Source organism: Actinospica robiniae DSM 44927 (assembly GCF_000504285.1).
Classification (GTDB): Bacteria; Actinomycetota; Actinomycetes; order Streptomycetales; family Catenulisporaceae; genus Actinospica; species Actinospica robiniae.
In genome coordinates this window covers 3,101,712-3,217,054 of the sequence record NZ_KI632511.1, presented here as the reverse complement: position 1 = coordinate 3,217,054, position 115,343 = coordinate 3,101,712, and the positions used below count along the sequence as shown (strand labels likewise).

The following is a 115,343-nucleotide window of genomic DNA, read 5'->3' as shown; positions in this document are numbered from 1 at the left end:
CAGCCAGCGGCAAGCCGGCCGCCTCCTCGAAGCTCAACGCCGCGGGCTTGCGCACGAAATGGCGGCTGGGCGCGGCGACGAATTCCGCATAGCCGCCGGGCGGCGTCGGGAACAGCGGCATCCCGAGCACCTCGTCGCCGGGTTTGTACATCGTCACGCCCGGCCCCACCTCTTCGACCACGCCGGCGACGTCATAGCCGAGGATGGTCGGGAAGCTGCGGGTGCCCAGGCCCCTGCCCGCGCGCGTCTTCCAGTCCGTCGGGTTCACTCCGGCCGCTCGCACCCGCACCAGGATCTCCGTCAGCCCCGGTACCGGCCTCGGGACCTCGCGCAGGGTCAGGACTTCCGGGCCGCCGGCGCTCTCGGCGACGACCGCTTGCATCGTCTTCTCGCTCATAGTCCTTACTCTCGCTGCCGTGGCCGGGTACCGCCTAGTGGCCGGATGGACAGCATATGAAAGGATCGGGCCATGGTGACCGAATCCCTGTCGCACCCTCGTCCGCATCGAGTGGTCGTGCTCGCCCTGCCGGGGGTGGTGCCGTTCGAGCTCGCCATCCCGGGCCGCATCTTCGGCGGAGCCCGGGCGGCCCAGCACGGTTACGCGCCGCTGTACGAGGTCCTCACCTGCTCGGTCGACGGCCGGCCGGTGCGTACCGACGCCGACTACGCGGTCGTCGTCGTGCATGATGCCCGCCTCCTGGCGACTGCTGACTCGGTGGTGATCCCGCCCTCGCACGCGCTGGGCGAGATCATCGAGGGCGGTCTGCTCGCCGAGCCGATTCAGCGCGCACTCAAGGAGATCCGGCCGGGCACCCGGCTGATCGCCATCTGCACCGGCGCCTTCGTCCTCGCCGCCGCGGGCGTGCTGGACGGGCGTCCGGCGGCGACGCACTGGGCGGAGGCCTCGGCCCTGCAGAGGCTGTTCCCGTCGGTGCGGGTCGAGCCGGACGTGCTGTTCATCGACGACGGCGACGTGCTGACTTCCGCCGGCGTCGCCGCCGGGATCGACCTTTGCCTGCACGTGATCCGGCGCGATCACGGCAGCGCGGTGGCGAACCTGGCGGCGCGTCTGTGCGTGGTCCCGCCGCGGCGCGAAGGCGGGCAGGCGCAGTACGTGCAGCGCCCGATTCCGCCTGCCGCCGATGGCGGCACCGCGGCCACCCGCGCGTGGGCGGTCGAGCGTCTCGGTCGGCCCCTCGGCCTCGAGGAGCTGGCTCGGCACTCGGGAATGAGCGTGCGCACCTTCACCCGCCGGTTCCGCGCCGAGACAGGGGTCAGCGTGGGCGTGTGGCTCGCGGCGCAGCGCCTGGATTACGCCCGCCAACTGCTCGAGGACTCCGAGCTGGCGGTGGACCAGATCGCCGAGCGGGCCGGCTTCGGCACCGGCGCCAACCTGCGCCGGGCGCTGCGCGAGAAGGTCGGTGTCTCACCGTCTGCCTATCGCCGCACCTTCCGTGGAGAAGACGAGGCTCACACCCAGGAGGGCAGCCACATGCGGTCGAGCCAGTCGTCGTACGGAATCGTCTCGCCGGTGTAGAGCGGATAGAAATATCCGAACAACAGGACCACGCCGATCATCACGGTTCCGGCTGTTGCGGCGCCCCAGGCGCGCCGGGACACGGATGCGTCGGCGCGGCCGATGATCGCGCCGAGCGTCATCGTGGCGGCGAGCGCGACGAACGGCGCGAAGGAGACGGCGTAGAACGAGAAGATCGTGCGCTGGGCGTAGTGCATCCAGGGCAGCAGCCCGGCGGCTTCCGCGCACAGGATCGCGGCGGCGCGCCAGTCCCGCCGGCCCAGCCAGAGCCACGCCAGGTACGGCAGCGACGCGCACCCGAGCCACCACAGCAGCGGGTTGCCGAGCGCCAGCACCTCGGAGCAGACGCCGCTGCTCGCCGAGCAGCCGGACGGCCCGATGTAGAACGCCACCGGGCGGCCGAGCACCAGCCAGGACCACGGGTTCGACATATAAGGGTGCGGAGTCGTGATGTTGACGCTCGCCTGATATTGCTGGGCGAGGTAGAACCAGAAGGAGCGCAACGAATCCGGGGTCCAGCCGGCGAGGGCACGGCCGAACGGTATGTCGAAGCCGCGGGGCGGATTCGCCTGCGCCCAGAACCGATCCCAGCCGCCGCCGTGCGAGGTGTCCGCGAACCAGCCGGCGTATGAGGCCACGAAGACGCCGATCGCGGTGACCGGCAACGCCAGGACGGCCCAAGGCGCGTCTGCGCGCAGGACGGCGCGGGTGGGCCGCGCCACGCCGATCGCGCGGCGGGCTCCACGGTCCCACGCCAAAGACAGCAGCATGAATGCGAGGAGGAAGAACACACCGTTCCACTTCGTCGCCGTCGCGAGCCCCAGGCACACTCCGGCGAGCAGCCGCCAGCGCCGCACGCCGAGACGAGGCCCGGACTCGCGGATCGGCAGCGGGCCGGGATCCTCGCGCCGCCGGTGCACGGCCCACGCCGCCATACGCGCACGGGTGCGGTCGCGGTCCACGACCAGACAGGAGAATCCGGCGAGGAGGAAGAACATCTGCACGTCGTCGAGCAGAGCCGTGCGCGCCATCACGAAGGCGAGACCGTCGAACGAGAACAGCAGGCCGGCTATGGCACCGCACAGGGTGGAGCGGAACATCCGGCGTGCGGTGCGGGCCAGGATGAAGATCGCGAGGGTGCCGAGCAGGGCCGGCATCAGCCGCCAGCCGACCGGGTTCAGGCCCCAGATCTGCTCGCCGAAGCCGATGATCCACTTGCCGATCGGCGGATGCACGACGAATTCCGCGCAGGTCGGCTGGCAGCCGAACAGGGTCGCGCCGTGAGCGCCGGGCCCGACGCCGCCGGATCCGACCAGCGCCGGATCGGCGACCGCAGAGCGCTGCCACGAGTGCTCCCAGCCGTAGCGGTACATCGACCACGCGTCTTTGGCGTAGTACGTCTCGTCGAAGACCACCGCGTCCGGCCGGCCGAGGTTCCAGAACCGCGGCAGGCCGCCGAGGACGGTGACCAGCAGCGGCACGATCCAGTCGGCGCATCGGAAGAACTCCGGCGGGAAGGGCGCGACGAGGCGTTCGGCCAGCGGCGGGCGGCGCACGGCGGGCGGCAGGCGGAGCGCGGGTCGGGATGCGGCGCGGAGCAACGGACTGGTCCTAGGAAGTGCGGGGCGTGGGCGACGAGGCGGGGGACGAGCCCGAGGTCGCCGTCGCCGAAACGGTCACGGCGACCTGCCCGGATCCGCCCGCGCCGGTGCGTTCGGCGACGGCGTATCCGCCGAGCGCGAACGCCAGCACCGCGGTGAGGGCGGTGCCTGCCAGGACCCTGCGACGGGCCAGGCGGCTCCGGCCGTCGGCGATCAGCTGTTCCCGGCTGACCGGACCGGCCGCGACGGCGCCGGTCGCCATCGTCAGCAGGGGTCTGATCCATTCGTCGTCCGGCTCGCCGGATCGAATCAGCTCGGCCATCTCGCCTCATCTCTCGTGCGCGGCCGGTTGCCGCAGATCGGGCACGGCGCGCAGCCGGGCCATCGCCCGGGCCGTGTGCGTGCGCACGGAACCGACCGAGCAGCCCATCAGCTCGGCCACCGCGGACTCCGGCAGGTCGTCCCAGAACCGCAGCACGATCGCGGTCCGCTGACGCCGGGAAAGGCCCATCAGCGCCTCGATGACGGCGCTGCTCGGAGCGTGCGACTGCGCCGACGCCAGGTCGGCCGCGTCCGGCGGCGCGTCGGTCAGCACCTCGGCCACCCGGCGCCGGCGGTGCCGGGAGACGTTCGTGTTGATCAGCATCTTGCGGACGTACGCGTCCGGCGCGTCGCTCGCGCTCACCCGGTGCCAGGCGACGTAGATCTTCGCCAGCACCGTCTGCACCAGGTCTTCGGCCAGGTGCACGTCGCCGACGAGCAGGTACGCCTCGCGGAGCAGGCCGGCGCGCCGGGACAGGACGAAGTCGCAGTAGCGCTGCTCGCTCGCGCGGTCCACGCCCGCCCCTCCCTTTCGCCGGCCTCGTTCTGATAGACGCGAACGGGGCCGGGTCGCTAGGACAGCGGAGGGAGAAATTTATTCGTCAGACCAGTGGGTCTTCTCGAACAGGTCGGCTACGGCTTGCGGCCGATCCCGGCGAGCAGCCAGTCGACGTCCTGCTCGGTGCCGTCCGGGTTGAGCAGGATGGGCAGGTCGGCCGGGCGGGGGAGCATGGGGATGTCAGGATCCTGGCGCCAGCGGCAGGCGACGCTGAGGCCCGGCTCGACGAGCTCGAGGCCGTCGAAGAAGCGGCGGATCCGCTCGGCTGAGCGGGGCGTCCACGCGTGGGTGTTGGCGCGCTGCTGGACCTCCGCGATGGCGCGGGTGCGCGGCTCGTCCACGACGTGCGATATGGCGACGTAGCTGCCGGAGGGCAGGGCGTCGAGGAGCTGGGCGACGATGCTGTTCGGGTCCTCGTCCTCGTCGATGAACTGGAGCATCGCGATCAGCAGCACGGCCACCGGGCGGTCGAAGTCGATCAGCTTGCGCACCTGGGGGTCGCCGAGCACCTCGCCGGGCAGGCGCAGGTCCCTTCGGGCGAAGGAGACCGTCTCGCTGGTGGACAGCAGGGCGTTGCCGAAGGCGTTGACCAGCGGGTCGTAGTCGACGTAGACCACGTGGGCGTCGGGGCGGATGCCGTGCGCGACCTGGTGCACGTTCAGCTGCGTGGGCAGACCGGAACCGATGTCGATGAACTGCGTTATTCCGGCTTCACCGGCCAGGAAGCGCACGGCGCGGTAGAGGAACGCGCGGTTGGACCGGACCGCCGTCGGCGAGTCGGGGACCGCGGCGACCATGTTCTTGGCGGCTTCGCGGTCCACCTTGTAGTTCTCGTGCCCGCCCAACAGGTAGTCGTAGATCCGTGCCGTGCTCGGCAGTGCCAGGTCGTTTGCGGTCGGAGCCGGTCGGCGCAAGTTCACCGCGCACCCTTTCAGACGGGGCTTCGTGGATCGGCAAAGAACTGACCATACTTTAGCCGTCCTAAGCTGTTCGCAACATGTGCTCCGGACGATCTGCCCGGGCTTCTCAACGCCACTTCGCCCGGCCGGGCTGACCCGGCCGGGCGAAGTGGTCTGATATGTCACTACTTACTTGCTCTCCCTGCCCGCTAGGGGTTACGACCAGGGCGAGGGCACCGGCGGCACCACGACCGGGGGCCGGTCGTCGCAGGTGATGGTGTTCGGCAGCTCCCAGGAGGCGAGCCAGGGGCCGGTCGTGCCGCCCCCGGTGTTGCCGCCGAGGTCGGTCACGGTGAACTCGGAGCCGGCCGGCGTGAAGTCGAAGGCGCCGCAGTTGTTGATGCCGACCGCGCCGACGTTGCGGGCCACCACGTTCTGGAACGTGGCGTTGCCGGCCGAGCGGGCGCTGACCACCGAGGTGCCGGTGCCGTCCACTTCGATGTTCTTGAAGTGGACGTTCGTGATCGAATACAGGTCCTTGACCGAGTAGTCGGAGACCAGCATGATCGCGTTGTAGGTGTTGTCGAGGAAGTCGTCCCCGACCACCTCGATGTCGGCGTTGATGTTCTGCTCGAGCGCGTAGATCCAGATCGCGCCGAGGCCGATGTTCCAGTTCAGCTCGTAGGTTCCGGCGCGGACCGTGGTGTTGTTCGTGATCCACGCGTGCCCGGTGAAGGCCTGCGAGGTGAACCGGGAGCCGAGCTGGATGCCGCTGCCCTCGCGGATCGGGTCCGCGATCAGGTTGTTCGAGACCGTGTTGTCCGTGCCGCCGTAGAGGGCGATGCCGTTCGCGAGGACCGGCGTCTGCACGGTGTTGTGGTCGAAGGTGTCGTCCGCGTCCTCAGTGGTCTGCGACCACATGGCCATGCCGTCGTCGCCGGTGTTGCGGATGAAGTTGTTCGACGCGACCGAGTCGGTCACGCCGGTGTGGAAGTTGATGCCGTCCGCGATCTGGTCCACGATCATGTTGTTCGTGAACTTGTCGTTCGTCATCGGGCCGTCGAGCCAGATGCCGACCTTCGTGTGCTGGATGTAGAGGCCGTCGAAGGTCGAGTCGTTGAACGATCCGCCGATCCCGTTGACCTGGTCGGTGTCGATGCGCTCGCGCACGTCGCCCTCGATCGCGAACCCGGACAGGTGGACGTTGTCGCTGCCGCCCGCCGACGCGTCCTTGCCGTAGAAGCCGACGCCGGTGTGCACGGAGCCGTCCGGCGCGGGCGTGCTCAGGGTGACCTGGTGGCCCTTGAAGACGGTGTACCAGTTGCCGGCGCCCTCAATCGTCACGTTGTCGACGATGATGTGCTGGTTCACCTGGTAGGTGCCCGGCGGGACGTACACCTTCAGACCGGTCTTCTGGGCGAGCGCGATCGCGGCGTTGAGCGCGGGTGCCGAGTCACGCCGGCCGGTCGGGTCGGCGCCGAACAGCAGCACGTTGAGCGCCTTCAGGTCCACCTTGGGCGGCGCGACGAGCTGCGAGTCCATCAGGTCGACCGTGGTGGCCACGCCGCCCGAGGTCGGCACGGACAGCCGGATCTTCTGGCCGGCCTGGTAGGTCTTGCCGAGGAAGAGCCGCTCCTCGTCGTAGAAGTGGCTCGGCCGCCACGGGGTCGGGAAGGTCGGCTCCGGGGTGGTCTGGTCCGGCACGCAGCTGCACTCGGTGGTCCACCAGTCCGGGTCCAGCGGCCCCGCGTTCGGGTCGTTGGAGTACGGATACTCGTTGTAGAGCCACGAGTACTGAGATGTCAGGGTCATGACGCGCTGGTCGCGGCCGTTGGCCGTGACGTCCAGCGGGGCGGTGATGCCGCCGCCGTCGGGCGCGTCCGGGATGCTGTAGCGCACGGTGATCGCGTTGGTCGCGGCCGGCAGGGTGAACTCGACGTACTGGCCCGGGTCCAGGGTGACCGCGGACCGGCCCGAGGCCTCCGCGGGCAGCGTGTAGGCCGTGGTGCTCGGCCCGATCACGGTGCCGTCGGTGACCGCGTTCTCGGCCTCCTGCTCCTGGAAGCCCACGGCCGCGCCGCGGCCGGCCACGAGCGAGGGGTCGAGGGCGGCCCGGGTGACCGCGGTCGGGGTGGCACCGGAGGCCGCGTGGGCGGCGCCGGCGCCGGTCAGGGTGAGCGTGCCGGTGGCGACGGTCACCAGGGCGATCGTCACCGGGGTCTTGCGCCTCGGCCGGGGCCCGCCGGACCAGGCGGGTCCGGCGGCGGGGATGTTCGGGGACATCGAAAGTGTTCGCCTCTCTCAGTCAGGTGGCGCAAGCGGACTCGGGGCTGGGCGAACGCCGCGAGGTGAGCTGACAGTAAAGCCGGCGTCAGGGAGTCCACAAGCCTTGCGTCGAAAATTTCTTTGAGATTAGCGCGATGATGCAAGCTTGCAAGATTTTCTTGCGATGCAATCGCAAGTTCTTACCCTCGCCCTGCTCCTCGCCCCGTTCTCCGCCCGCCTCCCGGACGGCTCCGGTCCAGGCCTTCACGAAACGTCGCAGAGTCGTGATTGGCGGTGGCTACCGTGACGGGTAGTATCCGTGCGTCAACGCTCGGCCCCGAACGCGGTGGCCGTCTATGCGAGCCTGGTGGGGGCTTTTGGTGGCACTCCATGCGCGAACGGCACGGCCTCAGCGAACGGCGCAGGGCCGGCGGACCGCGGAGAACGGCGACGGCCGGCAGCTCTCCCTGCGCGTCGTCCTGCTCGTCCTGGCGTTCGTCCCCAGCGCCGCGATGGTGGCGCTGCTGGCCGACAACTCGGGGCAGCTCTACAGCGACTGGCAGACTGCGAAGAACCGCGAGAACAGCGTGGTCGTCCACAACGGGTCGGTCCCGACGGTCGAGATCTTCTACGCCCTCCAGCAGGAGCGCCAGCTGAACGCGGCCGCATTGGCGGATCCCGCGGCGTACAAAGCGAAACTGGCGCAGGCGCGCAAGGCCACGGACGCCTCGGCCACGATCCTCTCCTCGCTCTCCGGCGGGATGCCCGCGGACATCACCGCGAGCCTGCAGCAGCTCGAGGCGGGCCTGACGAAGCTTCCGGCCTACCGGGCCGCGATCGACAACGGCACGGCCACGCAGCAGCAGGCCTTCGACGAGTACACGGCCCTGGTCGGCTCGGACCTGTCGCTGTTCACCGCGTTGAGCAAAACCGGCGTCGCAGACATCGACGTCAAGGTCGCGCCGACGATGCTCCCGGCCTGGGGACAGGAGATGATCTCGCGCGAGGACGCGATCATCACCGCCGGCGCGGCCTCCGGCCGGCTGACCGGCGCTCAGCGTGCTGAGATCGCCCAGGCCGTCGGCGCCCAGCAGTTCATCTACCAGGACGAGGTCATCCCGAGCTTCCCGGCGTCTATCTCAGGCCTCTACCAGAGCCTGATCACCGGCTCGACCTGGCAGCAGAAGACCGCGGTCGAGCAGAGCCTGCTCAGCGCGCCCGAGTCCGCGGGCAGCGGCGACACGGCGGTGTCGCCGGCGCTCGGCCGGCAGTGGCAGCAGGTCACGGCCGCGCTCGATCCGCGGCTCATGCAGGTGACCCAGGTCGAGACCGGCTACATCCTGGCGAGCGGCAACGAGGTGCTCAGTTCGCTGCGTTCGCACCTGATCCTGCAGAGCGTCCTGGGCGCGGTAGGCGTCATCCTGGTGATCGCGTTCACCTCCTGGCTCGTCGGCCGGCTGCGGCGGCGCATCTCCGCGCTGCGCGAGGCGGCGATCCGGCTCGAGACGCGGCTGCCCGAGGTGGTCGAGCGGATGCGGCGGGGCGAGCAGGTCGACGCGGCCGCGGAACTTCCGGAGCTGCGCTACAGCGGCGACGAACTGGGCATGCTGGGCCGGGCGCTGAACGCGGCCCGGAGCAGCGCGCTGGAGACGTCGGTGCGGCAGGTCGAGCAGTACCGCGGCTTCGAGCGGCTGCTGCAGCGCATCGCGCGGCGCACGCAGCTGCTGATCGGCCTGCAGATGAAGCGGCTGAGCGAGATGGAGCGGCAGTACGAGGACTCCGCGATGCTCGAGGGCCTGTTCGACCTCGACCATCTCACCACGCGGCTGCGCCGGTACGAGGAGAACCTGGTCATCCTCGGCGGCGGGCAGCCGCAACGGCGCTGGCGCAAGCCGGTCCCGCTGCTCAACGTGCTGCGTTCGGCCCAGGGCGAGGTGCAGGACTACCGGCGGATCCGGATCGACACGCGCAGCCGGGTGTGGATCGCCGAACGCGCGGTCGGCGCGCTCGTGCACATGCTCGCGGAGCTGATGGAGAACGCCGTCTCCTTCTCCAAGCCGCCGACGCCGGTCGAGGTGAGCGCCGCGCCGGTGTCGCACGGCCTGGCGGTCGAGATCGAGGACCGCGGCGTCGGCATGGACGATGCACAGTATGTTGAGATCAATGCTATGATGATCGAGCCGCCCCGGATGGACGTGCTCTCCCGGGCCGACGACGCGCGCCTCGGCCTGTACGTGGTGGCCCGGCTGGCGGCGAACCTCGGGGTGAAGGTCGAGCTGCGGCCCTCCTCCTTCGGCGGCACGCGCGTGGTCGTGCTGATCCCGGCCGAGCTCGTGCTCAGCGAGGAGCAGCTGCCGCCCTCCATCGCCGACGACGACGAGTTCGAAGCCGGCAGCCGGCTTTCGGCGATCATCGCCGCCGCCGAAGAGGCGGCCGCGCTGCCGGTCGAAGCGAGCGCGCCGGAGCGGATCGGCGTGCCCGAGCCCGAGCCGGCACTCGCGGCCGTCGGCTTGCCGGCGGCGGTCCCGGACGGCGGGTCCGGGCTCGATCCGCTGCCGCGCCGGGTACGCCAGGCGAGCCTGGTGACGGAGCTGCGCAGGCCCGGCGACGGAAACGGCGCTGCCGCCGAGCCGGCGCAGGCCGAAGCGGCGCCGGAACCGGTGCGACCGGGACGGGCCGGGGCCACGGTCGGCGCCTTCCAACGCCAGTCCCGGCTGGCGCGGCTGGCCGCCGAGGGCGAACCGAACACGGAAGAAGGCGAACGATGACAGAGCGATCCTCCCTGCCGCAGCGCACCACGGCCACCGACCGCGACCTCGACTGGCTGCTCGACCGCCTGGTCGACCAGGTCCCCGGCACCCGGCACGCGATCGTGCTGTCCGACGACGGCCTCGTGGTCAGCCAGTCGAAGGGGATCGAGCGCGCCGACGCCGAGCGGCTGGCCGCGATCGCCACCGGGCAGCAGAGCCTGGCCCGCGGGGTCGGCGAGCTGTTCGGCGGCGGCGGCGTGCGCCAGATCATCGTGGAGCTGGCGGGCCTGTGGCTGTTCGTCAGCGCGGCCGGCCACGGCACGCACCTCGCCGTGCTGGCGGACCAGGAGGTGGACGCCGAGGTGATGGCGGTGGCCATGCACACCCTGGTGCTGCAGGTCGGCCGGCACCTCGGCACCGAGACCCGGGTCGGTCCGGAACACGGCGAGGAGGGAGCCGATGCCGGAGCGCCACTGGGCCGACGTGCCCCTCGATGACGATCCGGAGAACTCCTCGGTCCGGCCGTACACGATCACCCAGGGCCGCACCGCTTCCGCCCGGCCGGATCTGAGCCTGATCACGGTGGTCGCCGCGATCGACCCGCCGCCGGCGCAGCTGCCGGTGCGCGGCCTCGAGCCGGAGCACCGTTTCATCCTGGACCGATGCGCCACCCCCACGGCCATCGCCGAGCTCGCCGCGGAGCTCGACCTCCCGGTGGCCGTGACGAAGATCCTGATCTGCGACCTGATCGCGCTGGGCGCCGTGACCACCCGTCATCCGCGGGCCGTGACGGCCGGGCAGCAGCCGGACAAACGACTCCTGGAGGCGGTGCGAGATGGGTTACGACGGCTCTGAGCCGTGGTCCGGCCCGCGCGAGGGCAGCGCGGCGGCCGCGGTGAAGTTCCTGATCGCCGGCGGCTTCGGCGTGGGCAAGACGACGATGGTCGGGGCGGTGAGCGAGGTCGCGCCGCTGCGCACCGAGGAGTACCTGACGGTCGCGAGCGTCGGCGTGGACGACATGGCCGGCATCGGCGAGAAGGTCACCACGACGGTGGCGATGGACTTCGGGCGCATCACGATCAGCCCCGACCTGGTGGTCTACCTCTTCGGCACGCCGGGGCAGGACCGCTTCTGGTTCATGTGGGACGACCTCGTGCTCGGGGCACTCGGCGCGGTGGTGATCGCCGACACCCGGCGGCTGCAGTCGAGCTTCGGCGCCATCGACTTCTTCGAGAACCGCGGCATCCCGTTCGTGGTCGCGGTCAACTGCTTCGACGGACGCCTGGAGCGCTCGATCGCGGAGGTGCGCGACGCCCTCGACCTCGACCCGCGCGTCCCCATCCTGATGGGGGACCTGCGCCACCGCACGGTCAGCCGCGATGTGCTGCTGTGCCTCGTCGACCATCTGATGGCGGGCTACGGGCAGGTGGCGACGGAGCGCGCGACCGGGTGAGGCCGCCCCCGGGCCTGCGAGCCCGGGGGCGAGCCCGTGACGAGCCGTCAGGTCTGCGCGAGCGCCGCGCAGCGCCGCGGGAGGTCGACCACGCCGGGCCGGTGGTCGAAGGTGCGCATCTGCAGCCACTCGTCCAGCTGGGGGTCGAAGAGGTTCTGGACGCCGAACTGGAGGACCTGCCAGAAGGTGCCGCGGTCGTCCTGGTCGACGTAGACGTCGCCCAGCGCGAGGGGGAGCCGCAGGAAACTCCCGGGCGGGCGCTTCGGCACGACGACGCCGACCCGCCAGTGGTTCACCCGCCGGTCCGCACTGCCCTGGAGGATCTCGGAGCCGACGAAGCGCGCGCCGCGCAGGGCGTCGTTCAGCTGGGTGAGGCCGAAGCCGGGGATCCGGGAGCACGCGTGCGAGACCGGGCCGGGCCACTTGTACGTCAAGGTGTAGAGCGAACCGCGGTAGATCAGGTTCGTGAACCAGATCGGGTACCGCGGGCCGCCGGCGGTCATCTGGCTGTCGCCGTCTCTGCCCTCCCAGGTGAAGGGCACGGTGATGCCGAGGTCGCGGACGATCCACGTGCCCTTGCCGCGGAAGTCGCGGGGGAGGCGGGGCGGCGCCGGCATGTGCGAAGTGGAGTAGGCCGGCGCCGCCACCGGCTGCTCCGCGGCGTGGGCCGGCGCCGACAGCGTCGAGACGAGGGCGACCGCGCCGACGAAAGCCGACAGCGCCGCGCGATAGGGGAGTGTCCATGACATGCCGTTCATCTAAAGCCAGGATTTGCGTGCTCTGATGCCGTGGCGCGCCGCGTGTCCGGCCCGGTCCGCGTCTTTCCCCCATACGGCGGATCGGTGGGTTCCGCCCTTGTGGGAAGGACGTGATTAGCATGGCTTGTGGTGGAGAATCCGGAGGGGCCCCAGGACGCCGTTCCCCAGGACGCCGTTCCCCAGGACGCCGTCCCCCAGGACGCCGTGCCCCAGGACGCCGTCCCCCAGCAGGGGAAGGACGAGCTCTGGGCGAAGCTGCTCGACGGCGGGGTAACCGAGGTCTACGTGCCCGGATACGAGACCTCCACCTATGGACACATGAGGACCACGCTGGGCCTGGAACCGATCGTCAGTCGCCCCTACCTGTACGACCGCGAAGGTGTGCCGCGTGATGCGGCGGAGCTCGAAGAGGTCGCCCGGCAGCTCGCCGCGGAGCCGCGCTGGCTCGCCGGCGGCGGACCGTGGTTCTGGGATCGGCATTTCGCCGAGCGCGCGGAGCTCGTCCTGGTCGTCGCCCTCGATGATGCCGCATGGCACCGCAGCCACAATCAACATCCGGTCGACTACCTCGATCGCGCGGTGCGCTGGTCGGCGCGCAGGGTCGTCGCCCGCGGACGGGAGAAGGCCGGGCGCCCCGAGGATTGGGCCGAGCCCGATCGGCCCTTCCTCCAGGCGGTCTCCAGCCGGAGCGTGCTCTCGCCGATGGAAGCCGCGGTGGCCGCCGTGCGCGATCAGTATCCGGAGAAGACCTTCTTCGTGGGCGAATGGAACCTCGGACTGCTCAAGGACGTCCGCGCCCGCTGACCGAAGCAGGCGGGGGATCGCGCCGCGCGGCCGCGGCGTTCACGCATCCGGCGACGTCCGCGGGTCCTCCACCGGAAGCGGGCGGTGCGCCACCCACACCGTCGAGGCGTCCGCGGGGGTCAGCGGCCGTCCGTACAGAAAGCCCTGCCCCGCTCGGGTGCCGAGGGCGAGCAGCTGTTCGTGCTGTTCCCAGGACTCGACGCCCTCCGCCATCGTATGGATGCCCATCGCCTCGCCGATCGCGAGCAGGCCCCGGACGAGTCGGCGCATGCGGTCGGAGGTGGTGAGTCTGCTGGTGAACGACTTGTCCACCTTGATGATGTCGATCGGCATGTCGTGCAGCGAGATCAGCGAGGCGTAGCCAGTGCCGAAGTCGTCCAGCGCGATGGCGACGCCGAGGTCGCGCAGATGCTGCAGGCGCTCGCGCACCTCGACGTCGTCGTGATCGAGCAGCGCCGTCTCGGTGACCTCGAGCACCAGGTGCCTCGGCTCGATCCCGACCTCCGCGACGACGTCGCGCACCGCCTCGACGAATCCCTCTTCGCGCAGTTGACGCACCGACACGTTGACGTTGATGGAGCAGCCCGGGACGGGTCTCAGGGCACTCCAGGCCACCGCCTGTTTCGCGGCGATCCGCAGCACCTGCCGTCCCAGCTCCAGGATCTGCCCGGTCTCCTCCGCCAGCGGGATGAACACATCGGGCCCGAGCAGGCCGAGGGTGGGATGCGGCCAGCGGACCAGGGCCTCGAAGCCGAAGACCTGCCGCGTGTCGAGGTGGACGATCGGCTGGTACCAGACGGCGAGCGCGCCCTGCGCGAGCGTCTCGTCGAGGGCCGCGCGCAGCTCGGACCGGCGTACGGCCTGGTCGAGCAGGCCGGCGTGATAGCGGCGCCAGCGGTGCTTGCCCTCGGCCTTCGCCGCGTACATCGCCAGGTCGGCCGCGCGCATCAACGCGTCGGGGTCCGTGTCCCGGTCGGCTTCCTGCGCCTGCGCCTCGTCCGGCGTCTCGGGGTACGCCGCCGGCCCGAAGGCGACGAGTCCTAGGCTCGCCGCCACCCGCAGCGGTCCGGCGCTGGTCTCCAGCGGTTCGTCGAACGCCTCGCCGAGCCGCTGCGCGACCGCCTCGAGCATCGACGGGTCCGAGCGGTGCGCCATGAGCACGGCGAACTCGTCGCCGCCGAGCCTGGCCACGGCGTCCTCCGCGCGCACGTGCTCCAGGATCCGACCGGCGAACGCCACCAGCACCTCGTCGCCGATCGGATGGCCGAGGGTGTCGTTGACCTCCTTGAAGTCATCGAGGTCGATCATCAGCAGGCCCCCGGCGCCCGGGTCCTCAGCGGCCGCGTTCTGGTCCCGGAGCATCAGCAGCTGCAGCGCCTGACGGTTCATCAACCCGGTCAGCGGATCGGTCAGCGCCTGCTTGCGCAGCTCGTCCTCGAGCCGCCGCTCCTCGGTCACGTCGCGCAGCGTCAACGCGATGCCGCGCACGGCCGGATCCTCGCGCAAGTCGCTCCACCGGGCCTCGGCGCGCACGATCCGCTCGTCCGCGGACCGCACGTGTACGGCGGTCGGCCAGCGCGGCGCGGCGTGCGGATCGTCGTCGAGCTCGTCGAAGCAGTGCGCGACCCGGTCCCGGTCGCCGCCGGTGAAGAGCCCGGACACCGGGCCGCGGCCGAGCCGCGCGCCGAACAGACGCTGCGCGGAGTGGCTGGAGAAGCGCACTTCGCCGCGCGGGGAGGCCACGATGATGGAGTCCTGCGCATCCGCGATCAGGGTGTGCAGATAGGCCTGGGCCTCGCGCCGCAACGACGTGCGCTGCCACGCCCGCATCGCCTGGACGAGCCGGGCGAAGACGAGCAGGAAGATCGTGATGCAGCAGCCCACCAGCACCTGCGTGTCGCGTGGCGTGGAGCGGTAGGCGTTGACGAGCAGCAGCACCGGGCTGATCAGCGCCGCGCAGCACAGCAGCGCGATCCAGGTGCGCGGGGCGACCAGCGCCCAGGGCCGTCCCGCCGGCGGCTGCACGACCTTCGCCATCGCTGGCAGCAGCGCGGCCAGACCCCACGTGATGTAGAAGGCTGCATAGCCGATGATCTCACCGGGCGCCGACGGCCAGTCCGGGTGCAGCTCCGTCAGCGCGAAGTAGGTGTCGGAGTAGAGCGATCCGAGCGCGCCGAGCAGCAGCAGCCAGACCGGCCAGGAGCGCAGCCGCCCGGACAGCGGCAGTTGGAGCGTGAGCGCGAACACCAGCGGGTCCCCGAGCAGGTACGCGAACAGGATCGTCATGGCCAGCACCGACAGCTGCGGCAGCGGTGTGACCGGAACGCTGAACACTCCCCAGCTGAGCGCTCCGAACCCGACCGCCACGATCAGCACGTCCAGCAGGGTCCCGCGGCTGTACTCCGGCGGATCGCGCCGGACGAACCCCAGCAGCGCGTAGATCATCACCGGGTAGACGGCGACATAGATCGCGTCCGCTGCGCTGGGGAAGGGTCCGTCGCCGCCGATCGAGCCGCCGAGCGACTGGTAGACCAGGTCGGCGATGATCTCGATCGCCAGGGAGACGCCCAACAGCACCCACGGCAGCGCCGGGTCCGGCTTATGCCGCATCACTCCGACGACCACGGCGGCGAGCGCGGCGATCCCGAGCACCGCCCAGGACGCCATCTGGCCGGCCGGCAGGAGCTCGTAGCAGCCGAACGCCGCGGCCGAGATCACGAGGAACGCGGCCACCAGGCCCCGCAAGACGCGGTCGGGCCGGGCGGTGCTGGCGATCGGGTCCGTACGGGAGGGGCGGGAGGTCAACACCCGCTCCGGGCGTCGCTGCGCGGACAGCGCGAAGTGACGGTACGACCCATGGTCCGATGATGCGTCATGTCCGCGCGGATTCGCGGGAGTCACGGCGCAGTGCGACCCGAGTGGGCTGATATCACCTGAACGGGGGTTATCGAACGGATCATCAGATCGCGCGCCGATCGGGCACCGGCAGACGGGACGCGTCTGCGCGGCGGCCCGCCCGAGGTGTCGGGGAGCCGCCGCGCGCTCGCGGGGTCGATCAGGTCGTGATCAGGTCGTGCCGGGCGTGATCTGCGCCGTGAGCTCCCGGATGACGGCGTCGGTCAGGTAGACCGCCCAGTTGAACCAGGTCGTCGGATCGCCCCTGCCGAAGCCGTCGACGTGGACGCCGGTGACGGTGGCGAGTTCCGGCAGGCCGGTGTTCTTGCTGATCCGGCACACGCCGCTGCCGCTCATGCCCTTGGCCGTGCTCGCCCTGTACCTCAGGAACGCCGTGTCGGGGCTCGCGATACGGGGCCCGCGCCCGTAGTACATGGCAGGAGTCGGATCGCCGGGGTCCGGCGGCTGGGACGGGTATCCGGTGATCTGGACATCGGCGATGTCGTCCACCGCGATCGTCGCCATGGTCGGATAGACGCCGAAGTCGGGAACCTGATCGGGCCGGAGGGCGATGATCGCGTAGTCCTTCGGGCCGGCCACGTTGTTCCGATAGGTCGGCGGGATGTAGATCGCGCTTCCCGGCAAGGCGATCGCGGCCTCGCTGAGCCTGCCCAGCGTGACGGTGGGCAGGAAGACGGCATTGAGCCCCGCCCTCTGCGTCGTCTTGTCGTAGACGTTGTGCGCGGCGGTGAGGATGCCGTAGTTGTCGCCCACGCTGATCAGCGTGCCGGTGCCCAGGCTGATGGTCTCCTTCATCTCCGTGATGAGATAGCCCACGCAGCGCTGGTAGTCGTCGGTCGGCTGCTCGACCTGGAGGAGGTCGCTGCCCGGGATGATGACGTGCGGTGCGGCAACGTCTTCGGGCAACTCGCGACCCTGGTGCGTCTCGTGCATGGTGCTGGAACCCTTCGCTGTTGCGGCCCTCGGTGAGGAGGGCTCTGGGTTTGTCAGACCGCGGTCTCGCTCACGCTCCACTCGCGGCCGCGGTCGAAGGTGACCCAGAGCTCGGTGACGCCAGGGGCGTAGGAGAGGTTCTGCGAGCGGTCGGAGATCTCCTCGGCGTCGAGGGCCACGCCGGCCTCGAAGTTGCCCGCGGTGATCCAGTAGTTGGGGTGCGGGGTGAAGACCTCGAGCCGGTTGCGGGCCGCCGGGGCGGCGTAGGCGGGGGAGCCGCCGATGGCCAGGCCGATCGAGCCGCAGTTCTGGTCGGGCAGCGTGGCCAGTTCGTCGACGTAGATGTTGCCGCGCTGCGGGGTGCCCGCGGCCAGCGGGGCGAGCTGCAGCAGCGGGACACCGTCCTCGTACGTGAGCTCGACGCCGTTGTTTCCGGTGTCAGAGGGGTCGACGCCCACCTCCTGGCCGACGGTGAACATGACCGGGCTGCCGGAGTTCCCGGTCAGGCCCGCCTCGGACCACATGACCGAGTAGTCGATGGTCCACTCGAACAGCAGGTGCTGGCTGGGGTGCGCGCCCTTGGCGAACCAGGCGAGGCTGACGACGTTGTAGACGCCGAGGTCGGGGTCGTTCTGGTAGACGGCGAAGTTCTCGAAGGCGTTGGAGGAGTTGGTGACGTGCAGGCGATAGGTGGTGGACATTTGCTTTGCTCCTGAAAACGGTGTCGGCTTTGAATTTCCGGGTCCGACCTTGTTCCGGATCCGCTGATATCAGTACACCTCGTGCATCCCCGCAGCTCAATCGCGCATAAGGGTTATGATTCGTCTCTTTTCGGCGTGAATGATAAATGCACACATTCATGGACGACGCGAAGGAAAAAAACCGGTTTAGGGCACGCATCGCCGCCCCCTTCGCATCACGTATGCGGCGCGCGCGGTCCAGCGTCGTGGGTTTCGGCGCCGGCGGGCGCGACGCAAGGCGGCACCGGGGCCGACGAAGGCGATGGAAACGACGGAAAGGCGTTACGGGGCGGTCAGTAGACCAGCGTGTGCCGGTGGAGGTAGACGACGAGGGCCGGGAACTCGTCGTCGGGCTGGTCGGTGGGCTCGTAGACGTGCCGCACCAGACCCCTGATCCGCACCACCGGGACCGGTGCGGTCACCCTCACCCGCTCGCCCTCGAACGGGCCGCCGCGCAGGATCGCGTTCGGAGCGTCCTCGGGGCTAGGCCGGTCGGTGTCCATGTCCCGATCTGAACGCGCTGCGCTCTCGGCGGCAACCTGGCACGGCCAGGCGGGCGAGGCGCGTCTGCAAGAGCCCGATGATGAGTGGCAACTAATCAAGTGGTGTCCGCAATAACTCCGATAGTCCGAGGGGATCGAATCGCCTCTAGGCAGCGTAAATCGGGTGTAAGGCCCCGAGTCCTCGGAAGATCCGTGCACCGTGCGACGCCGGGGAAGATGGTCGGCTAACGGCCATTGACGAGACCGAAGCACGTATGTAACCTTCGGCCAAGGTCGCGCAAAATTTTGCCGCGATGTAGTTGTGTTTCGCACCCGGTACCGCAAGTTCCCGCAGGGACGCGCCCCTTGGTGTCCGTGCCTCCGCCCTCTCTAGCCCCGGAGAGACACGTGGTGTCGATCTCGACAGCGCGCGGACGCTCGCCACCCGCGCCGGCAGGCCCGCGTCACGCACGTCACGCACGTCCCGAACGTGACCGGTGCCGCCCGGGCGACGTCGGATCTGCCCCGGTTCCCGCCCACGCCACCGTCTAAGCAGAACACTTCTCTACGCAGAACAGGGATGACCCATGAAATGGAAGCGCGCGCCGCGGCTCCTGGCCGCAGCGTTGTCGTGCCTGCTGATATCGGCCGTGCCGATCATCACCTCCAGTGCGCCCGCGTCGGCCGCGAGTTCGAACCTCGCGCTCGGCAAGACCATGAGTTCGAGCGGCTACAACCAGACCTACGCGCCGAGCAACGCCAACGACGGGAACCAGGCGAGCTACTGGGAGAGCACGAACAACGCCTTCCCGCAGTGGCTCGAAGTGGACCTGGGCGCCAGCACCCAGGTCAACCAGGTGGTCCTGCAGCTGCCGAACGGCTGGGGGAGCAGGACCGAGACCCTGTCCGTGCAGGGCAGCACCGACAACACCAACTTCAGCACCATCGTCGCCTCCACCGGGTACGCCTTCGACGGCAGCGCGAACACGGTCACCATCAACTTCGGCCAGACCGCCACGCGCTACCTGCGGCTGAACTTCACCGCGAACACCGGCTGGCCCGCCGGTCAGCTCTCTGAGTTCCAGGTCTACGGGCCCACCACCACCTCGGCCAACCTGGCGCTCAACCGGAGCACCTCGGAGAGCAGCCACACCCAGACCTACGCGTCGGGCAACGTCACCGACGGGAACCAGAGCACGTACTGGGAGTCGAACGACGGCGCGTTCCCGCAGTGGGTCCAGGTCGACCTGGGCTCCACCGTCAGCATCAACAAGGTCGTGGTCAAGCTCCCGACCGGTTGGGGCACGCGCACCCAGACCTTCTCGGTCCTGGGCAGCACCGACAACTCCAACTTCACCACGCTGGTGACGTCGGCGACCTACACCTTCGACGGCTCCGCCAACACGGTGACGATCAACCTGAGCGCCACAACCACCCGCTACGTGCGGCTGAACTTCACCGCCAACTCGGTCCAGAACGGCGGCCAGGTCAGCGAGCTCGAGGTCTACGGCCCGACCAGCGGTGACACCCAGGCGCCGACCGCCCCGACCAACCTCGCCTACACCCAGCCGCAGTCCGGCTCGATCGCGCTGAGCTGGAGCGCCTCCACCGACAACGTCGGCGTCACCGGGTACGACGTCTACCTCAACGGCTCGCTGATCACCAGCGTCCCGGGCACCGCGACGACCTACACCGACAGCGAGCCGGACACCCTGACCGCGACCTACTTCGTGCGCGCGCACGATGCCGCGGGCAACCAGTCCGGCAACTCCAACAGCGTCACCCGCACCGGCCAGACCGGCGACCAGACCGCGCCGACCGCGCCGTCGAACCTCGCGGTGACCACGCCCGTATCCGGCACCGTGAAGCTGACCTGGTCCGCTTCCACCGACAACGTCGGGGTCACCTCCTACGTCGTCTACCGCAACGGCGCCGTCGACGCCACGGTCAGCGGCACCACCCTGACCTACTCCGAGTCCCAGGCGGACACGGCCACGGTCATGTACTACGTGGTGGCCAAGGACGCGGCCGGCAACCAGTCGCAGCCGAGCAACACCGTCACCCGCACCGGCTCCGGAGGCGGCACCACCGGCACCAACCTCGCCGTCGGCCGCCCGACCACCGGATCGGCGTACACGTACATCTACGCGCCGGCCAACGCCACCGACAACGACCTGACCACCTACTTCGAGGGCTCGTCCTACCCGAGCACCGTCACCACCAGCCTGCTCGGCAACGCCCAGCTCAGCTCGGTCGTGGTCAAACTGAACCCGTCCTCCGCCTGGGGAGCGCGCACGCAGACGATCGCGGTGCTCGGCCAGGACCAGTCCGGCGGCGCGTTCGTCACGCTCGCGGCGGCGCAGTCGTACTCCTTCGACCCGAACACCGGCAACTCGGTGACGATCCCGGTCAGCGGCAGCTACCAGAACATCGAGCTGTCGATCACCAGCAACAGCGGCGCCCCCGGCGGCCAGGTCGCCGAGTTCCAGGTCTTCGGCACCCCGGCGCCGAACCCGGACCTGACCGTCACCGGCTCGTCCTGGACGCCGAACAGCCCGATCGAGACCGACTCGATCACCACCTCGGCCACCGTGGCCAACATCGGCACCGCGGCCTCGCCCGCATCCAGCGTGAACTTCTACCTGGGCTCGACGAAGGTCGGCAGCGCGACCGTCCCGGCGCTCGCCGCCGGCGCGACCACGACCGTCTCCGCCAACATCGGCACCGAGAGCGCGGCCACGTACTCGCTCACGGCCAAGGTCGACGAGGCGAACACGATCGTCGAGCTGAACGACTCCAACAACTCCTACACCAACCCCACCTCGCTCGTCGTCGCGCCGATCCAGAGCGCTGACCTGGTCGGGGCCACGTCCTGGACGCCGAGCAACCCGTCGCCGGGCAACAGCGTGGCGTTCACGGTGGCGCTCAAGAACCAGGGCAACATCGCCACCAGTTCCGGGGCCCACAACATCACCCTGACCGTCGTCAGCTCCACCGGGGCGACCGTCGCGACCCTCACCGGCTCCACCACCGGCACCATCGCCGCCGGCGCCACGGTGAACGTCAGCATGGGCTCGTGGACCTCGACCAGCGGCAACTTCACCGTCAAGACCGTGATAGCCGCCGACAGCGCCGAGCAGTCCGTCAAGCAGGCGAACAACACCAGCAGCACGACGCTGTTCGTCGGACTCGGCGCCAACATGCCGTACGACAACTACGAGGCCGAAGCCGGCACCGTCGGCGGCGGCGCGGTCGTGCTCAGCCCGAACCGCACCATCGGCGACCTCGCCGGCGAGGCGTCCGGCCGCCAGGCCGTCACCCTCGGCTCCACCGGCAGCTACGTCCAGTGGACCTCGCGCGAGGCGACCAACACGTTCGTGGTCCGCTTCTCCATCCCGGACGCCACGGGCGGCGGCGGCATCACCTCGACGCTCGACCTCTACGTCAACGGCACCCTCGTCCAGCCGCTGAGCCTGACCTCGCACTACGCGTGGCTCTACGGCGCCGAGACCGGCCCGGGCAACGACCCGAGCGCCGGCAGCCCGCGGCACATCTACGACGAGGCGAGCTTCGTGCTCCCCGCGACGTACGCCTCCGGCAGCACGATCAAGCTGCAGAAGGACGCTGCGAACACCAGCACCTACACGATCGACTTCATGCAGCTCGAGCTGGCCACCCAGACCGCCAACCCGAACCCGGCCACCTACGTCACGCCCACCGGTTTCGACCAGGCGTCCGTGCAGGCCGCGTTCGACAAGGTCCGGATGGACACCACCGGCACGCTCGTCGGCGTCTACCTGCCGGCCGGCCAGTACTCGGTGACCGGCAAGTTCGAGGTCTACGGCAAGCCGGTCCAGGTCGTCGGCGCAGGGGTCTGGTACACCCAGTTCAACGCGCCGGCCGGCCAGGAGGACACCGACGTCGGCTTCGACCTGCAGTCCGGGGTCAACGGCTCGTCCTTCAGCGGGTTCGCCTGGTTCGGCAACTACGACCAGCGGATCGACGGCCCGGGCAAGGTGTGGAACCTGAGCAACGTCTCCAACATCACCATCAACAACGTCTGGGTCGAGCACGAGGTCGTCGCGGTCTGGGGCGCCTCGAAGGTGTCGAACTCCACGTTCGAGAACATGCGCATCCGCGACACCTACGCGGACGGCATCAACCTCACGAACGCGAGCACCGGCAACCTGATCACCAACGACGAGGCCCGCGCCACTGGTGACGACAGCTTCGTGCTGTTCGCCGCCGAGGACCAGGCCTCCGGCAACCTCGAGAACAACACGATCTCGAACGTCACCTCGCTCTTCCCGTGGCGCGCGGCCGGTGTCGCGATCTACGGTGGCGACAACAACACGGTGAAGAACTTCTACGTCGCCGACACGCTCTGCTACTCCGGCCTGACGGTCAGCTCGCTGAACTTCGGGTATCCGTTCCAAGGCTTCGGCACCTCGCCCACCACGATCCAGAACTTCTCGCTGGTGCGCGACGGCGGCCACTTCTGGGGCGGGCAGGTGTTCGGCGCCGTCTGGATGTTCAGCGCGACCCAGCCGTTCCAGGGCATCCGGATCAGCAACGCGAACATCTCCAGCCCGACGTACTCCGGAATCATGTTCCAGACGGACTACGTCGGCGGCCAGCCGGTGAACTCGTTCACCGACACCACCTTCACCAACACCACGATCACCGGCGCGCACCAGAGCGGTGACGCCTACAACGCCAAGTCCGGCTACGGCATCTACGGCAACCCGTTGCCGGAGTCCGGGCAGGGCCCGGCGGTCGGATCGGTGACCTTCACCGGCCTGACCGAGAGCGACAACTACATCGACATCTACAACCCGTCGTCCCCGACCTTCACGATCACCGTGAACTAGCGGCGCGGTAGCAACGCGGCGGAGCTCCTGCCTCGAGGGTGCGGTTCCCGGCATCCTCGAGACAGGGGCTCCGCCGACCTTCACGATCACCGTGAACTAGCGACGCGGTAGCAACGCGGCGGAGTTCCTGCCTCGAGGGTGCGGTTCCCGGCATCCTCGAGACAGGGGCTCCGCTGTCGTCGATCTGTGCGTAGAGCACGGCCCCCGGCTAACGCGACTTGATGATCGGCTGAGTGTTGGTGGGGTGTGGTGGCTTGTCGGGTCGGGGTGGCCTTCGTCGTGGTGTGGGCGGCCGCTTCGCTCCGCCCTGTTTGTCTGTCCACCCGCCCACCCGTTGCGTTGGCGGGGTGGGCTGCGGTTTCAAGATCAAAAGCTGCCTCCGGCGGGCCCTTCCTCGGAGAGATTGCCGGGTCTGCGTTGTTGCTGGCGTTGACGGGCCGGGCTGGGGTTCGGGGTGGTGGGGTTGCGGGGGCGTGCTCTCTCCTCGGTCGGTCCCCGGAGGCAATCAGGAACCTGCCGGGAGCTCAAGCGGCGGACGGCTTCCGCTGATGGTCGATTGTGCAGGGCGCCGCTTGACCTCCCGGCAGAACCCTGATCGGGCTTCGCCTGCCCGACCGAGGAGAGAGCCCACCCCCTGGGGAGTGGTGCGAGCTGCGCTCGGGCCGGGGCCCGGCCGGTGGCCCGGCCGCGCTCGGTGCGGAAGGATTCTGCATCACCTTGATCTGATCACCCCGGTCTTCGCTCCGCGCGAAGGCGTCGATGCCCGGGTCGGGCCCGATGTGAAATCCTGCACGGCCTTCGTGCGATCCACTCCGATCCCAGACCCCGCTGCAGAATCCTGCAGGCCGGCCGTGCCCGATGCGGGCGATTTCTGCATCGCCCTGATCTGATCCACCCGGAGCTCACGCACTGCACGGAATCGCCCGGCCCGGTCGCAGCCCGAGGGGAAATCCTGCACAGCCTTCGGCCTCACCCCTGACGCCATCTGCCCAGCCACCTCGTCCACCTCCCTCCCACAAGCTCCGACCCTCGTCCTCTTCCATGCTAGATGCCACTACCGACAAAAACAGTGAATCCGGCCTTTCACCGGAAAAGGAAAAATAAGGGAGATTTACGGGCACTCGGGCGCGCTCCCCGACGTTGAAGGAGTAGAGAAGAAGACAGCGGCCCAGAACAGCGATGCAGAATCCTTCCGCATCGAGCGCGGCCGGGCCACGGGACGTGACTTGGCCCGAGCGCAGCTCGCAGCGGACCTTCAGGGGGTGGGTTCTCTCCTCGGTCGGGCTGGACTTCCCCCTTGGGGCCGGGCACCTAGATGACTGATCGGGTTTCATTGCGCGGGGGTGGCGCGAGCGTTTTGGCTGGTCGGGTCGTTGGTTAGTGGTCGTAGGCGATCAGGGAGCGCTTGACGTGCGCGCCGGTGCTCCAGTTGTGCCAGACGGCGGCGTTCAGGGCCAGGATGCGCTGGACTACGCGGGCGAACAGTCCGGACGGTTCATGTGCTCCTGGATGCTCGATGCCGAGTTGACCCTTGAGGGTGTCGATGACGGATTCGACCCGGTTGCGAAACCACTTGGGAAACACCCCCGGATCTGTCTCGTTGCGCATCGCCGGGCGCACCAGGACGACGCCTTGATCGAGGAGTTCCGCTTCGAAGGGTTTGCTGCGAAACCCCTTGTCGCCCACGGCCGTGGTGGCGTGGGGCATCGTCGTGTATGGCTGTTCCTGCATCAGGAGCACGGCCCGGCGCTCGTCGATGAGTTTCGGGTTGACCAGGACGAACCCGGTGACCAGGCCGTCAGCGGTGACCTCGAGGAGGAGTTTGCAGCCCCAGAAGTACACACTGTGGGACTTGTCGTAGCCGTAGCCGGCGTATCCGAACAGGTTCGAGCAGCGCACCGTCGTGCGCGAGGTTCCGCAGATCACCTTGGTCCCGTCGATCAGACGGACCACGTCCTGACTGGAGGGGCACGCGGTCGCGAGGTAGAACACCGTGTGCTGCATCAGCGGGCCCACGGCGCGCAGTCTCACGTTGTACTGCGATTGAGACAAGAGCCTGGGAAACAGGTGCCCGATCAGCTTCGGGGCCGAGCGGATCCAGTGGCGCTCGTCGTTGAAGCGCAGATGGGCTTGGGCTACGGCGATACACACGACCTCGGCGTCGGTAACCTCCGGCGGTCGACCGGGGCGGTCGGGGGCGGATTCCAGCGAAGGCATGATGCAGTCGGTCAGCGCCACGTAGAGTGCAGTCAGAAGGGTGTCCAGGTCGATGTGCATAGCGAACTCCCAGGTGAGATTGGTTATTCGCTATCCAGCCTGGACACCCTTCGTGATCGTTCACAGCAGATCGACGGGTTCGCCACCCCCACGCAATGAAACCCGATCAGTCATCTAGACTGGGTGGATCGCGTGGTCCACCAGGAAGTGGTGTCGAGTGGTGGGTAAGCAGCAGAACCCGGTGTACTCGGAGGAGTTCAAGCGGGATGCGGTGAGGCTGGTGACCTCTTCGGGGCGTACGCGGGCCGAGGTGGCGCGGGAGCTGGGGATCAGCGGGGAGACTCTGCGGACCTGGGTGAGGGCGTTTGCGGCCGAGGGCGAGGCGGCCGGTGGGTCGGATCTGAGCGCGGATGAGCGTGCTGAGCTGCGGGAGCTGCGCCGGAAGGTCAAGCAGCAGGACGAGGTCATCAGCATCCTAAAAAAAGCCACTGCCTTCTTCGCGAACGACCCCCGGTAGAGGCGGTCTACCGGTTTGTCGGTGCGGAGAAGGCGCATCATGCGGTCACGCTGCTGTGTGGGGTGCTGGGGGTTTCGAGGAACGCGTACTACGACTGGGTTGCCGCGGCTGCGGCCCGGCTGGCGCGGGTGCGGGCCGAGGAGCTGCTGGTGGCGGAGATCGTGCTGATCCATCTCGGTTCGCGCGGTGCGTACGGTTCGCCGCGGGTGCATGCCGAGCTGGTCCGGCGTGGTCATCGGGTGAACCGGAAGAGGGTGGAGCGGCTGATGCGGGATCACTCGATTGCGGGTTTCACCCGGCGCAGGGGGCGGCGGTGTTTGACGAAGCAGGATCATGCCGCGCGGTTCGCCCCGGATCTGATCGGCCGGGATTTCACGGCGCGGGCTCCCGGGGAGCGGCTGGTGGGTGATGTGACCTGTATCCCGACGGGTGAGGGGTTTTTGTATCTGGCCGGCTGGGTGGATCTGGCGACGAAGGAGGTGATCGGCTGGTCGATGGGCGAGCATCACGACGGGGCGCTGGTCGGCGCGGCGCTGGAGATGGCCCGGGCGCGTGGCCGGCTGCGGCCGGGGTGCGTGGTTCATTCGGATCGGGGCGGGGAGTATACGGGCTCCGGATTCAGGGGTCTGATTGCCCGATGCGGGTATCGGCAATCGATGGGCCGGACCGGGTCGTGCTACGACAACGCGGTCGCCGAGAGCCACTGGGCCCTGATCAAAACCGAGATCGGTGTGCGGGAATGGCCGGACCGCGCCTCTGCGCGCGCTGCGCTGTTCGAGTACATCGAGGTCTTCTATAATCGCAAGCGGCTGCGTAAGTACCCGGGCTGGGGCTATCTGACCCCGCTCGAGGCACGGCAGCGCTACGGCCAGGTCCTGAACCTGGCAGCCTGAGCAACCAAAGATGTGTCCGGTTGCCGGGGGGAAGTCCAGGGCAGGCGAAGCCCGATCAGGGTTCTGCCGGGAGGTCAAGCGGCGCGATGCAAGATCGAGCATGAGCGGAAGTCGCCGCCGCTTGAGCTCCCGGCAGGTTCCTGATTGCCTCCGGGGACCGGCCGAGGAGAGAGCACGCCCCCGGCACCCGACCACCCCGGACCTCAGCCCGCCCCGCCAACGCCAGCACCCCACAGACTCCGGCATTCTCTCCGAGGGAAGGGCCCGCGCCGGAGGCGAGATCTTGAAGCCGCAGGCCGCCGCGCAAAAGCAACGGGTGGGTGGGTGGACAGGAGAACCGGGCGACGCGAAGCGGCCGCCCCCACCACGACGACCACCCCGACCCGACAGGCTCCATACCTACGAGCACTCAGCCGATCATCAATTCGCAGTAATGTGGCCGAGTGTCCGAGCCTGAGCGAAGGAAGATGCCGGCGTACCCCACCGACTGCCACCCGCCCATCGGCCTTGCTCAAGCCCGAATGCTCGTCGAGCGCTACCTACACATGTCCGAGGTGGGTATCCGGCCTGAGGGCGCCCGGTTGGTGTACGGCGACTACGGCTTCTGCTTCACCATCTCCAAAGTCCTGCCGCCCCCACCGGTCGGTGAGGACGGCATCCCGCTTTATCCCGTCGAGCCGGGCGGCGGCGTCATCATCCTGGACAAGGAGTCTGGCGAGTTCTCGTTCTGGCCCAGTTGGGGCACGAGCTTCGCGGTCGAGAAGTACGCGCAGGCCAAGGCTTCCGACGGCATCGAGCACGCCACCGAGTGGCCGGAGGGCTACCAGTAGGGCACGCTCAGGCGCCCACCTCGGCGGGGGCTTCGGCGAGGAAGCCGCCGGACTGGTGCTGCCAGAGCTTCGCGTAGGCGCCCTTGGTGGCCAGCAGATCGTGATGCGTTCCCTGCTCGATGATCCGGCCGCGGTCGAGGACGACGAGCTGGTCCATGCCGGCGACGGTGCTCAGCCGGTGCGCCACCACGAGGGCGGTGCGGCCTTCCATCAACCGCCAGAGTGCTTCCTGGACGAGGAGCTCGCTCTCGGAGTCCAGGGCGCTGGTGGCTTCGTCGAGCAGCAGGATCGGTGCGTCGCGCAGGATGGCGCGGGCCAGGGCGACGCGCTGGCGTTGGCCGCCGGAGAGCTTCACGCCGCGTTCGCCGACCATGGTGTCGTAGCCGTCCGGCAGGGCGCGGACGAACTCGTCGACGTTCGCGGCCTCGGCGGCGCGGTGGATCTCGGCCTCGGTCGCGCCGGGGCGGGCGAAGGCGATGTTCTCGCGCAGAGACCGGTGGAACATCGCAGGGTCCTGCGGTACGTACGCGATCTGGCCGCGCAGGTCGGCTTGGCGCAGGTCGCGGATGTCCTGGCCGCCGACCAGGATCCGGCCGCCGTCGATGTCGGTCATCCGCAGCAGCAGCCGGGTCAGCGTGCTCTTTCCGCCGCCGGAGCGGCCGACCAGTCCGATCCTCGATCCGCTGGGCACGTCCAAATCGAGTCCGTCGAACAGCGGCGCGCCGCCGCCGTAGCTGAAACTCACCCGCTCGAAGCGGACCTCGGCGGAGCGGGACTGCAGCGGCTGCGGCGTCACCGGGTCGAGGACGGTCGGGGGCGTGCGCACGAGCGCGGTGAACTGCGCGGCCTCGGTCAGCGCGCTCTCCAGATTGCGGTAGATCCGGCTGAAGTCGAACATGATCCGGGTCGCGTTCGAGAAGTAGGAGAAGACGACCACGATGGCCGCGACTCCCTCGCCCCGGGTGGCGAGCACGACCGCCAGCAGCAGGCCGAAACCGTTGGCCAGCGCCGACATCGGCGCGATCAGGGTGTCGACGCGCAGGTTGCTGTAGTCCCAGGAGAGCAGTGAGAGCCGCTTGGCCTGCGCGACCCGGGAGCGGTGCTCGGCGGCCTCCCGGCGTTCGGCGGCGAAGGCGCGCACGGTGTCCATGTTCGTCAGGCTGTCCGCGACGTGTCCCGCGACCCGGGCGATGGCCGCTTCGCGCAGGTTGACCAGCGCTTGGCGGCGCCGGATGATCGGCACCACGGCGACGGCCGTGACCGCGAGCAGCCCGAGCAGCCCGATCACCAGCCACGGGTCGTAATGCCAGAGCACCACCGAGCCGAAGGCCAGCGGGACGAAGTTGCCCACGACCTCGAACACGAGCGTGTCAGCGGTCTGCTCGAATCGGGAGGCGAAGCTGAGGACCCGCTTCGTGAGCGATCCGGCGAAGTTGTCGTGAAAGAACGCCGAGTCCTTCGAGAACAGCTCGTCCAGTCCCACCACGTACAGGTTCTCGATGCCGAGCGCGTCGAGGCGGTTGAGAAAGTGCATGCCGATGCGCCAGATCACCTCGGAGAGCAACAGGATCCCGAAGAATCCGAGCACATAGGGAAGCGCCGCGCCCAAAGAAAGGTGGGAGTTGTCTGCGATCCGCGTCACCAGGTGCGCGACCAGCAACGGCGCGATGTACCCGAGGCCGATGTTGCCGAGGGCCGGTCCCAACATGGCCGGCAGCGCGATCCGCCACATCCGCGTCAGTTCGCGCCGGTAATAGCCGACGGCGAGCATCACCGAACCCTTGTCCGGCTTCTCTTCGAGCTCGTCTTCGGAAACACCCATCACGCCGCCTCCTCATCATGTCGCAGGATTGAGCGGCTGACCGCCATAAGAGAGGTCTCAGTGTCGCGTGACGGCGGCGAGCACGTCCAAGGGTTTTTCCGGCGGAGAAGGGGCGGAACGCTCTCCCGGGTGGGGCCGCGTGGAAAGCCACGCGGCCCCGGCGGCTACCAGGAAAGCGGCAGGGTACTGATGAAGTTGTCGAGCAGCCCTGAGATGATCTTGTCGTCGTGCAGGGAGGGGTGCCAGTCGCAGCCGAGGTGGTCCAGGCTCGGGTCGTCGTAGTACCAGTAGTACACGTTCTTGTCGCCCATCGCGTTGCGGTTGGCGACGACCTGCTGGGCGCTCTGGGCGAACAGCGTGGTGTTGGACAACGCGGTGGCGCTGACCACGATGACGGTGTTGGGGCCGTACTGCTGGCGCAGGGTGTTGATGAAGCCCTGGTAGGCCGACTCGTACGCGGCGGCCAGCTGGGCGGTCGTGCTCCACGCCTCACCGGAGTTGAGCGCGGTGGAGAAGTCGTTGATGCCGAGGCCGACCACGACCAGCTGCGGGTGCCAGGTGCCCGGGTTGTACCAGACGTCGTTGTTGACCGCTTCCAGTGTTCTGTTGTAGTACGTGCGGAAGTCGGTGCCGGCGCTGGAGCCGTTGTAGTTGCGCACCATGCCCATGCCGGACATGGCGTTGATCTGGTAGTCGGCGTTCAGGCTCTTGGCGGTCAGCGCGCCGAAGCTCTCGTCCGCGTCGGAGTTGGCGGTCACTCCGCCGATGGTGGAGCAGTCGTGCTGAGTGGCCTGGTTGCCGTAGCCGGCGGTGTAGGAGTCGCCGATGAATTCGATCTGCCGGGTGCGCGCGGCCGGCTTGGACAGGATCGATCCGCCGGCGGCGGGCACGAAGCCGCCGAACTGGCCGACCTGCCACGGGCTTTCGGTGCGCTTGTCCAGCCGCACGGTGTGGTCGGCGTTGCTCAGACCGTTGATCCAGTACGTGGTCTGCCCCGGCGTGACGATCTCAGCCGGGGTGGCGCCGTCGATCGAGACGTCGTAGTCGTTGACCGAGTCGTTGAGCACGATGCCGACGCCCGTGCCGTGGAAGCGGGCCTCGAAGTAGATGCCGGGCCAGGCGTAGGAGACGTAGTTGCCGGCGGTCTCGGTCTGCCCGACGGTGTTGACGTTGGCCAGCGCGGAGGCGGAAGGCTGCGGCGTGGGTGAGACGGACGAGACGACGCCGTTGCAGACGGTGCCGTCCAGGCGGAAGCCCGTCGTGATCGGGTTGCTGCTGTTGTTCCAGGTGCCGGTGAAGCCGAAGGACTGGGTGCCGTTGGTGGGCAGGCTCGCGGTGTAGCTGGCGTTGACCGCGGTGGCGGCCGCGCCGGCCTGGGTGACGGTGGCGCCCCAGGACTGCGTGACGGTCTGCCCGGCTGCGAAGGACCAGGTCAGGGTCCAGCTGCTGAGCGGGTCGCCGAGGTTGGTGATCACGACGTTGCCCTGGAATCCGCCGGGCCACTGGCTCTGCACCGTGTACGAGACCGTGCATCCGGCCTCCACCGCGGCGGCGGGCAGCGTCGCGGCGGTGACCATGCCCGCCAGGACGCTGCCGACCGCGGCGATCGCGAGCAGACCGCGTTTGAGGGTCATTCGGGGCTCCTCGGGTTGTGGGTTTGCGAGGTATGTCCGCACCGTGACTTGTTTAACCGGTTAAGTCAACCGGGCCGCCCGGCCCGGCGTACGCACGGCTGGTCCCCGTAGTGGGCGAGCGCACTGTGACGGAGAAAGAGCCGAAACTTTCGTGTCGGCCGCACCGCCGTCCGAGGAACGCGGGCGCGTGCGTCCACCGGCGAGCCGACGCCCCGCCGGTGGGCTGGCGCGCGGGGTTTGGGAGGATGGGCGGGCTATGAAGGTCGGCCGATCGTTGCGCGGGGTGCGGGCCGCGGTGTTCGCCGCGGCGTGCGTCGGCGTGTCGGCGGCCGGACACGCGTGGATGTCGGGGACGCCGATAGCTGTGTGGGCACTGATCGTCGCGGTGCTCGCTGTGGGCGGCGTCGGCTACGCCGTAGCTGGCCGGCAGCGCGGGTTCGCGTCGATCGCGGGACTGATGCTGGCCGGTGAGGCCGGGCTGCACCTGCTGTTCAGCGCGGCGCAGCGCACGACGACGAGCGTCGCCGCGGGTGCCGCCGCGAGTACGCCGACCACCTCTGCTACCTCGTGGTCGCCGGATATGTCGCGGATCAAGATGGCGCATCCGATTCCGGCCGTGGACTGGCTGTGCGGCCACGGTATGGACGGCATGCGAGCTGTGGCCGCGGCCACAACCGGCGTGCCGGGCGGATCCGGTGGCTCGGGCGGCGGCGGGGCGATGGCCTCGATGCCGTCGATGGCCGCGCTCGGCATGGCCGGCATGGTCGGCGTCCACGTGGCGGCCGGACTGCTGTGCGCCTGGTGGCTGCGCCGAGGCGAGGTCGCGACCTTCCAGTTGATGCGCGCGCTCGCGGGCTTCGTCGTGCCGCTGCTGGTCTTCTGCGTCGCCGGCGCGCGCCCGGTGCCGGACCTCACAATCGTCGTCCCGAACGTTGCGGGCGCACGAGTGCCGAGAGCCCGACGCCTCCTCGTGCACGCACTAATCCGGCGTGGTCCGCCGGTTCTCGTTTTCAGCATGTGACAAGGCTGCCGGGCACATTGGCCCGCAGTCGGCCGCGTCGTGGCTTCGCCGCGCCCGCGCCTTCCTTCTTCATGCCCTGATCACAGGAGCCATTCGTCCATGTCGCATCCCCGCTTCCCCCTGCCCGTGCGCTTCGACGCCCGGGCACGCCGCGGTTCGGCCGCGGTCGCCTGCACTGCGGTGGCATTTGCCACCGCGTGTGCCTGCTCTTCGACGTCGTCGGATTCCGGCGCCAAGGCGGCCGCGGCAGCCGCCGCGGCTTCGGCGAGCGCGAGCCCGTCGCCGCGCGGATCGGCTTCGGCCGGTCCGATCCGGATCACCGATGCGTACCTGCCCCAGCCCGCGTCCCCGGACGTCGCCGCCGTCTACTTCCTCGTCGCCGACACGAGCGCGCAGGCCGATGTCCTGCTCTCGGCCACGTCCGTGCCCTCCGCGCAGGTCTCGCTGATGACCGAGTCGACGAGCGGCGGCGCGGAGAGCATGACCCCGCTCGCCGACGGCCTGCCGATACCCGGGAACTCCGAGGTCGCGCTCGGCCCCGGTGGCTACCACGTCATGCTCACCGACCCGGCGGTGCCGCTCAAGCAGGGCGGCACGGTACGGCTCACCCTCACCTTCCGGGACGCCGGGAAGGTCCAGGTCGACGTCCCGATCACCTCGTTGCTCTCGGACGCGCAGACGGGTTCCGACCCGGCCTCAGGAGGCTCCGATATGACCGATATGCCGGGAATGTGATCACCGTGAGAAGCGAAGGACCTGACATGGGATCGATCCCGCACCGCTCCGTCCTCACCCGCCGCACGCTGTGCGCGGTGGCCGCTCTGGCGCTGACCGGGACTCTGGCGGCGTGCTCCTCCTCGTCCTCGGGGAGCGCGAACTCCGCGGCGCTGACCGTGGACTCCGCGCCGAGCTCGATTTTCGACGGGATCCAGCTCGGGAAGCCCTACAGCAAGCCGGACCTGACTCTCACCGATGCGGACGGCGCCTCGTTCAACCTGGTCAAGGGCACCGAGGGCAAGCTGACGCTGCTCTACTTCGGCTACACCCACTGCCCGGACGTGTGCCCGACGACGATGGCCACGCTCGCCTCGGCTATCCGGGCCCTGCCGGCCGCGCAGACGGCGAAGATCCAGGTGGTGTTCGTCTCCACCGACCCGGATCGCGACACTCCGGCCGTGCTCAAGGCCTGGCTCGGCCAGTACAACCTCGGCTTCATCGGCCTGACCGGTTCTTTCGCGACGATCCAGAAGGGCGCGTCGGCGCTGGGGATCGACGTCGAGGCGCCGGTCAAGCAGGCGGACGGCGGGTACACCGTCACGCATGGCGCGGAGGTGGTCGCGTTCGACCCGGCGGGCAAGGCCTACGTCGTCTACACCGCGGGTGCGACCGTCGGCCAGATCACTCACGACATCCCGCTCATCCTGGCGGGCCGGGATGGCTGAGCCAGGCACGCTTTCGCGGCGCCGGCTATTCGCCTACACCGGCGCTGTCGGGGCAGCCGGAGTGGCAGTGGGCGCGGGCGCCGCAGCGCTCGGACCCGGCAATGGCGCCACCGATCCCGCTTCCGCGGCTCTGGTCGGCGACGAGCAGTTGACGTTCTACGGCACGCACCAGCCGGGCATCGCGGCGCCAGCGCAGACCCACGGCTGGCTCACGGCCTTCGACCTGGCTTCCGGGGCGACGCTCGCTCAAGTCAAGGCCCTGCTTCAGCAGTGGACTGCGATCGCCGCCACCACGATGGCGGGCCGCTCGCTTACCGCGGGCGAGGACGCGATGACCTACGGGCGCGGCCCGTCAGGTCTGAGTGTGACCGTCGGAGTCGGAGCGTCGCTGCTGACCAAGCTCGGACTGAACCATCAGATCCCTGATCAGCTGGCGCCGCTGCCGAAGTTCCTCAACGACGCGCTCGTGCCCGCCTCGTCCGACGGCGACCTGTGCGTATTGGTAGGCGCGAACGACGGACTGGTCGCGGCTCACGCTCTGCGCGCGCTACAGCGTGCGGCGGCGACGTGCTGCACGCTGCGCTGGCAGGTGAACGGCTTCGCCGACGCCGCCGGGAGCATGCCCAGCCCGGCCTCGACGCCGCGCAACCTCATGGGGCAGCTCGACGGCACCGGCAACCCGAAGCAGGGTACTGCCGCATTCGACCAGACCGTCTACGCACCGGCGACAGCCGACCCGGCGTGGATGCGCGGCGGCAGCTACCTCGTCTACCGGAAGATCAGAATGCTGCTGGACGACTGGGACACCCTCGACCGGGCCGGGCAGGAGGCGGTGATCGGCCGGGACAAGCTCACCGGCGCGCCGCTCTCAGGCGGCGACGAGTTCACTGAGCCGGACTACCGGAAGTTCACCCCCTCGGGCGCCCTGGCCATCCCGGCCGGCGCGCACGTCCGGCAGGCCAGCGCCCAGGCGAACAACGGCGCGACGATCCTGCGCCGCGCGTTCAACTACTACGACGGGCCCCGCTCCGACGGCGCGCCGGACGCCGGGCTGATCTTCCTTGCGTTCCAGGCGGATCCGGCCAACGGCTTCACCGTCATCCAGCAGCGGCTGGCCGGCGTGGACAGTCTCAGCACCTTCATTCGGCACGAGGCGTCCGGCCTGTTCGCGATCCTGCCCGGCTGCCGGCCGGGCGAATACCTCGGCCGGGAGCTGCTGGAAGGGGACCCGGCGGAGTGACGTGGAAGCGGCGCCCGAGGCCCTAGACCGCAAGCCAGACCGGGCCGGTGGCACTCCTTTCGCGGGTGCCGCCGGCCCGATCTGCTGCTCAAGGCCGTTGCTTCGCCTACTTCGTGAGGTACGCGATGAGCCCGTCCGCGATCGCTTTCGCGATGCGGGCGCGGCCCGCGGCCGACTGCATCAGGGCGATGTCCCCGGCGTTGCGCATGTTTCCGCACTCGACCAGCACCTTCGGCACGGTGGAGAGGTTCAGGCCGGCCAGGTCGCTGCGCTTCTCGAAGCCATCGGTGCCGATGTAGGTCGAGGGCGTGAGGCCGGACTCCGACAGGAACGTGGCTTGCAGCGCTTGGGAGAGGGTGTAGGAGGCGGCGTCGTTGGCCGCGCCGCCGGCGGACTTCGTGGCGCGGATGATCTGGAAGCCGTGGCCGGAGGCGGCGAAGCCGTCTCCGTGGATGGAGATCGCGGCGTCCGCGTGGGCGTTGTTGCCGATGGCGGCGCGGACGTTCACGCAGGGGCCGACGCCGGTGTCGTTGGTGCGGGTGAGGATCACTTTCGCGCCGTGGGCTTCCAGCAGCTGCTGCACGAGGAGCGAGACGGAGAAGGTGAAGGCGTGCTCCGGGTAGCCGTCGTTGCCGTTCGTGCCGGTGTTGTCACAGGCCTTTGACTTGCCGAAGCCCATGGGCACGAGCTTCGCGATCTCGGAGGCGTGCGCGGCGTTGCCGCCGTCGTGGCCGGGATCGATCACGATCGTCCTGCCCGCCAGCGGGTCCGCGTCCGCTGCGGATACCGCTGAGGAGGTGGCCGCGGCGGCAGACTTCTGATTCGCCGACGCGGCGCTCGCCGCTGCCGCCGAGGAGGTGGCGACCGCGGGCAGCAGCGCGTGGCCGTCGCCGGTGGCCGGGCCTGCGCAACCGGTAGCCGCCAGGATGCAGGCGGTGAGCAGCGCGAACAGGGCAAGCGGACGTCTCGTGCGTATGGGCGTCTTCACTCGCCCTACCCTGCCCTGTACCCGCCCATGGCGCGCAAGTCTCTGGCGGGCTCCCGCCACCGCGGCCGCCTCCTTGCCGCCGTTCAGTCGATGAGTACACTGCGAAACCGCCGGCCCCCGACCCCACCGCGCGCTCGCCCTCGCACCCGCTTCTGCGCCATGACGGAGAGCCATGACCGGCCAGACCTCAGTCGAGTCCGTGAGCCCGAGCGCGCCGCGCCTTCCTCCCCACCGGCGTACCGTGCTGGCGGGCGTCTCCGGGATCGGCTTGGTCAGCGTCCTCCGGAGGGCGCAGGGGTACGGCCCTCGCAAGGCGACGCCGAATTTGAGCAGCCTGCAGTGGGCCGGCCAGCGCGTCATCTACTCCTACCCGGGGCTGACCGTGCCCTCCGCGCTACTCACCGCCATCGAGGCCGGCCAGTGCGCCGGGGTGATCTTCTTCGGGGAGAACATATCCAGCGCGTCGCAGATAGCCGGTGTGGTCAGCCGGCTGCGCGCGTACACCACCGGGCAGCTCGAGCCGACGGCGTTCGACGCGGCGCTCGCCCGAGTGCAGGCGCTGCGCTCCAGCCTCTCCTAGCTCCTTTACTCCCCGTTCCGACCGGTCCGGGCGCCCAGGGTCCGACCGGTCCGAGCCACCGCGGTGGTCGCGGAGCCGAGCTGGTCCAGCCGCGAGCGCAGCGCGCGCGTCTCCGGATGCTGCGGGCCGAGGGTGCGTTCCTGGTCCTGGAGCAGGCCGAGCAGGACCGGCCAGGCCTCGCGTGCGCGGCCGGTGGCGATCAGCAGTTTGCCGATGCGGTCGCGCACCGACAGGGCCTTGCCCGGGTCGTGGTTCACCAGCGCCGCGTACGCCGGCAGGATCGCCTGGTATTCGGCCAGCGCGTCCGAGATCTCGCCGGCCTGCTCGAGGCACTGCGCGGCGAGGAAGCGGTAGCCGAGCGCCTCCGCGCTGGCCGCGCCGTGGTTCGCGGCCGCGGCCTGGGCCAGGTGCAGGAACTCGCTGCGGGCCGGGCGGACCTGTCCGTCGAGCATCAGGATCCTGGCATACTGCTTGCGCAGCGAGCGCACCACCGGGCCGTGCGGGTCGTGCTGGCGCCGGGCCGCGTCGAGCGCGGCGCCGAGGATGTGCACGGCCGGGGCGTACTTGCCCGCGCCGATCAGCTCTTCGGCTTCGGCGAGCGCCGCGAACAGGTCGATCTCCGGCCGCTCGGACGCTTCCGGTGCGACGAACGGGGTGCTGGGGCCGCCGGCCCCCGGCGGCGGGGCGAGTGGGGTGTGGAACGGACGCAGCGGGTCGAACGGGTGCTCCGCCTGCGCGGCATCCGGCCGGGGCGGGGGCAGCAGCGCGGTCAGGCGCTGGTAGACGATACGGGCCGAGGCCGGGCGCGATTCGGGCTGCTTGGCCAGCAGTTCCAGGATCAGAGCTTCCAACGCCTCCGGCACGTCCGGGCGCAGCACACGGACCGGGGTGGGCGCTTCGCCGGCGTGCTTGGCGAACAGGGCGTACGGCGTCGGCGCGCTGAAGACGGGGTGGCCGGTCAGCACTTCGTGCAGGACGCAGCCCAGGGCGTAGAGGTCGCTGTGCGGCCCGGCGAGACCGGAGGTGGCCTGTTCCGGCGCCATGTATCCGGGGCTGCCGAGCGACTCGCCGGTCCGTGTCAGCCTGCTGAGGTCCGGATCGAAGACCGCTGCGATGCCCAGATCCAGCAGCACCGCGGTCCCGTCCGGGCGCAGCATGACGTTGCTCGGCTTCAGGTCCCGGTGGACCACCGGGATCGCGTGCACGGCGGCCAGGATCGTGGCGATCTGGGCGCCGAGCGCGGCCGCCTGCCACCACGGTATCCGGTCGTTCTCGGCGATGAAGTCCGCCACGCTCATGCCGTCGATGCGCTGCATGACCAGGTAGAGCTCGCCGCCGGCGCGGTCGGGGTCGCGGCCCGCGTCGTGGATGGCGACCACGCCGGGGTGGTCGATCCGGGCCAGCGCGCGGCACTCGCGGGAGAAGCGCGCGGCCAGTTCCGCGCCCGGGTTCTGGCCGGCCGGGGCCGAAGCGAGGATGATCTTGACCGCCACGTGCCGGTCGAGGCGCTCGTCGTACGCGCGCCAGACCTCGCCCATCCCGCCCCGCCCGAGCGGGACGTCGAGCCGGTACCGGCCGGCGATCACACGGCCCTGCCTCACTGTTCACCCCGCACGTCGCGGCCCTCGCGCGCCCGGGCGGCCGACTCGCCGAGCAGGTCGCGCAGTTCCCGCAGCTCGGCCTGGACCTCGGCGGCGACGTCGTTCGGCCGGGCGGACGACGGCTCGGCGACCGGCGGCGCGGTCGGATAGGCCTGCGGCGGCGCCGGATACCCGCCGTAGCCGTACCCCGCGGCGGGTGCGGGTGCGGGTGCGGGTGCGTAGCCGTAGCCGTAGCCGTAGCCGTAACCGCGGCCGGGCACGTCCCACGCGGCCGGCGGCACCGGCGCCGGCTTGGGCTTCGGGGTCAGCGCCTTGCTGGCGACGGCCGTGTAGAGAGCGGTGAAGATGATGTTGAGGATCTCGACGAGGCCGACCCAGGTCGGCGGCGTGTTATCGACATCTGATACGCGCACGGTGCTCGTCAGCACGATGACGAGCACGAACGCCGCGGCGGACCCGGCGAACCACAGCCAGGCCGTGGCGTTCTTCCTTCTGAACGCTATCCGCAGCGGGGGCACCCAGCCGAGCAGTCCGAGCGACCCGATCGGCACGAGCGTCCACAGCACACGACGCATCACGATTCTCACCGGAACAGCATAGGAGTCTTACGAGTCATTCAGCAGGCAGAGCGGTGCCTTCGACAAGGGCATTCGTGATCTCCCGGGCGAACCGCTCGCCGAGATCCGCGACGAGGCGCAGCGAATCGCTGAACTCCACGATCCGCTGGAACGCGGCGGCATAGGAGCGCTGGCGAGAAAGCGGCAGCCGCGGCAGCGGAGCCTTGCGGATGTCCATCCGGCTCGTCGAGGACGCGTGGCTCACGGCTTGCCGCGCGGCGGCGTCGCTGCGCAGGAAGCCGGCCACGAACCAGGGGTCGAGCACGCCCTTGTCCGTGCGCAGGGCCACCGTTCCCCGCCCGGTCGCGGTCCCGACGAGCGGATCTCCGTCGCCGACGACGACGGCCTGGCCCATAGCTCCGCCGAGGACCGGCACGAGGACGTCTCCCGGTGCGATGGCGGCCTCGGCCAGGATCTCAAGAGCCTGGGTCCGAGCCAGGTCGCCGAGCGTCGTCATCGGCCAGGGCAGGCTCGGCGACGGATCCGGTCCCAGCTCCGGCAGTAACGCGCCGAGCTGGGCGAGGACGCTCTGCACGGTCGCCCGGCTCGCGAGCAGATCCACTCGCCCCAGGCCGGTCTCCGGGTGCGGGACGTGGCGGCCCGGGCTGAGATCGACGAGGTCGTCGAGCAGCTCGATGACCGGAAGGACGGCACTGAACCCGGGTTCGACCGCGGCCGTGTCCGGCGAGTGCTCGAAGGCGTGCCAGGCTTCGACGATACGCTCCACGGTATCTCCGAGGGCTGCGACGTCGACCGGCGCGGACTGGTCGATGAACAGCAGCCGGTTCGGCGCAGGGCTCGCGAGATCGGGACGTCGCAGTATCCAGATATGCGGCGGAGCGCCGTACGGCGCGGCCCAGGCCGCGGGCAGACCGATGACGCCGCGCAGCGCGCCCCGGCGGAGCAGCTCGGCCCGGATCCGGCGGCCCGGGCGGCGCACGGCGACGCCAGGGGGGAGGAGGACCACGGCGATTCCGCCCGGGCGCAGGCGGGCGAGGGCGTGCTGGACCCAGGCGAGCTCCGGCTCCGCGCGCGGCGGCATGCCGTACTCCCACCGCGGGTCATAGGAGAGGTCGTCGAAGCCCCACTCGCGCTGGGCGGTGGGGGGTTGGCAGAGCACTGCGTCGGCGGCGAGACCGGCGTGCGTGTCGGCGAGCAGCGCGTCGCCGGGCTGGATGTCGATGTCGAGGCCGTCCGCGAGCAGCATGAGGCGGGTGGTCGCGAGGGGAACGAGGTTCGGTTCGGCGGCCTGCCCGGTGAGTGAAGTCGAGCCCTGCCGTGCGGCGGCGGCGAGGAGGGATCCGATGCCGCAGCAGGGGTCGTAGACGTGAGCCGGCGGCGAGGACGCGGACGCGCGCGGCGGGGCGGAGAGGCCGGCCATGAGGCGGGCCAGCGGCTCGCCGACGTTCCCGGCGTCCCGATTGCGCATATACGTGGTGACGTACCGGTCCTGCAGGCGCTCGAAGACCTCGCCCCGGCCGTCGGCTTCGGCCAGCTTCGAGGCCTGAGCGACGAGTTCGGGGTCGAGCGTCTGCTCCGCGGGTGAGCTGGGGGCGCCGGCCAGCGCGCGGCCGAGCCCGGTGAGCACGGCGCGGGTGGCGTCCGCAGTGCCGCCCGCGGCGTCGACGGCACGCCACAGCAGTTCGTCGGCCGGGGTCTCGCTGAGCTTCCCCTCGGCGCGCAGCCAGTCTTCCACGGCGCGCAGCGAGAACGTCGGGCTCGTCTCGCTGCCCCCGACCGGCGCCGGAAAGTCCGCGTGCCGCTTGCGCCAGTTGCTCACCGCCGCCCGGCCGACGCCGGCGATGCGGGCGATCTGGGCGGCGGTCACCTCGGTGTGGTCCGTCATGCGCCCAGCGTACCGCGCGCTGTTCACGAATGTCGGACTCAGCGCCGTCGGATTTGCTGTTGACAGTGTTCACATCTTCCTGCTTCACTTCATATGTCAACACGGGGCAGTCGCCCGGGACAGTCGCTGAAAAGGGGAGTACACGTCATGTCTCGCAACCTGAAGAAGACCGTCGGCGCGTTCACGCTGGCCGCCGCGCTCGCCGTCACGGCCACCGGCTGCCAGGCCGACAAGTCGAGCTCCGCGTCCGGCTCGGCGAAGACGGCTGCAGGCGCGAAAACCACAGCCGGCGCGAAGTCCGCCGCGCCGAAGCCCGCCGCGCCCAAGGGCATCGGCAACGGAACGCTGATCGTCGGCAAGGACATCCAACCCGGCACCTACAAGGCGCTGGCGACGGACGAACTCGGCGGCTACTGGGAGCGCGATAAGGACACGACGGGCTCGGACGACTCCATCCTCGCCAACGACAACGTCGACCAAGGCGACCAGGCGGTGGTCACGATCCTGCCCACCGACAAGGCTTTCAAGTCCAGCGGCATGGGCGGATGGGTCCCGGCGAACGGCCCCTCGCTGACCAGGGGCAAGTTCGGATCGGGCACGCTGATCGTCGGCATCGACATCCAGCCCGGTACCTACTCGGCCAAGGCGACCGACTCGACCGGCGGCTACTGGCAGCGGATGACCAACACCACCGGCGACACCGACTCGATCGCCGCGAACGACAACGTGGACTACGGCAACAAGGCCGTGGTGACCATCAAGGCCTCCGACAAGGCTTTCGAGTCCAACGGCTTCGGGCCCTGGACCAAGGACTGACCTAGGTCGGCCGACGCTCGCCGGGGCGAGAACCTCTCAGGGTTCTCGCCCCGGCGAGCGTTGCGTCGGATGCGGGCCGCGGGCAGGCCGAGCGCCGTCAGTTCGCCGACGTCCTGGTAAATGCGCGTACATCGCGCGTGCGGCGGCCGGGCGTTACGGCAGGGCGAAACCGTTGAAGTACCACAGGGCGGCGGCGTACCAGGAGACCGCGACGGCGACGACGAGGCATCCGCCGAGCACCGGGAGCAGCCACTTCGGCGTCTCGCGCCACTGCACGACGAGCACCTTCGCGGCGAACGCGCCGTAGAAGAAGCACCCGCTGAGCGCGTGGACTGCGGCGCGGGTGGGGGTGAGCTCGATGCCGTAGGTCGTGATGCAGTGCACGGCGATGGGCACGGACAGCAGGAACGCCAGCGCTCCGATGACGCGGTGCGAGATGCGCACCCGGCGCGGCGCCCGGGCGACGCCGGGCAGGCGTCCGTACATCCACAGCGCGAGGGCGAGCTGGATCAGCGCGAGGCCGAGCAGGGCCGTGCCCAGCTGCGCCTTGAGCCGCACCGCGTCCTCGAGGTGCTGGCCGAACAGGCCGGTGGTGTAGTCGGGCGTGACCGCACGACCGATGGCGAAGATCGCGAGGAACACTGCCACGAACAGGACGAGCGTGGCCGCGGCAGCCGGCCACGCTCGCCGGCCGCGCGGGCCGATCGATCCCTGCGTAGTCACACTCGTAGTCTCGTACGCCCGCGTTCGCACGCGGCCCGACACGCCGAGACGGGGCAGCACGTACCGCCGGACGTGGTGCGCGACCACGCGGCGGGACGCCGGGGGACCTCGGCGGTCAGTAGAGTCCGGCCGAGGCGCTCGCCGAGCCGGTGGGCTTGGTGGTGTCCGCGCTGCCGTTCGGGTTGACCGTGTACCAGAGGGCGCCGAAGGCGTTGACGCCCTGCCCGTTGGTCGAGCCGGGGCCGGTGTCCAGGGCGAAGTGGTAGAGCGGGTGGCCGTTGTAGGTCACCTGGGTCGTATTGTCGGATCGCTTGGTCGTTCCGAGCATGGAGGAACTCACCCCGGTGCCGGTCGGCGTCCCGACGGTCAGATCCGGCGGCCACTGCGCCGCGCAGGTGCCGGTGCAGGTCGAGGTGGGTCCGGTGTCGGCCTCGAAGAGGTAGAGCGTCCGGCCCGAGCCGTCGACCAGGATCTGGCCGACCGGCGAGCTCGCGGTCTTCACCGTGGCGGCGCCGGTGGGCGTGATGTTGGCGGTGGCGCTCTGGAGGGCGGTCGTTGCGGGCGTGGATGTGCTCGAATTGTTCGAGCTGCTGCATCCGGACAGGCTGGCCACGACGGCGGCCAAACCGGCCAGACAGCTGGCGACGCGCTTCATGACAGGTCTCTTTCAGGTGAACTCGGACCCCTGGGAGGCAACACGCGAAGCCTTCGAGGGTTGATGTGCGAGTCACGTTACGTACTGGCACCCGATCCGGCCTTCCGGCGCTCCGGGCCCCGGCGCCTTTCACCCGTCCGGATGAGAGCCGGGCGCGTCCGGCCGTCAGGACCGTCTCGAGTCCGGCCCGTACCGGGCGCGGTGCGCCGCGTCGTAGGCCTCAAAATCGGCCACGGTGGCGCTGCGCAGCCGCAGTGCGTCGGCGAGTTCTTCGGTTCCGACGACGTAGACGTGCTGGCCGCGCCAGTCGAAAGCCATCGCGCAGTCGCCGTCGAGGCACGCGATGCGGACCGCCTGCACCGCTTCGCCTTCGATCTCGACCTCTACCGGCTCCTCGAAGCCTGGTTCGATCGGCCGAGCGCCGCAGTTGAGCATGACGGTGCGCACGTTCTCGATCGTTCCGATCACCGGAGTCCAGTCCAGGCTGCCGCGCGTGGTGCGCACGACGACGCGTCGACCGCCGTCGTCGGGATCGCGGTAGCGGACTTGGATGGCCCAGGGTCGGCCGTCGGAGTTCTGGAAGCCGGCCAACGCGATCAAGCCCTCCGGCACCTCGTCCGAGATCGCCACCGGCCCGGGGAAACGTGCGACGTGATCCGCCATGAGCAGCCTGCGGTGATCGGGTCTCTCTTCCGGGCCTCTGTGGTACATGCCGAACCCTTCGAAGCCGGCGGCGGCCGGATCCTGCCGCGCCGGCTTGCGCGCCTGGCCGGTCCGGCCCGGGCCGTGCGCCCGGACCGAACCAGAGTACTGCTAAGGGCTGAACCTCGTGCAGGCCCTAGGGGTGCTGGGTGAGCAGGTGCGCCTGGAATCCCTGGCCGTAGGTCACCGTCGGGGTGCCGTTCCAGTCCTGGATCAGGTCGTTTCCGTTGCTGTTGCACACGCCCCAGGGGTTCCAGGTCCAGGCCGTGTAGCCGATGCCCTCGGTGTCGGCCCAGGTCATCACCGAGTTGATGTAGTCGTCATTGCAGTTGTTCTGGCCAATCTCGCCCGCCTGCACCGGCACCTTCGCGGCGACCGGGGCGATGGTACTGTTCCAGCAGGTGCTGCTGTTGCAGCTGTTGAAGTTGTACGAGTGCCAGGAGGCTACGATGTTCCCGTCCGGGTCCGTCGGCTCGTAGGCCAGCCACTGGCTCAGGTCGTTCGCCCAGGCCAGGCCGCCGATCATGAGGACGTTGCTGGCCCCGGTGGCGCGCACCGCGTTCACCAGCGTCTGCATGCCGGCCACCTGGTAGCCGATGCCGGTGCAGGTCCCGCCGTCCCGCAGGCAGGTCCACGCCTCGGTGGCGTCCGCCCAGTTGTCCGCCGCATCCGGGTAGGGCTCGTTGAACAGGTCGAACAGGACGGCGTTGTCGCCCTTGAACATGGTGGCGACCTGGCTCCAGAAGGTGGGCGTGTACTGCATGTCGGGCATCGGCTTCTGGCAGGTGGCCGCCGTGTCCGAACAGCCCGCGCCGTTGCCGGTGTAGAGCCCGTAGGTCCAGTGCAGGTCCAGGATGACGTTGATCCCGTTCGCCACCAGCAGATCCGTGTAGCTCTTGACGGCCGACTGGTACGCCGCGCCGCTGGTTCCGCTGGCCGGCACGTCCGAGGTGCCGAGCCAGCACTCCTCGTTGAGCGGGATGCGCACGGTGTGGATGTTCCAGGTCTTCATCGCGTCGATCATGGTCTGGTCGGCCGGACCGTCCCACATACCGTTGCCCTGGATGCAAGCGAACTCGCCGCTGGAGCGGTTGACGCCGAGCATGCGGTAGTCCGCGCCGGCCGCGGTGACCAGGTGGTTGCCGGACACGTGCAACGCGGGCGCCGGACCGTTGTAGCCGGACGGGCTCCCGGAGGGCGAGGCCGAGGCGGACGCCGAAGCCGATGCGCTCGCGGACGCCGACGGGCTCGGTGACGCGGAGTGCGAGGCCGAGGCGCTGGCGGAGGGCGAGGACGAGGTGACCGACCCGGTGCAGGCGACGCCGTTGAGCGAGAACGACGCGGGCACCGGGTTGCTCCCGGTCCAGGCGCCGTTGAACCCGATCGAGGCGGTGCCGTTGGTGGCCAGCGACGCGTTCCAGCTCAGGTTGGTCGCGGTCACCTGCGCGCCGGCCTGCGCGAAGGTGGCGCTCCAGCCCTGGGTGACCGACTGCCCGGCGGCCGGGAAGGCGAACGCGAGCGTCCAGCCGTTCACCGCCGCCCCCAGATTGGTGATGGTGACGTTCGCGGTGAAGCCGCCGGGCCACTGGCTCTGCACGGCGTAGGCGATGGAGCAGCCGCTACTCGCGGCGGCGGCCGGCAGGGTCGTGGCCACGGTGAGCCCGGCCGTGGCGAGCACCCCGGCGGTGACGGTGGCCACCAGGGCATTGCGACGGAGCATGGGAGATACCTCCCTCTCGGAGAAGGAATTCTTCGACGAGAAGGCTGATTCGCTAAACCGATTTAGTCAAGAATGGCGGGACCGGTCGCCGAGAGCGGCGGCCGGGTGGCGGGATCCGGTCGTCCGACGGTCCAGCTCATGGGCACCGGACTGCCCGGCGCCCTCGCCGCGAAAATTTCGTGCGGCTCGATCTTGGCTCCTTCGCGGCTCGATCGCGGCCGCCGGGACCGATCAGCCCAGGCGCTTCTCGAAGAAGTACTGGGCGTGTGCTTCCGGCGCGTACTGCGGGATCTCGGTGTATCCGCTGGTCGCGTACATCTGGAGAGCCTCGCTGAGGGCCGGATGGGTGCCGAGTCGGACGGCTTTGAGGCCGCGCCGCGCCGCCTCGCCCTCCAACCGAGCCATCAGCGTCCTGCCCAGGCCCAGCCCGCGCGCAGCGGCCGCCACCCAGACGTTGCGGATCTCGCCGAGCCCCGGCTCGAGGACGCGTACCGCGCCGCAGCCGACCGCGACGCCGTCTTCGTAGGCGACCAGGAAGGCGCCGGCCTCGCCCCGCACCTCCCGCGGTCGGACGAGGTCTGCCTCCTCGAAGCCTTCGGGAAACCGCTGCCGCAGCTCGGCGACGTACCCGGCCAGGCAGGCGCGCGCGTCGGGCGACTCCGGATCCACCGCCACGACGTCGACGGCCGCGAGTCGCAGCAGCCGCTGCGCGGTGTCGAGGGCGGTGACCAACTCGTCCCGCTGCTTGTCGCTGAGCGCGTCCAGCAGGGTTTCGGCCGCGTCGTTCGCCCGGCGGTGCTGTTCATCGAGCTCTGCTTCGCCCGCCGCGGTGAGCCGCGCCACGCGCGAGCGTCCGTCGTCCGGGTTCGCGCTCAGCCGCACCAGCCCTTCGTCCTCGAGCGAGCGCAGGATCCGGCTCAGATATCCCGGATCGAGGCCCAGCCGGGTCCGTAGCTCGCGCAACGAGGTACCGGAGCCGATCTCGAACAGCACCCGGGCCGCGCCGAGCGGGCGGGCCTGTCCCAGGTACTCGTCGGAGAGCACCCCGACGCGCCTGGTGAAATACCGGCTGAACCGGCGGAAGATCATCGTGTCCTGAGAGGATGTGCTCACATTATTTGACTTTAGTCAAACAACCTTCACTCGACAAGGGGCTGGCCATCGGCGGCCTCATCCGCGAAGGTGGAAGGAGAGCCAGCTCCTTCGAAGGTGAGGGAAGCCATGAGAGTTGAGGACGTGCTCCGACACAAGGGGCGCGGGGCGACCACGATCCGCCCCGACGCACCCTGCCGGGAACTGCTCGCGGTCCTGGCCGAGCGGAACATCGGCGCCGTGGTGGTCTCGGCCGACGGCGAGACGGTCGGCGGGATCGTCTCCGAGCGCGACGTGGTGCGCCGCCTGCACGACCGCGGCGACGCGATCCTGGACGGCCCGGTCTCCGAGATCACCGTGTGGGAGGTCTCCACCTGTGCCCCCGGCGACCAGGTCGAGCAGTTGCGCGAGACGATGACCGAGCGCCGGATCCGGCACGTGCCGGTGGTCGAGAACGGCCGCCTGGTCGGCATCGTCAGCATCGGCGACGTGGTGAAGTCCACCATCGACCAGCTCGAGTTCGACCGCCAGAACCTGATCGACTACGTGCAGAGCTGAAGAGGCCGGCGGCGTGGTACGCACGCCTCCACGGGTTTCAATACTTTACTGTCCCGCATGGTATTGACACGTGTTCCGCGGAGGCGTCGCAGCACGGCGCTCTTCGCCGCCGCAGCTCTGGCCGCCGCGATCGTCCCGTCCGCCACGGCTTCTGCCGCCGCAGCTCCGCGCGGAGGCGGAGACCGGGGCGACTGCGTCGCGTCGCCGACGCCCACCCGCGGCCCCGGCCTGAAGATCCTTGATATCGCCAAGACGGCCGAACGACAGTACGGACTGAACTCCGTCATCCTCAAAGTCACCGAGGGCAGGCGCAACCTGCTCACCGCCGCGCTGGGCCGGTCCATGACGGGCATCCCCGCCGATGCGGACATGCGCTTCCGCACGGGCTCGGTCGGGATCGCCTACATGGGCATGATCCTGCTTCAGCTGGCCCAGGAGGGCGTCGTCGACCTCGACGACCCGATCTCGCGCTGGCTCCCGCAGGTCCCGCACTCGCAGCAGATCACGCTGCGGATGCTGGCGGACTCCACCTCGGGCCTGCACGACTACGTCATCGACCCGGTGTTCGCGGCCGAGCTCGAGGCCCAGCCGTTCAAGTACTGGACCGAGCCCGAGCTGCTCGCCTTCCCCTTCAGCCACACGCTCTGGTACACGCCGGGGACCAACTGGAGCTACTCGCACGCCAACTTCGTCCTTCTCGGCGAGGCCCTGGCGAAGATCACCGGCAGGCCGCTCGACGAGCTCCTGCGCGAGCGGATCCTCGAGCCGCTCCACCTGGACAGCACCTCGATCGACTCCAAGCCGCCGATCGTGCATCCGGTACACGCGTTCACCTCAGAGCGCGGCACCTACGAGGAATCCACCTACTGGAACCCTTCCTGGACCACCGCGCACGGCGCGATCCTGACTCAGGACATCTGCGACCTGGCCACCTCCGCCCAGGCCGTCGGGTCCGGCGCGCTGCTCTCCCCGGCGTCGCACCGGATCCAGCTCGACCCGGGCACGGTCGGGCTCGGCGACGCGGCCGCGTGCCCGCCGGGAATCTGCCGCCACAACACCGAGGCCGCGCACTACGGCATCGGCATTCAAGTGATCAACACATGGGTCGTGCAGAATCCGTCGTTCTCCGGCTACTTCGCCATCCAGGCCTACCTGCCGTCGCAAAAGCTGTCGATCGCCGTCGACACCACCGACGGCCCCGCCGCCACCCCGAACACCAACTACGCCCAGACGATCGCCACCAGCATCGCCGCGTACCTCGCGCCGGGCCACCCGCTCAGTTGACCGGGCCCGAGACGCGTCCGATTCGTTCAAGACCGGCGGCATGGCGGAAGCCTAAGTTGGACGCATGACCACACCTCGGGTGCACCTCGACCTCATCGGCCTCGTCGTCGCGGACATGGGCAAGGCGCTCGCCTTCTATCGGCGCCTAGGCCTCGAGCTGCCCGCGTCGGCCGACGCGGAGCCGCACGTGGAGCTGACGCTGCCGGGCGGCCTGCGGCTGGCCTTCGACACGACGGACGTCGTCCGGTCCTTCGACCCGCAGTGGTCGCCCGCGGTCGGCGGCCCGGCGATGTCGCTGGCTTTCCACTGCGGCAGCGCCGCGGGCGTGGACGCCGTGTACGAGGACCTGGTCGGGGCCGGCTACCGCAGCCATCGGCAGCCGTGGGACGCGTTCTGGGGCCAGCGCTACGCCCAGGTCCTCGACCCGGACGGCAACAGCGTGGACCTGTTCGCCTCGCTCGCGGACGGGTGAGAAGACGTTGATCAGGCCCCTGGCTTAACGGCGGCGCCGAGCGGCTGCCCGGTCAGGGCCCTGATCTCGCGGGCGAGGTGCGCCTGGTCCGCGTAGCCGGTCGCCGCGGCCACGTCGGCGAAACGGGGGCGCTGTGTGGAGCGGGCCAGCGCCAGCGCCCGCTGCACGCGCAGGATCCGGGCCAGCGTCTTCGGGCCGTAGCCGAACGCGGGCAGGCAGCGGCGCAGCAACTGCCGCTGGCTGAGGCCCGCCCGGTGCGCCATCTCGGCCACCGGCTGGCCGGCCTGCGCTTGTGCGGTCAGCGCACTGATGAGCGGATCAGTCGACTCGGCCCGCCCGGCCAGCTCGACGGCCAGACGTTCCAGCGCCACACCGTGGTCGGGCGCGTCAGCGATCCGCTCCGCAGCCCGGCGTGCTTCCGCCGCCGACCACAGGTCCTCGAGCCGCACGCGCTGGTTGAGCAGCTCGTGCGCCGGGACGCCGAGCACGCTCGGCGCGGTGCCAGGTGCGAACCGCAGCCCGGCTGACGCGGCGCCCGCTTGCATCCGGATCGCGAAGGGGACCGAATCGGGCCCGGCGACCTGCAAGGTGCCGTCGTACCACATCAGGTCCATGCAGCCGTCCGGGACGATCAGCGCGTCACCGTCCGCGGCGGCGACGCTGGTCCACAGCACGCCGCCGCGCACCTGCGCCGGCCGCTCCTGATACACGGCTCCTAGCCTGACACAAGCTGCCGACAAAACCTGGTCAGGCGCCGGCCTTGGTGATCGCGAACAGCGCGTAGCTGTAGCTGAGCCCAAGCCTCTCGGGATGCGTCTCCAGCCACTGATTCGCGATCTCGGCGGGGAACTCCATCCGCAGCACGGCTTCGAAGTCCTCGCGCTGCTTGAAGCGCCACTCGCTGTGGACGGTCGTGCGATCGGCGCCGCGCTCGGCCCACCACGTGTCGGTGGGGCTGCCGCCACCCTGCGCGGCGGCCCACGCGGAGCTGCGCAGCAAGGTGGCGAAATCGCCGTGCTCCAGGTCGTTGTCGATGACGATCAGCGTGCCGCCGGGACGAAGGACCCGCATGACCTCCGCCAGGCCGGCGTCGCAGCCCGGCGGGAAGAAGTACGCGAAGCGAGCGTGGACGACATCGGCGCTCTCATCGGGAAGCGGGATGTGCTCGGCCGAGCCGCGCAACACCTTCGCGCGCGCGTCGCGGGCGGTGGCGAGGGGCAGCAGCCGCTCGTCGGGTTCGACCCCGACGACCTCACCGGCTTCGTCGACGTAGCGGGTGAGCCAGTATCCGCTGCCGCACCCCAGATCGACGAGGGTGCGTCCGCGCCACGGAGCGCGCGCCCGCATCGCCGCGAGCACAAGGCTTTCCGGGTCGAAGGCCTCGTTCTCCAGTTCGTAGAGGGCGGCGTTCTCACCCTGGTTGGGTGCGGGGGAGAAGTCGGAGAGATCGTTGTCGTCAGTGCGAACCATGGTCATCCATTGAGCCCGAGCCGCGGATGCGTGTCGAGCGGTTTTTCGCACAGCTCCTAGTGCCTCCGCGGTCGGCCTCCGGCCGGCGGCGCGGTCTACAGTTCAACTGAGCCGGGACGAGCAGAGTGGAGCGCGCAGGTGAGCGACGTGGCGGGGAGGTGGCAGCTCCTCGATGAAGCGACGCGATGGGCTGCGGCGGTGGGAGAGTCACACTTCAAGGCGCCGCTGCTGGCTCGAATCTCAGTGCTGCGCCAGGACGACACCCCCGAGTTCGCTGCGCAGGAGGCGAAAGGCGCGGTGGCTCTGGCGGCCGGCATCGAGGATCCCTATGCCCGCTCCTTCGTACTCTCCGAGGTTTCCAAAGGCCTTGCGCCCACCGACCCGGCGAACGCGGCGTCGGCGGCCCGGGCTGCGCTGCGCATCGCCAAGACGGTCGTCGACCTGCGCTCGAGGACGATCGCACTCGCTGAGGCGGCCGGCGCGCTCGGAGTGGTCGACCGCGAACGTGCCAGGCGCGCTCTCGCGGAGGCCGAGCTGCTAGCTGACTCCACGTGCTCGTGCAGGCGGCGCTGCCTGCCTGCTGCCGTGCTCGAACGCGTGGCTGAGCTGGATCCGGAGGAGGCGCTGCAGAAGGCGGATCGAATACCGGACCCGGCGCTGAGAGGCATCGTGCTGTCTCGGGCCATTCCTCGCCTCGCCGCCTCCGATCCGCAGCGTGCGGTGGGTCTGGTCGAGCGGGTACCCGAACTCCACGAGCAGATCAGCACGTGGGTCGGTCTGTGCGCGGAGCTCGTGGACGCTTTTCCTGAGCTGGCCGTCCGGGCCGCCGAAAACGCGGCGGGCAACGCGAGGTTCAGCCACAACGGGCTCGTCCAGCTGAACGCGCTAGCCTCAGTGGCGCGGTCGGTTCACCGCGTCGATTCCGCTCTCGCCGGGGAGCTGCTTACTGCCGCTGAAACAGTGTTCGGACAGGTGGAGCCCAGCCACAGTCGATCCCTCGCCGCTGCCGGACTTGCTCGTGCCCAAGCCCGCTTCGATGCCGACCTGGCCTCGAAAACCGCGCGGCAGATCGTCCATCCGCACCCGCGAGCGCATGCCTTCGTTCTGTTAGCCGAGGATGTGAAGACATCGGTTCGCCAACAGCGGCCAGGAGAGCTCTGATGTCGACAAGCAGCGCGGATCGTACGGTCGGCACGCCGGATGTGGTGACGACGGAGCGGATCTCGGCAGCTCTAGATGAGATCGAGCGGGCTGCACGGGAGATTGCTGAGGACTCCGGGGAGCGGCTGAAGAAGCTGTCCCTCCTCGCCGAGTGCGTCGCGCCGAGTGATCCGGGGCGCGCGGCGGCGCTGTGGGACGAGTCCGAACAAGCTGCTCTGAGTCTCGCCGACGAGGGCGCGCGGGCCACTTGCCTCGCTGGCATCGCCCGCTCGGCATGCCGCCACGACGCGGAGCGCGCGGAGCGGATCGCCCTGCAGATGCTCGCTTTCGGATGGACCGGGCCTTCCGGCTACACCGGTCTGCTGGCCACCTTCGCAGGCCAGCCGGACGGGGTGGCGCGCGCGGCACGGATCGTCGCGGGGATCGCTGACTCGGCTGCTCGCGAGGAGATATTGCAGGACGCCATGCACGACCCGCAGGGCTTCGGTGTGCGGGAGGTCCTGGTCGACTTCATGCCACCCGGCGAAGCCCGGACGCAGTGGCTTCGGCAGATCGCGGAGGCGAAGCTCTGGTCCTCCCCGCAGCCCCTTGCGACGCTGCTGTCGCGGCCGGGGATTGCGACCGATCCGGCCGGCCGGCTGCACGACCTGGGCATGATCGCTTTCGGTATGGCGGATCGTCGCGACCCCGAGCTTTCACAGGCCCTTGAGTTGCTGGACCAGGCGATCGACGCCGTCGGTGACGCCGACGCGCGATCGGCGGCTCTGGACGAGCCGGTGTTCCGCTTGGCCGGCGTCGCCCCCGAGGCGGCTGCCCGTCTTCTGCCGCACCTGCGCGATCCGCATTCGATCTGCGCGGTGTCGCAGGTCTTGGCCGAAACGCTCGCGCCGCTCGACCCGGACCGAGCCGAGCAGATCGCGCTGGGCATCGACTACGACGCGGCGCAGCGTGACTATGCTCTGGCGGAGTTGGCGGGTGGCCTCGCCTGCTTCGATCCCGACCGCGCGGAGATGATCGTGGCGCGCATCGCCGATCCGGAAATGCGGATAGACGGGGTGGTCCGGGTGGCCACCGCGCTCGTCGGCATCGACCCTGACCGGGCCCAGCGCCTCGTCGCAGGTATCGATGATGTCGCGGTGAGAGACGACGCGCTCAGTGGTCTGCTCTGGCGCTGCGCGCGGCAAGATCTAAAGCGGGGCCTGCAGATTGCCGAGAGCATCTCAGACCCCGAAAAGACTGACTTCGCACTCGAAGACGTTGCCTCGTATCTCGCGGAGACGGACGCGGCGGCCGCAGAGCAGGTCATTGCGATGCTGAGTAAGCCGGAGCGGGCGGACTGGGCCCGGTGCCTGTGCGTCGACGATCTCGCCCTCACGGATCCGTCGGCCGCTGAGCGGTTCGCGGCGGCGGTGTCCGACCCGGCGATCCGGGCGGAGGCGTGGTTGAGGTTGGTGCGGGTATGGCTCGAGGAGCGAGGGCGCGCAACCGCGTAAGCTGCGCAGGTGGAAGACAGGGCTCAGGATCGGTCATCGAGGATCACGCGCGCGTTCGACGAGCTCGCGCCCGATTACGATCACGGGCACCACGACGCCGTCGCCCGCGCTCTGATCGACTTCATGCGACCGGCGACGTCCGGCGCGGCAGCTGACGTCGCTTGCGGCAGCGGGGCTGTGGCCGTCGCCCTCGCGGCCGCGCGCGACGCGGACGCGTCGCCGGTCCTGGCGATCGACCTTTCGCCGGCGATGATCGAGTCGGGTCGCGAGCGCGCCGAGCACGCAGGTGTGGCCGATCGGATCGAGTGGCGGGTCTCCGAGGCCGTGCCGCTGCCTGTTCCGGCTGCATCGCTCGAATCGATCTGCTGCGCATCCTCGCTGCACTTCCTCGGTGCCGGCGCGCTCGCGGACTGGCGCAGGGCGCTGCGTCCCGGCGGCCAGGTCGGGTTCACGATGCCGGCGGCTTCGGGCTTCCGGGCTGGAGGAGTCTTCGCCGAACTGGTCGCGGACCTGCCGTTGCCCGATTCCGTCGACGCAGCTTCTCGGATCGCGATCGACGCGGGCTTCGTCTCCGCACGCGCTGAGGCATTGCGACTCGGCCGGCGGACCGTCTTCCTCGTCACGGCGTTCATGACGAGGTGACGCCCGCCTGAGAGTCAGGCCCCTGCGCCGCCGTCGACCGGCACGATCGCGCCGGTGACCATGCTGGCCCGGTCGCTCAGCAGCCACGCGGCCACCTCGGCGACCTCGCGCGGCTCGGCGAGCCGACCGAGCGGCGTCGTCGCGGTGAGGGCCTTGACGATGCCGGGGCGTACCGCGTCCCACGCGGCCATCATCTCCGTCTCGGTGCCGCCGGCGGTGATGCCGTTGACCCGGATCTGCTCGGGGCCCCAGGTCACGGCGGCGGTCTCGGTGATGCTGTTCAGGGCGCGCTTCATCGCGCCGTAGGCGGGCAGGGCCGGGTTGGCGCGGCGGCTGCCGATGCTGGAGGTGTTGACGATCGCCCCGCCGCCGGTGCGCCGCATGAGCGCGGCCTCGGCCGTCATCGCGGTCCAGTGCGCGCGGAAGTTCACTTCGAACTGTTCTGCGATGTCGTGCTCGCTGGTGGCGTCGAGCGGACCGGGCCGCTGGACGGCCGCGCCGTTGTTGAAGGCGCCGTCGAGTCGTCCGTGCACCTGCTCGACGTGGTCGACGGCGGCGTGGATGTCGGCGCGGTCGGCGAGGTCCATGGCGACGGCGTGGGCGGTGCCGCCGTCGAGGCGGATCTCGTCGACGATCCGCTCCAGGGCGGCCTCGGTACGGGCGGCGAGGACGACCGCGGCTCCCTCGGCGGCGAAGAGCCGGGCCGCCGCGGCGCCGATGCCGCGGCTGGCTCCGGTGATGAACACGACTTTCCCGGTGAGCAGGCCGACGGGGGAGGGGCCGATGATGGTCGTCATGCCGTCAGCATCGCGCCGCAGCCGAGCCCGGATGCAGGCACAGCCGGTACCAGGATGCGCGGCGGCCGAAGGAGGAGAATCGGCGGTATGCAGAAGAAGGAACTCGGCGCGTTCCTGCGCAGCCGGCGCGAGCGGCTGCGGCCGGAGGAGGTCGGGCTGCCGTCCGGCCCGCGGCGGCGGACGCCGGGGCTGCGCCGCGAGGAGGTCGCCGTCCTCGCGCACATCTCCACCGACTACTACATCCGGCTCGAGCAGGGCCGGGCGCCGCGTCCGTCCGGCGAGGTCCTCGCCTCGATCGTGGACGCGCTGCGGCTGAGTGAGCCGGAATCAGAGCACGTGCACGTCCTGGCCGGCACGGCCCCGGCCCGGACCGGGCTCTACCGGCGCGACGTGCGTCCGAGCATTCTCGCGCTGATCGAGCGGCTTCCGCTGACCGCGGCGATCGTGACCTCAGCCGTCTTCGACGTGCTCGCCTGGAACGATCTCGCGGCCGCGCTGATGACGGACTTCTCCCGCATCGCTCCGCGCGAGCGCAACCTGGCCCGCAAGGCGTTCCTCGGCCCGACCCGCGGGGACAGGGCGCTCTATCAGATCTCCGACCCGGCCGAGTTCCGCCACCACGTCGCGCAGCAGCTGCGCGCCATGCTCGCCCGCTACCCGGCTGATCCCGCGGTGACCGGCCTCGTCCGGGAGCTGCGCGAGGGCAGCCCGGAGTTCGTCCGGCTCTGGGAGCGCCATGAGGTCGAGGGCGCGCCCATCCACACGAAGACGTTCCGCCACCCGGTCGTCGGGGAGATCACCGTCGAGTGCGACGCGCTCTCGCTCACCGACAGCGACCAGCACCTCGTGCTCTACACCGCGCCGCCCGGCTCTCCTGGCGCCGAGGCGCTGGCGCTGCTGAACGTGCTGGGCACCGAAAGCCTTCACACCGCCCGGGAATACCGCTCGCCGAGCACGCGCACCGCCTCGACCAGTTCCGGCGGCTCGGTCACGGTGAAGTCGAACCCGATCATGCCGAGATAGGCGGCCAACATCTCCGCATTGTCGTTGCCCGTGCTCAAAACGCAGGTATCGGGATCGACGCTGCGGATCGGGCCGACGTAGCCGGGCACGCGCTCGGCCACCTTCTCGGCCGGTGCGTGCACCGTGATCTGCGCCGCCAGCCGCCATGGCGCGGCCGACGCGCGTGCCGAGACGTAGCGGGCCAGGTCCTCGTCGGGCAGTTCGCGTGGGGCGAACCGAGGGCCGGCCGGGAAGCCGGGCGTCATCCGGTCGACCCGGAAGGTGCGCCAGTCCGCGCGGTCGCGGTCCCAGGCGACCAGGTACCAGCGCCGTCCCCAGTTGACGACGCCGTAGGGTTCCGCGACGCGGCGACTCTCGGATTTGCCGCGGTCCTGGTAGGCGAAGCGGACGAGTTCGCGGTCGCGGCAGGCCGCGGTCAGCTCGGTGAGCACGTTCGCGTCCACCCGTGGCTGGTTCTCGGCCGCGGCCACGGAGGCGACGTACGTCTGCAGCGCGTTGACCCGGCGCCGCAGCCGGGACGGGAGCACCTGCTCCACCTTCGCCAGCGCGCGCAGCGAGGTCTCTTCGATCCCTGAGATCGAGCCGGACGCCGCGGTGCGCAGCCCGACCGCGACCGCCACGGCCTCCTCGTCGTCGAGGAGCAGCGGCGGCAGCTGCGCGCCGGCGCCGAGCCGGTAGCCGCCGACCGCGCCGCGGGTGGCGTGCACGGGATAGCCGAGGCTGCGCAGCCGTTCCACGTCGTTGCGTACCGTACGGGCACTGACACCGAGGCGCTCGGCGAGCTGGGGGCCGGTCCAGTCACGGGGGGTCTGCAGCAGGGAGAGCAGACGCAGCAGGCGAGCCGAGGTTTCCAACATGGTTCGATTCTCGCGCACAATCAGGAACGGAGCTTGCCTGATTGCCCCCTACCGTGGAACACATGACGACGAACCCCACTGACCGCAAGTGGCTCGGGCTGAGCGCGATCCTGGCCGCCACGCTCATGGACCTGCTCGACGCGACCGTGCTCAACATCGCCGGCCCGGAGATCCACCGTTCGCTCGGCGGCGGCACCGCCACCCTGCAGTGGTTCACCGCCGCCTACACCCTCGCGCTGGCCTCCGGGCTGCTCCTCGGCGGCCGCCTCGGCGACGTGGTGGGGCGGCGCCGGATGCTGCTCGGTTCCTCGGTCGCCTTCACCGCGGTCTCGGTGGCCTGCGCCTTCGCCTGGTCTCCGGCCTCGCTGATCGGGTTCCGGGCGGTGCAGGGGCTGGCCGCGGCGATGATGGTGCCGCAGACCTTCGGCCTGCTCAGGGAGCTGTTCCCGGGGCCGGAGCTGACCAAGGCGTTCGGGATCTTCGGCCCGGCGATCGGACTGTCCACGATCCTCGGCCCGGTGCTGGCCGGCGTCCTGCTCGACGCGAACCTGCTCGGTACCGGCTGGCGCGCGATCTTCCTCATCAACCTCCTGCTGGGCGGCTACACCCTGCTGGTCGGCCGGCGCGTGCTGCCCGACACGGCGCCCTCGGCCCGCGGCTCCCGGCTGGACCTGGTCGGCACGGTGCTCGGCGGCGGCGCGATGACCCTGCTGATCTACCCGCTGATCCAGGGCCGCGAGTCGGGCTGGCCCGCCTGGTCCTTCCTGATGATGGGCGCGAGCGTGCCGGTGTTCGCCTGCTTCGTGCTGCGCCAGCGGCTGCTCGGCAAGGGCGGCGGCACCCCGCTGATCGACCTCGGCGTGTTCCGCAACCGCTCCTACACCTCGGGTCTGGCCTTCATCCTCGCGTTCTTCGGCGTGGTCGTCGGCTTCTCCCTCAGCTTCGGGCTGTTCCTGCAGCTCGGCCTCGGCTACAGCCCGATGCACGCCAGCCTCACCGCCCTGTCCATGGCCTGCGGCGCGTTCGTCGGCTCGGCGCTCAGCAGCACGATCGGGCTGAAGCTGGGCCGGCGCATCCTGCACCTCGGGCTGGGCGTGATGGGTGTGGCCACGGTCGGCTTCCTGCTGGTGCTCGGCTCGGCCGGCGCGGGCGTGACCGGCTGGGACATGACCGCACCGCTGGCCGTCTACGGTCTCGGCATGGGCGCGATCTTCGTCCCGCTCTTCGACCTGGTGGTGGGCGAGGTGCGGATGGACCAGCTCGGTTCGGCCTCCGGCGTGCTCGAGTGCGTCCAGCAGTTCGGCGCCGCGCTCGGCGTCGCGGTGCTCGGCACCGTGTTCTTCAACGCCTTCGGCGCGCATGCCGGGTCGGCGGCTGCACCCGCCGTGCACGCGGCGAAGCTGATCGGCGAGATCTCGCTCGGCCTGACCGCCCTGTCCTTCCTGCTGGCGTTCCTGCTCCCGCGGCACGGCCAGCAGGGCGACCACGGCGCCGAATCCGGTGAGGCGGCGCTCGACGCGGCGCACGACGACGCGCCGCGGCAGCAGCCGGCGCTGATCTGACCGGTCCGCACCCGCCGGACACGCAGTGCCGGGGCCCGCTCGGGCTCCGGCACTGCTTGGTGCGCCACACTGGGAGTGTGAGCGAGACGAAAAACAGGACGCTGGTACTGCTGCGGCACGCCAAGTCCGATTGGCCCGCGGATGTCCCCGACCACGAGCGTCCGCTGGCCGACCGCGGCCGCCGCGACGCGCCCGCGATGGGCCGCTGGCTGCGCGAGGCGGGCTTCCGGCCCGACCACGTGCTCTGCTCCACCGCGTTGCGGACGCGCCAGACCTGGGAGCTGGTGAAGGGCGAGCTCGCCGGAACTCCGCCGACCACGTTCGAACCGCGCGTCTACGGCGCCACCGCGCTCGAGCTGCTGGACGTGATCGCGAGCGCTCCGGCCGAGGCGGGGACGACGCTCGTGATCGGACACAACCCCGGCCTCGAGATTCTCGCCCTCACGCTCTCCGGCGAGGTCGCGGGCCGCGAGAACGACCACCTGCGGGAGAAGTTCCCCACCGCCTCGGTCGCAGTGTTCGCATGGTCCGGCCGCTGGGACCAGCTCGCCGCCGGGTCCGCTCGTCTTGTGCACTTCGTGACGCCGCACGACCTCTAGACCGTCTTCGAAGCAGGGCTCGAAATTCTCTTTCCCGCGGGCGACAACCTTTCCGCACGGTTCGGCGTGTGAGGTGCATGACCGACACCGAGTACGCGGCATTCGTCGCGGCGAACTGGGATCGCTATCTCAGATTGGCCTATCTGCTCACCGGCAGTGAACACGCGGCCGAAGAGCTCGTCCAGGACACGCTGGTCAAGCTCTACGCGCGCTGGCGGCGGCTGTCCGTGATCGGCGACCCGAACGCCTATGTCCGGCGGATGCTGGCCAACGGCAACGTCAGCCGGTGGCGCCGGACGCGCCGGGAACACCTGGTGGACGCCCCGCCCGAGACCGGGGACGCGGCCGCGGGCCGCGGCCTGCCCGCGACCCCCGAGCTTTGGCCGGGGGAGCGGGAGGGCGCCGAGGAACTTCGCAGGGCACTGATGCTCCTGTCGGCCGGGCAGCGCGCCGTCGCCGTGCTGCGGCACTTCGAGGACCTGAGCGAGAAGCAGGTCGCCGCGGTGCTCGGCTGCTCGGTCGGCACAGTCAAGAGCCAGAACGCGAAAGCCCTGGCCGCGCTGCGCCGGCACCTGAGCCCTGCCTTCGACGAAGACGACAAGATGAGGAGCCTGATATGACAGACCGGGACGAAGCACTGACCGCGGGCCTGCACGAGCTGGCCGACCGCGTCACCCCCGGCGCCCCGCCCGTCAGCACCCTGCTCGGCCGGGGACACCGCAACCGGCGCACCCGCGCGGCGCTCGCCGGCACGGCCGCCGTGGCGGGGATCGGCGCAGTCGCCGTGTTCGCGGCGACCGCCCCCGGGTACGGCGCCGCGCACTCCGCCGCAGCCGGCGCGCCCTCCGGCAGCCAGGCCGCCCCGACCGGACCGATCTCACTCTCGCTCGCGGCCGAGCGCACCGACGCCAGTCCGTTCCACTTCTCGGTGGCCGTCAAGTCCACCGTGCCCAAGGCCGACGGCGGGGAGGTGCGCAGGGCGTCCAGTGAGGGCGCCTCCGACCCGTCCACCGGCGACGGCTACGTCAAGTCGACCACGGACGGGCAGACGATCCGGATCGGCGACACCTGCTACTCCCAGCCCGTCGCCGGCGCGCAGTGGCTGGTCATGCCGTGCGGCGACGACTCGAACAACGCCCTCGCGGGCCTGACCGCCGACCCGGCGGCCGTCCTCAAGCAGCTGGAAGCGGACGGCCAGGCGACCCATGTGGGGCGCAGCGGCACCGGGTCCGGTGAGGTCGACACGTGGAAGTTCACCATCACGCGTAAGGCGCAGTCCACGTCCGCTGGCACGTTCCTCGGCTACACCGCGACCGGTACCGCCACCGTGGGCGTGGCCGACGGACACGTCCACGCCGTCGATTTCACCATCAAGGCCTTGGCCACGCCGAAGCCGCCCACGGTCGTGGGTGTCTCGGACGTCTCCATCACCTTCTCGCAGTACGGCGTTCCGGTGCACGTCACTGCCCCGGCAGGCGCCACTCCGGTGCAAATCGGTACCAAGTGATGCTCTTTCAGGTCGACTGAGGCGGCCGGCGATCGGGGCCGTGATGGGGCATGCGGTCCTCGGACCGCAGCGCGAGAGCGTCGATCGCCTCCGCGGCCCCGGCGCACCAGACGTGGGTGCCGTCCGTCCAGTCGAAATGGAGTACCGCGCAGTCGGGGAAGTCCTTGCGCCGGGCCGGGATCGGCATGCCGTCCACGATGACCTCGCTCGCACGTTCGGGTGTCCGCTCGTCCTCTTCGCGGGCCGCGAACGTGCGAGTGCGGGACTCGTCCCGGCTGGGCGTCGGCCGACGGGGGCCGCCGCGGTCGCGCTCGTTCTCCCGAGTCGTGCGGAAGTTGAGAAGGGTCACCATCGTGCTCTCCACCGTGAGGATGACCGGCGGCGGATCGGCCGGCGGACGCACGGTGCGCACCTGAAGCCAAGTGCCGCGCTCGGCGTCCCGATACCGCGCCTGCGCGCTGTAAGGCAGGTCGTTCTCGTGCTGGTTTCCCCACGAAACTGTGGTTCCCGGCGGGACCGCGGCCGCGCAGGCGATCGGGCCCGGATACGCCTCCGTCAGGGCCCTGAGCATCTCCCGCCGTCGTTCCCACTCGGGATCATCCTGATGCATCATGGTTTCAGCGTACATCAGGGCTCGACTATACTGCGCCCGGCGCGCTCACCGCCATCCCAGCGCCGGCGCGACGTGCTGCAGGATCCCGTCGATGACGTGGGCGTTGTACGCGACGCCGAGCTGGTTCGGGACGGTCAGCAGCAGCGTGTCGGCGGCCGCGACAGCCTCATCCCGGCGCAGCTGCTCGACCAGCTTGTCCGGCTCGGCCGCGTAGCTGCGGCCGAAGATCGCCTGGGTCTGCGGGTCGATGTAGCCGACCTGGTCCTCGTCCTCGCCTCGCCCGCCGAAGTACATCCGGTCCTGGGCGTCGAGCAGCGGGAAGATGCTGCGGCTCACGCTCACCCGCGGCTCGCGTTCGTGGCCGGCCGCGGCCCAGGCGTCCCGGAAGGCCTGGATGTGCTCGGCCTGGGTGACGTGGAACGGCGTTCCGTGGCCGCTCGCCGAGTCGTTCGCGACCAGCGTGGAGCTCTGCAGGTTCATCCCCTGCTCGGCTGCCCACTGCGCAGTCGCGCGGGACGCGGCGCCCCACCAGATGCGCTCCCGCAGGCCCGCGGAGTGCGGCTCGACCCGCAGCAGCCCCGGCGGGTTCGGGAACATCGGCCGCGGGTTCGGCTTGGCGAAGCCCTGGCCTCCAAGTACGTCGAGGAAGACCCGCGCGTGCTCGCGGGCCATGTCCGCTTCGTCCTGGCCCTCCGCCGGCTGGTAGCCGAAGTAGCGCCAGCCGTCGATCACCTGTTCGGGTGATCCCCGGCTGATGCCGAGCTGCAGTCGCCCGCCCGCGAGGAGGTCGGCGGCGCCCGCGTCCTCCGCCATGTACAGCGGATTCTCGTAACGCATGTCGATGACGGCGGTGCCGATCTCGATCCGCGAGGTCCGCGCGCCGATCGCCGCGAGCAGCGGGAACGGCGAGCCGAGCTGGTTGGCGAAGTGGTGCACTCGGAAGTAGGCGCCGTCCGCGCCCAGCTCCTCGGCCGCCTCCGCGAGCTCGACCGACTGCAGCAGGCTGTCCGCGGCAGATCGCACCTGCGATCCCGGCCCATCCGACCAGTGCCCGAACGAGAGAAAACCGATGCGCTTCACAAGATCACCCAACGCCTGAGGGCGCTGGGACATTCCACAGCTCGTGCCGGCTGCCACGCTGCCACGGACCGCCCGCTGACCTGCCCTGTTCTCAGACGTTGACGGTGTTGCCGGCGATCACCACATCCGCGATGCGGGCCCAGCCGAGCCTGGAGTACAGCTGCTGCCCATCAGGGCTGGCGATCAGCAGCCCGGTATGTGCGCCGCGCGCCAGCGCTTCAGCCGCCAGCATGCCCATCACCACGCTGCCCAGACCGCGTCGCCGGTGGCCGGGCATGGTCTCTATTCGGTCCGGGACGGCATCGTCGCCGGCGATGCCGAGCTGGCCGCGGGCCGCGAGCTCACCGGCTCGGTCGTAGATCTCGACGGCGACGGCGGAACCGTCGGCTTTCACGTCGCTGGTGTATTCCGAATCGAGCGGCTTGAGCGGCTGCTCGGTCAGGTCGACGCCCATGAACCACTCTTCCCGCTGAAGCAGCACGAGGCCGGTCGCTTCGATGGCCTCCGACGTCTGCGCGAGGTGCCTGGTCGCCGCCGTCAGCCAGGTGCGCTCCGATTTGGCGAGCACCTGCGCCGCGAGGCGGGAGACGGACGGCGGGTCGTCGTCGGCGTGCAGAGTGAAGACCTCGAACTCGCGGTTGGGCTGCTTGCAGTTGATCCACAGCCCGTCATCGGCCGGCTCCGCTTCGGGTAGGTGCCGGGAAGCGCACCAGCCCTGAAACCAACGGCGGATCAGGTCTTCGAGGTTCTCCATTCGCTCATTCAAGCAAAGCGCGGTGACAGGGTCGGCGGCCGCGTCCTGAGTTGCCTCGTCACGGCCCGGGGCGTGCGGAAAAGCCGTACCATTCCAGCTGCCGCCCGGCGGTGGGCCCAGCGGCTCGTTTCGGGCGTGGGCGCGGGAGTCTGTCGTGGATGTGCTGTCCCTGTGGCCGTTGACCGCCCGTGCGCCGGAGTTGGGCGCGTTCAGCCGGGTTTGGGGCACCGCTCGAGGGCGGTCCGTGGTCGTGTTCGGCGCGCCGGGCGTCGGCAAGACCCGGCTGGCCGAGGAGTTCCTCGCGCAGGCCGTGCGGGGCGGGGCGCCGCAGGGCCGGGCCACGGCATCGGCGGCCGCGGCCCGGGTGCCGTTGGGCGCGATCGCGCACCTGCTGCCGACCGGCGTGGATCTGGCCGATCCGGTACGCGGCTTCGCACAGGTCGCGAGCGTCCTCGGCGGGTCGGGCCGGGCCCGCGTGGTGATGATCGATGACTTGCACTGGCTGGACGCGGCCTCCGCGATCCTGCTGCGGCAGTTGCTCGACGCCGGCTCGATCCGGCTGATCGGCACGGCGCGTGCCGGGGAGCCGGTCAACGAGGCGGTTCAGCTGCTGTGTACGGACGACGCGGTGTGCCGGATCGACCTCGCGGCGTTCGATCTGCACCAGGTCGAGCAGGTGGTGCGGGCCGCGCTCGGCGGCGCGGTGGGTCGGCACACGGTGCGCAGGCTGTACGACTCGAGCGGTGGCAATGCCCTGTATCTACGGGAGCTCGTCTCCGGCGCGCTGACGGCGGGCGCGTTGACCGGCGATGGCGAGATCTGGGAACTGGCCGAAGGGCGGATGGCCGGGACCCCGCGCCTGGTCGAGCTGATCGGTGCGCGACTGCAGGCCGCCGGGCCGCGTGGCCGAGCCGTCCTCGAGCTGCTGGCGTTGTGCGAGCCGGTGCCGTTGGCCGACGCCGAGGCCGTGGCCGGGATGGACGTGCTTCTCGACCTGGAGTCGGCCGGACTGATCCGCACCCGGACCGACCGCGGCGGTACGGAGGTGTCGCTGGCGCACCCCCTGTACGCCGAGGTGATCCGTGCCGGCCTCGCGCCGCTGCGCAGCCGGAGAATCCTGCTGGAGCAGGCGGATCGGGTCCGGTCCGGCGGCGCCGCGCACGGCTTGGACACCCGCCGGATCGCGGCGTGGCAGCTCGAGGCGACCGGTCACGCCGAGCCCGCCCTGCTCATCGAAGCGGCCGCGCTGGCCCGCCACGCCCACGACTACGTGCAGGCGCGCAGCCTGCTTCAGGCGCTGGGCGAGAACGACCACACGACGTCCACCCGCGTCATGCTCGGCGAGGTGCTGTGGCAGCTCGGCGACGCGGCGCAGGCCGACGCGGTCCTCGCCGCGGCCGCGTCCGCCGCGACCGACGAGCAGGGGTTCCTCGCCGTCACGATGGCGCGCGCGGCCAACCGCTTCTGGGGCGAAGGCGACCACCGCGGCACCTTCGAGCTCTTCGAATCGGCTCGGCAACGCGTCGTCGACCCGGCCTGTCTCAAGAGCCTGCGTCACGTTGAGGGCACGATGCGCATCAGCGCCGGCGATCCCCGGCGCGGCCTGGAGCTGCTCGAGGATCTCGCTGAGGACGTCGCGGACTCCGACGACCCGGTCGCCTGGTTGAACGCGGCCTCGGCCATCCCGGCCGGGCTCTCCCACGTCGGGCGCACCACCGAGGCCTTGGCCTGGGCCGAGCGCGCTTACCGGGCCCATCAAGGGATCGCGGGCCAGGTGCTCTTCGCCCACCCGGCGTCGCAGCTGATCTCCGGGGTCGTCGCGCTGACCGCCGCGGGACGCTTCGACCAGGCGCGCGCGACAGCGGAGGAGGCGATCAGCCAACTGGACGAGGCGCACGCGCCGGCCATCCGCGTCTGGATGATCGTCTATCTCGGCTACCTCGAGCTGCTGGCCGGCCGAGTCGCGGACGCGCGCCGCTGGTTCGCGGAGGTCGCCGCCCTGGCCCGCGCGCTCGCCGGCACCAGCGCGATGAACCTGGCTCTGGTCGGCCTGGCGCTTTCCGCGGCGTTGCTCGGCGACGTCGAGGCCGCCGAAACGGCCACTGCCGAGGCGAACGCGTACCCGACTCAGAATGCTTACGTTCATTGGAACACGCTCGCCGCGGCCTGGCTGCACACTGCTCGCCGCGACGCGCCGTCCACGAGCCGCGCACTGCTGATCGACGCGGCCAAGCGGGCACGTGCCAGTGGCCTGATATTTGGTGAGGCGCTTCTGCTCACCGACTCAGCGCGCTTGGGTGATGCCGCGCAGGCAGCTCCCCGGCTCGCACAGATCGCAGAGGTCTTTGACGGCGCGCTCGTCCCGGCCCTCGCGCACCTGGCTGCCGCGTTGGCTGCCGACGAGCCGACTGCGTTGCTCGCCGCCGCAAACGAGGCCGCCGCGCTCGGCGCAGATCTGCTGGCGGCGGAGGCCGCCACTGCGGCATCAGCCGCGTATGCGAGATCGGGCGACTCCCGCCGTGCCGCGGCAGCCGCCCAGGAAGCTCGCCGTCACTTGGAACGATGCGGCATCGACCGGCCACGCACCCCGCTGCTCCAGGCATCACAGGCCATTGCGTCGCTCACCGAGCGCGAACGCGAGATCGCCCAGATGGCCGCGCACGGCATATCCAGCCGAGACATCGCCGAGGCACTGCACGTGTCGGTGCGTACCGTGCAGAACCACCTGCAGCGCACCTACGCCAAGTTGGGCGTCAGCAGCCGTGGAGAGCTGACCCGCGCGCTCGGCTGACCTCGCCGCGACCTCGCCACGCAATTGAGTACGGGTTACTCACGACGAGACGGTCCGGGAGCGGAACGCTGGCTGGGCATATTCGTACCGCAGGAGGGGACTGCCGTGCATCACAACTCAGTGCATCACAAGAGAACTACAGTGCTCGCGACGGCGATCGCGACCGCGATCGCGTTCACCACGGCGACCGGCACCAGCCAAGCCGCGACCACGACCGTGACCGGCCGGATCCGCGTCCCGTGGACCGAGCAGACCGTGTTCGCGCTCAGCCCGACCGACAGCTACGTGACCGAGTGGATGGGTCTGAGCTCCGGCTGGACCGTCATCGGCGGCCCGGCCAGCCGCGTGTACGCCGGGTCCGCGGGGGTGTTCGCGACCGACCCGAGCTCGGGCGACATCTGGGAGTACAGCGGCACGCCGAACAGCTGGACCGAGATCGGCGGGCCCGGCAAGGAGTTCGCCGAAGGCGGCGGCCATCTCTACGGCCTCGGCCCCAACGGCGCCTACGTGGCCGAGTGGAACGGGACGCCCGGCAGCTGGACCGTCATCGGCGGGACCGCCCAGGACATCTACGCGGGCACCGACGGCGTGATCGCGACAGCCCAGTCGACCAACTCGTCCGGTGACGTCTGGCACTACAACGGCACGCCGGGGGATTGGTCCGACATCGGCGGCCACGGCTGGGATTTCGCCGTCGGCAACGGGGTGATATACCGCGCGGATGACAACCTCACCAGCGTCTCCGAATGGACGAGCGGCACGACCTGGACCCCGATCCTGACCACCGGCAAGGACATCATCAACCTCGTCGGTGGCGATCAGGGCGTATACGTGTACGACTACAGCACGGCCGGCAACCAGATCTTCGAGTACGCCGGCACCCCGAACACCTGGTCGCTGATCGCCTCCGGAACCGGCCCGTTCCCGGAGGTCGAGAGCGCGACGAGCCTGTACGGCGTGGTCGAGGGCCCGACCGGCCCGACGAGCGTCGACCAGTACTCGGGCACCGGTACCAGCTGGACCGTCATCGGCGGCCCCGCGGACCCCAACCTCGCCGCAGGGGACTGATACTTCTGCGAATTGATGATCAGCTGAGTGCTCGTGGGGGCGTAGTGCCTTGTCGGGTCGGGGTCGTCGTCGGGGTGTGGGCGGCCGCTTCGCGTCGCCCGGGTTCGTTTCCACCCGCCCACCCGTTGCGTTGGTGGGGCGGCCCGCGGTTTCAAGATCAAAGGCGCCGCTGGCGGGCCCTTCCTCGGAGAGAGTGCCGGGTTCTGTGGGGTGGTGTGGTTGGTGGGGCGGCCTGGGGTTTTGGGTGGTGGGGTTGCGGGTGTGTGCTCTCTCCTCGGTCGGTCCCCGGAGGCAATCAGGGACCTGCCGGGAGGTCAAGTGGCGGTGGCTTTGGTTGGTGGTGAATCCTGCAGCGTGCCGCTTGACCTCCCGGCAGGTCCCTGATCGGGCTTCGCCTGCCCGACCGAGGAGAGAGCCCACCCCCTGGGGGAGTGGTGCGAGCTGCGCTCGGGCCGGATCCCGTCCGGTGGTCGGGTCGTGCTCGATGCGGAAGAATCCTGCATCGTCGTGGCCCTGCCATCCCGATCCTTGATCCGTGCGAGGGCATCGGCGTCTGGTTCGCACTTGCTGCTGAATCCTGCACCGCTTTGGTGCGACCGGCCTCGATCCCTGGCCTCGCGGCAGAATCCCGCAGGCCGGCCCCGTTCGATGCGGAAGGATTCAGCATCGCCCTGATCCGGTCCACCCCGTGCTCACAACTGCACAGGATCGCGTGGCCCGGTCGCACCCCGAAGGGAAATCGTGCGCCGCCTTGAGCCACACTTCTGACGCCATCTGCCCAGCCACTCCGTCCTTTACCCCTCCGGTCACGAGCCCTGACAACCTCGTACGTTTCCATGCTAAACGCCGCTACCGACAAAAGACGCGTATCCGGCCTTTGCTGGTTAAGGAAAATCGAGGATATTTCCGGGGAACTCGGGCGCGTTCCCCCGCGTTGAAGTAGGAGAGAAGAGGAGAACGGACCAGAACGGCGATGCAGGATTCTTCCGCACGGAGCGCGACCGGGCCACGGGATGGGACTCGGCCCGAGCGCAGCTCGCACCACTTCCTGACACGAAGATGAACGTAACGTGCAGGTCGGAGCGGGGTCGGGTTGGTTCCGGGTCAGGCTTCGATCGGGTCAAAGCGGACGGTTAGGCCCAGGGCGTTGGCCTGGCGGGTGATCTGGCGGATCGTTCGTTGGGGGTCGCGTCGGGTCAGGGCATCGGCGCCGAGTTCGTGGAAGGGGATGTGGTCGTGCAGGATGTGCCAGATCGCGATGACGATTTTGTGCATGACGGCGACCAGGGCGCGCTGGTTGCCGCGGCGGGAGGCTAGGCGCCGGTAGTAGGCGGCGTAGTAGGTGTCCTTCTGTTTGATCGCCGCCATGGCCGCGACGCCTAGGATCCGTTTGAGGTTGGCGTTGCCGCGGCGGATGTGCGCGGACTTGTTGACCCCTGCGGACTCGTTCATCCCGGGGCACACCCCGATCCAGGAGGAGAGGTGTTTGGGGGTGGAGAAGTAGGCCATGTCCCCGCCGGTCTCCGAGATGATCACCTGGGCGGCGTTCAGGGCGATGCCGGGGATGGTGTCGAGGTTGGCCAGGTCCCGCTCGCGCTGTGCGGTCCGCAGCAGGTCGGCGATCCACCCGTCCAGTTCGGCGATCAGACCGGCCAAGTGGTCGATCTGGGCCAGGAAGTGGGTGCACATGCGGGCGTGGTGGTCGGTGAACGTGCCGTCCAGGGCCTCGATCAGGGCGGGGATCTTCTTGCGGGCGCCGGCCACCGCGAGGTCGGCCAGCCCGGCCGGGTCGCGTTCCCCGTTGATCAGGGCGGCCAGGACCCTTCGGGAGCTGACCCCGGTCACGTCGGTCAGGACCGAGGTCAGTTTCATCCCAGTGTCCTCCAGCTCTTTTTCCAACCGGTTGATCTCCCTGGCGCGTTCCGTGGCCAGTTCGGTGCGCCGGCGGGTCACCTCCCTCAGTTCCCGTACCACGCGCTCGGGCACGAAGGAGGCCATCACCATCCCGGAGGCCGCCGCCCTCGCCAGGAACGCCGCGTCCGACGGATCGGACTTGCGCCCCTTGATCCCGCGCATGTGCGCCGGGTTGACCAGCATCAGGTTCAGCCCGGCGTCCTGGAGCGGGTAGAACACGCACCGCCAGTAATCCGACGTGGCCTCGAGCGCGACCACCTCCACCGCGCGCTCGAGGAGCCAGGATGCCAGCCGCCGCATCTCGCCGGGAACCGTGTCGAACCGCTCGGTCTCCAACGCCCAGGTGCCCGACCGGCGCGGATTGGGCGTGCGCACGCACACCACCACGAACCGCTTGCCGACATCCACACCCGCCGCGCGCAGATAGAGAACCTCGTCGTGCACGACCGTCTTCGCCACCGTCGCACCCACTTTCCCAGACCAATCGAAGGGGGTGGGCCGCCCACAGGGCCTTGAGAGGTAACTATCCTGACACACGTGCTCCCGCCGAGCCGCCACTGGCGGTCGGCCTGACACAAACCGCAATACCACGCAGGCCCATGCACCATTCTCAGGGTCGAGATCAAAGCAACAAGGAAAGATCGGCGTATCGGGCGGCCCAGACACATCTTCCCCCACCCGCAGAGCGAGCGCAGCCCCCTGATCTCTCAGGGGGTGTGCTCTCTCCTCGGTCGGGCAGGCGAAGCCCGATCAGGGTTCTGTCGGGAGGTCAAGCGGCGCGATGCACAATCGACCATCAGTGAAAACCTCCGCCGCTTGACCTCCCGGCAGGTTCCTGATTGCCTCCGGGGACCGACCGAGGAGAGAGCACACCCCCGGCACCCGACCACCCCGAACCCCAGCCCGCCCCACAAACGACAGCACCCGAAGGACCCCGGCATTCTCTCCGAGGAAGGGCCCCAGCCGGAGGCGAGATCTTGGAACCCCAGCCCTCCCCGCCGACGCGACGGGTGGGCGGGTGGTCAGACAAACCGGGCGACGCGAAGCGGCCGCCCACAGCCCGACGACCACCCGACCCGACAAGCCACCACGCCCCACCAGCACCCAGCCGATCATCAAGTCGCTCTAGGCGCGGCGGCCGTCCGCCACGTCGGCCGACAGGGTCGCCAGTCGGTCGGTCAGCAGGCCGGACATCGCGCGCACGCCGTGGCCGATCGCACGCTCGTCCGCGGCGAAGTCGGGGGTGTGCGGTGCGCCGTTAATCCCCGACTCGGCGTCCGCGACGCCGAGATAGAACTGCGCGCCGGGCGCCTGGTGCAGGAAGAGCGCGAAGTCCTCGCAGTTGAACGGCCAGGACGCCCCACACCAGGCCACTGACTCGGGGCCGAGCGCCGCGCTCAGGTAGCGGCCGGCCGCCGTGCTCAGCTCGGCCGAGTTCACCATGGCGGGGAACGGATCACCGGGGAACTCGACGTGCCCGCCTACGGCCGCGGCGATCTGCTCGACCTGCTGGCGCAGCTCGGTATGCAGTTCCTGAGGCCAGACTCGCAGGATCACGTTGGGGATGGGCTGCGCGCCCTCTGGCTGCTCGGTCCACTGGGCGACGCAGATCGACTCCTGGATCGACGCGGCGATCTCCGGGTCCAGGACAGCGCGGAAGCGGGAGTTGTACTCGTCGATGCTCCGCGGGAAGACGACCGTGCCGAGTTTGTCCACCTCGGCCGCGACGGCGGCGGCCGCCGCGTCGTCACCGGCCGGCAGGATGATCCGCATGTGGTCGAGTCCGGGCAGGCCGTAACCCGGGGACACCGTGATGGTGCCGGCGGGGAACGGCGCGCAGTGCACCGCGTAGAACTCGCTCGGCGCGTGCTTCTGCACCAAGCCGGTCTCCAGCATCGCCCGCGCGCCCTGCAGGTTCTCCTCGGCCGGCTGGAAGACGAACACCAGCCGCCCGCGCAGCGACTCAGTGTTCTGCGCTAGGGTCCGCGCGACGCCGATGCCGATCGCGGTGTGCAGATCATGGCCGCACAGGTGCGCGACGCCGGGGACGCGTGAGGCGAAGCCGTCGTCGAAAGTCCGGTCCGAGAGCGGGAAGGGCAGCACGTTCGTTTGCGCATCGACGGCGTCCATGTCCGCCCGGTACCCCACCGTCGGTCCTGCCGAGGCATCGAGCACTGCGACGATCCCGTGCCCGCCGACGCCGGTCGTCACCTCGAGACCGGCTGCCCGCAACTGCTCGGCGACCAACCCGGCCGTCTCCCGCTCCTCGCCGGCGAGCTCGGGACGGCTGTGGATCTCGCGGCGCAGCGCGATCAGGTCCTCGTCAAGATTCGTCACCGGGACATCTTGGGCCGAACCCATAGTCCTTCGCATCATCATTTTCAGCAGGTCGTCCTCGCGCGGGGACCCGAGGATGATCAGGCTTCGATCTCCAGCGGCAGCCCGGCCAGGCCGACCAGGCTCGGCGTCCGGAAGGCCGACACCTTCGCGATCCGGTTGCCACGGAAGGTGATGACCTGCAGCGAGCCGGCGGACAGCGTGCCCGCCTGCGCGTCCGCGGCCACCCGGTAGACCGCGAACGCGGGCTGGCCGTTGGCTGACGTCGGGATCATCCGCTGGTACCGGCCGAACTGCCGCAGCCGGAACGAAAGCAGCCGCCGCATCATCTCAGCCCCCTGGAACCACATCGGCTGCGGCGGCATCTCCCAGATCGCGTCCTCGGTCAACAGTTCCATGAGCGCGTCGATGTCCGCGTCCACGAAGGCCTTGGCCCAGCGGTCGAGAATCTCGCGCTGTTCGGCTTGGCTCGGCTCACATACGTCGTCGGCGTCCGGAGCGACGTCGGCCAGCCGGGTGCGGGCGCGTCTAAGGAGGCTGTTGACGGCCGTGTCGGTCAGGCCGAGCAGCTGCGCGACCTCGGCGGTGCGCCAGGCCAGCACGTCGCGCAGGATCAGGACGGCACGCTGCCGGGGCGGCAGCCACTGCAGCGCGGCGACGAGGGCGAGGCGCAGACCGGCCCGCGCGGCGACGACGGACGCCGGGTCGGCGGCCGACGCGTCGACGGCGAGCAGGGAGTCGGGAAGCGGCTGCAGCCAGAGGATCTCCGGCGGCACCGCGCTCAGATCGCCCTCCGGCTCGCTGCTCGGAGCGCCGATCCCGGTCGGCAGCGGTCGCCGCGCGCGATGTTCGAGGGCTGTCAGACAGGCGTTGGTGGCGATGCGGTACAGCCAGGTCCGCAGCGACGCCCGGCCCTCGAAACGGTCGTAGGACCGCCAGCCCCGCAAGTAGGTCTCCTGCACGAGATCCTCGGCGTCGTGGATGGACCCCAGCATGCGGTAGCACAGGGCGAGGATCTCCGGCCGGTAGGGAGCCGCCAGCGCCTCGAACTCGTCCTCGGGCCGCTCTCGCGCCCGGCCGCCGTTCACCGGCGCGACCGTCCCGGATTCATCCGTCACGGTGGTCATTCTCGCTACCTCCCATGTTCGAGGGCGCCTGCCGGATCGGGCCCTTCTTGGTACTGACTCGCCCCGAGCCGGAGAATGGTCGGTGAAAAAGCGACGTTTTCCCGGGCCGGGCGCGGTCAGTACCGACATGAACACCGCAGTGGACGAGAAGTCCCCGATGACGTCGGCACAACGCTGGATCCTGGCCCTCACCTCGTCGGCCGCCTTCATGATCGCGCTCGACGGCACCATCGTCACCACCGCCCTGACCACCATCAAGCGAAGCCTGGCCGCGTCCGTCGAATCGCTGGAATGGACCGTCAGCGCCTACATCCTCACCTTCGCGGTCCTCATGCTGCCGGCGTCGGCGTTGGGCGACCGCTTCGGGCGCCGCAAGACCTTCCTCGCCGGCCTGGTCCTGTTCACCGGATCCTCGGCGGCCTGCGGCCTGTCGCAGACCATTGCGGAGCTGATCGCGGCCCGGGCCGTGCAGGGCGTCGGGGCGGCCGTCATCATGCCGCTGGCCGTCGCCCAGCTCGGCGCCGCGTTCCCGCCCCGGGAACGCGGCCGCGCCATGGGTATCTCGGCAGGCATCATCGGGCTGGCGACCGCCAGCGGGCCCTTCGTGGGCGGCGTCGTGGCCCAGGGCCTGGCCTGGCAGTGGCTGTTCCGCGTCAACGTCCCGGTGGGCGTCGCCGTCATCGCGGGCGTCGTCCTGAAGATGCGGGAGACACACGGCCCGCAGGCGCGTCTCGACCTCGTCGGCGCCGTCCTCACGACACTGGGCGCGCTCGGACTGGTGTGGGCCCTTGTCCGCGGCGACAGCGTGGGCTGGACGTCAGGGCAGACGATCGGGGCACTGGCCGGCGGGGTGGTGCTGATCGTCGCGTTCGTCCTCTGGGAACGCCGCACCGCCGCCCCGATGATCCCGATGCGCTTGTTCACCCATCGCGCCTTCTCGGCGGCGAACGTCGCGAGTTTCGCACTGACCGCGGCGATGTACGGGCTGCTGTTCTTCCTGGCGCAGTATTTCCAGACGGTTCTGCACTGCGGGGCGATGGCGGCGGGGGCCAGGATGGTGCCCTTCTCGGCGACGCTGCTCGTCTTCGGCCCGGTCTCCGGGCGCCTGGCCGACCGGGTCGGGGAGCGCCATCTCGTCGCGGGCGGTCTGGCCCTGGTGGCGGCCGGCCTGACCGCGATCGCGCTGCAGGCCGGGCCGCAGGGCTCGTATACGGCCATGCTACCGGCGCTGATCGCCGCCGGCGCGGGCATCTCGACGGTGATCCCGCCGGTGCAGAAGGCGGTGGTCGGCGCGGTGCAGCCACACGAGATCGGCCAGGCGTCCGGCGTCTTTAGCATGCTGCGACAGTCGGGTGCTTTGTTCGGCACGGCGCTGAGCGTCGCCGTTTTCGCGGCCTCGGGCAGCTATGTCTCGGCGCGGAGCTTCTCAGACGGATTCACGACGGCGATGGGTGTTTCGGCGGCGGTCGCCGGCATCGGCGCTCTCGTGGCGCTGTTGATACCGAATCAGAAGTATGCGATCGGTGCGGTGAATGCGATCGGTGCAGTCGGCCCCGGTGCGACACAGGGCTCCAAGGCCACCGCGATGACCACTCGCGGCTCCTGAGCCGGTCCACGCTGCTCAGGGCTCAGCGGCCCGCTTCCTCGGCCACGTCCCGGTTCCCGCACCGGACGCGGCCGAGGAAGCGGGCCGCCGCATGTGCTTGACGCCGCGGCGCAACGATGCCTCAATGAGAGCATTACATCGTTGTATTCAGCTGATCTAACAACGAACCGGACTTGTACTGATCTCTCGTCCTGCCCGCTACGCGGTGCGTTGCCTCAATGAGGGTTTTACATCGTTGTATCGGGCTGTCCAGGCACTGGAGCCCACTCATGCCTTTGTCTCGTCGTACCCTGATCGTCCGGAGCGCGCTGTCCGCCGCCGCGCTGTCCGCCGGGCCCGCCCTGCGCGCTTCCACCGCCTCCGCCGCCGCCGGGTCGCTCGTCCCGGCCCGCGGCGGGCTCTACCCGCCCAACGCCTCGCCGCTCTCGCCCACCGCGCTGCTGCGGCTGCCGCCCGGCGCGGTCACCCCGGCCGGCTGGCTCGCCGGCCAGCTGCAACTCGAGCTCCAAGGCCTGTGCGGCCGGTACCAGGACACCTCCCACTTCCTGGCCACCGCCACCACCGGCTGGCTCAACCCCTCGCAGATCGGCTGGGAGGAGGTGCCCTACTGGCTGCGCGGCTACGGCGATCTCGGCTACGTCACGGGCGACGCGACAACGTTGTCAAAGTCCGCTTCGTGGATCCAGGGGATCCTCGCGACACAGGCCTCTGACGGCTTCTTCGGGCCGACCTCGCTGCGCACCTCGCTCAACGGCGGCCCGGACTTCTGGCCGTACATGCCGCTGCTCCAAGCGTTGCGCACGCACGAGGAGTACACCGGCGACTCCCGCGTCATCCCCGCGATGACCGCGTTCTTCAAGTACATGAACGCGCAATCCGGCTCGGTGTTCAGCACGAGCTGGATCTCGTACCGCGTCGCCGACGGCCTCGACAGCATCTTCTGGCTCTACAACCGGACCGGCGACGCGTTCCTGCTCACGCTCGCCGACACCATGCACACGCACAGCGCGAACTGGCTGAACAACCTGCCCACGCCGCACAACGTCAATCTGGCGCAGGGTTTCCGCGAGCCGGCCGTGTACGCGCAGCGCTCGGGCCAGTCCGCCCAGACGCAGGACTCGTACACGAACTACACCTCGATCATGAACACGTTCGGCCAGTTCCCCGGCGGAGGCTTCGCCGGAGACGAGAACTGCCGCCCCGGCTACGTGGATCCCCGACAGGGCTTCGAGACGTGCGGCATCGTCGAACTGATGGCGAGCCACGAGCTGCTCAACCGGCTCACCGGTGATCCCGTGTGGGCCGACCGCTGCGAGCAGCTGGCGTTCAACCTGCTGCCGGCCGCGCTCGACCCGTGGGGCAAGGGCGTCCACTACATCACCTCGGCGAACAGCATCGATCTGTCGAACACGGCGAAGACCCACGGCCAGTTCAGCAACACGTTCGCGATGCAGGCCTACATGCCCGGCGTCGACCAGTACCGCTGCTGCCCGCACAACTACGGCATGGGCTGGCCGTACTTCACCGAGGAGCTGTGGGCCGCCACCCCCGACAACGGACTGTGCGCGGCTATGTACGGACCCTGTTCCGTCACTGCCAAGGTGGCCGGCGGCACGTCCGTGACCATCGCCGAGAGCACGGGATATCCGTTCACCGACACGATCACCCTGACCGTCACTCTCGCCGCGCCGACCGCGTTCCCGCTGTACCTGCGCGTGCCCGGCTGGTGCTCCTCGCCGACGATCACGGTCAACGGCACGCGGGTCAGCGCACCCGCCGGCCCGGCTTACACCTCCCTCTCGCGCACGTGGAGCAACGGCGACACGGTGAGCATCCAGTTCCCGTCCGCCCCGGCCGTCACGACCTGGGCCGGCAACGGTGGGTCCATCTCGGTCTCGAACGGCGCGCTGGACTACTCCCTGCAGATGGGCGAGAGCTACGTCCAGTTCGCCGGAACCACCGAGTTCCCGGAGTACGAGGTACACGCCACCTCCGCCTGGAACTACGCGCTCGCGCTGCCTTCCGCGAATCCGGCCGGCGCGCTGCACTTCAACGCCGCCGGAGGCTCGGTGCCGTCGAGCCCGTTCACCCAGCAGACCGTCCCGGTGAGCATCACCGCGCCCGCTGCCCAGTTGCCGGGCTGGACGGCGGATGATCAGAGCACGGTGACGCCGCTCGACTCCGGACCGATCCAGGCGGCCTCCACCGGGAACGTGACGCTCATCCCCATGGGTGCGGCCCGCCTGCGCATCACCGCGTTTCCGGCGGCCGCCGCCACCGGCGCCGCGTGGACCGAGGCCGGCGGCTGGTTCCGGCTCCGCAACGCGAACAGCGGGCTGGTCCTCGGCGTCTCGAACATGTCCTGGACCAACAGCGCCCAGGTCGTCCAGTTCGACGACAACGGCACCGCCGACCACCTGTGGCAGTTCATTGACAACGGCGACGGCAACGTCCGGATTCGCAACGCCGACAGCGGTCTGGTGCTGGGGGTCTCCGGCATGTCCACGTCGAACTCGGCGAACGTCGTCCAGTTCGCCGACAGCGGGACCCTCGACCATGTCTGGTCCCTGATCGACAACGGCGACGGCCGGCTGCGCGTCCGCAACGCCGACAGCGGCCTCGTGCTCGGCGTCGCGGGCATGGCGACCTCCGACTCGGCGAGCGTGGTGCAGTACGCCGACAACGGCTCCGCCGACCATATCTGGACCCTGATCCCGGACGGCCCGGTCCGGATCATGAACAAGAACAGCGGCCTCGTCCTCGGCGTGTCGAACATGTCGACCGCGGATTCGGCCCAGGTCGTCCAGTTCGACGACAGCGGCACCGCGGACCACCAGTGGACCTTCGTGAGCGATCCGAGCGGCTGGTGGAAGATCCAGAATCGTAACTCGAGCAAGGTCCTGGGCGTGTCCAACATGTCCACGTCCGCCTCCGCGGCCGTCGTCCAGTTCACGGACAACGGCACGGCCGATCACCTGTGGCGCCTGCGGCCTGGCGCCGGCCCCTGGTTCCGCATCCAGAACGACAACAGCGGCCTCGTCCTGGGCGTCTCGAACATGTCGACCGCGGATTCGGCCCAGGTGGTCCAGTACACCGACAACGGAACCGCCGACCACCTGTGGCGGATCCTATAGCCGGTTTTCAGCCGACTTCGATGGAAAGGTCGCTATACAGGTAGTCGAAGTTCGCGACATCGGGCTGTGCCTTGGACAGGCAGATCGCGAGATCGTCCGGCACGGAGGCGTAGACGACCCGCGCGGACGGCGCGTCCGGGTAGACCAGGCGCTCGTCCGCCGGCGTCGTCGCGAACCCAGCGGCCGGGCTGCGTGGGTCGAGCCTGACCCAGCCCGCCGGCCAGTGCACCGCCACCAGACCGTGCATCGCGGTGAGCATCTGGTAGCACAGGCCGGTCGGGATCCCCTCGGCCCGCAGCAGCGCCGTGAGCAGGTGCGCCTGCCCGTGGCAGATCGAGCTGCCGGCCGCCAGCACGTCCGAAGCGCGGTACGCCGCGCTCCACCGCCCGAGGTCGTAAGAGTGCTCGATCTCGTCCCTGACATAGGCGAACACCGCCGCCGCGGTCTGCTCCGCGTCCGCGCGCCGCAGCCGCCCGGCGAGCTCGCGGATCGCCGCGTGGCCGTGGTCGATGATCTCGTCTTCGGCGAGGTAGTCGGAGAAGTCCTCGGACTGCGGCGTCAGTGTCATCGAACCATGATTCCATGCCGAAGGTCGGGGCATCGCCGGAACTGATGAAGAGCGGTTCCGGCTGCCTCGCGGGGGTGGAGCGGTCATGCATGTGCGGCTTCGGCTTGCTAGGGTGCTGCGCCATGGACGGAGTCAAGGTCGGCGGGGCTGGTGAATGGGCCCGGGCCGGCTTCGGCGCGTTCTTCGCTGAGCAGCGCCGCGAGGTCGGGCTGTTGGCGCAGCGGCTGTGCGGAAGGCGGGACGTCGCCGAGGAGATCGCGGCGGACGCGTTCGCCGAGGCGTGGCGCCGGTGGGAGGAGCTGACCGCCTCCGGGGCGCCCCAGGCGGCCATGGGCGAGATCGTGGAGCGGCTCGTGCACGACCGGGCCGACCGGGCCGCCCGCCGCGCGCGGCAGCCGCAGGGCGGCGACGCCGCCGACAGCGGCGCGGGCGAGCCGGACGGCGAACGGGTGCGCGCGCTGCTGGCCGAACGCCTGGCCCTGATACCCCCGCAGGACGCGCCGACCGTCGTCATCGCCAAAATCGTCGACGCCGGTCCGGCCGGGAGCCACGCGGCGAAGGCCGGGCTCGCCGCCAAGCTCCGCCGGCCCGCTCCGATCGCCGGCGCCCTCGGCGTGGTCGTGCTCGTGGCGGCTGGAGCGATCGCGATGTCCGGTTCGGGCGGCGCTCCCGCACCGGCGGAGCACTCGACGCTCTCGGCCGCACAGCCCGGCGCGGCCGAGGTAGCCGTGAGCGACAGTGCTTCGCCGTCGGCTTCAGCAGCCAGTCCGAGCCGTTCCGCCAGTGCCACGGCGACGATGTCCGCGACACCCTCCGCCAGCCCGTCGGCCAGTCCGTCCGCCTCGTTGCGGGCTTCTGCCACGCCCTCGGCCGCCTCCTCGTCATCGAAAGCTGTGATCGCCTCCAGCACGCCCACGGTCACCTTGCTGACGGCGTCCGCGTCAGCCTCCGGCGAAGGCCGGAACAACACGTGGAGCGGGCTGGAAGTCGTCACCTCGGTCAAGCAGACACTCAGTGCGCTGACGATCACGATCACTGTCGCCGACTGCAGCGGACTGTCCCAAGCCGAGTCGTGGAACTCCGGCGCGGGCGGCGCGTTCGACCAGACGACCACGAGGAACGCGGACGGCTCGCTGACCTACGTGTTCCAGCTCAATCCGGGGCAGCAGGTCCAGCCGGGCAACATCGACTTCTCGGCCGACTTCCGGCACGACGCGCAGGCCTGGACCGCGTCCGCCGACAGCTACTCCATCGTCGCCCAGGCGGCCGGCTCCAGCGCCACGACGAGGCTCGCCGGCGGCTTCTGACGGCTCAGCCCAGCAGGTCCAGGACCGCGGCGAGGACGTCGGGCCGCTCGTCGACCGGGATGGGCGCGACGTGGTGCAAGACGCAGCCGAGCGCCGTCGCCCCGCCGTCCTTGCTCGGGTTGTCGCCGACCATCACCGTCTCCGGGCCGGTGCTGCCGAGGGCGTCGAGGGCTACCTGGAACAGCGCGGGGTCCGGCTTCTCCACGCCGTGCTCGTAGGACAGCACGAACACGTCGATCAGCTTGTCCAGCCCGAAGTGCACGAACACGGGCCGCATGTCCCAGCCGATGTTGCTGACCACCGCCACCGGTATGCCCCGCCGCCGCAGCTCCTCGAGGGTCGGCTCGGCGTCCGGGTAGGGCCGCCACATCTCCGGCTCCATGTGCAGGTCGTACAGGACGCGCGCCAAGGCCGGGTCCGGGATGCCCGAGAGGTGCGTGAGCCCCTCGTAAGCCGCGCGATGACTCTCCGCGGTCAAGTCGCGCCGGTCCCACGACCGCTGCATCTCGGCACTCATCTGTCTCGGCTCGGGGCCGCCCGGCATCGCTCCGTTCACCAGGAGGCGCTCGGCCAGCGCGTCGCGCTCCGGCGCGGGCAGCTCGAGACCCAGGCGGGCGAGGCCGGCGTCGAGCCACGTACCGGTGGGTTCGCAGCGGAGAAGGGTCTGCGAGAAGTCGAACATCACGGCTTTGATCACGGCCCCCATTGTGGCATCGCGATCGGAGCGCGTCGTCACTGACCGTAAGTTCATCCTCCGTTAACCGGACGTACCCCTGAAATATGCAGTCACACTGGCATCCGTTTCCCGTCTGGACGCAGCGTGTTCATCGTTAGGCCGAATTCCGGCGCGCGCCGCGCGTCGGTCATCGACGCATGATGGGATGGCTAAGGCTCATGGCGGAGTCGACCACGCCTGGCATCACCGCTGCTCTGGACGAGGCGCCGCTCAGCCGGTTCCATCGCCGGGCGGTGCTCACCTCGGGAATGGGATTTTTCACCGACGCTTACGACCTGTTCATCGTCGGGGCGGCGAGCACGCTGATCGCGGCCCAGTGGAACCTGAGCACGGCGCAGACCGGCCTGATCAACTCCATCTCGCTGCTCGCCGCGTTCCTCGGCGCGTTCTTCTTCGGCCGGGTCGCGGACCTCGCCGGACGCAAGCGCACCTACGGGCTGCTGGCGATCCTCATGGTCGTCGGCGCGCTGGCCTCGGCGTTCGCGCCGAGCCTGGCCTGGCTGCTGGCCGCGCGGTTCGTGCTGGGCGTCGGCGTGGGCGGCGACTACCCGGTCTCGGCGGTGCTGATGACCGAGTACTCCAACCGCAGCAACCGCGGCAAGCTGGTCGGTCTGGTCTTCTCGATGCAGGCCCTGGGCACCATGGCGGGTTACGCGGCGGGCCTGATCCTGCTCGGCACCGGCGTGGACCACGGCCTGGTCTGGCGCCTGCTGCTCGGCTTCGGCGCCATCCCGGCCGCCTGCGTGATCTACCTGCGGCACAAGATGCCGGAATCCCCGCGCTTCACCGCGCAGGTGCGCGGGGACGGCGCGGCGGCGGCCGCCCACCTGAGCTCCTACACCGACGGCGCGGTGCTCGCGAGCGGCGCTGCCGAGGCGGGGCCGGCCGCCGGCACGTCGCGCCTGTCCTCGCTGCTCCGCAACCGCCGCCACCTGCGCACCCTGCTCGGCACGGCCGGCGCCTGGTTCGTGTTCGACTACGCCTACTACGGCAACTCGGTCTCGGCGCCGCTGATCGTCAAGAGCGTGCTCGGCGGCGGCACCCACTCGCTGACCCAGACGCTCGGGCTGAACCTGATCGTCTTCACCGTCGCGGCGGCGCCCGGCTACTACCTGGCGACCGTCTACATGGACCGGATCGGTCACCGCCGGCTTCAGTTGATCGGCTTCACCTTCATGGGGCTGGCGTTCCTGCTGATCGGCGTGATCCCGGGGATCACCACGATGGTGCTGCCGTTCCTGATCCTGTTCGGCATCAGCTACTTCTTCGCCGAGTTCGGGCCGAACACCACCACGTTCGTGATGGGCGCGGAGGTCTTCCCGACCGCGGTGCGCTCCACCGCCCACGGCATCGCCTCCGGGTTCGCCAAGGTCGGCGCGTTCATCGGCGTCTTCCTGTTCCCGGTGATCCAGCGCAACCTCGGCACGGCCGGCGCGCTGGAGCTCTCGGCCGGGTTCTCGCTGCTGGGCGTGCTGCTGACGCTGCTGGTGCCGGAGACGGCCGGGCGCAGCCTGGACGAGATCAGCGCCGAGCCGGCGGCGGCCACTCCGGTCGCGGCCACTGCCGACGCGGTCACCCCCGACGCTCCCACCCCGGCCGTCGTCGCCGCGGCCGAGAAGATCGCCGTCGAGGGCGCGCGCGAGCAGAGCATCGGGATTTAATCGGGATTTGAGGCCGTCCCCCGCGACGACCAGGCGGCCTACGCCTGGTCGTCCCACGGCTCGCCGGTGCCGAGGAACCCGACCCGGCGGGCCACCGACACGGCGTGGTCGGCGAAGCGCTCGTAATAACGGCTGAGCAGCGTCACGTCGATGGCCGTCTGGACCGCGTAGGGCTGGTCCGCGCTCAGCAGCGCGGTGAACACGCCGCGGTGCAGGCGGTCGACGGCGTCGTCCTGCGCGTCGAGCCGGTCCGCGGCGCCGGTGTCCCTGGTCTCGATGATCTGCGCGCACTTCTGCGCCAGCTCGGCGCCGAGGCCGCCCATGCGCGCGAAGGTGCCACGCAGCTCGTCCGGGACCGCGTGGTCCGGGAACCGCATCCGGGCGACGGTCGCGATGTGCCGGGCCAGATCACCCATCCGCTCCAGGTCCGCGCTCATCCGCAGCGAGGTGACCAACGCGCGCAGGTCGCGCGCCCGCGGCTGCTGGAGGGCGAGCGCGTCGGGGGTGTGCACGTCGAGCTGGCGGTAGAGCGCGTCGATCGCCCGGTCGCCCGAGATGACCGACTCGGCCAGGCGCAGATCCGCTTCGAGCAGTGCCTCAGTGGCCTGGGACAGCGCCTGGCCGGCCAGTCTGGCCATCTCCGCCAGGGCGTCGCCGGCGTCGGCGAGATCATAGGAGGCGTCATGCATGGCGCTAGTCTCCCAGACCGCGGCGGGTGCGTCGGGGACGGCGCCCGTAGCATGAAGGTATGCGGACTCTCATACCGGTTCGTATCGGCCCGGCCGTGGTGGACGTGGCGGTGCCGCCGGGACCTTCGCCTGCGCTGCCGGGCGTCCGGATGGCCGGGTTCCGGGGCTGCGCGCACAGCACGCTCGATCTGCAGGTGGTGCCCTACCCGGAGTTGACGCTGTTCGTCGACTTCGGCGACGCACTGCTCGTCGACGACGCCAGCGGGCGGCAGCAGCGCGGCACCATCGTGGTCGGGCTCGGGCCGGGCAGCGTCCGCGGCAGCGCGCGGGAGGCCGACTGCCTGCAGATCCGGCTCTCGCCGCCGGTCGCGCACGCGGTGTTCGGCGGCTCCTCGGAGTTGGGCGGAACGGTCACGGGCTTGGACGATCTGTGGGGGAGTGAGGCCGCGCGCTTCCAGGAGCAGTTGCGTGAGGCCGGGTCGTGGGAGGGGCGCTTCGCGCTCGCGCAGGCCATGCTCGCGCGGCGCTGCGAAGCGGGGCGGAGGCTTGATCCGGAGGTCGGCTTCGTCTGGCGGCGGATGATGGGCACCGGCGGGCAGACGCGGGTCGAGTATCTCGCCGACGAGGTCGGCTGGAGCCGTAAGCGCCTGTGGTCGCGGTTCCGGACGCAGGTGGGCCTCACGCCCAAGCAGGCCGCGAAGCTCATCCGCTTCGACAGCGCGGTGCGCCGGCTCGCGGCCGGGCACAGCGCCGCGTCGGCCGCCGCGGACGGCGGGTTCGTCGATCAGTCGCACCTGAGCCGTGACGTGAAGGATTTCACCGGGATGACGCCGGCGGCCGTCGCGCACGCGTCGTGGCTCGCCGTCGACGACATCGCCTGGCCGACACGGAACATTTCTCCAAGACCTCAGGCGCCGCTGCGGCGACGCTGAGAGGCGTGAAGAAAACTGACGAACGGTCTGCGCGCGAGCAGGTCGTGCAGCTCGACGACAGCGACGTGTACGTCGTCGAACACGGTGACCCGGCCGCGCCCGCCCTGGTGCTGATCCACGGGACCATGGTCTCCGCGGTGTGCTGGGAACCGGTGATGCCCGCCTTGGCGAGAGACTTCCACGTGATCGCCGTCGATCTGCCCGGCTGCGGGCGGTCGACGACGGCTGTCGGCGGGCTCGACGTGCCCGCCCAGGCGCGCCGGGTGGGCGAGGTCCTGGATCGGCTCGGCGTGCGGCCGGTGACGGCGATCGGGCACTCCTCCGGCTGCCTGGTGGCCACCTCGCTCGCCGAGCAGCGGCCCGACGCCCTCGATGCCCTGGTGCTGATCGACATGGGCCCCGATCTGACCGCCGAGTACCCCGAGAGCCCTGTCGCCGGCCTGATCTTCCTGCCGATCGTGGGCGCTCTGCTCTGGCGGCTGCGGACCGAGTCCGCCTTGCGCAGCGCCGCGAGGTCCGGCTTCACCCTCCCGGTCGAGATCCCCGGCGTCCTCATCGAGCACCTCATGCGGGTGACCCGCCGGGACTTCATGGGCATGACGCGCGGATCGCGCGACTTCCTCACCCGGCGAAGCCTTCCGGACCGGATCGCGCCGCTGGGCCTGCCGCTGCTGGTGGTCTTCGGCACCGAGGACCGTCGCTGGCGCGTCTCCAGCGCGGATGCCTACCGCGGAGTCCCGGGAGCGCGCACCGACCTGCTCGAGGGCGTGGGCCACACGCCGATGATGGAGGACCCTGATAGGACCGTTCCGCTCCTGCTCGACTTCCTCGAGTCCGTCCGGGCAGGGGAAAAGGAGTCGGATATCAATGCTCGGTGACACTTCTTCGGGGACGACGACGGCGCCGTCGCCCCGACGCCGCGGCGATTATGGCGTCGACGGCGACTTCGAAACGGTCTCGCCACGCGGCCAACTCGTTGTCGTCGGCGCGATCGTCGCCGCGCTCGCGGCGTTGACGGCGGTGCTGGCCACCGTCGCCGATGCGCCCGCGTTCGCCGTGATTCCCGGCATCTTGGCAGTCGCGCTCGTCCTTGGCGTCACCTCTTACATCCACACCACTCGCGTCGGGAAGTTCGTGGTCTGGTCCCGAGTGCTCGGTGATCTACAGTTGCGCGGCGACGAAGAAGTGCTCGATCTCGGCTGCGGCCGCGGCGCGCTGCTGACGATGGTCGCTGAGTTGCTGCCGAACGGACGCGCAGTCGGCATCGATCTGTGGCATGCGGACCAGACCGGCAACAGCCCCGAGGCGACCCTCCGCAATGCCGCCCTCGAGGGCGTAGCCGACCGCGTCGAGGTGCGCACGGGAGACGTGACCCGGCTGCCCTTCGACGACGACAGCTTCGACCTCGTCATCAGCAACCTGGTCCTGCACAACATCCCGTCGGCGGCAGCGAGGCAGGCCGCGATCGACGAGGCCGTCCGTGTACTGCGGCCCGGCGGCCGCATCGTGATCGGCGATTTGATGCACACGAAGCACTACCGCGCACGCCTGCTCGAACTAGGGTTGACCGACCTGAGCCGGCGGGATCTCGGGTGGCACATGTGGTGGGGTGCGCCCTTCTTCCCGACCCGGCTCGTCACGGGCTGGTACCGCCGGTGATGACGGGAAGGCTATGGCCCCCGAAACGGCTCAGGCCATGGCCGGGACGTGCCTGCCGATCCAAATGAGACAGTCTTCTGCGATTTCGCGCCAGCCGCTGTCGATGGTCAGCGAGTGGCCGCGATCCCGGTACTCCATCAGATCCGTCGTCGCGCGGGACGCGTTCTGCTGCTTGTATTCGGACTTCGTGATGGCTTCCGGCACAGTGCGATCCCGGCGGCCCATGATCAGCAGCAGTGGGCCGCGCTCGTCCGCATGGGTGTCGACGGCGGCGGGGGAGTGGCGGGAGAAGTTCGCGGCGGCGGCCTCGAACAGCGGACGACCTGGGGCCGGGATCGCCCACATCGAGTGCAGCTGGTCGGATTCCTCGGCGCTCACCGCGTTGCCGAAGGCGTAGCGGAACTGTTGCGACGTCAGGGAAACGGCCTTGCGGCGGTTCGACGGGTTGCGGAAGACCGGGAACGTCGCCCTGAGCGCGGAGAGCGGGACCGGCAGCACGCCCTTGAACTGCGCGGCGTCGATGGCCACGGCCGCGCAGCCGTACCCCTTGCCGAGCAGCTTCTGCGCGATCATCCCGCCGAAGGAGTGGCCGACGAGCACCGGCGGCGAGGGCATGGCCTCCACGATGCGCGCGTAGTGGTCGGTGACTTCGTCGATCCCCTTGCCGGCGATCGCCTCGGGGTCCTCTCGGGACGCCTCGACCGTGCCGGCGACGCCGGGCCAGCCGGGCGCCGCGGTCGTGAATCCCTTCTCCTGGAACAGTTTCTCCCACGCGTACCAGGAGGTCGGGTGCAGCCACAAGCCGTGGATGAACAGCACCGGCGTGCCGTCGCCGGAGCCCGTGGTCGGCGTCATCTTCTTCACCTCGCCGAAGAGGGGGTTAGCCGGACGGATGGGCGGTTGCGGAGTAATCGTGGCGCAACGACCCGATTGCCCAGTCTTACACATGATCGATCTGATTGCGATTGCGAGGAGCCGGGAGCGCCCGTCTAATGAGGAGAAGCGCACACCCCCAGATGGAGCGGACCGAGGAGGCACCCGGTGGCCGACGTGAGCGGCTCGATGATGGCGCTGCGTGCCCACGCCCGCGGCGGCCCGGAGCAGCTGGTCTACGAGTCGGCCCCCCGCCCGTCGCCCGGCCCCGGGGAGGCGCTGGTGCGCGTGCACGCGGCGGCGATCACGTTCGCCGAACTGGGCTGGGATGAGACCTGGACCAGGCAGGACGGCTCGGACCGCACCCCGATCATCCCCGGCCACGAGGTCTCCGGCGTGGTGGAGGAGGCGGGCCCGGGCTGCGCCCTCGCCGTCGGGGACGAGGTCTACGGCCTGATCGACTTCGACCGGGACGGCGCGGCCGCCCAGTACGTGACCGTGCCCGGCGACGTGCTCGCCCGCAAGCCGGCCGGCGCGACCCACGAGCAGGCCGCGGCCATGGCGCTCTCGGCGCTGACCGCCTGGCAGGCGCTGGTCGATCAGGCCGGGATCGAGCAGGGAGAAAGGGTCCTGATCATCGGCGCGCCCGGCGGTGTCGGCGTGTACGCGGTCCAGTTGGCTCGGGCCAGGGGCGCCGAAGTGACGGGCACCGGCCGGGAATCCGGCCGTGAACTGGTGACCCGGCTCGGCGCGCAGCGGTTCCTGGACTACACCGCGGGCCCGCTCGATCCTGGCGCATCAGGGTTCGATGTCGTACTCGACGCGGCCGGCGCCGGGGATGACGAGTCGTTCTACCGGGCGCTGCGTCCCGGCGGCCGGATGATCCTGCTGGCCGGACCGCCTGACGCCGATCGCGCGAAGAAGCACGAGGTGCACGCCACCTTCTTCATCGTCACGCCGGACGGAGCGGAGCTGGCCGCGCTGGCCGCCCTGGTGGACAAGGGCGAGCTCGAGCCGGTCGTGGGCCAGCGCTACCCGCTGGCCGAGGGGCGGACCGCGTTCGAGAGCGGAAGCCGGCCGCGCCCGCCGGGAAAGACCGTGCTCCTGGTCGGCTGAGCGCCTGAGGGTCGGAGCGACTGAGCGCTTGAGCGCCTGAGCGCCTGAGTGCCGAGACGTCCGCCGCCGCACGAGATCGAAGGGATACGGGCCGATGGAGCTCGCGCTGGAAGGACGCACTGCGATCGTCACCGGAGCCAGCCGTGGAATCGGCCTGGCTTGCACGAGGGCACTCGCGGCCGCCGGGGCGGACGTGGTCGCGGGCGCCCGGAAGGGGTCCGACGAGCTGACGGAGCTGACCGAAAAAGCCTCGGTGCGCTGGCTGGAGGTCGACCTCGCGCAGCCCGAGGGCCCGGCCCGGCTGGCCGCCGCGGTGGGCGGCCCGGTGGACGTCCTGGTCAACAACGTCGGCGGAGCCCCGGCGCGGCCAGACGGGTTCGCCGGCATCACGGACCAGCAGTGGGCCGACACGCTGAACCTGAACCTGCTCGCCGCGATCCGGATGACGCGTGCGGTGGTGCCCGGAATGGTCGAGCGCGGCTCCGGGGCGATCGTGAACATCGGTTCGGTGAACGCCGAGCTCCCCGACCCCCTGGTGCTCGACTACAGCGTGGCCAAGGCCGCCCTGCACGCGTTCGCGAAGGGCCTGTCCAAGGAGGTCGGGCCGAAGGGTGTGCGCGTCAACACGGTCAGCCCCGGCCCGGTGGCCACGGATCTGTGGCTCGGCACGAACGGCATCGCCGACTCGGTCCAGCGTGCCACCGGTGCCGCCCCAGGCGAAGCCCAGAAGGCCGCCGCGGCAGCCACCGCGACCGGACGCTTCTCCCGTCCGGAGGAGATCGCAGACCTCGTGCTCCTGCTCGCCTCGGACGCCACCGCCAACGTCACCGGCTCGTTCATCCGGATCGACGGCGGTTTGGTGCCGACTTGGTGAGGACGGGCTGCCCATTGCCCGCGCGTGCTGAGTTAGGTTAGCCTTACCTAACTCCTGCTCATGCGGAGCGGAACAGCGAAAGGGCAGGCCGAGGTTGAGGTACACAGGACCGAAGGTGCGCCGGTCGAGGCGGGCGGGCATTCCGCTCACGCGGAAGGCGGAGAAGATCATGGAGCGGCGCCCGCAGCCGCCGGGGCAGCACGGCACCGGCCGACGGCCCGGGAAGGAGAGCGACTACGGTCGTCAGCTCTCGGAGAAGCAGCGCATCCGCTGGTACTACGACCTGACCGAGCGGCAGCTGCAGACGACCTACGACCGGGCCAAGCGGCGCCCGGGTCGAGCCGGGGAGAACGTCATCGCGGCGCTCGAGTCCCGGCTGGCGACGGTCGTGCTGCGGGCCGGGTTCGCCGCGTCCATCTACGCCGCGCGGCAGTTCGTCAACCACGGCCACGTCCTGGTCGACGGCGCGAAGGTCGACATCCCCTCGTACCTCGTCAAGCCCGGCCAGACCGTGGCCATCCGCGAGCGTTCCCGGCGCATCCCCGCGTTCGTGGCCGCGCAGGAAGGCGTGTACGCGGACGAGCACGACGCCGGCTACCTCGACGTCCAGCGCGAGCACCTCTCGGCGACCCTTGTGCGCGAGCCCCGCCGCGCCGAGGTGCCGATCAGCTTCAATGAGCAGCTGCTCGTCGAGTTCTACTCCCGTTGATCGCCGTCGAACTGCGAGGATCCCATGACGCACCAACAAGATCCGGTCGTTCCACATCCGCTGCAGGCCATGCGGGTACGCACCCTGGCTTCCACGGCGAGGGTGACCGACGTCGAGACGCTCGCCGACGGCCGGACGCTCTCGGTGCCGGGCGCTGTCACTGAGCGCGGATACCCGGTCGTGCTGCTGGAATCGGGCAACGCGCTGCACGCCGCGTTGCTCGGCGGGCAGAACGACGTCGCCGCCCGGGTGACGCTCCAGGCGCCGCGCGAGGTGGGCGGGCACAGCCTCGTGCGCGCGACGTTGGGAGCCTGTGGTTGGCTCCGCGCGCTTCCGGAGGCCGGCCTGCGCGATGCGGCCGTCGCCATCGCAGAGCACTACCCGGACGAAATCTTGTTCACCGCACTCGAATGCGCGGGCGAGCCGCACGCGCCGCTGATCGCAGAGCTCGATCTCGCCAGTATCGACTGCGACACGGTGGACAACCGCGGGGCCGTGGACGTCGAGGAGTACCTGGCCGCCGACCTCGATCCGCTCGCCGACGTGGCCGAGGACATCATCGAGCACATCAACAGCGACCATGCCGACCTCATCGCGCCGTGCTTGGCCACGATGATGGCCAAGCCGGTCCGCGTGGCGTGGCTGTGGGAGCTCGACAGCGAGGGCATCGCGTTCCTGGCCGAACTGCCCGGCGCGGTCGGCGCCTCCGTGGTGACCGTGCCGTGGCCGCAGCCGATCCGGGACCCGGCCGTCCTCGATCTCGCCCTGCACTCGCTGTTCGTGGCCGGCCGTTGCCCGGAAGCTTAGGGCTCTTGGCGTATGAGTTTCCTGACCCTCCGGATGCGGTCGTCCAGGCGCGGATGCGTGCCGTAGCCGAACACGAATAACGCCCACTCGAGGGTTCCGTTGAAGGGCAAGCGTAGGAGGTCCAGGCACTCCGCCAACGCTTCCGCGCCGACCAGGTCGACCGCGTACGCGTCCAACGCGTACTCGATGCGGCGGAGCAGGTGGCACACGACGTGGCCGATCAGGAAGGCCGCTACGCAGATGGCGGCCGCTGTGCGGGGCGGGACGAAGGCGAAGGAGATCAGGCCGCCACACCACATGAGGGTCCTGAGATAGCGCGCGAGTCGGGCCGCGGCCAGCGCCAGCACCGGACCCGGGCCGGTGATCGCCGATGCGGCGCCGATCTGGCGCGCGATCAAGGCGTCGATAGCGCCGGGCGGCAATGATTCGATCCACAACCGGGCCACGACGATATCAGTGCCCTGGCTGTACACCCCGCCCTCGTCGACGAATCCGATCCCGATGCGACGGTCCAGGTACAGGACCGGGTTTCCGGCCCGTTCGAGCAGGTCCTCGAACCGGGCGCGGACGGCCGCCTCGTCGACGGCAGCGGTCATCGGTTCGTCCCCTCCTGCGCGCAGCGCTGTGTTTCACCCCTCCGACTCTGAGGCTACTCCCGCGTTTCGGCGGCCGCGCACGGGAGAAACCGAGCGTACGAGTGCGGCGACGTTCGGGCGAAACGTCGGGATGGGACCGTGGTGAGATGGTGATGACCATGGAAAAGCCGACGTGCAGGGATGTCGCCTGGGTCGAGGCGCGCGCGTACGCGCATGCGGCCGGCTCGCCTCGGGCGGCGGTGCGGGTGACGCTCGCCGAGGCGTCGGGTCTGGTGCTGGCCGAGGATCTGGCGGCTGCCTTGCCGTTGCCCGGCTTCGACACGGCGGCGATGGACGGATACGCGGTCGCGGGACGTGGGCCGTGGCGGGTGCTCGGGCGGGCCCGGCCGGGCGCGGCGTGGCCTGGGCTGCTCGCCGAGGGGAACGCTGTGGAGATCGCGACGGGTGCGGTCGTCCCGGCGGGAGCGTGGGCGGTGCTGCCGGTGGAGGACGCGAGCGTGGCCGGCGACGAGGTCGCCGGCCCCGAGCCGTCTCGAGGCCGGCACATCCGGCCGACAGGCGAGGACGCCGCCCCGGGCGCGCGGCTCGTGCCCGCGGGCACGCCGATCCGCCCAGCCGTGCTCGGATTGGCCGCGACTTGCGGCTACGACGAGCTGTTGGTGTATCCGGCCCCGATCGTGCGTGCTCTCGTCACGGGTGACGAGTTGGTGCTCCACGGCCGCCCGGATCCGGGCCGGATCCGGGACGGGCTCGGCCCGCTGCTGCCATCCCTCGTCGCAGAGTTCGGCGGCCGCCTCGCCGGCATCGCACACGTCACCGACCGCCCGGCCTCCGGACTGCGCGAGGCGGTCGAGGCCGCCGGCGACGCCGATGTGGTCGTAGTGACCGGCTCGACGTCGGTCGGCGCGGGTGATGGGCTGCGCCGGATGATCACACAGCTCGGCGCGCAGTGGATCGTGGACGCGGTGGCGTGCCGGCCGGGCCATCCGCAGGTGCTCGCCCGGCTGCGCGGCGGGCCGTTCGTCGTCGGGCTGCCCGGCAACCCCTTCGCCGCGCTCGTCGCCGCGCACACGCTGCTCGAGCCCTTACTCGCCGGACTGTCCGGCCGCGGGCTGCGCCGGCTCCCGCAGGCCGCGCTGCTTCGCCCGGTGGCCCCGCTGGCCGGGCGCACGCGGATCATCCCGGTCAGCTGGGACGGCCCCGGCGTGCTTCCGCTGGGCGGCGACCGGCCGGCGTTCCTCAACGGCGCCGCTCTCGGCGACGCGCTCGCCGCGGTCCCGCCCGGCGCAGCGGCCGGCGATCCGGTGCCACTGATGACGCTGGGCTGACGGACTGTCAGAGTGCGCGGGGAGCGCCACGTAGTCCAGCGGGAGTCGAGGGTGGCTATGGCAGACCAGGCGACACTACGGGAACTGCTTCGCGGCCTCGCGGTGTTCGATACCGAACTCCCGCCGTTCGACGCGGCCTCCGCGCCCGCGGAACCGGTCGCGCTGTTCGTCGAGTGGCTGTCCGGCGCGATCAAGGCCGACGCACGAGGCCGAGGGCGAGAACGCCTGGACACGCGACCTGCTCTGGCCCTGACCGCGAGCCGCGCCGTGGCGTCCGGCTACGGCATACGCCTGCGGACGACGGCGGGATGGGCGCCGAGCGCCGCGAGCGTCGCGACGGACTCGCCCGGACCGCCGCCGGCCAGCTGCCTGCTGTCGACGAAGATGGCGTCCGTGCCCAGTTTGGCGCTCGCCAGCAGGTCGCTGCGGGGCGAAGAGCCGGCCGCGGACACGCGCACCACGCCGGCCGGCACCAGCGGGAGCAGCTTCGCCAGCGTGGACTGGACGGAGCCGGGCGTGGCCCGCAGCGTCGGGCGCAGCAACAGCGCGGTGGCCTCGCCGCGCAGCGCCCGGACCAGATCATGTGCGCTGCGCACCTCGACCACCGGGGTCAGCCCGATCGTGCCGGCGCGCTCGACGAGGGAGATCAGGGCCGCGTCGGTCACCAGCGGCGGATGCACCAGGATGAGGCTCGCGCCGTGCGCCCGGGCCTCCCAGAGCTGGTAGCTGCACACGACCGGCTCGAGGCTGAACAGCGGCACCTGCGTGTGCGCGTCGACGTCGGCCATGGCAGCCAGCGCCGCTATGGGTCCGGCGGTCCCGGGATCGGCGGACACGGCGATCACCGCCGCGCCGTCGGCCTCGTACCGCTCGGCGCGCGGCACGTTCTCCGCGGCCGGTCCCGGCTCGAGCTCGGCCACGACGGCGATGTGACTGCCGTTCAGCGCTTCTCGCCCGTTCAACGGCGTCGGCCGGTCCAGCGCCCGCGCCTTGAGCTCCGGCAGCGGCACCCGGTGCTGCCGCTCGGCCAGCGCGGCGAGCGCGTGTGCGGGGACCGTGGTGGAAGTCCGGGACGCTGCTGACGGTGCGTGCACGTAGGCCTCCTCGCCGGCGTCCCGGAGGCGCTCGGTGTTCCGATAGCCGCCCGGCATACTCAGACGGTAGCTCCGACCGGGCGATAAGCCCAATCGCCCACGTGAGCGCGACGCGGCGGACGCGGCGGAGGGCGGAGAGAACTCGCGCGGCGGCCGGCTCGCAATAGCCTGGCGGTCGGACAGGTCGGACCAATCCGAACCGGGGCCTGCTTCGAAGGAAGGGTATGACCTTGTCGAAGACGGTGGTACCGCAGGCCGGCGTGGCACGCGGAATGCTCGGATGAGCGAGCGCGAGCCGCTGCGGGCCCTCGGCCCGGACTCCGCTGCCCCGGCGGCCGAGGGACTCGACGGCTGGCTGCGCCGGGTCAGCCTGGGGGAGAGGGACGCGTTCGAGCACGTCTACGCCGAACTCTCGGGGCCGGTCTTCGGGCTGGCCACGCGGATCCTGCGGGACCCGGCACAGGCCGAGGAAGTGGCGCAGGAGGTGCTCGTGGAGGTGTGGCGCAGCGCGAGCCGGTTCGACCCCGGACGCGGCTCGGCGAGGGCCTGGGTGATGACGATCGCGCACCGCCGCGCGGTCGACCGGGTCCGCGCGGAGCAGGCGGCGACGGAACGGGCCGAGAAGAGCGCGCGCGAGTCCGCGCGGGTCCTGCCGGAGAAGGACGTGGCCGAGGAGGTCGAGGGAAGGCTCGAGCGCCAACGGCTGCGCCGCTGCCTGCGCGGGCTGACCGACCTGCAACGCGAGTCGGTCACCCTCGCCTACTACAGCGGCTACACGTATCAGCAGGTCGCGGAACTGCTCGGGTCGCCGCTCGGCACCATCAAGACCAGGATGCGCGACGGCTTGGCCAAGCTGCGCGACTGCCTGGGAGTGGGGACGTGACGACCATGGCAGGTCCCGGCGTGCACACCCTGACCGGCGCCTACGTCTGCGACGCGCTCGGCGAGGCCGAGCGGGCCGCGTTCGAGGCGCACATGGCCCAGTGCGCGGACTGCGCCGCGGAGGTTCGTGAGCTGAGAGAGGTCGTCGCGATCATGGCGATGGCGGTCGCGCAGCAGCCCCCTGGCTCGCTCAAGGACGGCCTCGACGCGCAGATCGCGGTGACCCGCCAGCTCCCGCCGATCACCGATGAGGGTTCCGACCCACAGACGCAGACGCAGCGGCAGTCGCCGGCGCAGCGGCAGGCGCAGCGGCGCAGTTCGAAGCGCCGCCTGCGGGCCGGGTGGGCGGTCGCGGCGGCCCTGGCCCTGCTTGCCGCGGGCCTCGGCTGGCGCACGATCGACCAGCAGCACCAGCTCGACAGCCTGAACGCCCGCTCGACGCAGATCTCTCAGCTGCTCGCCGCCCCCGACGCCGCCACCGCGCGCGTGAAGGTGACCGGCGGCGGCACCGCGCTGCTCATCGACTCGCGCCAGCTCGACGAGGCGGCAGTCGGGTTCACCGGCCTCGCCGGCGCACCCGCGGGCAAGACCTATCAGCTGTGGCTGATGACACCCGACGGCAAAGCCCGCTCCGTGGCGCTGATGTCGACCGACCCTGCCACACCCGTGGTGATCCGAGGCCTGACCGGCGAGGCGAATGTCGGTATGACGATCGAACCGGCAGGCGGCAGCCCGCAGCCGACGACGACACCGGTGATGGTGGCCGCCCTCGGCGGCTCCGATTGAGTGGATCAAGGCTCGGCGTCACCGTTCGCGCCGAGGCGGGAGCGGGATGAAGCCACTGGTGCGATGCGCGTAGGCGGCGAACTCGGGTCGGGTTCGGGTCATATGACGATCCGCCAGCCGCATGCCGCTGCCGAGGGTCAGCAGCAGGGTCATCACGATGGGCGAGGCGATCGTGCTCAGCCCGGCCCACTGGTCGGCGCCGAGGAGGAACAGGCCCCACCATACGCATGCGTCGCCGAAGTAGTTGGGATGCCGGGTGTAGCGCCGCAGGCCGGTCGTCAGCAGCCGGCCCCGGATCGCCTGGTCCGCCTTGAAGCGGGCGAGTTGCCGGTCCGCGACCGCCTCGAAGACGAAACCCAAAGCCCAGAGCGCGCAGGCGGCCGCGGTCTGCGGGCCGGGGGACGCCGTTCCGAATGCCGCGACCTGGATCGGCAGGGAGATGAACCAGGCCAGGAATGCCTGCAGCGCGAAGATGTGGGTGAACGCGTACCACTGCCTTGATCCGCGCGCTTTGCCGAGCAGTTGTTCATACCGGGGGTCCTCCGGCTTGCCGCGGGAGCGGAGACCGATGTGCACGGCCAGCCGCAGGCCCCACACGCCGGTCAGTACCAGCACCAGGATGCGCCGCGCCAGATCCCCGTGGCCGGCCGAGAGCCCGAAGGCGACGGCCGCGATGACGACGAACGCAGCGCCCCACGCGACGTCGGCCACCCGATAGCGTCCGCTTCTGGCGCCGATCGCGAACGCGGCGGTGAAGACGAGCAGCGATGCGGCGGCGGTCACGGGCAGCGACAGCGCCCACGCGTGCAGATCAGTGCCCGTCATCGCCGGATCCCTCCGTCGGCATGCCGAGCAGGATCTGATCCACGCCCATTCGGCCCTGCTCGAAGGCGAGCTGCCCGCCGCCCAGGTACAGCCGCCAGACCCGTGCGGTCTCATCGCCCACCAGGTCGCGCGCCTTCACCCAGGAGTCCTCGAGATTCTCGCGCCAGGCCGCGACGGTGCGCACGTAGTGCTCGCGCAGCGATTCGGTGCCGTGAACCTGAAACCCGGCCGCGCGCCATAGGGCGATCGTCTCTTCGATCGGGCGCATCTGCATGTCCGGCGCGATGAACGCTTCGATGAACGGCCCGCCGCCCGGAGCCGTCCCGTGGGCCCGCGACATCTGCTGGATCAACGCGCGGCCGCCGGCCTTCAGCGCGGTGCGCACGGCAGACGTGTAGACGGGGTAGGCCTCTGCTCCGACGTGCTCGCCCATCTCGATCGAGGCGACGGCATCGAAGGCGTGAGGCTCGTGGAACTCGCGGAAGTGGGCGACGCGCACCTCGACCTGATCGGCCAAGCCGCGCTTCTTCAGTTGATCATTGATATAGGCAGCCTGCTGCTCCGAAAGGGTGAGGCCGAGCCCGTGGACGCCGAACCGTTCCACCGCGTGGATCAGCAGCCCGCCCCAGCCGCATCCGATGTCCAGCAGCCGCATGCCGGGCGCGAGTTCGAGCTTGCGGCAGATCAGATCGAGTTTGTCGCGCTGCGCGTCGGCGAGGGTGTATCCGGGTTCGGTTGAGGTCCAGTACGCACTCGAATACGCCATCGTCGGGTCGAGCAGCAGGGCGTAGAAGTCGTTGGACAGGTCGTAGTGGTGAGCGATCACGGCACGATCGCGAGCCAGAGTATGCAGATCTCCGTTCACCCGGGCCTGGGACGCAGGCGGCGCCGGGCGCGGGCCGACCGCCCCGAAGCGAAGGGCGGTGCTGAGCAGGCGCACGAGGTTGGCGGGCTTGGTCATCCGGGGCGGACTGTCGCTGCGGCCGACGTCGTCCCACACCCGGCGCAGCCCTTCGGCCACGTCGCCGTTGAGATCGAGCTCCCCGGTGACGTACGCCTGCGCGAGTCCGAGCTCGTTCGGCGCCCACAGGAGGCGCCGCAGCGCGCGTGGCGAGCGGATGACGAGCGTCGGGTCTGCCACGGGCCCGGCGTGGCTGCCGTCCCATGCGCGGATCCCTACGGGGAGCCGGCGGCCGCCGGTCAGGTCTCGGTAGAGCCGGTCCAGTCGCGGCGCGACCGGATCCGCAGTCGGTCTCGACATGGAGCGGGCTGTCCTCTCGGAGGCGATGGTGTGATCAGATGACCGTGGACATGGCTGGGTGGATGGTTGAGCCGAACGAGGGGTCACCGGAAGGCCGCGCAGATAGAGCCGGACGCCCTGGACCCGGATCCGAGCCGCAGTCAGCAGCGTCGGACACGGCTGGGTGAGCGCGCGTCGTACCACGGCTCCCAGCGAGGCGGGAGTCGCGCGACCGCGAAGTACGGCAACGAACGGAGCTGCATCCGGCGGCTGGTAACGGATGGTCAGGTGGAGATCCTCGCCGGGCTCAGGCACGGACATGCGGTACTGGCCGGAGACGGGGTAGAACGGGGAGACGTAGAACTGCTTGTCCGCATCGGCGCGTCCGGCATCGTCGGGCCGCAGCAGATAGCGGTGGCGGCCTCCGTACGTGTTGTGGACCTCTGCGATGACGCACGCGAGCGTTCCGGCCGCGTCGTGGCACCAGTAGACGGTCAGCGGGTTGAACACGTGCCCGAGAGAGCGCGGTGCCGTCAGCATCAGCACACGGCCGCCCGCCAAGTCGATCCCTTCGCCCGCGAGGTAGCTCTCCACGTTCTGCCGCAGCCCCAGCTTCGGATCTCCCGCATGGTCGCTCGCCCTGAACTCGGTGAGCCGGTTCAGCGGGCCAGGCAGACGCGGGATGTGGTCGAGGTCGACGAGCCACAACGACGTCCGATAGGTGAAGTCGTTGTGGACTGGACCACGACGCACATGGCGGATCGTGCAGTCGTAGATGCGTGCCTCGGGCATGGTCGCACGTCGCATCGCACTCACCACTCGACTCCGAAGGCTGCCGCGGCGGCGGCGCCCGAGGCACATCCGTCCTCGTGGAAACCCCAGCCGTGGTAGGCGCCGGCGTAGGCCGTATGAGGGGTGTTCAGCTGCGGCAGACGTGCCTGCGCGGCCACCGATTCGGGCGTATAGACGGGATGTTCGTAGACCATACGAGCGATCACAGCGGCCGGATCGATCACCTTGGTGGTGTTCAGAGTGACCAGATAGTCCCGCTCGGCCGTGAACCGCTGGAGCTGGTTCATGTCGTAAGTCACCAGGGCCCGCTCGCTCGCCCCGACGTCCCACGCGACTCGGCGCCCGGCCCGGCAGCGCGGGACGAGGTAGTTCCAGCAGCTGCGCGCGGCGGCGGCCCGCGGCAGCACCGAGGCGTCGGTGTGCAGGACGGTCTCGTTGCGCGAGTACTCGATCGCCCCGAGCACGGCCCGTTCCTCCGGCGAGGCATCCGCGAGCAGGCGCAGCGCCTGATCCGGGTGGGTGGCTATGACGACGCGGTCGACCTCGTGGACGGTGTCGGCCTCGTCTCGGACCTCGACGCCGTCGGGCGTCCGGGAGACGGCACGTACCGGCGTGGAGAGGTTGACCGCCGAGAGCGCCTTGACCGCCCGCTCGACGTAGACGCGCGAGCCGCCCGTCACGGTGCGCCAGCGCGGCGAGCCGGTGACGCTCAGCATGCCGTGGTGGTCCAGGAACTCGAAGAGATACCGGGCCGGATAGCGCAGCACCAGGTCGGGGCCGGTGGACCACACGGCCGAGACCAGGGGCACGAGGAAATGGTCGGCGAAGTAGGCCGAGTAGCCGCCCTGGGCGAGGAACCGGCCGAGGGTGGGCCCGGATACGGCCTCCTCGAGCCCCGAGCCGTGCGCGGCGTCGAGTGCGTCGGGCTCGGCCAGGAGCCGGCGGGCCTGGCGGTGGAAACGCTTGATCTCGCCGAGCATGCGCAGGAACCGCAGGTCGCGCAGGTTCGCCGAGCGGGCGAAGACGCCGCGGGTGCCTTTGGCCCCGGCGTACTCCAGGCCGCAGCCGAGGCAGCGCACGCTCATCGACATCCCGGTCTCCTGCGTGGACACCCCGAGCTCGCCGAACAGCCGCAGCAGGTTCGGATACGTGCGCTCGTTGTGCACGATGAAGCCGCTGTCGACGGCGAGCGCGCCGGCCGCCGGATCGGCGACGTCGTGCGTGTGGGCGTGGCCGCCGAGCCGCTCGTCCGCCTCGAAAAGCAGCACGTCATAGCCGCGCTGGAGCAGATAGGCGGCGGTCAGTCCGGCGATCCCGGACCCGATCACGGCCACCCGTGCTCGCGGTTCCGCTGCTTCCGAACAGCCGTGCACCCTAGCCATGTGCCCACCCGTCCCCTGCTCGTAGCCGGTGGATCGTCTTTCCGGGTGTTCGGCGCCGAGGCCGGTCCGGATTGGGTGGGTCGCCGGGCGGGTTGTCGAGCGGGTCTACGCGGGGTGCGTCGGGCTCGGCTCGGCCGGGCCGGTGAGGTAGCGCCGCGCGACCGAGCGGTTGTACTTGCCCAGGATCGCGTCGAAGGCGAGCAGGTCCTCGTCGGTCCACTCGGCGAGCAGGTCGGCGACCATCTCGGTGCGCATCCGGCGCACGTGGCGCATCCGCTCGAGGCCGGACGGGGTCGGGGTGACCACCGTGCACCGGCGGTCGGCCGGATCGGGTTCACGCTCGACCGAGCCCTGCGCCTGCAGCGCGGCGACCTGGCGGCCGGCCGTGGACGGGTCCAGGCCCAGCAGCGTGGCCAGCGCGCTGATCCGCATCGGGCCGGACTCGTCGAGCGCGCGCAGCAGGAGGTACTCGGCCCGGTCGAGGCTGTCGTGGATGTCCGTGCGCCGGTGCAGCAGCTCGAAGTGCCGCGTGAGGATCGCCGTCTGGCGCTCCACCGCGGCCAGCGCGCCCCGCCGCGGCTCCGCAAGCCGGTTCACGATCGCCTCCTATTATCGGTATCATGCAAGTAATTCCCGGATCCCGACGAGCCGACGGCTCCTCGATACCGCGCCGTCCGCCCGCGATCTGAAGGATAGACAGTTCCCGCAGCTCGAGACGAGGTGGGCACAGGTGGGTGTGGCTCCGGGTGACGGCGGACCCCTCGGCACGCTGCGAGAGGCCTGGGATCGGGTGATCGCCTCCGACCCCGGCCTGGTGCGTGCCAGGATGGCGATATCCGCGGCGGTCGCGATGACCACGGCGCTGCTGGTCGAGTACGGATACGCCTCGGCGATCGGCGCCGGGCAGCGCGGCGTGCTGGTCGCCATGATGCTCGGCGGCGTGGTCGCGATGATGGGCTCGATGGCGCTGGCCGGCACCTCGGTGCGCCCGAAGCTGCGCACCGGCGTCTTCTTCCCGGTCGCCTTCGGCGCCGGGATGCTGCCCGGTGCGCTCGTGGCCGGACGCACGGACGTGATGCTGACGGTCTTCGTGGCGGTGATGTTCGTCGCGGTGTGGGCGCGCCGGTTCGGGCCGGCCTTCTTCTTCTACGGCTTCATGCTGTGGATGGGCTATTTCTTCGCAGCCTTCCTCGACGCCTCGGTCGACGAGATCCCCTCACTGCTCGAGGACGTGCTGGTCGGCACAGGCGTCTCGATCCTGCTCTCGGTCACCGTGCTGCGCACCCACCCGCGGCGCACGCTGCGGCGGGTGCAGCGGGCCTTCGGCGCGCGGGCAAGGGCGGTGGCGCGGGCCGCCGCGGATCTGCTGACGGCCGACGGGGATCCGCGCCGCACGGCCCGAGCGCAACGGCGGCTGCACGCACGCGAGCTGCGGCTGGCCGAGGCGGCGCTGATGATCGAGGCGTGGACCGTAGAGCCGGGCGTACTCCCGCGCGACTGGTCCGGGCCCGAACTGCGCCGCCGACTGCTCGACGCGCAGCTCGCGATCGACGAACTGGCCCACGCCGCGACCGCGCTGGCGGCGCACGGCGGCGACCTGGTGTATCCGGCCGCGCGCGTAGCCGGGCATCTGGCGCGCCGCGAGTACCCCGCTGTGCTGTACGCGGCCGGTCCGCTGCTACGCGCCGAGAAGGCCGGCGCCGAAGTCGACGTCGAGGACGCCGAGCTCCGCCGGGCCTTCGAACTGCTCGGCGCCGTCGCGCTGACGATCCCGGCCGCGACCGGCGCCGCGCCCGCCGCCGCGCAGCCGCTCCCGGTCGGGCCGCAGGCTGCGGCCGTCCGTCTCGCCCGGGCCGCCGTCGACTACGTCGTGCTCGCGAGCGAATCCGCGGACCCGACGGCCGCCGGCCCGGACGAAGCGCCGGCCGAGCTCGTCCCGGCCGCCACCTTCACTCTCGGCATGCTGCCCGGCTCAGCCTCGATAGCCGGCGACCTGCAGGCACGCGGCGGCCGCTGGAACCCGCTCAGCCGCGCCAAGCTGACGACACGTCAGGCCGTCCAGGTCGCACTGGCCGGGGCGCTGGCGATCATCCTTGGGCGGCAGATCTCCGAGGTGCGCTACTACTGGGCCGTCATCGCGACGTTCGTGACCTTCACCGGCACCGCGACCCGCTCGGAGACCTCGCTCAAGGCGGTCAACCGAGTGCTCGGCACGCTCGCCGGCCTCGGCGCGGGCATCGGACTGGCGGAGGCGACGGCCGGGCACACGCTGCTCGTGCTCGCCGTGATCGTGCTCGCGATGACGTGCGGGTTCTACGTCGTGAACCTCTCCTACGCCGCGATGATCGTATTCGTCACCATCATGGTCTCCCAGCTCTACAGCGTGCTGCACGAGTTCACCCCGGGACTGCTCGTGCTGCGGCTGGAGGAGACCTCGCTCGGCGCGGCCATCGGCATCGCGGTAGGCCTCGTCGTCCTGCCGACCAGCACCCGCGAGACGGTGAGCGCGGCACAGCGGGCGTTCCTCGAGGCGCTGGCCTCGGTGCTCCAGCAAACGGCCGCGGCCTGGGAGGGCGACGCGTCGGCAGACCCGACGGCGTCGGTGCGCACGATGGAGGACCGGCTGCGCCGGTTCGCCCTGGTGGCCCGGCCGTTGACCAGGCCCCTGATCTCGGGCGCGGACCCAGCCCTGATGCGCCGTCGGATCGGCCTGCACACGGCCCTGTCCCGGCACGCCAGGGCCCTCGCCGCGACGACCCCCGGCCCCGAGCGCGACCCCGCCTTCGCCCAAGCCTGCCGCGACCTGGCCCGGATCGTCACCGGGCTGCCCCCGGACGGCGACACCGCGCCCGCCCGCACCTACGTGCGGGCCTGACCCTCTGCGCGATCTGCCGCGGCTACGGAGCTCAACGCGAGTTGATGGTCGTCTGAGTGCTGGTGGCTGGCTGCGGTTTCAAGCTTTCGCCTCCGGCTGGGGCCTTCCCTCGGAGAGAGTGCCGGGTCTCCGTAAGTGCTGGCGTTGGCGGGGCGGGCTGGGGTTCGGGGTGGTGGGGTTGCGGGGGTGTGCTCTCTCCTCGGTTGGTCCCCGGAGGCAATCAGGGACCTGCCGGGAGGTCAAGCGGCGGTGGTTTCCGTTGGTGGTGGATTTTGCATGGCGCCGCTTGCTTAAGATTTAACCATTAGTGATCATGGTCGGGTGTTTTCGATGTCGCTCGTTCATGGCTTGTGCCGGTCTTCTTACCGGCTGGGTGGCGTGTGCGCGGTGGCCGGGTCGTGCCCGTCGGGCGGCCGGGGCCGGCGGTGGTGGGTTTCGGCTTTGCGGCGGGGGTGCCGATTTTCCGTGCCAGTACGGGGAAACCCCGGCGGACCCGGCCGGGTGTCGGGATCCGGTCTGGGGGTGTCGGGCGCTGCCAGGGCAGGCGCAGGTGAGCGCCGAGCCGGCGGGCGAGCCTGAGCTGGGTGTATGCGGTGATGGTCAGCCAGGTCCAGCGGTCGGCCTGCTCCGGGGTGCCCACCTGCGGCGCGGTCCAGCCGAGCGACTGCTTGAAGAACCTGAATGTATGCTCGATATCGAATCTCCGCAGATAGGCCGTCCAGAGCTGATCGAGGTCGAACCCGGTCCCGGGCCTCGCGTGGTGCCAGAGCCACAGGTCCTGCGGTGCGCGGCCGCCGGGCAGGCGCTGGGTCTGGACCCTGATCAGGGTGCCGGGCAGGCGCGGCAGTTGCTGCGCGTGCTCGCGCCAGGCGCCCTGGCGCTCGAGCTTCTGGTGCAGCCCGTGCCAGGCGGTCACGATCGTGCGCCCGCAGCGCGGCGAGTCCCGCTCGACGCGCAGGTCCGGGTCGTGCCAGGTGCCCGGGTCGGCGATCGCGAAGCGTCGGCCGTGCACGGGCGGGCGTCCCGGGGCACCGCGCGGGCGCGGCACCGGGTCGCCGTAGTAGACCCGGTCGCGGCGCACCCGTCCGAGAATCTGCCTCTCCAGGCCCCGGCCGGCGGTCAGATAGGCGATCCGGGTCAGGTCGTAGCCGGAGTCGAACACGAACAGTGCGGCAGGGCGCCCGTGCGAGAGCCCGGCGGCGGCGCAGCGCTCGAGCACCGCTTCGACCTGCGCGACGGTGACCGCGGTCGCGTCCTCGGCCACGGCGAGGCGGCGCGCGTCGAGCGGTGCGCACCACGAGTGCGCGCCCCACTCCAGCCCGACCGCGACCGAGTACGGCCATCCCGGCACGGTGCCGCGCCGGTTGCCGCACGCACACGAGTGATGGCAGTGGTGGCGCTCGCGTGCGCACTCGGCGTGCGGACGATGCCACGAAGAGACATCGATCGCGAATTTCAACGGTCCGTCATCCAAGGGTTCCCACACGCTGGTGATCAATCCGGCCAATGCCGGCACGTCGATCTCGCCACTGGCCACGGCGTCGTACAGGGCCCCGTGACCACGACGAAACGGCCGCTGCAGCGACAACTCGGCGAGCGAGCGCACCCGACCGTCCGTCGCGAGTACCGCATCGACGAGATCGAACAAAGAATCCGCGCGCCGCGCGAAGCAGCCGTGCACCCCGGCCCGAAACCCCCGCAGAACCTTCAACGACCCCCCGCCCCCGGCCGCGCGGGACTGGCCGGGCTCCTCACGGCATGGCATCATGAGACCCACGGCCACCTACCTTCTTCGTATCCTTCGACAGAAACGAAGAATCGCAGGTGGCCGTGCCGCGCGTCAGCAGAACACCGAAACTCCCCCAGAAACGATCTCGCCGAGGTTAAATCTCAAGGCTTGACCTCCCGGCAGAACCCTGATCGGGCTTCGCCTGCCCGACCGAGGAGAGAGCCCACCCCCTGGGGAGTGGTGCGAGCTGCGCTCGGGCCCGGGTCCCGGCCGGTGGCCCGGTCGCGTTCGGTGCGGAAGGATCCTGCATCGCCGTGATCTGAGCATCCCGATTCCCGATCCGCGAAGGGGTTGGTGAGTCGGCCGCGCCAGATGCTGAATCCTGCTTTGCCGTTCTGGGCCGCTCTTTTCTACTCTCTTCCTTTAACGCTGGGGAACGCGCCAGAGTGCCCGAAATCTCAGAGATTTTTGCTTATCCGGTGAAAGCCTGATGCGCGGTTTTTGTCGGTGGTGGCGTCTAGTATGGAAGAGTACGGAGGATCGGGGCTTGTGATGCGAGGGGTGGTGGACGGGGTGACTAGGCAGGTGGCGTCAGGGGCGTGGCCGCTTGCTCGCGCACGATGCCAGGTCGCGAGAGCCCAGGCTGTATACCGCGCGGTCGTCATCGTCCATCACGGATGCGATGCAGAATTCTCCCGGATTGAGCGCGGCCAGTCTGCGGGTTCCCTTCGTGGATCGGGAATCAGAGCGATCGGATCAGGGCCGTGCAGGATTCTTCCGCGTCGAATGTGGCCTGTCCGCGGGATTCCTCTGCGAAGTCCGGGATCGGGGTGGATCGCACCAGGGCGATGCAGAATTCCACCTCAGGCGCGACCCGGGCACCGATGCCTTCGCGCGGATCGGAAATCGGGATGGTCGGATCTGGGCGGTGCAGGATTCGTTCGCATCGAGCGCGGCCGGGCCACGGGACGGGACCCGGCCTGAGCGCAGCTCGTGCTGCTCCCTAGGGGGTGTGCTCTCTCCTCGGTCGGTCCCCGGAGGCAATCAGGGACCTGCCGGGAGGTCAAGCGGCGGCGGCCTGCGCTGATGGTGAATCATGCATGGCGCCGCTTGACCTCCCGGCAGAACCCTGATCGGGCTTCGCCTGCCCGACCGAGGAGAGAGGGCTCGGGGGCTCGTGGCCTCACCCTGTCGGTGGGAAAGTGTTTCTTGTCGCCCCGGTTCAGGTCGGTGTGGGTATGAAGTGTGATGAGCTCGCGATCGAGAGGCTGGCCGGGGAGCGCTGTATAAGGACTTTGTATTGCCGCAGACGGCGGTGCGGGCATCGCCGCGAAGCGCGTGTCTCAGCCTAGGGTGTGTCCTTGCGCTCCACCGGGGTGACACGGCGCCGGTGGGCTCTCCCACGGGCCGCACGGCGAGAGGGGATGCGATGGAGCAGGAGCACACCTACCGTAGAGCCGCGGGGATCGATCTGGGCAAGCGCGTGATGTCGGTATGCATCCGGACCCCGGGCCGCGGCGGGGCGGTGGATCTCGAACAGCTCACCTACACGACGATCACATCACAGATCCTTGCCTTGCGCGACCGCTTGGAGGACGCGCGGGTGGAGATCGTGGCGATGGAGGCGACCGGAGACTACTGGCGCCCGGTCTGCTGGATCCTTCAAGGCACCCTGCCCGGGGTCGAGGTCCTGTTGGTCAATCCAGCTCACGTCAAAATCCTCAAAGGGCGCAAAACCGACCGGGCGGACGCGGCGTTCCTCGCCCGTCAAGCAGCCGCCGGAAACCTGCGCGGCTCGTTCATCCCCCCCGAACCGGTACGCGAGGTACGCGATCTGACCAGGCGACGCACCACTTTGACCTCGCTGCGCGGCAGCGAGGTCCAACGGCTGGAGAAGACACTCGAGGACACCGGCGTAAAACTCTCCAGCGTCATCAGCAGCCTCACCGGCACGACCGGACGCACCATCCTCCAAGCCCTGGTCGCCGGCACCCGGGACCCCGCCATACTCGCGCGGCTCGCGGACCCCAGGATCAAAGCCGGCCACGAACAACTCACCGAGGCCCTCACGGGCTACTTCACCGACCACCACGGCTACCTCGTAGCCGACCACCTCGAAGAGATCGACCACTACACCGGCAAGATCCGCGCCCTCGACGAACGGATCGCGCAACTCCTCGACCAGCCCGACAAACACCAGGACGTCCGCAACCTCACCACCATCCCCGGCATCGACACCACCGGCGCGCAGATCATCGTCTCCGAACTCGGACACGAGATGAACGCCTTCCCCACCCCCGGCCACCTCTCCTCCTGGCTCGGAGTCGCCGGCGGACACAACGAATCAGCCGGAATCAAACGCAAAGCCCGACCCGCCGACGGCAACAGCGCCATGCGCCGACTCCTGGGCATCGCCGCGTTCACCGTCATGGGACACAAGGGCACCTACCTCAACGCCCGCTACCACCGACTACGCGGACACATGGACTCCCGCAAAGCCCAAGTCGCGATCATGCACGACATCGCTATCGCGATCTGGTTCATCCTCCACGACAAAGTCCCCTACCGAGAACTCGGCCCCGACTACTTCGCCCGCCGCGACCCCGACAAGATCACCCGCCGCATCCACGCCCTCGCCCGCTCCATCGGCGCCACCATCGAAATCCACCCCACCCCCACAACCTAAAACGACCACCTAAGCCGACCTGCAAACTCGCCATACTTTCGTCTCAGCACACCCCCGGCACCCGACCACCCCCAACCTCAGCCCGCCCCGCCACGCCAGCACCCCACAGACCCCGGCATCTCTCTCCGAGGGAAGGCCTGCCAGCGGCGATCTTCGTCTTGCAACCGCAGCCCACCCCGCCAACGCAACGGGTGGGCAGGGTGGGCAAACGAAACTGTGGGCGAGCGAAGCGGTCGCCCACAGCCTGACGACCACCCCGCCCCCACGAGCACTCAGCCGATCATCAACTCGCGTTAAGAAGCCCGGCCCATCGCGCGGTGCGCGCCGGCCTGCTCCACGTCGGCCGCGATCACGGTCCACCCCTTCGCGTCCGGGCCGTCCAGGCGCAGGTCGAAGGCGAAGGTGAGCGGACGCCGCTTGCGCGCGTCGCCCTGGAGCACCTCTTCGGTCCGGCGGTCGACCTCGTAGTAGACGCCCTGGGCGCCGACCGCGATCCGGAAGACGATCGGCTCGCGGGAGGCCAGCGAGCGCACCTCGATCTTCTCGATCGCGGCGTCGCGCATCACAGTGCGGTTGACGGTCTGGACGGTCGTGAAGTCGAGGCTGCCGTCGTTCATCGTCCACTCCTCGATGAACTGCTCGACGGCGACCTCGAGGACCGACTTGTCGAAGCGGGCGTCGAGCAGGCTCACGTCGCCGGCGGCGGAGTCGGCGTCGGTGCTCCAGGAGAAGTTGGTGAGCGAGAGGATGTCCGGGACGTCCTTGGCCGAGGTCTTCTCGGCGACCTCGAGGACGGCCTCCCGGGCGACTTCCTTCTGATCCCAGCTGTCGATCTCGATCTCGGCGGTGAGGTGGTGCGCGCCCTCGGCCGCCTGCTCGATCGAGGACACGATCCACTCGCCGGCCTTGTTCTTGCGCAGCGTCCAGTACTCGACCGGGCTCGTAGAGCCGTCGGCGCGGCGGGAGTCCGAGCCGTAGGCGCGGCGCACGTAGTCGTTGAGCCGGGCCGAGATGCGGAAGGTGACGGTGTCGTTCTGCTCGCCCTTGCGGTTCGCCACGTCGACGAGCTCGAGTGTCGGGCCGGAGAGGATCTCCACCACGTTGACCTCGCCGCGCGACTCGTAGTCGCGCAGTTCGTCGGCCCACTTGCGGTAGAGCACCGGGGACAGGATCTGCCGGAGCGTCGCGTTGTCGCGGTTGGTCCAGGCCCGCTGCGCGGTCACGTAGAGCCAGCTCGCGCGCTGCTTGAGTGCGGCGACGTTGAAGCTCGCGTCGGTGTCGCTGAGCACGTCGACCCGGGCCTCGACCAGGGCGGCGCGGGCGCTCGCCTGCGCGTCCGTGCGGTGGGCCACGCGGTCCGACTGCGTGTTCGAGGAGCGCTTCTTGCGTGCCTGCTGCACGCGGCTGTAGATGAGCACGACGATGATGACCAGGACGATCAGCACCAGCACGCCGGCGGACCCGCCGCCGCCGATGCCGCCGACCACGCCCACCCCGCCGAAGCCGCCGCCCCCGCCACCTCCGCTGTGGCCGCCGCCGCTGAATCCGTGGCTGCCGCCGCCGCCGCGGGCGTACGCCACGGCCGGACTGGTCAGCGCAACAATCGCCGCCACCAAGGCTATTCGTCGACCCCCGCGCACGCGTTCCTCCTGAGATTGAGACGACCCGGCAAACAGCGTACCGCCACGTCCACGTGTCTTCAGCTGCGCTGACGCCACGAATCGGCGGTCGATGGAGTCGTAAGGCCGGAACCTGCGCCGGTTGCCTTCCGGTCTTCTCCCCGGGCTGCTCCCTGACCAGCCCTTTCTTCGGTCTTTTCAGACCCGGCGCCCCACGCCCCCGATCAGGCTGTAGCGGGCGACGTCGGCGTCGAGCGGGTCCGTTTCGAGCGCGCCGGGCTCCGGGCGCCAGTGGATCAGGTCGACCAGTCCTGGATCGAGCAGCTCGTATCCGGCGAGGATGCGAGCGACCTCGTCCCTGCTGCGGAATACGCCCGGCTGGGTCGTGCGCTCGTAGACATGCTCGATCTCGCCGACCACGGTGGGCTGGTAGTCGTTCGTGCCGTGGCTGACCAGCAGATATGAGCCCGCAGTGGTGCCTTCGCGGTAGGCGGCCACGATTCCGGCCGGGTCGTCCCGGTCGGGCACGAACGGGAGGACGGACACCAGCAGCACGCCGACCGGGCGGGACAGGTCGAGGCCGCCGGCGCGGACGGCGTCGCGCAGGACCGCGTCGGGGTCGCGCAGATCGGCGTGCAGGACGCTCACCGACGGCGTGCCCGAGAGCAGCGCCGACGCGTGCGCCACCGCGACCGGATCGGAGTCGACGTATACGGTCCGGGACCCGGGCCGCGCCGCCGTGACGATCTCGTGCACGTTGCCGACGGTGGGGATCCCGGAACCGAGGTCGAGGAACTGGTCGATGCCGAGTTCGCACAACGCGGTGACCGCGCGGGAGAGGAAGGAGCGGTTGGCCCGCACCACGTGCGGCGCGTCCGGGAAGACCTTCATCGCCTGCTCGGCCAGCTCCCGGTCGCAGGCGAAGTTGTGCGAGCCGCCGAGGAAGTAATCGTACATACGCGCCACGGACGGGCGTTCGATGTCGACTTCGTCCGGCGCCCACGCTGGCCGATGCCGTTGGTGCATTTTGCAACCACCTCCGTTGCGCCCATTGATACCAGAGGTGGCACGGGCTGCACACCGCCTGGGCGATCGAATTCACGGCCAACAACGGACGGTCACGCGGGTGTGGCGACGCGTGGCGCCGCGGGCGCATGTGGCAGGTGGGTCGGCCTGGTCCGCTCGGCCCAGCGGGCGACCGGGACGGTGGCCACGCCGAGCAGGAGGAAGAAGCCGCCGAGCGCGAACCAGCCGGCCTGGCCGCCGTCGATGCAGATCAGGGTGAGGATCGCCGGGGCGAGGGAGCTGCCGAGCAGGCTCGACCACAGCCCCTGCATGCCCTGGTACTGGCTCTGCGCGTGCGCGGGGGCGAGATCGTAGCCGAGGGTGAACGAGCCGGAGGCGTGCCACAGCTCGCCCGTGGTGTGCACCGCGCACCCGGCGGCGAGCAGGAGCACCGCGGCCCACTCGGGCACATCCGGCAGCAGGCCCAGCAGCGGGCAGCTGACCAGGAAGAAGCAGCCCGCGTTGCGGAAGGCCCGGGCGCCCTGCCCGATCGTGGTGACGGCCGCGCCGACCCGCACTTGGAAGAACACGCACATGAGGGTATTGACCAACATGCCGAGGGCGACCGACCAGCGCGGCGCGTGGGTGTGCGAGACGACCCACAGCGGCAACGGAATCAGCAGCACCTGGTACTGCAGCGTCATCAGGCCATTGACGACGGCCCACGCGTTGAACGGCACGTCCCGGGCCGCACCCCAGCGTCGTTCCTTCGCCGGACGCGGCAACGGCGGGAGGTGCGGCAGCCGCCGCAGCATCGCCGCGGACAGCAGGAAGGTAGCCGCGTTGCCGAGGATGAGCAGCTCGTAGGCGAGCCGGGTGTCGACGTCGATGGCCACGGCCGCGATCAGCGTGCCGACCGCGATCCCGCCGTTGGTGACCGCGCGCAGCCGCGCCCGGAACGCTGCCGCGCCCTCGCCGCCGATCCGCCGGGCCAGCCCGCCGCGCACCGCGTTGGCCGCGCCGTTGGCCAGCAGATCGACCGCGGCGACGAGGACGAGCGCGGCGAAGTCGTGGATCAGCACGTAAGCCGCGGTGGTGACGCTGAGCAGGAGCAGCAGCGCGAGCTGCACTTCGCGCGGACCGCGCCGGTCCGCGAGGTCGCCGACGAAAAGGCCCGCGGACACGCCGATCAGCCCGGCCAGGGTCAGGCCGAGCCCGGCCCGGGCGGCGCTCAGATGCACGACGCGGGTGAAGTAAAGGATCGACGACGTCATGAACATGCCGTTGCCGACGGTGTTCACGAGGGTCGAGGTCATCAGGATGCGCTCGGGCCCGGGCTCGGGCAGACGGCCGGTCAGTCGGGCGGCTGCCCGGACGCGCGACGCGGGACGGCCGCTGACAGCCGGATCAGGGTGCTGGGAAACGGTGTCAGCGGTCGCGAAAGCCATGGTCTAGACCGTATCGTAATGGTCACCTGGCGGGCCAGAGAGTTACCTAATCTTGATCGGGTCGGGACTCACTTCTCGTCGGCGTGCTTGAGGGCGGCCTTGTGCAGTTGGTGCATCTGGTAGGCGCCGGCTCGCTCCGGTTCGCGGCCGGAGAACTCCACGAGGACGGTGCCGGTGGCGATCACCGTGACCGTCCGCCGGTACCCGGAGTCGAGGAGGTCGTTCGAGCCGGACTCCCACCACACGGACTCGATCCCCAACTCGTCCCAGCGGTATCCGGTCAGCTGCGAGCCGACGGCTGCCACGACGCCTTCGGTGAAACAGTAGAGTCGCGGCGCGCTGCCGCCGGCTCGGCGCTGCACTCTGGGGATCGCGACCGCGACGATGGCGGTGAGGCCCATGGCGATGGTCAGCGCCCCTATGACGGGCCACCAATCGTGCGGCTTCTTATAGAGCTCTGCGATGCCCCCGGCGACGAAGACCACTCCGAACGGGAAGGCGCATCCGGCCTCCGGCTCGTAGGACGGGCTGGCGACCTTGACCAGCCGGCCATAGCCGCCGCTCAAGCCGATCGCCCGCGCGCGTTCGCGTTCGCCTCTGCCCACCCGGACACCTCCACCCCTCGCCCGCCGCCGTTGATCCGTCCCTACCCGCTCGCGCGCGCACGACGCGGTTCCGGGAGCTCCGCGCAGGTTCCGGTCCTCCGGATGTATTGACGCGCCGTCATTCTCGCCATACACAACAGGTGCTTGGAGAGCGCTCTCCCGCATGCTCTCCCCGAGAACTCGCCCACGCGCTCGCAGAGGACTGCCGGCTGCGGACCGGGCGAAGATCAGCAACCGAAAGGGAAATGCAATGAGGCATCTCGCCCTGCTGCGGCCGGCCGCGCTCGCGCGCGGCAGATCGCGCCCACCCCGCCGCCCCGCCATCCGCGTGCTGCTCGCGGTCGCCGGCCTGTCAGCCCTCTCCGTGGTCGTCGCGCCCACCGCCGCCCACGCCGCCGCCGACGCGCCTTTCGGCGGCACCGCGGCCGCCGTGCCCGGCACGGTCCAGGTGGCCAACTACGACACCGGCGGCCAGGGCGTGGCGTACAACGTCACCTCGACCAACGGATCGGCCAACAGCTACCGGACCGACGGGATCGACCTCGAGGCCACCGCCGATACGCAGGACACCACGGTGGCCGGCGGCGCCGACGATCAGGGTTGGACGACCGGCGGCCAGTGGTTCAAGTACACCGTCAACGTCGCCACCGCCGGCACCTACACCGTCGCGCTGCGGCTCTCCTCGCCCTACGGGATCACCGACGCGCTGCACATCGCCAACGCCGCGGGCACCAACCTGAGCGGCTCGGTCGCGGTCGCGAACACCGGCGGCTATCAGACCTGGGCCACCGTCGACGCGAGCGTGACGCTGCCTGCCGGGCAGCAGACGCTCACCCTCGTCCAGGACTCCAACGGCTGGAACTTCCACTACATGACCTTCACGCTGACCTCGGCCGGCGGCGGTGGCGGCGGCGGGGGAGGCTCGGGCGGGGACCTGCCCTTCGGCGGGACACCGGCCGCGGTGCCGGGCACCCTGCAGGCCGCGAACTACGACACCGGCGGCTCGGGTGTGGCGTACAACGTCACCGCCGCCAACGGCACCGCCAACAGCTACCGGACCGACGGGGTCGACCTCGAGGCCACCGCGGACACCCAGAACAACACCGGCGGCGGCGCCGACGACATGGGCTGGACCGGCTCCGGCCAGTGGTTCAAGTACACCGTCAACGTCGCCACGGCCGGGATCTACACCGTCAGCATCCGCGTGGCCGCGCCCGCCGCGGTCGCCGACGCGCTGCACGTCGCCAACTCCTCCGGCACGAACCTGTCCGGAGCGGTCGCCGTGCCGAGCACCGGCGGGTATCAGACCTGGACGACGGTGACCGCGAGCGTGACGCTGCCGGCCGGATCGCAGACCCTCACCGTCGACCAGGACGCCGGCGGCTGGAACCTGCACTTCCTCTCCTTCGCTCAGGGTACGAGCGGCGGAGGCGGCGGCGGGGGCGGTGGAGGCGGCGGCACCGGTCCGACCGAGTACTGCGGCTTCCAGGACCTCGCCCTGGGCCAGCCGACCACGGCCTCCTCGACCTACTCCGCCACCGGCAACCTGGCCTCCGCCGCCACCGACGGAAACCCGGGCAGCCGCTGGGAGAGCGCGTACAGCGACCCGCAGTGGCTCGAGGTCGACCTTGGCACCGCGACGCAGATCTGCAGCGTGGGCATCTCCTGGGAGGCCGCGTACGCCTCGGCGTTCTCGATCCAGGTCTCCAGCGACAACTCCACCTGGAGCACGCTCTACTCCACCACCACCGGCGCGGGCGGCAGCCAGACCTTCACCGTCTCCGCGACCGCGCGCTACCTGCGCGTCAACGCCACGAAGCGGGCGACGCAGTGGGGTGACTCGATCTTCGAACTCGATGTCTACGGCTTGACGACGACCGCGCCGCTGTCCGGCGGCAACGGCAACGGCGGCAACGGCACCTGCTCCTGGCTCAACTCCACCGCCCCCGTCTCCCAGCGAGTGCAGCAGATACTCAACACCATGAACCAGTCCGAGGAGTTCACGCTGCTCTCCGGTGACGGCGGTTCGAGCTACATCGGCCAGATCGCCGCGATCCCGAACCTGTGCATCAAGGCGACGAACCTGCAGGACGGCCCGAACGGGGTCGGCGACGGCACCGGCGGGGTCACCGCGTTCCCGGACGGCGAGAACGCCGCCGCGACCTGGGACCCGGCGCTGATCCAGCAGGAGGGCACGGCGATGGGCGCCGAGTTCGCCGGCAAGGGCGTGAACATCGCGCTCGGCCCGACGACGAACCTGGTGCGCGACCCGCGCTGGGGCCGGACCTACGAGACCTACGGCGAGGACCCGTACCTGGCCGGCCAGATCACCTCCGCGGAGGTCGACGGCCTGCAGAGCCAGGACGTGATGGCCATGGTCAAGCACGTCGCGGCCTACGACCAGGAGCAGTACCCGAACGGGAACAACAACGAGACGGTCAGCCAGCAGGCGCTCGAGGAGCTCTACCTGGCGCCCTTCCAGGCCGCGGCCGAGCAGTCCGCGCCCGCCTCGATGATGTGCTCCTACGCGGTGGTCAACAACGCCGCCTCGTGTCAGAACGCCGACATGCAGATCGACGGGCTGGACGAGCAGGCGAACTACGGCGGTTTCATCACCTCGGACTGGGGCGGTGACTACAACAACGTCGCCTCCGAAGTCGGCGGCATGGACGTCGGGATGCCGTTCCCCGGCTCGATCCCGACCGACTTCGCCACCGCGATCACGAACGGCACGCTGAGCCAGTACACGGTGAACGAGGCGGTCGGACGGATCCTGACCCAGATGTTCGCCTTCGGCATGTTCGACAACCCGGCCACCGGCTCGCTCTCGACCAGCGTGACCTCCGCCGCGCATCAGCAGACTGCGTTGCAGCTGAGCGAGGAGGGCACGGTCCTGCTCAAGAACAACGGGATCCTGCCGCTGAACCCGAACGGCACCGAGTCGATCGCGGTCATCGGCACCGACGGCGGCGCCGGGGTCGAGCTCGCCGGCGGCGGCAGCGGCACGGTCACCAGCTCGAACACGATCTGGCCGATCACCGGCATCCAGAACGCGGTCGGCGCGAACGTCAAGGTGACCTACACGGCCGGCAACGACAACGGCACCGCGGACATCCCGCAGGCCGTCGCCGCCGCGCAGGCCGCCACCGACGCGATCATCTACGTCAACCTGCCGGAGGGCGAGGAGAGCGACCTGACCTCGCTCGACCTGTCCAGCACGGACGAGACGATGATCGCGGACGTGGCCGCGGTGAACAAGAACACGATCGTGGTGCTCAACAGCGGCGGCCCGGTCGTCATGCCGTGGCTGGGCTCGGTCGCCGGCGTGTTCGCGAACTGGTACCCGGGGCAGGAGGTCGGCACCGCGATGGCGGCGCTGATCTTCGGCACCGCGGACCCGTCCGGCAAGCTGCCGGTCACCTTCCCGTCCAGCCTGAGCCAGGTTCCGGCGCAGACGACGGCGCAGTGGCCGGGCACCTCGGCCGGCGTGAGCTACAGCGAGGGCGTGAACATCGGCTACCGCTGGTACCAGTCGCAGAACATCACCCCGGCCTTCCCGTTCGGGTTCGGCCTGTCCTACACCAAGTTCTCCTTCTCCAACCTCGGCGTCGGGGCCCTCAACGCCTCCGGCAACGCGACGGTGACGGCTACCGTCACCAACACCGGCTCGGTGGCCGGTGCGGACGTGGCCCAGCTGTACGTCGGGGACCCGGCGGCCAGCGCCGACCCGCCGGAGCAGCTGCGCGGCTTCCAGCGGGTCTCGCTCAACCCGGGCCAGAGCGCGACGGTGAGCTTCCCGGTGAACATCCACGCTCTGGCCGCATGGTCGAACGCTGACAACCAGTGGGAGGCGAAGGCGGGCACGTACTCGATCAAGGTCGGGGACGCGTCGAACAACCTGCCGCTGACCGGCTCGACCAGCCTGGCCCAGACCCTGACCGGCCAGGTCGCGGCGGGCCAATCGAGCGCCGGGGTCTCCCCGGCCAACACCGCCGTCAGCGCGAACGTCACCGCCAACTCCGGCGTGCCGGGCGCGGAGACGGTCGGGGTGGCCAACCCCTTCGGCTACAGCAGCCCGAAGGGCGCCTCGGCCTCCTTCACCATGCAGGCCGTGGACTCCAACACCGCGCAGACACTCACCTACACCGCGACCGGGCTGCCGCCAGGCTTCTCGATCGCAGCCAACGGCACGGTCTCCGGAACCGGCTCCACACTCGGGACCTACACCGTCACCGTCACTGCGACCGACACGAAGGGAGTCTCCGGCTCCGCCACCTTCGTCTGGTCGGTGGTGCAGTGAGCTAGCCGGCTGCACTGTCGCAGTACTCAAATAACTGAGAGAACGCCGCCGCGCGGACCGGTTCATCAGAACCCTCCCGCGCGGCGGTGTTCAAAACCCCGGTATCATCGTCGCTGCACTGGCTCTACAGGGCAGTTCGCGGTGTCGTTCGCCGAACCGCCTGCCCTGCACGAGGTGTGAGCGGCGCCGCCGGACCGGCCGTCGAAACATGCCGGGTCTCGGTCTGTGGACTGAGCCGGCGAAATGCGAACGCAGGTTCACGTTCATATTACGCTCCGGCAACGACCGCGCCCCTCCTCTTCCGCCGAGCGGGGTGTCCGCCCTATGTTGTCCGGCCATGGAGACGAGCGATGACCAGGTGGGATGTGCCGTCGGTAGGGCTGCGGCGGGGGCCGCGGCGGCCACCTCGGCCGCGGGGCTCGCGGCGCTGACGCTCGGGCTCGGCTACCTCGACGGCACCGGCCTGTTCGCTCCGGAGAACTGGCCGGACGCCGGCGTCGTGCCCGGATCCGCCGGCAGTCCGGCCTGGGCGACGTTGGTCTATCTTCCGCTGTTGATCATCGGCAGCACGTTCGCGCTCTACCGGACGCTGCGTTCGGCCCGCTCGGGCGTGCGCGCTCGCTGGGTGCTCGGCGCCGCCTGGTCCGGCCTGGTCCTGACGGCCTTCGGCGCGAAGGTGGCCTACACCCTGCTGCTGCTGGCGATCGCCGGGACCCATGATCTGCAGAAGGCTGAGACGGCTCGCGCGCTGCTCGCCGAGTGCGGGCTGACCGGCGCGAAGTACGCGCTGTTCGGCGTTTTCGCCGCAGCGCCGGCCGCTCTCGTCTACCGGATCGTGGCGCGTCGCGCGATCGCCACGGCTCGCGCGGCCGGCGCGGCCCGCTCTGAGACCGAGGTGACGCTGAAGCCGCCGCGCGTCGGCTGGAGCGCGGGCTGGCTGCTCGTCGGGGCTCCGGCCGCCGTGGCCGCCGCGGACGGCAGTTTCGGCTGGATCGGCGGACGCTGGTCCACCCTGATCCTGCCGCTCGGCGGACTGGCCGGCAGTTGGGCCGTTCTGCGCCGGCTGCGCGCGCCCGTCGCGCGCGGTCTCGCTGACGATCGCACCGGCGGTGCGACTTGGTGGGTGAAGTGCGCGACGCTGACCGCCGCGTCAGCTCTCGGATTCCTGGCGGCCTTCGTCGTGGACGGCGTCGTCAACGGCTTCGGTGGCGGGCTGTATCCGATCGTCGGCGCCCTGATGTACGTCGCTGTCGGCGCCGTCGCAGGGGTCTGCGCCAGCGTCGCCGCCACCGCTTGGGCGCTCGCCCGACCCGTCGTCCCATCCGCGTCGGCCAAGCGGCTGGCCGGTCGATGGGCCGAGGTCTCCCGGCCGGCTCGGCTCTCGATCACCGCGTGCGCCGCGGCGTCGGCGATCGGCCTCGGCCTGCTGCCCACGGCTCTGGTCGACACCCCGGCGGCGTTCCCGCTCCCGTCGGCCGCCAGCGCCGACGGCGGGGGACTGCTGGCGCTCACCGTGCTGCGGGCCGACGGCGAAGCACCGGTCATCGCCGACAGTGCCGGCCGACAAGTCCTCCTGCGCGGCGTCAATGTCAACCAGTTGGTCGACTACGGTCAGCCGGACCCGTCCGAGCCCACCGTCCGCCCGCTCACCGACGCCGACTACGCCGAGATGGCCGGCGTGTACGGCTTCGACGTGCAACGCCTCAACCTCTCCTGGTCCCGGCTCGAGCCGAGCCGCGGCGTGTTCGACCAGGCCTACATCGCGAGCGTGCGCACGGCGGTGGACCAGGCCGCGGCGCACGGCGTCTACACCGTGCTCGACATGCATCAGGACACGTACTCGAAGTACGTCACCGCCGCGTCCGGCACGACCTGCCGGATCGGCGCGACCCCCGAGTTCGGCAACGACGGCGCCCCCGCCTGGGCCACCCTCACCGACGGCGCGAAGGCCTGCGGGTTCCAGGGCCGGGACCTGTCGCCGAACGTCGAGCAGTCCTTCACCGATCTCTACGACGACACCGACGGGATCGGCGCACAGCTCGCCGACACCTGGGGCGTGCTGGCCCGGGCGTTCGCCGGGGACAGCGCCGTGGCCGGCTACGACCTGCTCAACGAACCCGGACCCGGCAACGCCCCGGGCGTCACCTCGGCCCTGCTGCTCGGCCGGCTCTACCAGCAGATCATCACCGAGATCCGGGCCGGCGAGGGCAGCGCCGCGGACGGGTTCCACCACCTCGTCTTCTTCGAACCCTCCATTCTCTGGTCCGGCCTCGGCTTCGACGTCACCCCGCCGGCCGGCTTCTCCAGCGACCCGGACCTGGTCTTCTCGCCGCACCTCTACAGCCAGTCGATCACCATGGACCAGGGCCTCGGCGTCACGCTCACCACCATCGAGCAGGGCTTCACCACCGCCGAGCGCACCGCCGCGGCCTACGACGTGCCGCTGTGGTCCGGCGAGTGGGGCTGGTTCGGCGACCAGGCCCAGGATTCCGGCCGCTTCGACACCTTCCTCGACACGCAGAACGC

General features: G+C 70.2%; 94 protein-coding genes and 1 pseudogene (2 of these 95 cut by a window edge). 47 read left to right on the top strand and 48 right to left on the bottom strand.

Features of this window, described 5'->3' with window-relative positions; all coding sequences use genetic code 11:
• Nucleotides 1–397, bottom strand: partial view of an NADP-dependent oxidoreductase gene (locus ACTRO_RS13790; protein ID WP_034263508.1) — the 5' portion only. It extends 554 nt beyond the left edge of the window; 397 of the gene's 951 nt are visible here — the first part of the coding sequence; it begins with the start codon at nt 395–397; its stop codon lies off the left edge, out of view.
• 72 nt (nt 398–469) lie between these two features.
• Between ACTRO_RS13790 and ACTRO_RS13785 the strand changes: the two genes are divergently transcribed.
• On the top strand, nt 470–1,537 hold the full coding sequence (locus tag ACTRO_RS13785; protein WP_084316243.1) for a GlxA family transcriptional regulator: 1,068 nt from the start codon (nt 470–472) through the stop codon (nt 1,535–1,537).
• Here the strand turns inward: ACTRO_RS13785 and ACTRO_RS13780 are convergent.
• The 5 genes from ACTRO_RS13780 to ACTRO_RS13760 all read right to left on the bottom strand — a co-directional run bounded on the left by ACTRO_RS13780 (nt 1,471) and on the right by ACTRO_RS13760 (nt 7,200).
• Complete coding sequence (locus tag ACTRO_RS13780) at nt 1,471–3,138, bottom strand: dolichyl-phosphate-mannose--protein mannosyltransferase (protein WP_051450802.1); 1,668 nt, start codon at nt 3,136–3,138, stop codon at nt 1,471–1,473. The two genes, ACTRO_RS13785 and ACTRO_RS13780, sit on opposite strands and share 67 nt — an antisense overlap.
• A gap of 10 nt (nt 3,139–3,148) precedes the next feature.
• Complete coding sequence (locus ACTRO_RS13775) at nt 3,149–3,460, bottom strand: hypothetical protein (protein WP_034263507.1); 312 nt, start codon at nt 3,458–3,460, stop codon at nt 3,149–3,151.
• Nucleotides 3,461–3,466: 6 nt separating this feature from the next.
• On the bottom strand, nt 3,467–3,976 hold the full coding sequence (locus ACTRO_RS13770) for a SigE family RNA polymerase sigma factor (RefSeq protein ID WP_034263505.1): 510 nt from the start codon (nt 3,974–3,976) through the stop codon (nt 3,467–3,469).
• Nucleotides 3,977–4,092: 116 nt separating this feature from the next.
• The gene (locus ACTRO_RS13765) at nt 4,093–4,938 is read right to left on the bottom strand and encodes an SAM-dependent methyltransferase (protein WP_063627996.1); all 846 of its coding nucleotides are present in this window, start codon (nt 4,936–4,938) and stop codon (nt 4,093–4,095) included.
• 195 nt (nt 4,939–5,133) lie between these two features.
• Entirely contained in the window at nt 5,134–7,200 is a 2,067-nt protein-coding gene (locus ACTRO_RS13760; protein WP_084316242.1) for a glycosyl hydrolase family 28-related protein, read from the bottom strand.
• 362 nt (nt 7,201–7,562) lie between these two features.
• Between ACTRO_RS13760 and ACTRO_RS13755 the strand changes: the two genes are divergently transcribed.
• Genes ACTRO_RS13755 through ACTRO_RS13740 form a run of 4 tightly spaced genes read left to right on the top strand, consistent with a single transcriptional unit; the run spans nt 7,563 to nt 11,385 of the window.
• Nucleotides 7,563–9,950, top strand: a complete 2,388-nt coding sequence (locus tag ACTRO_RS13755) for a sensor histidine kinase (protein WP_169739892.1) — start codon at nt 7,563–7,565, stop codon at nt 9,948–9,950.
• Nucleotides 9,947–10,429, top strand: a complete 483-nt coding sequence (locus tag ACTRO_RS13750) for a roadblock/LC7 domain-containing protein (protein ID WP_034263504.1) — start codon at nt 9,947–9,949, stop codon at nt 10,427–10,429. The genes ACTRO_RS13755 and ACTRO_RS13750 overlap by 4 nt, the downstream gene beginning before the upstream one ends.
• A complete protein-coding gene (locus tag ACTRO_RS13745; RefSeq protein WP_051450800.1) occupies nt 10,392–10,787 on the top strand; it encodes a DUF742 domain-containing protein in 396 nt (131 codons plus the stop codon). The genes ACTRO_RS13750 and ACTRO_RS13745 overlap by 38 nt, the downstream gene beginning before the upstream one ends.
• Nucleotides 10,768–11,385, top strand: coding sequence for a GTP-binding protein (locus ACTRO_RS13740; RefSeq protein WP_051450799.1), 618 nt, complete (start codon nt 10,768–10,770; stop codon nt 11,383–11,385). Before ACTRO_RS13745 ends, ACTRO_RS13740 begins: the two co-directional genes overlap by 20 nt.
• 47 nt (nt 11,386–11,432) lie before the next feature.
• On the opposite strand, the gene ACTRO_RS13735 is transcribed toward ACTRO_RS13740, so the two are convergent.
• Nucleotides 11,433–12,134: a hypothetical protein gene (locus ACTRO_RS13735; RefSeq protein WP_034263503.1), complete on the bottom strand. Its 702-nt coding sequence runs from the start codon at nt 12,132–12,134 to the stop codon at nt 11,433–11,435.
• A 138-nt stretch (nt 12,135–12,272) separates the two neighbouring features.
• On the opposite strand from ACTRO_RS13735, the gene ACTRO_RS13730 reads away from it, so the two are divergent.
• Nucleotides 12,273–12,947: a hypothetical protein gene (locus tag ACTRO_RS13730; protein ID WP_157436168.1), complete on the top strand. Its 675-nt coding sequence runs from the start codon at nt 12,273–12,275 to the stop codon at nt 12,945–12,947.
• Between the two features lie 39 nt (nt 12,948–12,986).
• Here ACTRO_RS13730 and ACTRO_RS43290 read toward each other — a convergent pair whose 3' ends face one another.
• The 4 genes from ACTRO_RS43290 to ACTRO_RS13710 form a co-directional block, all read right to left on the bottom strand.
• On the bottom strand, nt 12,987–15,752 hold the full coding sequence (locus ACTRO_RS43290) for a putative bifunctional diguanylate cyclase/phosphodiesterase (RefSeq protein ID WP_051450798.1): 2,766 nt from the start codon (nt 15,750–15,752) through the stop codon (nt 12,987–12,989).
• Nucleotides 15,753–16,013: 261 nt separating this feature from the next.
• A complete protein-coding gene (locus ACTRO_RS13720) occupies nt 16,014–16,796 on the bottom strand; it encodes a trypsin-like serine peptidase (RefSeq protein ID WP_034263499.1) in 783 nt (260 codons plus the stop codon).
• 53 nt (nt 16,797–16,849) lie between these two features.
• Nucleotides 16,850–17,497 (bottom strand): hypothetical protein, encoded by a 648-nt coding sequence (locus tag ACTRO_RS13715; RefSeq protein ID WP_034263498.1) that lies wholly within the window; start codon nt 17,495–17,497, stop codon nt 16,850–16,852.
• A gap of 332 nt (nt 17,498–17,829) precedes the next feature.
• The gene (locus ACTRO_RS13710; protein WP_034263496.1) at nt 17,830–18,039 is read right to left on the bottom strand and encodes a hypothetical protein; all 210 of its coding nucleotides are present in this window, start codon (nt 18,037–18,039) and stop codon (nt 17,830–17,832) included.
• 566 nt (nt 18,040–18,605) lie between these two features.
• Here ACTRO_RS13710 and ACTRO_RS13705 point away from each other — a divergent pair.
• Nucleotides 18,606–22,889: a discoidin domain-containing protein gene (locus ACTRO_RS13705; RefSeq protein WP_051450797.1), complete on the top strand. Its 4,284-nt coding sequence runs from the start codon at nt 18,606–18,608 to the stop codon at nt 22,887–22,889.
• Nucleotides 22,890–24,266: 1,377 nt separating this feature from the next.
• Here ACTRO_RS13705 and ACTRO_RS13700 read toward each other — a convergent pair.
• Nucleotides 24,267–25,166: an IS982 family transposase gene (locus ACTRO_RS13700; protein ID WP_034263273.1), complete on the bottom strand. Its 900-nt coding sequence runs from the start codon at nt 25,164–25,166 to the stop codon at nt 24,267–24,269.
• A 160-nt stretch (nt 25,167–25,326) separates the two neighbouring features.
• Here ACTRO_RS13700 and ACTRO_RS13695 point away from each other — a divergent pair, with 160 nt between their 5' ends.
• The 3 genes and pseudogenes from ACTRO_RS13695 to ACTRO_RS13685 all read left to right on the top strand — a co-directional run bounded on the left by ACTRO_RS13695 (nt 25,327) and on the right by ACTRO_RS13685 (nt 27,346).
• Nucleotides 25,327–25,623, top strand: a complete 297-nt coding sequence (locus ACTRO_RS13695) for a transposase (RefSeq protein WP_034274744.1) — start codon at nt 25,327–25,329, stop codon at nt 25,621–25,623.
• Nucleotides 25,624–25,643: 20 nt separating this feature from the next.
• Nucleotides 25,644–26,516 (top strand): annotated as a pseudogene (locus ACTRO_RS13690) (IS3 family transposase); the annotation flags it as partial.
• A gap of 443 nt (nt 26,517–26,959) precedes the next feature.
• The gene (locus ACTRO_RS13685) at nt 26,960–27,346 is read left to right on the top strand and encodes a hypothetical protein (RefSeq protein WP_157436167.1); all 387 of its coding nucleotides are present in this window, start codon (nt 26,960–26,962) and stop codon (nt 27,344–27,346) included.
• A 7-nt stretch (nt 27,347–27,353) separates the two neighbouring features.
• Here the strand turns inward: ACTRO_RS13685 and ACTRO_RS13680 are convergent, their stop codons facing one another.
• Nucleotides 27,354–29,168 (bottom strand): ABC transporter ATP-binding protein, encoded by a 1,815-nt coding sequence (locus ACTRO_RS13680; RefSeq protein ID WP_051450796.1) that lies wholly within the window; start codon nt 29,166–29,168, stop codon nt 27,354–27,356.
• A gap of 164 nt (nt 29,169–29,332) precedes the next feature.
• Entirely contained in the window at nt 29,333–30,802 is a 1,470-nt protein-coding gene (locus tag ACTRO_RS13675; RefSeq protein WP_084316239.1) for a cellulose binding domain-containing protein, read from the bottom strand.
• Nucleotides 30,803–31,058: 256 nt separating this feature from the next.
• On the opposite strand from ACTRO_RS13675, the gene ACTRO_RS13670 reads away from it, so the two are divergent.
• The 4 genes from ACTRO_RS13670 to ACTRO_RS13655 all read left to right on the top strand — a co-directional run bounded on the left by ACTRO_RS13670 (nt 31,059) and on the right by ACTRO_RS13655 (nt 34,505).
• Nucleotides 31,059–31,823, top strand: a complete 765-nt coding sequence (locus tag ACTRO_RS13670; RefSeq protein WP_034263493.1) for a hypothetical protein — start codon at nt 31,059–31,061, stop codon at nt 31,821–31,823.
• Nucleotides 31,824–31,922: 99 nt separating this feature from the next.
• Nucleotides 31,923–32,558: a copper chaperone PCu(A)C gene (locus ACTRO_RS43285; protein WP_051450795.1), complete on the top strand. Its 636-nt coding sequence runs from the start codon at nt 31,923–31,925 to the stop codon at nt 32,556–32,558.
• A gap of 26 nt (nt 32,559–32,584) precedes the next feature.
• Nucleotides 32,585–33,265 (top strand): SCO family protein, encoded by a 681-nt coding sequence (locus tag ACTRO_RS13660; RefSeq protein ID WP_051450794.1) that lies wholly within the window; start codon nt 32,585–32,587, stop codon nt 33,263–33,265.
• Nucleotides 33,266–33,326: 61 nt separating this feature from the next.
• Nucleotides 33,327–34,505, top strand: coding sequence for a Dyp-type peroxidase (locus tag ACTRO_RS13655; RefSeq protein WP_211244235.1), 1,179 nt, complete (start codon nt 33,327–33,329; stop codon nt 34,503–34,505).
• Nucleotides 34,506–34,611: 106 nt separating this feature from the next.
• Here the strand turns inward: ACTRO_RS13655 and ACTRO_RS13650 are convergent, their stop codons facing one another.
• Nucleotides 34,612–35,493 carry an N-acetylmuramoyl-L-alanine amidase gene (locus tag ACTRO_RS13650; protein ID WP_169739891.1) on the bottom strand — a complete coding sequence of 294 codons (882 nt, stop codon included), beginning with the start codon at nt 35,491–35,493 and terminating at the stop codon, nt 34,612–34,614.
• Between the two features lie 325 nt (nt 35,494–35,818).
• Between ACTRO_RS13650 and ACTRO_RS47190 the strand changes: the two genes are divergently transcribed.
• The gene (locus ACTRO_RS47190) at nt 35,819–36,073 is read left to right on the top strand and encodes a hypothetical protein (RefSeq protein ID WP_157436163.1); all 255 of its coding nucleotides are present in this window, start codon (nt 35,819–35,821) and stop codon (nt 36,071–36,073) included.
• 5 nt (nt 36,074–36,078) lie between these two features.
• Here the strand turns inward: ACTRO_RS47190 and ACTRO_RS13640 are convergent, their stop codons facing one another.
• From ACTRO_RS13640 to ACTRO_RS13630, 3 genes are read right to left on the bottom strand one after another with little or no spacing between them, the layout of a single operon-like run.
• Nucleotides 36,079–37,659: a serine/threonine-protein kinase gene (locus ACTRO_RS13640; protein WP_063627995.1), complete on the bottom strand. Its 1,581-nt coding sequence runs from the start codon at nt 37,657–37,659 to the stop codon at nt 36,079–36,081.
• Between the two features lie 11 nt (nt 37,660–37,670).
• Entirely contained in the window at nt 37,671–38,261 is a 591-nt protein-coding gene (locus ACTRO_RS13635) for a hypothetical protein (RefSeq protein ID WP_157436161.1), read from the bottom strand.
• Nucleotides 38,262–38,286: 25 nt separating this feature from the next.
• The gene (locus tag ACTRO_RS13630; RefSeq protein ID WP_034263485.1) at nt 38,287–40,137 is read right to left on the bottom strand and encodes an N-6 DNA methylase; all 1,851 of its coding nucleotides are present in this window, start codon (nt 40,135–40,137) and stop codon (nt 38,287–38,289) included.
• Nucleotides 40,138–40,284: 147 nt separating this feature from the next.
• On the opposite strand from ACTRO_RS13630, the gene ACTRO_RS13625 reads away from it, so the two are divergent.
• Nucleotides 40,285–40,953, top strand: a complete 669-nt coding sequence (locus ACTRO_RS13625; RefSeq protein WP_051450792.1) for an Rv1352/Rv1906c domain-containing protein — start codon at nt 40,285–40,287, stop codon at nt 40,951–40,953.
• A gap of 153 nt (nt 40,954–41,106) precedes the next feature.
• Here the strand turns inward: ACTRO_RS13625 and ACTRO_RS13620 are convergent, their stop codons facing one another.
• The 5 genes from ACTRO_RS13620 to ACTRO_RS13600 all read right to left on the bottom strand — a co-directional run bounded on the left by ACTRO_RS13620 (nt 41,107) and on the right by ACTRO_RS13600 (nt 45,866).
• Nucleotides 41,107–41,676 (bottom strand): DUF6529 family protein, encoded by a 570-nt coding sequence (locus ACTRO_RS13620; protein WP_211244234.1) that lies wholly within the window; start codon nt 41,674–41,676, stop codon nt 41,107–41,109.
• 115 nt (nt 41,677–41,791) lie between these two features.
• Complete coding sequence (locus tag ACTRO_RS13615; protein ID WP_034263483.1) at nt 41,792–42,331, bottom strand: COG4315 family predicted lipoprotein; 540 nt, start codon at nt 42,329–42,331, stop codon at nt 41,792–41,794.
• A 165-nt stretch (nt 42,332–42,496) separates the two neighbouring features.
• Nucleotides 42,497–42,994 (bottom strand): hypothetical protein, encoded by a 498-nt coding sequence (locus ACTRO_RS13610; protein ID WP_034263481.1) that lies wholly within the window; start codon nt 42,992–42,994, stop codon nt 42,497–42,499.
• A 175-nt stretch (nt 42,995–43,169) separates the two neighbouring features.
• On the bottom strand, nt 43,170–44,753 hold the full coding sequence (locus ACTRO_RS13605) for a cellulase family glycosylhydrolase (RefSeq protein WP_051450791.1): 1,584 nt from the start codon (nt 44,751–44,753) through the stop codon (nt 43,170–43,172).
• 231 nt (nt 44,754–44,984) lie between these two features.
• Nucleotides 44,985–45,866: a bifunctional helix-turn-helix transcriptional regulator/GNAT family N-acetyltransferase gene (locus tag ACTRO_RS13600; RefSeq protein ID WP_211244233.1), complete on the bottom strand. Its 882-nt coding sequence runs from the start codon at nt 45,864–45,866 to the stop codon at nt 44,985–44,987.
• Between the two features lie 108 nt (nt 45,867–45,974).
• Between ACTRO_RS13600 and ACTRO_RS13595 the strand changes: the two genes are divergently transcribed.
• The 3 genes from ACTRO_RS13595 to ACTRO_RS13585 all read left to right on the top strand — a co-directional run bounded on the left by ACTRO_RS13595 (nt 45,975) and on the right by ACTRO_RS13585 (nt 48,159).
• Complete coding sequence (locus ACTRO_RS13595) at nt 45,975–46,403, top strand: CBS domain-containing protein (RefSeq protein WP_034263478.1); 429 nt, start codon at nt 45,975–45,977, stop codon at nt 46,401–46,403.
• Nucleotides 46,404–46,460: 57 nt separating this feature from the next.
• A complete protein-coding gene (locus ACTRO_RS13590) occupies nt 46,461–47,687 on the top strand; it encodes a serine hydrolase domain-containing protein (protein ID WP_051450790.1) in 1,227 nt (408 codons plus the stop codon).
• 64 nt (nt 47,688–47,751) lie between these two features.
• Nucleotides 47,752–48,159, top strand: a complete 408-nt coding sequence (locus ACTRO_RS13585; protein ID WP_034263476.1) for a VOC family protein — start codon at nt 47,752–47,754, stop codon at nt 48,157–48,159.
• Between the two features lie 11 nt (nt 48,160–48,170).
• On the opposite strand, the gene ACTRO_RS13580 is transcribed toward ACTRO_RS13585, so the two are convergent.
• The gene (locus ACTRO_RS13580) at nt 48,171–48,869 is read right to left on the bottom strand and encodes a helix-turn-helix domain-containing protein (RefSeq protein WP_034263475.1); all 699 of its coding nucleotides are present in this window, start codon (nt 48,867–48,869) and stop codon (nt 48,171–48,173) included.
• 37 nt (nt 48,870–48,906) lie between these two features.
• Entirely contained in the window at nt 48,907–49,629 is a 723-nt protein-coding gene (locus ACTRO_RS13575) for a class I SAM-dependent methyltransferase (RefSeq protein ID WP_211244232.1), read from the bottom strand.
• 138 nt (nt 49,630–49,767) lie between these two features.
• On the opposite strand from ACTRO_RS13575, the gene ACTRO_RS13570 reads away from it, so the two are divergent.
• The 3 genes from ACTRO_RS13570 to ACTRO_RS13560 are packed head-to-tail and all read left to right on the top strand — an operon-like array spanning nt 49,768 to nt 52,925.
• A complete protein-coding gene (locus tag ACTRO_RS13570) occupies nt 49,768–50,790 on the top strand; it encodes a hypothetical protein (RefSeq protein WP_034263472.1) in 1,023 nt (340 codons plus the stop codon).
• Entirely contained in the window at nt 50,790–52,283 is a 1,494-nt protein-coding gene (locus ACTRO_RS13565; protein ID WP_034263470.1) for a hypothetical protein, read from the top strand. The genes ACTRO_RS13570 and ACTRO_RS13565 overlap by 1 nt, the downstream gene beginning before the upstream one ends.
• Before the next feature lie 9 nt (nt 52,284–52,292).
• A complete protein-coding gene (locus tag ACTRO_RS13560) occupies nt 52,293–52,925 on the top strand; it encodes a class I SAM-dependent methyltransferase (protein ID WP_051450789.1) in 633 nt (210 codons plus the stop codon).
• Nucleotides 52,926–52,939: 14 nt separating this feature from the next.
• On the opposite strand, the gene ACTRO_RS13555 is transcribed toward ACTRO_RS13560, so the two are convergent.
• Nucleotides 52,940–53,722 (bottom strand): SDR family NAD(P)-dependent oxidoreductase, encoded by a 783-nt coding sequence (locus ACTRO_RS13555; protein ID WP_034263469.1) that lies wholly within the window; start codon nt 53,720–53,722, stop codon nt 52,940–52,942.
• Between the two features lie 87 nt (nt 53,723–53,809).
• On the opposite strand from ACTRO_RS13555, the gene ACTRO_RS13550 reads away from it, so the two are divergent.
• Entirely contained in the window at nt 53,810–54,745 is a 936-nt protein-coding gene (locus tag ACTRO_RS13550) for a helix-turn-helix transcriptional regulator (RefSeq protein WP_084316237.1), read from the top strand.
• Here ACTRO_RS13550 and ACTRO_RS13545 read toward each other — a convergent pair.
• Nucleotides 54,646–55,602 (bottom strand): helix-turn-helix transcriptional regulator, encoded by a 957-nt coding sequence (locus ACTRO_RS13545; protein ID WP_034263467.1) that lies wholly within the window; start codon nt 55,600–55,602, stop codon nt 54,646–54,648. The two genes, ACTRO_RS13550 and ACTRO_RS13545, sit on opposite strands and share 100 nt — an antisense overlap.
• 62 nt (nt 55,603–55,664) lie before the next feature.
• Between ACTRO_RS13545 and ACTRO_RS13540 the strand changes: the two genes are divergently transcribed.
• From ACTRO_RS13540 to ACTRO_RS13525, 4 genes are all read left to right on the top strand, one after another.
• Nucleotides 55,665–57,164 (top strand): MFS transporter, encoded by a 1,500-nt coding sequence (locus ACTRO_RS13540; protein ID WP_063627994.1) that lies wholly within the window; start codon nt 55,665–55,667, stop codon nt 57,162–57,164.
• 77 nt (nt 57,165–57,241) lie between these two features.
• Complete coding sequence (locus ACTRO_RS13535; protein ID WP_034263465.1) at nt 57,242–57,763, top strand: SixA phosphatase family protein; 522 nt, start codon at nt 57,242–57,244, stop codon at nt 57,761–57,763.
• A 77-nt stretch (nt 57,764–57,840) separates the two neighbouring features.
• Nucleotides 57,841–58,383 (top strand): SigE family RNA polymerase sigma factor, encoded by a 543-nt coding sequence (locus tag ACTRO_RS13530; protein ID WP_051450788.1) that lies wholly within the window; start codon nt 57,841–57,843, stop codon nt 58,381–58,383.
• Entirely contained in the window at nt 58,380–59,270 is an 891-nt protein-coding gene (locus tag ACTRO_RS13525; protein ID WP_034263464.1) for a hypothetical protein, read from the top strand. Before ACTRO_RS13530 ends, ACTRO_RS13525 begins: the two co-directional genes overlap by 4 nt.
• Before the next feature lie 7 nt (nt 59,271–59,277).
• On the opposite strand, the gene ACTRO_RS13520 is transcribed toward ACTRO_RS13525, so the two are convergent.
• The 3 genes from ACTRO_RS13520 to ACTRO_RS13510 form a co-directional block, all read right to left on the bottom strand.
• Nucleotides 59,278–59,883 (bottom strand): hypothetical protein, encoded by a 606-nt coding sequence (locus ACTRO_RS13520; RefSeq protein WP_157436157.1) that lies wholly within the window; start codon nt 59,881–59,883, stop codon nt 59,278–59,280.
• A gap of 45 nt (nt 59,884–59,928) precedes the next feature.
• On the bottom strand, nt 59,929–60,963 hold the full coding sequence (locus ACTRO_RS13515; protein WP_034263462.1) for an LLM class flavin-dependent oxidoreductase: 1,035 nt from the start codon (nt 60,961–60,963) through the stop codon (nt 59,929–59,931).
• 91 nt (nt 60,964–61,054) lie between these two features.
• A complete protein-coding gene (locus ACTRO_RS13510) occupies nt 61,055–61,717 on the bottom strand; it encodes a GNAT family N-acetyltransferase (RefSeq protein WP_034263461.1) in 663 nt (220 codons plus the stop codon).
• A 154-nt stretch (nt 61,718–61,871) separates the two neighbouring features.
• Here ACTRO_RS13510 and ACTRO_RS13505 point away from each other — a divergent pair, with 154 nt between their 5' ends.
• Together ACTRO_RS13505 and ACTRO_RS13500 are read left to right on the top strand one after the other, a co-directional pair.
• Nucleotides 61,872–64,508, top strand: a complete 2,637-nt coding sequence (locus ACTRO_RS13505; protein ID WP_211244231.1) for a LuxR C-terminal-related transcriptional regulator — start codon at nt 61,872–61,874, stop codon at nt 64,506–64,508.
• 105 nt (nt 64,509–64,613) lie between these two features.
• The gene (locus tag ACTRO_RS13500; RefSeq protein WP_157436153.1) at nt 64,614–65,576 is read left to right on the top strand and encodes a hypothetical protein; all 963 of its coding nucleotides are present in this window, start codon (nt 64,614–64,616) and stop codon (nt 65,574–65,576) included.
• Between the two features lie 1,104 nt (nt 65,577–66,680).
• Here ACTRO_RS13500 and ACTRO_RS13495 read toward each other — a convergent pair.
• The 3 genes from ACTRO_RS13495 to ACTRO_RS13485 form a co-directional block, all read right to left on the bottom strand.
• Nucleotides 66,681–67,949: an IS110 family RNA-guided transposase gene (locus tag ACTRO_RS13495; RefSeq protein WP_211244230.1), complete on the bottom strand. Its 1,269-nt coding sequence runs from the start codon at nt 67,947–67,949 to the stop codon at nt 66,681–66,683.
• Between the two features lie 666 nt (nt 67,950–68,615).
• Nucleotides 68,616–69,827 (bottom strand): M20 metallopeptidase family protein, encoded by a 1,212-nt coding sequence (locus ACTRO_RS13490; protein WP_211244229.1) that lies wholly within the window; start codon nt 69,825–69,827, stop codon nt 68,616–68,618.
• Nucleotides 69,828–69,907: 80 nt separating this feature from the next.
• On the bottom strand, nt 69,908–70,954 hold the full coding sequence (locus ACTRO_RS13485) for a sigma-70 family RNA polymerase sigma factor (RefSeq protein ID WP_084316235.1): 1,047 nt from the start codon (nt 70,952–70,954) through the stop codon (nt 69,908–69,910).
• Nucleotides 70,955–71,081: 127 nt separating this feature from the next.
• Between ACTRO_RS13485 and ACTRO_RS13480 the strand changes: the two genes are divergently transcribed.
• Nucleotides 71,082–72,560 (top strand): DHA2 family efflux MFS transporter permease subunit, encoded by a 1,479-nt coding sequence (locus tag ACTRO_RS13480; protein WP_245594371.1) that lies wholly within the window; start codon nt 71,082–71,084, stop codon nt 72,558–72,560.
• Nucleotides 72,561–72,829: 269 nt separating this feature from the next.
• Complete coding sequence (locus tag ACTRO_RS13475; RefSeq protein ID WP_034263458.1) at nt 72,830–75,694, top strand: RICIN domain-containing protein; 2,865 nt, start codon at nt 72,830–72,832, stop codon at nt 75,692–75,694.
• A 7-nt stretch (nt 75,695–75,701) separates the two neighbouring features.
• Here the strand turns inward: ACTRO_RS13475 and ACTRO_RS13470 are convergent, their stop codons facing one another.
• Nucleotides 75,702–76,262 carry a transglutaminase-like domain-containing protein gene (locus ACTRO_RS13470; protein WP_051450787.1) on the bottom strand — a complete coding sequence of 187 codons (561 nt, stop codon included), beginning with the start codon at nt 76,260–76,262 and terminating at the stop codon, nt 75,702–75,704.
• Nucleotides 76,263–76,384: 122 nt separating this feature from the next.
• Between ACTRO_RS13470 and ACTRO_RS13465 the strand changes: the two genes are divergently transcribed.
• Nucleotides 76,385–77,569, top strand: coding sequence for an RNA polymerase sigma factor (locus tag ACTRO_RS13465; RefSeq protein ID WP_034263457.1), 1,185 nt, complete (start codon nt 76,385–76,387; stop codon nt 77,567–77,569).
• A 4-nt stretch (nt 77,570–77,573) separates the two neighbouring features.
• Here the strand turns inward: ACTRO_RS13465 and ACTRO_RS13460 are convergent, their stop codons facing one another.
• Nucleotides 77,574–78,275, bottom strand: a complete 702-nt coding sequence (locus ACTRO_RS13460; protein ID WP_342673726.1) for an HAD family hydrolase — start codon at nt 78,273–78,275, stop codon at nt 77,574–77,576.
• Nucleotides 78,276–78,463: 188 nt separating this feature from the next.
• On the opposite strand from ACTRO_RS13460, the gene ACTRO_RS13455 reads away from it, so the two are divergent.
• Nucleotides 78,464–79,966: an MFS transporter gene (locus tag ACTRO_RS13455; RefSeq protein WP_063627993.1), complete on the top strand. Its 1,503-nt coding sequence runs from the start codon at nt 78,464–78,466 to the stop codon at nt 79,964–79,966.
• 38 nt (nt 79,967–80,004) lie between these two features.
• Here ACTRO_RS13455 and phoU read toward each other — a convergent pair whose 3' ends face one another.
• The gene (gene phoU / locus ACTRO_RS13450) at nt 80,005–80,655 is read right to left on the bottom strand and encodes a phosphate signaling complex protein PhoU (RefSeq protein ID WP_034263455.1); all 651 of its coding nucleotides are present in this window, start codon (nt 80,653–80,655) and stop codon (nt 80,005–80,007) included.
• Nucleotides 80,656–80,714: 59 nt separating this feature from the next.
• Between phoU and ACTRO_RS13445 the strand changes: the two genes are divergently transcribed.
• The 3 genes from ACTRO_RS13445 to ACTRO_RS13435 are packed head-to-tail and all read left to right on the top strand — an operon-like array spanning nt 80,715 to nt 83,246.
• On the top strand, nt 80,715–81,587 hold the full coding sequence (locus tag ACTRO_RS13445; protein WP_051450786.1) for a helix-turn-helix domain-containing protein: 873 nt from the start codon (nt 80,715–80,717) through the stop codon (nt 81,585–81,587).
• Between the two features lie 5 nt (nt 81,588–81,592).
• Complete coding sequence (locus ACTRO_RS13440) at nt 81,593–82,465, top strand: alpha/beta fold hydrolase (RefSeq protein ID WP_157436151.1); 873 nt, start codon at nt 81,593–81,595, stop codon at nt 82,463–82,465.
• Complete coding sequence (locus ACTRO_RS13435; RefSeq protein WP_034263454.1) at nt 82,455–83,246, top strand: class I SAM-dependent methyltransferase; 792 nt, start codon at nt 82,455–82,457, stop codon at nt 83,244–83,246. Before ACTRO_RS13440 ends, ACTRO_RS13435 begins: the two co-directional genes overlap by 11 nt.
• A 30-nt stretch (nt 83,247–83,276) precedes the next feature.
• Here ACTRO_RS13435 and ACTRO_RS13430 read toward each other — a convergent pair whose 3' ends face one another.
• Entirely contained in the window at nt 83,277–84,101 is an 825-nt protein-coding gene (locus tag ACTRO_RS13430; RefSeq protein ID WP_034263453.1) for an alpha/beta hydrolase, read from the bottom strand.
• Between the two features lie 207 nt (nt 84,102–84,308).
• On the opposite strand from ACTRO_RS13430, the gene ACTRO_RS13425 reads away from it, so the two are divergent.
• The 4 genes from ACTRO_RS13425 to ACTRO_RS13410 all read left to right on the top strand — a co-directional run bounded on the left by ACTRO_RS13425 (nt 84,309) and on the right by ACTRO_RS13410 (nt 87,625).
• The gene (locus ACTRO_RS13425; protein WP_034274694.1) at nt 84,309–85,235 is read left to right on the top strand and encodes a zinc-binding dehydrogenase; all 927 of its coding nucleotides are present in this window, start codon (nt 84,309–84,311) and stop codon (nt 85,233–85,235) included.
• A gap of 94 nt (nt 85,236–85,329) precedes the next feature.
• Complete coding sequence (locus ACTRO_RS13420; RefSeq protein ID WP_034263451.1) at nt 85,330–86,109, top strand: oxidoreductase; 780 nt, start codon at nt 85,330–85,332, stop codon at nt 86,107–86,109.
• Nucleotides 86,110–86,203: 94 nt separating this feature from the next.
• Nucleotides 86,204–86,818 carry a 30S ribosomal protein S4 gene (rpsD, locus tag ACTRO_RS13415; RefSeq protein ID WP_034263450.1) on the top strand — a complete coding sequence of 205 codons (615 nt, stop codon included), beginning with the start codon at nt 86,204–86,206 and terminating at the stop codon, nt 86,816–86,818.
• Between the two features lie 24 nt (nt 86,819–86,842).
• The gene (locus ACTRO_RS13410) at nt 86,843–87,625 is read left to right on the top strand and encodes a DUF2470 domain-containing protein (protein WP_051450784.1); all 783 of its coding nucleotides are present in this window, start codon (nt 86,843–86,845) and stop codon (nt 87,623–87,625) included.
• On the opposite strand, the gene ACTRO_RS13405 is transcribed toward ACTRO_RS13410, so the two are convergent.
• On the bottom strand, nt 87,622–88,221 hold the full coding sequence (locus ACTRO_RS13405; RefSeq protein WP_034263449.1) for a M48 family metalloprotease: 600 nt from the start codon (nt 88,219–88,221) through the stop codon (nt 87,622–87,624). The genes ACTRO_RS13410 and ACTRO_RS13405 overlap by 4 nt on opposite strands.
• A gap of 158 nt (nt 88,222–88,379) precedes the next feature.
• On the opposite strand from ACTRO_RS13405, the gene ACTRO_RS13400 reads away from it, so the two are divergent.
• A complete protein-coding gene (locus ACTRO_RS13400; protein ID WP_084317067.1) occupies nt 88,380–89,549 on the top strand; it encodes a molybdopterin molybdotransferase MoeA in 1,170 nt (389 codons plus the stop codon).
• A gap of 278 nt (nt 89,550–89,827) precedes the next feature.
• Here ACTRO_RS13400 and ACTRO_RS13395 read toward each other — a convergent pair whose 3' ends face one another.
• Nucleotides 89,828–90,700, bottom strand: a complete 873-nt coding sequence (locus tag ACTRO_RS13395) for a beta/alpha barrel domain-containing protein (protein WP_051450783.1) — start codon at nt 90,698–90,700, stop codon at nt 89,828–89,830.
• A 223-nt stretch (nt 90,701–90,923) separates the two neighbouring features.
• Here ACTRO_RS13395 and sigK point away from each other — a divergent pair, with 223 nt between their 5' ends.
• Together sigK and ACTRO_RS13385 are read left to right on the top strand one after the other, a co-directional pair.
• Complete coding sequence (gene sigK, locus ACTRO_RS13390; protein WP_034263448.1) at nt 90,924–91,526, top strand: ECF RNA polymerase sigma factor SigK; 603 nt, start codon at nt 90,924–90,926, stop codon at nt 91,524–91,526.
• 5 nt (nt 91,527–91,531) lie between these two features.
• Nucleotides 91,532–92,311, top strand: coding sequence for an anti-sigma factor (locus ACTRO_RS13385; RefSeq protein WP_063628238.1), 780 nt, complete (start codon nt 91,532–91,534; stop codon nt 92,309–92,311).
• Between the two features lie 18 nt (nt 92,312–92,329).
• Here the strand turns inward: ACTRO_RS13385 and ACTRO_RS13380 are convergent, their stop codons facing one another.
• The 4 genes from ACTRO_RS13380 to ACTRO_RS13365 form a co-directional block, all read right to left on the bottom strand.
• Entirely contained in the window at nt 92,330–93,136 is an 807-nt protein-coding gene (locus ACTRO_RS13380; RefSeq protein ID WP_034263446.1) for a DUF1295 domain-containing protein, read from the bottom strand.
• Nucleotides 93,123–95,183 (bottom strand): DUF1365 family protein, encoded by a 2,061-nt coding sequence (locus ACTRO_RS48865; protein WP_211244226.1) that lies wholly within the window; start codon nt 95,181–95,183, stop codon nt 93,123–93,125. The genes ACTRO_RS13380 and ACTRO_RS48865 overlap by 14 nt, the downstream gene beginning before the upstream one ends.
• 5 nt (nt 95,184–95,188) lie before the next feature.
• Entirely contained in the window at nt 95,189–96,550 is a 1,362-nt protein-coding gene (locus ACTRO_RS13370) for an FAD-dependent oxidoreductase (protein WP_051450781.1), read from the bottom strand.
• Nucleotides 96,551–96,655: 105 nt separating this feature from the next.
• Entirely contained in the window at nt 96,656–97,147 is a 492-nt protein-coding gene (locus tag ACTRO_RS13365) for a MarR family winged helix-turn-helix transcriptional regulator (RefSeq protein ID WP_063627992.1), read from the bottom strand.
• Nucleotides 97,148–97,280: 133 nt separating this feature from the next.
• Between ACTRO_RS13365 and ACTRO_RS13360 the strand changes: the two genes are divergently transcribed.
• Nucleotides 97,281–99,425 carry an FUSC family protein gene (locus ACTRO_RS13360; RefSeq protein WP_169739889.1) on the top strand — a complete coding sequence of 715 codons (2,145 nt, stop codon included), beginning with the start codon at nt 97,281–97,283 and terminating at the stop codon, nt 99,423–99,425.
• 304 nt (nt 99,426–99,729) lie between these two features.
• Here the strand turns inward: ACTRO_RS13360 and ACTRO_RS13355 are convergent, their stop codons facing one another.
• Nucleotides 99,730–101,136, bottom strand: a complete 1,407-nt coding sequence (locus ACTRO_RS13355; RefSeq protein ID WP_084315835.1) for an NF041680 family putative transposase — start codon at nt 101,134–101,136, stop codon at nt 99,730–99,732.
• Between the two features lie 1,447 nt (nt 101,137–102,583).
• Between ACTRO_RS13355 and ACTRO_RS13350 the strand changes: the two genes are divergently transcribed.
• A complete protein-coding gene (locus tag ACTRO_RS13350; RefSeq protein ID WP_034263443.1) occupies nt 102,584–103,840 on the top strand; it encodes an IS110 family RNA-guided transposase in 1,257 nt (418 codons plus the stop codon).
• A 293-nt stretch (nt 103,841–104,133) separates the two neighbouring features.
• Here ACTRO_RS13350 and ACTRO_RS13345 read toward each other — a convergent pair whose 3' ends face one another.
• The 4 genes from ACTRO_RS13345 to ACTRO_RS13330 form a co-directional block, all read right to left on the bottom strand.
• On the bottom strand, nt 104,134–105,453 hold the full coding sequence (locus ACTRO_RS13345; protein WP_245594368.1) for a Tim44 domain-containing protein: 1,320 nt from the start codon (nt 105,451–105,453) through the stop codon (nt 104,134–104,136).
• A 204-nt stretch (nt 105,454–105,657) separates the two neighbouring features.
• Nucleotides 105,658–106,485, bottom strand: a complete 828-nt coding sequence (locus ACTRO_RS13340) for an SAM-dependent methyltransferase (RefSeq protein ID WP_034263441.1) — start codon at nt 106,483–106,485, stop codon at nt 105,658–105,660.
• Between the two features lie 92 nt (nt 106,486–106,577).
• Nucleotides 106,578–107,912, bottom strand: coding sequence for an MFS transporter (locus tag ACTRO_RS13335; RefSeq protein ID WP_084316229.1), 1,335 nt, complete (start codon nt 107,910–107,912; stop codon nt 106,578–106,580).
• A 68-nt stretch (nt 107,913–107,980) separates the two neighbouring features.
• Nucleotides 107,981–108,517, bottom strand: coding sequence for a hypothetical protein (locus ACTRO_RS13330; protein WP_034263440.1), 537 nt, complete (start codon nt 108,515–108,517; stop codon nt 107,981–107,983).
• 250 nt (nt 108,518–108,767) lie between these two features.
• Between ACTRO_RS13330 and ACTRO_RS43280 the strand changes: the two genes are divergently transcribed.
• Together ACTRO_RS43280 and ACTRO_RS45645 are read left to right on the top strand one after the other, a co-directional pair.
• Nucleotides 108,768–112,817 (top strand): glycoside hydrolase family 3 C-terminal domain-containing protein, encoded by a 4,050-nt coding sequence (locus tag ACTRO_RS43280; protein ID WP_051450778.1) that lies wholly within the window; start codon nt 108,768–108,770, stop codon nt 112,815–112,817.
• 337 nt (nt 112,818–113,154) lie between these two features.
• Nucleotides 113,155–115,343, top strand: partial view of a glycoside hydrolase family 5 protein gene (locus ACTRO_RS45645; RefSeq protein WP_051450777.1) — the 5' portion only. Its footprint extends 400 nt past the window's final position; the window shows 2,189 of its 2,589 coding nt (coding positions 1–2,189); its start codon is at nt 113,155–113,157; the stop codon falls past the right edge of the window.

Coding starts and splice junctions, on each gene's coding strand:
- ACTRO_RS13465 (WP_034263457.1), top strand. CDS start 76,385: ATGGACGGAGTCAAGGTCGGCGGGGCTGGTGAATGGGCCCGGGCCGGC.
- ACTRO_RS13460 (WP_342673726.1), bottom strand. CDS start 78,275: ATGGGGGCCGTGATCAAAGCCGTGATGTTCGACTTCTCGCAGACCCTT.
- ACTRO_RS13745 (WP_051450800.1), top strand. CDS start 10,392: ATGCCGGAGCGCCACTGGGCCGACGTGCCCCTCGATGACGATCCGGAG.
- ACTRO_RS13610 (WP_034263481.1), bottom strand. CDS start 42,994: ATGGCGGATCACGTCGCACGTTTCCCCGGGCCGGTGGCGATCTCGGAC.
- ACTRO_RS13585 (WP_034263476.1), top strand. CDS start 47,752: ATGACCACACCTCGGGTGCACCTCGACCTCATCGGCCTCGTCGTCGCG.
- ACTRO_RS13710 (WP_034263496.1), bottom strand. CDS start 18,039: ATGGACACCGACCGGCCTAGCCCCGAGGACGCTCCGAACGCGATCCTG.
- ACTRO_RS13520 (WP_157436157.1), bottom strand. CDS start 59,883: ATGATGCATCAGGATGATCCCGAGTGGGAACGACGGCGGGAGATGCTC.
- ACTRO_RS13545 (WP_034263467.1), bottom strand. CDS start 55,602: ATGTTGGAAACCTCGGCTCGCCTGCTGCGTCTGCTCTCCCTGCTGCAG.
- ACTRO_RS13405 (WP_034263449.1), bottom strand. CDS start 88,221: ATGACCGCTGCCGTCGACGAGGCGGCCGTCCGCGCCCGGTTCGAGGAC.
- ACTRO_RS13470 (WP_051450787.1), bottom strand. CDS start 76,262: ATGACACTGACGCCGCAGTCCGAGGACTTCTCCGACTACCTCGCCGAA.
- ACTRO_RS43280 (WP_051450778.1), top strand. CDS start 108,768: ATGAGGCATCTCGCCCTGCTGCGGCCGGCCGCGCTCGCGCGCGGCAGA.
- ACTRO_RS13555 (WP_034263469.1), bottom strand. CDS start 53,722: ATGACGACCATCATCGGCCCCTCCCCCGTCGGCCTGCTCACCGGGAAA.
- ACTRO_RS13455 (WP_063627993.1), top strand. CDS start 78,464: ATGGCGGAGTCGACCACGCCTGGCATCACCGCTGCTCTGGACGAGGCG.
- ACTRO_RS13510 (WP_034263461.1), bottom strand. CDS start 61,717: ATGGAGAACCTCGAAGACCTGATCCGCCGTTGGTTTCAGGGCTGGTGC.
- ACTRO_RS13630 (WP_034263485.1), bottom strand. CDS start 40,137: ATGACGGACCACACCGAGGTGACCGCCGCCCAGATCGCCCGCATCGCC.
- ACTRO_RS13525 (WP_034263464.1), top strand. CDS start 58,380: ATGACAGACCGGGACGAAGCACTGACCGCGGGCCTGCACGAGCTGGCC.
- ACTRO_RS13410 (WP_051450784.1), top strand. CDS start 86,843: ATGACGCACCAACAAGATCCGGTCGTTCCACATCCGCTGCAGGCCATG.
- ACTRO_RS13540 (WP_063627994.1), top strand. CDS start 55,665: ATGACGACGAACCCCACTGACCGCAAGTGGCTCGGGCTGAGCGCGATC.
- ACTRO_RS43285 (WP_051450795.1), top strand. CDS start 31,923: ATGTCGCATCCCCGCTTCCCCCTGCCCGTGCGCTTCGACGCCCGGGCA.
- ACTRO_RS13395 (WP_051450783.1), bottom strand. CDS start 90,700: ATGCCGGGCGGCTATCGGAACACCGAGCGCCTCCGGGACGCCGGCGAG.
- ACTRO_RS13400 (WP_084317067.1), top strand. CDS start 88,380: ATGGAAAAGCCGACGTGCAGGGATGTCGCCTGGGTCGAGGCGCGCGCG.
- ACTRO_RS13565 (WP_034263470.1), top strand. CDS start 50,790: ATGTCGACAAGCAGCGCGGATCGTACGGTCGGCACGCCGGATGTGGTG.
- ACTRO_RS13660 (WP_051450794.1), top strand. CDS start 32,585: ATGGGATCGATCCCGCACCGCTCCGTCCTCACCCGCCGCACGCTGTGC.
- ACTRO_RS13615 (WP_034263483.1), bottom strand. CDS start 42,331: ATGAAGCGCGTCGCCAGCTGTCTGGCCGGTTTGGCCGCCGTCGTGGCC.
- ACTRO_RS13590 (WP_051450790.1), top strand. CDS start 46,461: ATGGTATTGACACGTGTTCCGCGGAGGCGTCGCAGCACGGCGCTCTTC.
- ACTRO_RS13575 (WP_211244232.1), bottom strand. CDS start 49,629: ATGGTTCGCACTGACGACAACGATCTCTCCGACTTCTCCCCCGCACCC.
- ACTRO_RS13350 (WP_034263443.1), top strand. CDS start 102,584: ATGGAGCAGGAGCACACCTACCGTAGAGCCGCGGGGATCGATCTGGGC.
- ACTRO_RS13605 (WP_051450791.1), bottom strand. CDS start 44,753: ATGCTCCGTCGCAATGCCCTGGTGGCCACCGTCACCGCCGGGGTGCTC.
- ACTRO_RS13370 (WP_051450781.1), bottom strand. CDS start 96,550: ATGGCTAGGGTGCACGGCTGTTCGGAAGCAGCGGAACCGCGAGCACGG.
- ACTRO_RS13735 (WP_034263503.1), bottom strand. CDS start 12,134: ATGTCATGGACACTCCCCTATCGCGCGGCGCTGTCGGCTTTCGTCGGC.
- ACTRO_RS13480 (WP_245594371.1), top strand. CDS start 71,082: ATGAACACCGCAGTGGACGAGAAGTCCCCGATGACGTCGGCACAACGC.
- ACTRO_RS13740 (WP_051450799.1), top strand. CDS start 10,768: ATGGGTTACGACGGCTCTGAGCCGTGGTCCGGCCCGCGCGAGGGCAGC.
- ACTRO_RS13380 (WP_034263446.1), bottom strand. CDS start 93,136: ATGACGGGCACTGATCTGCACGCGTGGGCGCTGTCGCTGCCCGTGACC.
- sigK (WP_034263448.1), top strand. CDS start 90,924: ATGAGCGAGCGCGAGCCGCTGCGGGCCCTCGGCCCGGACTCCGCTGCC.
- ACTRO_RS13385 (WP_063628238.1), top strand. CDS start 91,532: ATGGCAGGTCCCGGCGTGCACACCCTGACCGGCGCCTACGTCTGCGAC.
- ACTRO_RS13705 (WP_051450797.1), top strand. CDS start 18,606: ATGAAATGGAAGCGCGCGCCGCGGCTCCTGGCCGCAGCGTTGTCGTGC.
- ACTRO_RS13425 (WP_034274694.1), top strand. CDS start 84,309: ATGATGGCGCTGCGTGCCCACGCCCGCGGCGGCCCGGAGCAGCTGGTC.
- ACTRO_RS13420 (WP_034263451.1), top strand. CDS start 85,330: ATGGAGCTCGCGCTGGAAGGACGCACTGCGATCGTCACCGGAGCCAGC.
- ACTRO_RS13340 (WP_034263441.1), bottom strand. CDS start 106,485: ATGCACCAACGGCATCGGCCAGCGTGGGCGCCGGACGAAGTCGACATC.
- ACTRO_RS13550 (WP_084316237.1), top strand. CDS start 53,810: ATGCAGAAGAAGGAACTCGGCGCGTTCCTGCGCAGCCGGCGCGAGCGG.
- ACTRO_RS13530 (WP_051450788.1), top strand. CDS start 57,841: ATGACCGACACCGAGTACGCGGCATTCGTCGCGGCGAACTGGGATCGC.
- phoU (WP_034263455.1), bottom strand. CDS start 80,655: ATGCATGACGCCTCCTATGATCTCGCCGACGCCGGCGACGCCCTGGCG.
- ACTRO_RS13430 (WP_034263453.1), bottom strand. CDS start 84,101: ATGACGCCGACCACGGGCTCCGGCGACGGCACGCCGGTGCTGTTCATC.
- ACTRO_RS13625 (WP_051450792.1), top strand. CDS start 40,285: ATGTCTCGCAACCTGAAGAAGACCGTCGGCGCGTTCACGCTGGCCGCC.
- ACTRO_RS13720 (WP_034263499.1), bottom strand. CDS start 16,796: ATGCACGAGACGCACCAGGGTCGCGAGTTGCCCGAAGACGTTGCCGCA.
- ACTRO_RS13670 (WP_034263493.1), top strand. CDS start 31,059: ATGAAGGTCGGCCGATCGTTGCGCGGGGTGCGGGCCGCGGTGTTCGCC.
- ACTRO_RS13335 (WP_084316229.1), bottom strand. CDS start 107,912: ATGGCTTTCGCGACCGCTGACACCGTTTCCCAGCACCCTGATCCGGCT.
- ACTRO_RS13680 (WP_051450796.1), bottom strand. CDS start 29,168: ATGGGTGTTTCCGAAGACGAGCTCGAAGAGAAGCCGGACAAGGGTTCG.
- ACTRO_RS13595 (WP_034263478.1), top strand. CDS start 45,975: ATGAGAGTTGAGGACGTGCTCCGACACAAGGGGCGCGGGGCGACCACG.
- ACTRO_RS13715 (WP_034263498.1), bottom strand. CDS start 17,497: ATGTCCACCACCTATCGCCTGCACGTCACCAACTCCTCCAACGCCTTC.
- ACTRO_RS13785 (WP_084316243.1), top strand. CDS start 470: ATGGTGACCGAATCCCTGTCGCACCCTCGTCCGCATCGAGTGGTCGTG.
- ACTRO_RS13475 (WP_034263458.1), top strand. CDS start 72,830: ATGCCTTTGTCTCGTCGTACCCTGATCGTCCGGAGCGCGCTGTCCGCC.
- ACTRO_RS13485 (WP_084316235.1), bottom strand. CDS start 70,954: ATGACCACCGTGACGGATGAATCCGGGACGGTCGCGCCGGTGAACGGC.
- ACTRO_RS48865 (WP_211244226.1), bottom strand. CDS start 95,183: ATGCGACGTGCGACCATGCCCGAGGCACGCATCTACGACTGCACGATC.
- ACTRO_RS13445 (WP_051450786.1), top strand. CDS start 80,715: ATGCGGACTCTCATACCGGTTCGTATCGGCCCGGCCGTGGTGGACGTG.
- ACTRO_RS13750 (WP_034263504.1), top strand. CDS start 9,947: ATGACAGAGCGATCCTCCCTGCCGCAGCGCACCACGGCCACCGACCGC.
- ACTRO_RS13675 (WP_084316239.1), bottom strand. CDS start 30,802: ATGACCCTCAAACGCGGTCTGCTCGCGATCGCCGCGGTCGGCAGCGTC.
- ACTRO_RS13435 (WP_034263454.1), top strand. CDS start 82,455: ATGCTCGGTGACACTTCTTCGGGGACGACGACGGCGCCGTCGCCCCGA.
- ACTRO_RS13775 (WP_034263507.1), bottom strand. CDS start 3,460: ATGGCCGAGCTGATTCGATCCGGCGAGCCGGACGACGAATGGATCAGA.
- ACTRO_RS13700 (WP_034263273.1), bottom strand. CDS start 25,166: ATGCACATCGACCTGGACACCCTTCTGACTGCACTCTACGTGGCGCTG.
- ACTRO_RS13760 (WP_084316242.1), bottom strand. CDS start 7,200: ATGTCCCCGAACATCCCCGCCGCCGGACCCGCCTGGTCCGGCGGGCCC.